Source organism: Collimonas sp. OK307, from assembly GCF_900113705.1.
GTDB lineage: Bacteria > Pseudomonadota > Gammaproteobacteria > Burkholderiales > Burkholderiaceae_D > Collimonas.
The window spans coordinates 1-115,343 of the sequence record NZ_FOQI01000014.1 but is presented as its reverse complement, the minus strand read 5'-3'; the positions used below and the strand labels follow the sequence as shown (position 1 = coordinate 115,343).

Below are 115,343 nucleotides of genomic sequence, written 5' to 3'. Positions count from 1 at the left end.
TATTGCCTGAACTGGAACCAAGCTTCTACGGTTTCACCGATGCCGACATGGACATCGTGTTCAACATCAGCAACACCTACTTCGGCACTGAAACGGCTACGCTGCGCGACCTGCTGAATTCGCTGCGCGATACGTATTGCCGTTCGATCGGTACCGAGTACATGTACATCAGCGATCCGACCGAAAAGCGCTGGATGCAGGAGCGTCTGGAGTCGACACGTTCGGCGCCGGTATTCACTGCAGAAAAGAAAAAGCACATCCTCGACCGCCTGACCGCGGCTGAAGGACTGGAGCGCTACCTGCATACACGTTATGTCGGACAAAAGCGTTTCTCGCTGGAAGGCGGCGAAAGCTTCATCGTGTCGCTGGACGAAACGATCCAGCGCGCCGGCGCCAAGGGTGTCCAGGAAATCGTTATCGGCATGGCCCACCGCGGCCGTCTGAACGTGCTGGTCAATACCTTGGGCAAGATGCCGCAAGAACTGTTTGCAGAATTCGAAGGCAAGCATGCCGACGACCTGCCGGCAGGCGACGTCAAGTATCACCAAGGCTTCTCTTCCGACATCACCAGCCCGGGCGGCCCGGTGCATCTGTCGCTGGCATTCAATCCATCGCATCTGGAAATCGTCAACCCTGTGGTTGAAGGTTCGGTCAAGGCGCGTATGGAACGCCGCGGCGACATCGACGGCTCGCAAGTGCTGCCGATCCTGGTCCACGGCGATGCTGCATTTGCCGGCCAGGGCGTAGTGATGGAAACCTTGAACCTGGCGCAAACGCGTGGTTACGGCACTGGCGGCACCGTGCATATCGTGATCAACAACCAGATCGGTTTCACCACTTCCGATCCGCGCGATTCCCGTTCCACCCTGTATTGCTCGGACGTCGTCAAGATGATCGAAGCGCCGGTTCTGCACGTCAACGGCGACGATCCTGAAGCGGTCGTGTTCGCTACCCAGATCGCGCTCGATTACCGTATCGAGTTCAAGAAGGATATCGTGGTCGATATCATCTGCTTCCGCAAACTGGGCCACAACGAGCAAGATACGCCAGCGCTGACGCAGCCGCTGATGTACAAGAAGATCGGCCAGCATCCAGGCACCCGCAAGCTGTACGCGGATAAACTGGCGGCGCAAGGCACTATCGACGCCGACACCGGCGACGCCATGGTCAAGGCGTTCCGCGATGCGATGGATGCCGGCAAGCACACTGTCGATCCGGTCATCACCAATTTCAAGAGCAAATACGCGGTCGACTGGCTGCCGTTCCTGAACCGCAAGTGGACCGACGCCGCCGACACAGCAGTGCCTGTCACGGAACTGAAACGCCTGGCAACACGCATCACCACCGTGCCGGAAAACTTCAAGGTCCACGCGCTGGTCGAAAAAGTATTGAACGACCGCGCCGCCATGGGCCGTGGCGAACTCAACCTCGACTGGGGCATGGGCGAGCATCTGGCCTACGCATCGCTGGTATCGTCGGGTTATGCGATTCGCCTGACCGGCCAAGACGCAGGCCGCGGTACGTTCGTCCATCGCCACGCTGTATTGCACGATCAAAACCGTGAGCGTTGGGATGCCGGCAGCTATATTCCGCTGCAAAACATCTCTGACCAGCAAGCGCCGTTCAAGGTGATCGACTCGGTCTTGTCGGAAGAAGCTGTACTCGGTTTCGAATACGGTTATTCCACTGCAGAGCCAAACACGCTGACCATCTGGGAAGCCCAGTTCGGCGATTTCGCCAACGGCGCGCAAGTCGTGATCGACCAGTTCATCAGCTCCGGCGAAGTGAAGTGGGGTCGTGCTTCCGGCCTGGTCATGATGCTGCCGCACGGTTATGAAGGCCAAGGCCCGGAACACTCGTCGGCACGCCTGGAACGTTATCTGCAACTGTGCGCAGACAACAACATGCAAGTGGTGCAACCGACTACCGCAGCGCAGATTTTCCATCTGCTGCGCCGCCAGATGATCCGCTTGTTCCGCAAGCCGCTGGTAATCATGACACCGAAGTCGCTGTTGCGTAACAAGGATGCCGGTTCGCCGTTGTCCGATTTCAGCAAGGGCAGCTTCCAGACTGTGATCGGCGAAGTCGATGACAAGATCGATCCTAAGAAGGTCAAGCGCATCGTCGCTTGCTCGGGCAAGGTTTACTACGATCTGGTTAACGCACGTAAAGAACGCGGTCAGACTGACGTGGCAATTATCCGTCTGGAACAACTGTATCCATTCCCGCACAAGGCATTCGCTGCCGAGTTGAAGCAGTTCCCTAACTTCAACGAACTGGTATGGACACAGGACGAGCCGCAGAATCAAGGCGCATGGCTGCAGATTCAGCACAACATTTTTGAGAACCTGGAAGATGGCCAGAAGCTTGCCTACGCAGGCCGTCCAGCCAGCGCATCGCCAGCTGTCGGTTACTACGACAAGCACTATGCGCAGCAGAAAGCATTGCTGGACACGGCATTTTCCAAGCTTAAAGGCTTTGTTCTTACAAAATAATTGACGCCAGGGCAGGTCAGGAGACCTGCCCGACGCACCATCTTACGGAGAATTAAATGGCACTTCTAGAAGTAAAAGTTCCGCAATTGTCGGAATCCGTCGCTGAAGCGACCTTGTTGACCTGGCATAAAAAAATCGGCGACGCTGTCAAGCGCGACGAAAACCTGATTGATATCGAGACAGATAAAGTTGTGCTTGAGCTGCCGGCCCCGGCCGACGGCGTGATCGTCCAGCTGATCAAAGGCGACGGCAGCACCGTGGTTGCCGATGAAATCATCGCTGTGATCGACACCGATGCTTCCGCTAAAGTCAGCCCGATGGAAGTAGCTGCCGTGGCAGTGCCACAAAGCGGCAATGCGCCAACGCCAATCGCCGCACCTGAATTGCAATCGAAGTCGGCAGCCGGCATCGCCATGCCTGCCGCCGCAAAACTGCTGGCAGAAAACAATCTGTCGGCGGGTCAAGTCGACGGTAGCGGTAAAGACGGCCGCGTCACCAAGGGCGACGTTCTGGGCGCACTGGCTAACAAGCCAGCGACACCAGCACCCGCACCTCTGGCGGCAGTAGCAGTCAAGCCGGCACTGCAGCAAATTGTTGCGCCGACCAAGGCCCAGCTGGACCAGCGTCCGGAAGAGCGCGTGCCGATGAGCCGCCTGCGCGCACGTATCGCCGAGCGTCTGGTGCAATCGCAATCGACTAACGCTATCTTGACGACATTCAATGAAGTCAATATGCAGCCAGTCATGGACCTGCGCACCAAGTACAAAGACAAGTTTGAAAAAGAGCACGGCGTCAAGCTCGGCTTCATGTCGTTCTTCGTCAAGGCTGCGGTTGCGGCACTGAAAAAATACCCGATCGTCAATGCCTCGGTAGATGGCAACGACATCGTGTACCACGGTTATTTCGATATCGGTATCGCAGTTGGTTCGCCACGCGGCCTGGTAGTGCCGGTGTTGCGCGATGCTGATCAAATGTCGATCGCCGACATCGAAAAGAAAATCGGCGAATTCGGCGCCAAGGCCAAGGACGGCAAGCTGACGCTGGACGACCTGACCGGCGGTACATTCTCGATCTCCAACGGTGGTACTTTCGGTTCGATGCTGTCGACACCGATCATCAACCCGCCACAATCGGCGATCCTGGGCGTGCATGCGACCAAGGACCGTGCAGTTGTCGAAAACGGCCAGATCGTGGTGCGTCCGATGAACTATCTGGCGATGTCTTACGATCACCGTATCATTGACGGTCGTGAAGCAGTGCTGGCGCTGGTAGCAATGAAGGAAGCGCTGGAAGATCCGGCTCGCCTGTTGCTGGACCTGTAAGCTTTAAATCTCGCTAGGCGACGCGCCCTGACTCCTGTTTTTCTCGTAAGGAAAATGGAGCAGGGCGTATCGTTTAGGTGGCTATGTAAATGATGAGAGCCTTGGCGTGGCCGGCTGCATGCGTTGGCAATGAGTTGCCAATGAATGGCAAGCGACCCGCAAGGCAACAACTCGAAGGATGGAAATGAGCAAACAATTTGATGTCGTCGTGATCGGTGGCGGTCCTGGCGGTTATATTGCAGCAATTCGCGCCGCGCAACTGGGTTTCAATACTGCATGTATTGATGAATGGAAAAATGCCAAGAACGGTCCTGCGCCGGGCGGCACTTGCACCAACGTCGGTTGCATTCCATCCAAAGCGTTGTTGCAATCGTCTGAGCATTACGAGCATGCCGGCCATGCATTCGCGGACCACGGTATCGAAGTCAAGGGCCTGGGACTGAACCTGGGGCAGATGCTGGCGCGCAAGGATAATGTCGTCAAGCAAAACAACGAAGGTATCTTGTACCTGTTCAAGAAGAATAAGGTTACCTTTTTCCACGGCCGCGGTTCGTTCGTCAAGGGCGATGCCAATGCTTATGAAATCAAGGTCGCCGGCACTACCGAAGAAACCATCACAGCCAAGCACATCATCGTGGCTACCGGTTCCAACGCCCGTGCATTACCGGGCACGCCGTTCGATGAAAAACTGATTCTGTCGAACACCGGCGCACTGGCAATTGACGCGGTTCCGGCTAAACTAGGGGTAATCGGTGCCGGTGTTATCGGCCTCGAAATGGGCAGCGTCTGGCGCCGCCTGGGCTCGGATGTCAGCGTACTGGAAGCATTGCCGACTTTCCTGGGGGCAGTGGACGAGCAGATCGCCAAGGAAGCCGCCAAACTTTTCACCAAGCAAGGCTTGAAGGTCAGCCTGGGCGTCACGATCGGCGCCATTACGGCTGGCAAGAATGATGTCACAGTAGAATATGTCGATGCCACCGGCGCGGCACAAAAAGCGGTGTACGACAAACTGATCGTATCGATAGGCCGGACGCCAAACACCATCGGCCTGAATGCCGAAGGCGTTGGCTTGCAGCTGGACGAGCGCGGTTTTATCGCGGTCGACGGCGATTGCAAGACTAACTTGCCGAACGTCTGGGCGGTTGGTGACGTGGTGCGCGGCCCGATGCTGGCGCACAAAGCGGAGGAAGAAGGCGTGGCAGTGGCCGAGCGTATTGCCGGACAGCATGGTCACGTTAACTTCAATACGATTCCGTGGGTGATCTATACATCGCCGGAAATCGCCTGGGTTGGCAAGACAGAACAACAACTGAAGGCAGATGGAGTAGCATATAAGGCTGGTACGTTCCCGTTCCTGGCGAATGGGCGGGCACGCGCTTTGGGGGATACCTCAGGTATGGTCAAATTCCTGGCGGATGCCAAGACTGACGAAATCCTGGGCGTTCACATTGTTGGGCCAATGGCATCAGAATTGATTTCAGAAGCCGTGGTGGCGATGGAATTCCGCGCATCAGCAGAAGATATCGCCCGCATCTGTCACGCGCACCCATCCTTGTCGGAAGCGACCAAGGAAGCGGCGCTGGCAGTCGACAAACGGTCCCTGAATTTCTAAGGGAGAAGCACATGCGTTATCTGATCGTTTTGTTAGGCGTTGCGCTGTCCGGTTGCGCGACTACAGCGTCGGATAACGGACGTGTGGTGATCGAGGCTACCTCCGACAGCCAGCAACTGGAAGGCGCGCGCTGCGTGGTGAAAACCGACAGCAGCCGCTGGAATGTGGTTACGCCCGGCGATGTCCTGATTGTTGAAACCGACGGCGACCTGCATGTGGTTTGCGACAAGCCAGGCTATCGCACCTCGGAAGTGGTGTATCGGGCGCCGCCCGGGTTGAATTCTCCTAGTGTCGGCATTGGCGCTACCGGCGGCAGTGGCGGCATCGGAGCGATCGGTCTCGGTTTGGGGGCTAACCTGCCGTTGACTTTCGGCGGCAAGGAGAAGGCTTATCCTAGCCGCGTGCTGGTAGAGATGGGGCGGTCATAGTTGCAGGGGCGTTGTCACGCTGTTGTCAGGGCGGTTGCCTGGATTGAAGTGGGTGAGCTGAGGCTCGCCCATTTTTATTTTTGGCGGATTGCTTATTTTGCAATTTTCCTAATGAGCACGATTATTTTTTTGTCAACCAATAAGGTCGGCAAGCCGGTTTTAGCTTTTCATCAAGAATTGAAAACACAATGAACGTCTTAGAGTTTTATGAACAGGCACTGACGCAAAGGGGTTTCCAGGCCGATGACGCACAACGGCGCGCAGTCGATCGCCTGCAACAGTCTTATGATGAATGGGTCGACTACAAGGCGCAGCGCTCCAACTCCTTCAAACGCCTGATCAACCGGCCTGACGTGCCGCGCGGCGTGTATATGTGGGGCGGGGTCGGGCGCGGGAAATCGTTTTTGATGGACAGCTTTTATTCGGTGGTGCCGGTGGTGCGTAAAACCCGCCTGCATTTCCACGAATTCATGCGGGCGGTGCATCGGCAGCTGGATGAACTCAAGGGCGTTGCCGATCCGCTCGATGAAGTGGCAAAGCGGGTCGCCAAGAAGTATCGGCTGATCTGTTTTGACGAGTTTCACGTCTCCGATATCGCCGACGCCATGATCCTCTATAACCTGCTGAAAGCCTTGTTCGATAACGGCGTGTCGTTTGTCATGACCTCGAATTACGAGCCCGGCACGCTATATCCGGACGGTTTGCATCGAGATCGCATGCTGCCGACCATCAAGTTATTGCAAGATAACCTGGATGTGATGAATATCGATGCCGGCATCGATTACCGCAAGCGCGCCCTGGAGCAGGTGGATAGTTACCATGCGCCGCTCAACGCCGACACCGATCGCGCCTTGCGGCATGCCTTTGCCGGAGTTGCCGAGACTGCCGACGAAGATCCTATCGTCGATATCGAAGCACGTAAAATCAAGGCCTTGCGCCGTGCCGGCGGCGTGATCTGGTTCGATTTCAATACCTTGTGCGGCGGTCCGCGCTCGCAAAACGATTACCTGGAAATTGCCAGCCGCTTCCATACGGTGATATTGTCCGGTATTCCGCAAATGTCGGCAGCGATGTCGTCAGAGGCACGCCGGTTTACCTGGCTGATCGATGTGTTCTATGATCACAAGATCAAGTTGATCATGTCGGCAGCTGTGGCGCCCGAAGAGCTGTACACGCAAGGCATGCTGGCCAACGAGTTTCACCGTACCGTATCGCGTATCATGGAAATGCAGTCGCGCGAGTACATGGATAGCGAACGACGCTCGGAGGCCGACTCGATAGTCTGAGCGGCGCGTGAGTTGAGAGCGGAGTTGAGAGCGAACAACGGCGGTGTTTAAAAAATAACGTATAGAAATGGACAGGTTTACGTGGAATTTGCTTCTTTGAGTTTGGCTCCGTGGTCGTCATTGTCATCACAGGTGCGGGCGCGTCTTCAGCGTCCCGTCGCGCTGGGCGTTGCTGCGTTGCTGCTGACGCTGTCCGCTGGCGTGCAAGCCGCAGATGTCCCGTTGAAGCCGGTCGCCGAGCCTGCCGACGAGCTGAGCGCACGCTATCCGCTTGACACGCTGAATTCGGTGGAAACCTCGAATCGTGCCTTGACCGATGTCGCCAATGCCAAGGCCGAAGTCGAGGCGCGCGATCTGGAACAGCGGCGTGCCTGCTACGCAAAATTCTTCGTCAACCATTGCCTGGATGCCGCCAAGGAGCAGCGTCGCCTGGCGATGAAGACCATCCGTCCGGTAGATATCACCGCCAACGCCTTTTTGCGCAAGGACCGCGCCGATGAACGCGACAAGGCGCTGGAAGTGCACAATGCCGGGCAGCCGGCCGAAGCAGCGCAGAAGGCGCAAGATCAAAAAGAAAAAGAACTGAGCAACGCCGACAAGGTGAAGCAGGGCGCGGCCAAGGAAAAAGAAGTGGCCGCCAATACCCGCAAGCATCTGGGCGAGGCAGACAAGCGCGTGGCGGATCATAACGCCAAGGTAAAAAAGGCGCAGCAGGATGAGGCGGCCAAAGCCTCGCAACGTGCAGCCAATGTTGCCGCTTTTGAGAAAAAGGCACAGGATTCGGCAGCGCGCCAGAAAGAGGTAGCAGCAAACAAGGCTGCTAAAGCCAAGGATCTGGCAAACAAGAAAGCGGCTGAAACGGGTGTGCCGGTCGTGCCTGCGGCTCCGGCGGCACCTGCGGCGAAACCGTCACCGCCGCCGGCCAGTACCGCACCGGCGTCAGCACCGTAAGCCAGGCAAGAATTACACCGCGCGGCGCATCTTCTTGACGGTGTAGTTCTGCGCTTCCTTAGGCAGGGCAACCAGTTTGACGATCGCAAAGGTGCAATTGTCCGCGGCGTGCCCTTCGGCCCGCTTGCGGGTCTTGGTGATCAGCATTTCGGCGGCGTCGCGCGGCTTGTTCATGGCGATGGCCGCACCCAGCTCATCTTCCGTAAAGTAGTGCCACAAACCATCCGAGCACAGCAGGAAGGAATCGCCAGCCTGCAGGCCTGTATGACGGCCGATGCTGACTGCGGGGCTATCGGTGCTGGAGCCGAGCGCATTCAACAGTATGTTCGACAGATTGTGCGATTTCGCTTCGTTGCGCGACAGCTTGCCTTCGGCCACCAGTTTCTCGACATACGAATGGTCGATGGTGTGCTCGGCAAAATTAGGCCCCTCGAAACGATACAGGCGCGAATCGCCGACGTGGCCCCAGGTTGCCGTGCCGTCCGGCGACAGCACCAGGATCACCATGGTGGTATGCGGGTCCTTGTCGTTGGAAAAACCGCTCAGCTTGATGACGGTGTGGGTTTCCAGCGCGATGTTGTGCAACATCGCCTCGACATTGTCGATCAGCGGCGAGAAACCCTCGAATATCTGCTTGGCGGTGCAAATCACCTGTTCGGCAGCTAATGCACCGCCGCTGCGGCCGCCCATGCCGTCGGCAAGTACTGCCATCATGTAGCCCGGTGCTTTGGGGGCGGTAAACAATGCGGCGCGGTCCTGTTGTTCCTGGCGGTCGCCGATGTGTTGGCCGGTGCCGGCTTCGATCTTGTATTGGCTCATTCGTCTGGGTAGATTAAACTGCATCCTGTTCTGGGTAATTCCGCGCTTGCCGGGCCTCGATAGGGCGTGAGGTTGACATTCATCGCAACTCACAGCCACTCGCATACAGTAGTACAGTAAGAAGTCGATGGGAAATATTATACGCAGGAAAAATCTTAAAAGTGTTTCCAGATGTTAACATTCCCTATTGCCAGACTAGAATGTGACCGTGATTGATATGACCATGATTGATCGAGAAGAAATCCTGCGCCGCATTATAGAACTTGAAGTCGAACATCGCGATCTGGATGCGGCTATTCATACTATGACGAATCAGGTTTTGCATGAAGAATTGCAGTTGCGCCGCCTGAAAAAGCGGAAATTGCAACTCAAGGACCAGATCACGCTGTTAAGAATGCAATTAATTCCCGACATCCCTGCCTGATAGCTCACCCCAAGGCTGGTAGGATAGCTACCCAGCCTCTGCTTTAAGTACGTTACCTTGACCGAAGATACATCCCCACCTGTTGCCGAAGGCGCGTTGTCCGCTACCACTGCAGTTGCAACTCCAGCTGCGATTGCAACGGCAGCCCCCGGCGCCCACGATGCCGATATCGATCGCCTGTTCGCCAGTTCCGGCCCGCTTGGACAGGCGGTCGGTGGCTTTCGGCCGCGTCAGGCGCAAACCGAAATGGCGAAAGCCATCGCCGACGCCATCGCCCAGCAAAGAACCTTGATTGCGGAGGCTGGCACCGGCACCGGCAAGACTTTCGCCTACCTGGTGCCGGCCTTGCTGTGGGGCGGCAAGGTGATCGTCTCGACCGGCACCAAGAATTTGCAAGACCAGTTGTTCTTGCGCGACATTCCTACCGTGCGCAGGGCGCTCAGCGCGCCGGTCTCGGTCGCGTTGCTGAAAGGGCGCGCCAATTACGTCTGCCATTTTCATCTGGAACGGACGCTGCAGAATGGCCGCATGACCTCGCGTGAGGATGTCGGCTATCTGCGTGAAATTTCCCGTTTCATGAAAACCACTTCATCCGGCGACAAGGCTGAGTTATCGAAGGTGCCGGAAACCGCGTTGATCTGGAATCTGGTGACCTCGACCCGCGATACCTGCATGGGCGCTGAGTGCCAGTATTACCAGGACTGTTTCGTGATGAAGGCGCGCAAGGAGGCCCAGCAGGCTGATGTGGTGGTGGTCAATCATCACCTGTTCTTTGCCGATGTGGCGTTGAAAGACACCGGCGTCGCGGAGCTGCTGCCGTCAGCGAACACCATCATTTTCGATGAAGCGCATCAGTTGCCTGAAGTTGCTACTTTATTTTTTGGTAACACTGTTTCCACTTCGCAGATCCTGGAGTTGTGCCGTGACGTGCTGGCAGAAGGCTTGTCGCATGCCCGCGATGGCGCCGACTGGGGGCAAGTGGTGGTGCCGGTAGAAAAAGCAGCGCGCGATTTACGGTTGACCTTTCCGCAGGAAGGGGGGCGGCTGGCGGTGAACCAGATTGCAGCATCGAGCGCATTCTTCCCGGCGCTGGAAACCATGCGCGCGCAATTGCACAGCATGATTGCCGTCCTCGAAAAGCAGGCGGAACGGGCGGAAACCATTGAGCAGTGCCGGACCCGCGCAGTGGAGCTGGGCCATCAGCTGGATAGCTGGAACAGCGCGCCAGGCAGCAACACTGGCAAGAGCGCAAAGAAAGCCAAGGCGGCCGACGCTGAAGGCGAAGAAGGCAGTGTGTTGTGGGTAGAAGCCTTTTCGTCTTCCCTGCAATTGCACCAGACACCGCTGTCGATCGCTCCGATTTTTAATAAACAGCGTGAAGGTGTCGCCCGCTCCTGGATTTTCACCTCCGCCACGCTGGCGGTGAAGAACGATTTCCAGCATTACGCCTCGCAAATGGGCTTGTGGGACGAGCCGGCCCAATCCTGGCCTAGTCCTTTCGATTATGGCGAGCAAGGCCTGCTATACGTGCCGCAGAACCTGCCGCAGCCGAATTCGCCTGACTATACCGACGCCGTCGTCGACGCTGCGTTGCCGGTGATTGAAGCCTCGGGCGGCCGTGCTTTCCTGCTGTGCACGACTATACGCGCGGTCAATCGCGCCGCCGAACGATTACGCGCCGAATTCGAAGCACGTCATCTGGATTTCCCTCTGATGGTGCAAGGCGAGGCAGGGCGTACCGAGTTGCTGGACCGTTTCCGCGCTGCCGGCAACGCCGTGCTGATCGGCAGCCAGAGTTTCTGGGAAGGTGTCGACGTCCGCGGCGAAGCATTGTCCCTGGTGATTATCGACAAGCTGCCATTTTCACCGCCGGACGATCCGGTCCTGGCGGCGCGTATAGAAGCGCTGGAATCCAAGGGCATGAACGGCTTCATGCATCACCAGCTGCCGGCGGCTATCATTAACCTGAAGCAGGGCGCGGGCCGACTGATTCGCGATGAAGCCGATCGTGGCGTCTTGATGATTTGCGATCCACGCCTGATTTCCAAAGGCTACGGCCGGCGCATCTGGCAGAGTTTGCCGCCGTTCAAGCGGACCCGGGAGCTGGATGCGGTAAAGGCGTTCTGGCGTGGCGATGCAATTGAGCCCGATTGATTGCGATTAATCGGGATCGAACAAGAACGAGATAGCGCTATCACTCTTGTACCGGGCAGGGCGGTGCGGTACATTGATGCTGGCGCGCTCGAATACGATCGGCTAAGCTGCCCAAGGTCACCTCTTCTTAAGTTGTCATCAACTTGTAATACTCTGCGTCTATTGTCACAGCTTGCGTTTTCAGGTGGCTGACGCCGGTTTTTGTCGAACGTTCGTTTGAATAATAAAGGTAAGCAATGTTTGCAGCAGTGGATTTGGGGTCCAACAGTTTCCGTTTGCACATAGGCAAATACAATGGTGATGCGATTCGCGTCATCAAGAGTGCGCGCGACCCGATCCGACTGGCTGCCGGCCTGGATAGCAAAGGCTACCTGACCGAACAGGCGATGCAGGTTGCTCTGGACTCCCTGTCGCGCTTCCGCAATATCCTGGCCGACTATCAATTGGAAGCCGTGCGGGTCGTGGCCACCAACACGATGCGGGTCGCCAAGAACGCGGCAGAATTCCTGCCGATCGCCGAACAGGTCATCGGCTACCCGATCGAAATCATTTCGGGCGAAGAAGAGGGGCGGCTGATTTACATGGGCGTCGCCAGTATGCTGCGCCTGCCAAATGAAAAACGGCTGGTGCTGGACATCGGCGGCGGTTCCACCGAACTGATCCTGGGGCGCGGTCAACAGATCGAGCGGGTCGAGTCGTTCGGCATCGGCACAGTCAATCAAAGCCTGGCTTTTTTCGCTGACGGCCAGATCACCGCAGAAGCCTACGATGCCGCGGTGCTTTCCGCGCGCAGCCATTTCGAAGACGCGGCGCCACCGTACCGTCCGCAAAACTGGAGCCACGCCTACGGCTCTTCCGGCACCATCCGGGCGATTTCCGAGACTATCGAAAAAAATGGCCTGGGCGATCACCGCCTGTCATACACCAGCCTAGAAGCCCTGCGGGCGCGTTTCGTCGAGTTCGGCCACGTCAGCCGTATCGATTTGCTCGGCATGAAGCCGGAGCGTGCTGCGGTCATGGTTGGCGGTCTGGCGGTATTGATCGGCCTGATGCAGGAATTGGGCATTGAAGTGATCCAGCCGATCGAGGCCGGCCTGCGCATGGGCGTGATGTGGGATCTGCAGCTGCGCGGCACGCGCCTGGACCGGCGCGATCAGTCGGTGCACGATTTCTCACAGCGTTTTCACGTAGATCAATTGCGCGCAAGCCGGGTTGCCGAAACGGCGACCTCCCTGTTTGAAATGCTCAAGCCGACCAGCGATGGCCTCAGCCAGTATTTGCACTGGAGCGCCTTGCTGCATGAAGTCGGGCTGGTGGTGTCGCAAAGCGGCTATCACAAGCATGCCGCCTACCTGATCGAAAATGCCGACCTGTCCGGTTTTACCACCCGCGAACAGCGTGCAATGAGCATGTTGATACTCGGTCAGAAGGGAAATCTGCGGAAGATCAGCGATGCGCTGCTAGACCCCGATTTTTCCAAAGCGGTGCTGGCTTTGCGCCTGGCAGTGATGTTCCTGCATTCGCGGATCGAGGTCGATCTGGATGAATTGCGCTTGAAGATGAAGAGCAAGATCGAGCTCGATATCAAGCGCGACTGGATTGAAGATCATCCGACAGCGAGTTACTGGATGACCAAGGAGCAAGACTGGTGGCGCGAGATTGGCGTCGATTTCGCCATTCGCCGGACCTGAGGCAGGCTGTCACTGTTATCCGTAGGGTGGGCACAAAAGCGTGCCCACCCTACGCAAACACTCTCAGTAAGTCAGCCCGCTAGCCTTGTTGAACAGCGCCATATCGACATAGCTGGAGAGGTGGTTGCTGTTGGCGGTTTCGCCCACGACGTAGCCGCCGATATCAAAACCGCCGCCGGGGATCATGTATTCCGCCTGGCCGGCGACTCTTTTGCCTGCTGGCAGCAGCCGTGTCCATGACTTGGCTGCGGTGAAACCTTCAAGCGTCAATGCCGACACCGGCTCGTCGCGGTACTTCCGCATCATGTTCAAATGTTCAAGTTGTATCGAAGAACTGCCGATGTTGGGGTTGGGGACGACTTGCGAAAATACCGTCCATTCCACCGCTTTGCCGCCTGCCAGCTGGCGCAACGTGGTCAGGTTGGTGAGTGATGAACCGGCGACAAAGGTTTGTGGCGCAAGTTTGCGAAATTCCTTAAGGAATACGCCGGCGTTCACCGTGTCCGCGATCATGATCACAAAACCCGGCTTGGCAGCGGCCAGTTGCGCTGTCTCACTGCGCATTTTTGCGAGATCGTTGCCCAGGTGGACGGTGCCGCTAAGCCTGATGCCGCTTTCCCGCATCTGATCTGTGAGGCGCCGATAGGCGTCTGTCGTGGCGGCTGATTCTTGAACTACGACCCCCACGTTTTTGACGCCCAGCTTGTCGAAATGGGAAAATATATGACGGATTTCCTGCTGGTAGCTAGGGCGCCAGAACAAGACTTTGGCATCTTTCTGATAATCGGCGCCGGCCAGCGGCGCATATAACGTCAAACCGCTACGCTTGAATTCTGCCGAATCCAGCACCGCCTTGGTAACATCGTCGCCGACGCCTCCAAACAGATAAGCGACATGCGCCTGGGTGATCAGTTCGGTCACAGCCTTCACCGCCAGGTCGGCCTGGCCGCGATCGTCGCGCACCAGATACTGGATGTGGCGGCCGTTGAGCCCGCCTTTTGCATTGAGAACGTCAAAATAAGTCTTGATGCCAGCGACATAATCGCGCCCCAGATCCGCATCCGGTCCGGACAAATCGATGGCCTGGCCGATCACGATGGCGTCGCCAGCCGCATTTGCCAGCAACGGCAGGCACAGCCCGAGGGCGATCAGATACTTGCACAAAAAGCGTTTCAAGTTTAAGTTCATTGGGGAGTCGAAATATGGCGTTGGAGGTGTCGCGATTCTGGTTGTAAATTGTGACGGCTTGATGAATTTGTTCCGCTTTTGTTCGGTTTGTGAAGCTGTTCTTGCCGATGGTCAAATAATTGTATATATTATTTATACGATTTAAATATGGAGGGTTGAATGGTTACCAGTAGAAATGTAAAAACAGGTGCTGCACCAGCAGTAAAGCGCGCAGTCAAGAAGCCGGTTGCCGCGATCAAGACCGTTGCCAAGGCCAAGCCGGCAGCGCGTTCTGCCGCCAAACCAGGTCCGAAGGCCGCGTCGGCGATTAAGCCGGCCGCAAAGGCTGTCGCAAAACCTGCCGTGAAGCCAGCAGCGAAACCACAGTCAAAACCTTTGCTCGTCACCAAGCCGCTCGCAGCTAAACCGGCGCTGCCTGTCATCAAATCTTTGCCGGACGTTAAGGCCAAGGTAAAAAAAGCCAAACTTGTACGCGATAGCTTCACCATGCCTGCCGACGAGTACCAAGTCCTAGGCGACGTCAAAAAGACTTTCTTGAAAGCCGGCCTGGAAGTGAAGAAGAGCGAACTGTTGCGCGTTGGCGTCGCCTTGATCCGCGAACTGGATCTGGCAAGCCTGAAACTGGCCGTGGCCAGCTTGCCGCCGGTGAAGGCAGGTCGTCCGAAGAAAGAAAAATAAGACAGATCCGCTGCGTTCGGCGGCTTGGTAAAAGGGGTTCGCGGGCACGGATTTGCACGACGACAGGTTGAGTCGTCGTGCAAATCCGTGCCCCGTTTTTTTGTTGGCAAGTTATATGAAAATATCAAAAATGACATGATGGAAATTGCATTTTTGATACTGTTGCTATGTCATGGAGCCGAAATAAACCTGTCATTTTCTTGAAGTAATCTGTGGTTAGGCTTGTCATCGTCACAATCAGAAAGGACGATGAATGCAACTACTAACGAATCCTGGCGAAGCAAGTCCGAGTGTTTCCAAGTTGACGGTTAGTCTTGCCAGTACGCCGGAAGAAGTGCGCGAAGTGCAACGCCTGCGGTATAAGGTTTTTATCGAGGCGATGGGCTTGTCTACGCTGGCTAACGCAGAAGGCCTGGATAGCGACGAATTCGATTCATATTGCGATCACCTGATCGTCCGCGATACCAATACCTTGCGCGTGGTTGGCACTTATCGCGTCATGAGCCCGCATGCTGCACGGCGCATGGGACGTTATTATTCGGAACAGGAATTCGATCTCGGCCGGCTCGACAATCTGCGCGACAGGATCGCCGAAGCGGGACGTGCCTGCATCGATCCCGCTTACCGTAGCGGTAGCGTCATCATGCTGCTGTGGGCGGGCTTGGCGGCGTTCATGCGGCGCGAGCGATGCGATTACCTGATGGGCTGCGCCAGCGTCAGCCTGGCCGATGGCGGCCATAACGCGGCGGCTTTGTATCACGGCCTTGATCAAGATAATTTTTCGCCGGCCGAGTACCGGGTTACGCCGCACGTGCCGTTTCCGGTCTATGAGCGTGAAGCCGGGCACGTGGCGCAGATGCCGCCGCTGTTAAAAGGATATCTACGCAGCGGTGCCTGGGTCTGCGGCGACCCGGCCTGGGATCCCGATTTCCATTCGGCCGATTTCTTCCTGCTGCTGCCTCTATCCAAGCTGGACCAGCGTTACGCTCGCCACTATCTTAAAGAAACGAGGGCGGCATGAAGCCGGGCGAGCAGTTCCTGGATGCGGCGCTGTTTCGTTCGCTGGACGACGCCGCTCCCGGCAACGGATCCGGTTCGAAGCGCGACCCGATCCGCTTTCGCACCATCTGGATTTCCGACGTTCACCTGGGAACCACAGGCTGCCAGGCTGCTCGCCTGCTGGAGTTTTTGCGCGCGACCGAATCCGATACCTTATACCTGGTCGGCGATATCATCGATGGCTGGCAATTGAAGCGTCGCTGGTATTGGGATCAGGTGCACAACAACGTAGTGCAAACGGTGCTGAAAAAAGCGCGCAAGGGAACCGAGGTGATTTTCGTTCCCGGCAATCACGATGAGGCTGTGCGCCAATTCATCGATCTGGACTTTGGCGGTATCCGGATTCGCGATGAATTGGTGCATACCACCGCGCAAGGCAAACGCATGCTGGTGCTGCACGGCGATCGTTTCGATGGCGTGATCGCCTGTGCCAAATGGCTGGCATATGTGGGCGACGGCTTGTATACCGTGATCCTGAAATTCAACCAATGGTTCAACGGCTGGCGCGCACGTGCAGGCTTGCCGTACTGGTCGCTATCGCAATACTTGAAATTGAAGGTAAAAAACGCAGTGAATTATATTTCTTCGTTTGAAGATGCATTGGCGGCGGAAGCAAAAAAGAAAGGTTTGGACGGCGTCATTTGCGGCCATATCCATAAACCTGAAATTCGCGACATCGACGGCATTAAATATTGTAACGATGGCGACTGGGTGGAAAGCTTGTCGGCGCTGGTGGAAGAAGCCAGCGGTGAACTGCGCCTGGTAACCTGGCAGGAAATCATGCAACAAAAGAATGCAGCGTCCAGCAACCGGGTCCGTGAGTTATGCGAATTGCCATCGTAACGGACGCGGGGCAATCGCAAATAAACGGAGTAGTCAATACGTTACGCGCCACCAGCGCTTGTTTGCGCCAGAACGGTCACGACGTATTACTGCTCAATCCCGATGATTTTCCAACCTTCGCCTGTCCTACTTATCCGGAAATTCGCCTGGCCTACAAGCCATACGCGAGGATCGCTGCAAGCCTGAAAGCGTTCGCGCCGGACTGCATCCATATCTCGACCGAAGGGCCGATGGGGCTGGCCGCCAGGCGATTTTGCCTGCGTCATGGGATAGGCTTCACGACCGCCTACCACACCCGTTTTCCCGAGTACCTGAGCGCACGTTCGATCTTGCCGAAGGCCCTGACTTATCGCTGGCTACGCTGGTTCCACGGCCCTTCAAAAGCAGTGATGGTGCCCACTCCGCATGTGCTCGGAGAGTTGGAGCAGCGCGGCTTTCGCCATCTGGTGCTGTGGGGCCGGGGAGTCGATACCGAGCGCTTCAAGCCGGTGGATGAGGATCATGCCTGTATTGCACGCCCATTGTATTTGTATGTCGGCCGGGTCGCGGTGGAAAAGAATATCGAATCTTTCTTGCAAGTCGATCTGCCGGGTAGCAAATGGGTGATCGGCGACGGTCCGTTACGTGAAGAATTGCAGCAACGCTATCCGCAGGTGCAGTTTCTCGGGGCGAAACCGCACCATGAACTCACGTCGTACTATAACTGCGCCGATGTCATGGTATTCCCCAGCCATACCGATACCTTTGGGCTGGTCATGGTGGAGGCTATGGCGTGCGGTGTTCCGGTTGCGGCCTATCCGGTGGCAGGCCCGCTGGACGTTGTGGCACATGGCCGCTCAGGGATACTGGACGTCGACCTGACTTCGGCTTGCCTGCAAGCGCTGGTTCTGGATCGGCATGAGGTGCGAAAGCATGCGATGGAGTATTCCTGGGAAATTGCAACCCAGCAGTTCCAGCAGCATTTGTTTCAAATCCACGGCATGAAAGCCCGTCCCGCGACTCTGCTGGCGAGAAGGTCACGGCCGGTATCGGGTTTGTAGGACTGCCCTGGTGTACTAACTTGCTGCTCCGGCTAATCGCCATAAAAAAACCTCGCTGTGCGAGGTTTTTTTTATTCGTGCGAACTGCTTATTGCCAAAACTATTACCAGAATTTCCACCAAGGACGAGCCTTCGCGAACTTGACGTTTTCGGTAACTGTACCGGTACCGCCGACATACTTGCTGTTCGGGTAGGTTTTCTTCAGTACGCGCTCGGAATCGTCGCGTAACTGCTTGAGGCCCAGTGCGTCGTAAGATTGCACCATGATATGCAGTGCTTCCTCAACCGCTGGCGCATCGCGATATTCCTGGATGGCGCTTTGAGCACGATTGGCAGACGCCACATACGCGCCGCGACGATAGTAATAACCGGCGACGTGGACGTCATATTGCGCCAGCGCATTCACCAGGTACTTCATGCGTGCCAGCGAATCGGGTGCGTAGGTGCTGTCCGGGAAGCGGACAACCACCTGCTTGAAGGCATCGAACGCATCGCGAGCAGCTTTTGGATCGCGCTCGGTAGCATCTTCGCTAGACAGGAAATCGAAAATGCTGATCTTGTCATTGAAGTTGACCAGGCCCCGCAGATAGTACATATAGTCTACGTTAGGGTGATTCGGGTGCAATTTGATGAAGCGGTCAATCGCTGCCAGCGCCTCTGGCTGCTCGCCTTGCCGATAGTGCGCATAAGCGATATCCATTTGCGCCTGTTGGGCGTAAGTGCCGAACGGATAACGCGATTCCAGCTTTTCAAAGTACTTAATTGCCTTATCGTAGCCGCCGCTGTTCATTTCATCCTTGGCCTCCGAGTATAATCGGGGGGCGGACCAGTTTGCGGTTTCATCGACTTTGTCTGGCAATAAGCCACACGCAGATAAGGATAGAGCGAATGCGACAGCAGCTAGTTTTAAGAGTCTTTTTTGCATAGTGGTTTGCAAGATTGCGCGTGTTTGCGTGTGGTTTGCGTGTATTAACAACGATTGATTATAGCTGATGGGACTTCAAGTGATGTCATTTACCAAGCCAAATTTGGCTGAAAGTCTGCCTGATGCTGATTTAGAGGCCAATATCGACGATATTGATGACGGCGTCGATGAAAGCGTCGACGACGGCGATGCGGCAACAGCCAGCGCGCCGATAGTACTGCAATTGACGCCGGATGTGTGCGGTACACGTCTGGATAAAGTAGTTTCAAGCCTGGTGCCGCAATATTCGCGTAGCCGTATCCAGCAATGGATAGAAGCCGGCCATGTCACCGTGGACGGCAAGCCCGGCACCACGAAAATGACCACTTACGGCGATGAAACCGTGATTGTGCTGCCGCAGCCGGCGCCTGACGAACAGGCATTCAAGGCGGAAGACATGCCGCTGGACATAGTTTATGAAGATGCAGCCATCATCGTCATCAACAAGCCCGCCGGGCTGGTGGTGCATCCTGCTGCCGGCAACTGGTCGGGAACCTTGCTGAACGGCTTGCTGTTTCGCTGGCCGTCGCTGGTCGGGGTGCCGCGCGCCGGTATCGTCCATCGCCTGGACAAGGATACCAGCGGCTTGATGGTGGTTGCCAAAACGCTGGAAGCGCAGACCGATCTGGTGCGCCAGCTGCAGGCCCGTACCGTCAAGCGCCAGTATCTGGCGCTGGTGTGGGGCTCGCCGCAACTGAACGGAACCGTGGATGCCGCCATGGCGCGTCACCCGCGCGACCGTATCAAGATGGCAGTATCGGAAAGTTTGATTGCCAAACCGGCCATCACGCATTACCAGCGGCTGGCGACCGGCTTGCTGGAGCGCCGCCCGGTCAGTTTGATGGGGTGTCGACTGGAAACCGGGCGCACGCATCAGATTCGCGTCCATATGCAGTCTCTCGGCTTTTCGCTGGTCGGCGATGCCTTGTATGGCAAGCAACATCTGATGCCGGCTTTCCCGCGCCAGGCGTTGCATGCATCCCGTCTGGGGTTGATTCATCCCGCCACTGGTAAAGCTTGCGAATGGTTTGCGCCGCTGCCGGCCGATTTTGCCGCGTTGCTGGCGCGGGCCGGCATGAGCGAGCCTGAACAAGCGTAACTGATCCAGGCTTTGTTGTTTTTTTTGAATCAAATTTTGAATCGAATGGAACAAAGGAAGTATTCGGCACATGCAATTAATTATTCCGGACTGGCCTGGACTGCCGCCAAATGTTGGTGCTTTTACTACCTTGCGTAGCGGTGGTTTCAGCCGTGCTCCTTATGATGATGGCAATGGTGGCGGCGGCCTGAATCTCGGTACCCACGTCGGCGATCTGCTGCAAGACGTAGAACGCAATCGTGCACGCCTGGACATGCTGCTGCCGGCATCGCCAGTCTGGTTGTCGCAGGTACATGGCCATCATGTGATTGATGCTGACGGTTTCGGCGGCGGCGCCATAGTTGGCGCCGAAGCGGATGCCGCAATTGCCACCCGGGCAGGCGTGGTGTGTGCGATACAGACTGCCGATTGTCTGCCGGTATTGTTCGCCGATTCGGATGGCGGCGTAGTCGGTGCAGCACATGCCGGCTGGCGCGGCCTGGTGGGCGGGGTGTTGCAAAACACGGTGGCGCGCATGAGAGCAGCCGGCGCCGGGCCGATTTCAGCCTGGCTTGGCGCTGCTATCGGCCCTGAACGATTCGAGGTCGGCGCCGATGTTCTTGCCGCATTTGTCGAGGCTGCAGAGACCGGCCAGACGCAACCGCAAAGTCTTGCACAGATCCGGGCGTGCTTTGCGCCCATCGCTCAACGGCCAGGTAAATATCTGGCGGATATTTATCAGCTGGCGCGGATCGCCCTGCACCAGGCTGACGTGCGCCATATTCATGGCGGGGGTTCATGCACGCTCAGCGACAGAAATTTTTATTCTTATCGCAGAGATCATGCGACTGGTCGCATGGCTTCGCTAATTTGGCTGAAATGAGATGGCTAAAATGCATTGTCAGAAATGATCAACGCAATTCATTCATCCGTTTTTTCTGAATGGATGGGCGCCTGAGCGGCTGTGGCAGTCGCTGCAGAAGCTTTTTGTTGTGCAGCGAGCCGGGCAGAATTTTCAGCCCGCTGTCGATTTCGCTTGCGCTGCGGCGTGCCCATCAGGTATAAAACAATTGTCAAAGGAAGAACACCGTAGAGCAAAAATGTCATCACACCTGCGACTGCGGTAGTTTCTGTAATTGCCATCATGAAGACGACGTAAATCCATGCGATGGCAACGATATGCATTTAGGTACCTGCTGTAGAGTCAATCCGATAAAAGATACACGAAAATAAGCCAAAACAACGGTCATCGCATGAATACGCCTAATTTTTCTGTTTTCGATCCCGCCGCATTGTCGCAACTCTCGCAACAATTCAGTCAAGCCTTCAATCCGCAATTCCTCCAGCAACTTAGCCATGTAGCCGATCCCAATACATTCCTGGGCTTGCTCAATCCATCTGCGCAAAACCACGGCGGTGCTGCGGGCTTGGGCGATCTTGGCATTTCGCTGGATCCGGCCGTGCTGGAAAAGCTGCAGGCCGAATACACGCAACAGTTGTCGGCCTTATGGCAGGACATGCTCGCCGCGCGGATTCCAGCCAGCGCCGACCGCCGTTTCAGTGCTGCGGCCTGGCAGGGCAATCCGGTATATGCGTTCAATGCGGCTGCGTATTTGTTGAACGCCCATTTCCTGAACGCGATGGTTGATGCGCTCGACGCGCCGCCGAAGATGAAGCGCAAGATCGGCTTTACGGTGCAGCAGATGATTGACGCCATGGCGCCTTCCAATTTCCTGGCGACCAATCCGGCGGCCCAGCAGAAAATTGTCGAGACCAATGGCGAGAGCCTGACCAAGGGCATCACCCAGATGCTTGCTGACATGCATAAAGGCCGGGTGTCGCAGACCGATGAGTCCGCGTTCGAAGTCGGCGTGGATGTGGCCACCACTGAAGGCTCGGTGGTATTTGAGAACGACCTGTTTCAACTGATTCAATACCAGCCGCTCACCCCCAAGGTGCATCAGCGGCCGTTGCTGATCGTACCGCCGTGCATCAACAAATTCTACATTCTGGATTTGCAGCCGCAGAACTCGCTGGTGCGTTATGTGGTCGAGCAAGGCCACACCGTCTTCCTGATTTCCTGGCGCAATGCGGATGAGTCCATGGCGCATACTACCTGGGACCAATACATAACCGACGGCGCAATTCGGGCGATCCAGGTGGTGCAGGATATATCCGGCCAGGACAAGATCAATACGCTCGGTTTTTGTGTCGGCGGCACGATCCTGTCGACCGCCCTGGCAAAACTGGCGGCGGAGAAAGCCAATCCGGTTGCCAGCCTGACCTTGCTGACCGCGTTCCTGGATTTTAGCGATACGGGGATCCTGGACGTGTATATCGACGACATGCAGATACGCATGCGAGAGCAGGCCATCGGCCACGGCGGCTTGATGCCGGGACGCGAATTCGGCTCGGCCTTTTCCAGCTTGCGTCCTAATGACTTGCTATGGAACTATGTCGAATCGAATTATCTCAAGGGCGAGCAGCCGGCCCCCTTCGATTTGTTGTACTGGAACGCCGACAGCACCAATTTGCCAGGCCCGATGTTTTGCTACTACCTGCGCAACATGTATCTGGATAATTCGTTGAAAGACGCTGGCAAGCTGACGGTGGACGGGCAAAAAATCGACCTTGGCAAGATCGACGCGCCAACCTTTATCTATGCGTCGCGCGAAGATCATATCGTGCCTTGGACTTCGGCCTATGCCTCGGTTGCTTTGCTGAATCCCAAAAATCCGAAACTGAATCGTTTCGTGCTCGGCGCCTCGGGCCATATCGCCGGCGTGATCAATCCCCCGGCAAAAAAGAAGCGCAGCTATTGGACAAACGAAAAAATCGCGAAGGATGCCGACACCTGGCTGGCGGCGGCGGTCGAACATCCGGGCAGCTGGTGGACCGGGTGGGCGGAATTTTTATCCGGGCATGCGGGAAAACAAGTGGCCGCGCCGCGCAAAGCAGGAAATGCCACGTACGGCGTCATCGAACCGGCGCCGGGACGGTATGTCAAGGTGAGGGCGGAATAGGATAGTGCAACAAAGCAACTGGATAAGGTAATAAGATAGGGCAGTACGCAGCGTAAGACTGTGGGATAGGCAGCAACCAAGACGTAGATGAATTTTCTGAATTGTTTTTTTGAAGGAGACAAAGATGGCAAAGCGAATCGTTTATGTAACCGGGGGAATGGGCGGCATCGGTACCCCAATTTGTACTCGCCTTTGCACAGATGGTTTTACTGTGGTCGCCGGCTGCGGACCTAATTCTACGCGCAAGGATAAATGGCTGGCCGATATGCGGGCCAAGGGTTTCGATATTCACGCTTCAGAAGGCAATGTCTCCGACTGGGAATCGACCAGGGCGGCATTTGAGAAGGTCAAGGCTGAAATCGGCGAAGTCGATATCCTCATCAACAATGCCGGCATTACACGTGACGGCCAGTTCCGCAAAATGTCCAAAAGCGATTGGGATGCGGTCATCGATACCAATCTGAACTCGCTGTTCAACGTCACCAAGCAGGTCATCGACGGCATGGCGGATCGCGGCTGGGGGCGGATTGTCAATATTTCATCGGTGAACGGCCAAAAGGGCCAGTTCGGCCAGACCAACTATTCGACGGCCAAGGCCGGGATTCACGGCTTTACGATGGCGCTGGCGCAGGAAGTGGCGACCAAGGGCGTTACCGTCAATACGGTATCTCCGGGCTATGTCGGTACCGACATGGTGCGTTCGATCAGGCCGGACGTGCTGGAAAAGATCGTTGCCGGGATTCCGGTAAAACGTCTGGGTGAGCCGGAGGAAATCGCTTCCATCATCTCCTGGATCGTGTCGGACGAGGGCGGGTATGCGACAGGCTCCGACTTCTCCTTGAACGGCGGCCTGCACATGGGCTAATGCCGGTTTCCGCGTGGATTGCGCCGCAGGCCGGTTTTGCCGGTTTGCGGGTTTCAATTCACGTGGCTTATCGGAATGCTTGTTTCTATTGCAATGCAATAAAACTCCCTGCAATGGATGCTGCACGTGCATATAATAGGGATGTTCTGTAGTAAAACTGATTGCACGAATAGCAAATAAGTAGCAAATATAAAATGCCTTATGGGCGTAGCAACCTGGGACTGAAATGACTACTACAAAAAAAATGTCTGAACGTTTGATCAAGAAGTATCCGAATCGTCGCCTGTACGATACGCAAACCAGTTCATACATTACCTTGGCAGACGTCAAGCAACTGGTGCTGGACAACGAGGAGTTCGTTGTGCTGGATGCCAAGACCGACGACGATCTGACGCGCAGCATCTTGCTGCAGATTATTCTGGAAGAAGAGTCAAACGGCACTCCTATGTTTTCCAGTGCGGCGCTGTCGCAAATCATTCGCTACTACGGCCACGCCATGCAGGGAATGATGGGTTCCTACCTGGAAAAAAATATCCAGGCTTTCATCGATATCCAGAACAAACTGACTGAAAATTCCAAAGGGCTTTACGAAGGCAAACCTTTCAGCCCGGAGATGTGGGCGCAGTTCATGAATGTCCAGGGACCGATGATGCAGGGCATGATGAGCAACTACATCGAACAGAGCAAAGGGTTGTTCGTCCAGATGCAGGAACAGATGCAAAACCAGACCAAGAATATGTTCGGCACCTTCCCGTTTGCGCCGCCACCGCCGGACAAGACAAAAAAATAATCATTCCGGGTACACCCTGCAGCAGGTTTTAGACCGGCGCAGGGTAACCATGGCAGTGGAAGGGGTACAATAGCGACTTTGCTTTGACCCTATCTCCCGTCATCATGTCCAATGTTATTCCTGCAGCGCCTGCTGCACCAGTCTCCGCACTAGCCGCCGCCCCTAAAGTAGGTTTTGTGTCCCTTGGTTGCCCCAAGGCATTAGTCGACTCCGAACAAATCCTGACCCAGTTGCGCGCGGAAGGTTATGAAACTGCCAAGTCGTATGAAGGCGCCGATCTGGTGATCGTCAACACTTGCGGCTTTATCGACGCTGCGGTGCAAGAGTCGCTGGACGCCATCGGCGAAGCCCTGAGCGAAAACGGCAAAGTCATCGTCACCGGTTGTCTCGGCGCCAAAAAGGATGCTGACGGCGACGATATCATCCAGAAGATCCATCCAAAGGTATTGGAAGTCACCGGTCCGCATGCGGTCGGCGAAGTCATGTTTGCGGTGCATAAGCATCTGCCTAAACCACATGCGCCATTCCTCGATCTGCTGCCGCCGCAAGGTATCAAGCTGACGCCCAAGCATTTCGCCTACCTGAAAATTTCGGAAGGCTGTAATCACCGTTGTAGTTTTTGCATCATTCCGTCGATGCGTGGCGACCTGGTCTCGCGGCCGATTGCCGATATCATGCTGGAAGCCGAAAACCTGTTCAAAGCCGGCGTCAAAGAGTTGCTGGTGATTTCGCAAGACACCAGCGCCTACGGCGTCGACGTCAAGTTCCGCATGGGCTTCTGGAACGGCAAGCCGGTTAAGACTCACATGACGCAACTGGTTACCGCGCTGGGCGAACTGGCCGCGCAATACGGCGCCTGGGTGCGTCTGCATTATGTATATCCTTACCCGCACGTCGATCAGATCATTCCGCTGATGGCGGAAGGCAAGGTGTTGCCATATCTGGACGTACCGCTGCAACATGCCCATCCCGATGTGTTGAAGCGCATGAAGCGTCCCGCCAGCGGCGAAAAAAATATCGAGCGAATTCAAGCCTGGCGCGCAATGTGCCCGGACCTGACAATTCGTTCAACGTTCATCGCCGGTTTCCCGGGCGAAACCGATGCAGAGTTCGAATACCTGCTGGATTTCCTTAAAGAAGCGGAAATCGACCGCCTCGGCTGTTTTGCCTATTCGCCGGTAGAAGGCGCGACTGCTAATGCGTTGGACAATCCGGTGCCGGAAGAGCTGCGTGAAGAGCGTCGTGGTCGTGTGATGCAGCTGCAAGAAGAAATTTCCAAGAAGCGCCTGCAAGCGAAGGTCGGCAAGACCATGCGCGTGCTGATCGATGAAGTCGATCGCAATGGCGGTGTCGGCCGTTCCAGCGCCGATGCACCGGAAATCGATGGCGTGGTCTATGTCAAGCCGCCGTATGAGCCGCACAAGAAATTGGTGGTTGGCGAGTTTGTCGATGTCACCATCACTGCCTCCGACGCACATGATTTGTGGGCCGCTGCATGATGTCAGGGGAGGCAGGGAAATTTGCTGCTGCACTGGTGTTAGTGCTTGGTTTTGCTTCCGCTCCGGTATTTGCGGGCAGTGATAAGGCGGCCACCGAGGTTGCCGTTGCCCCGGCAGCAGCGGCTGCAGGGCAGAATTTGTTTGCCAGGTCGCTGACCTTGCGTGGCAAACTGGGCGATGCACAGATCGAAATGCATTTGCAGTTGAAGCCGGATCCTACCGAGGGTATTCAAGGTACTTATACGATTGTCGGCCAATCCACTAAAATCCTGCTGGCCGGTGAATCGGAAAACACTGATGTCATTATGGAGGAATCCATCAATGGCAAAGATGTCTCCGGCGAGTGGGCTGGGCAGCTGGTCGGTAATACCTTCAGCGGCACCTGGTCCACCACGGACGATGCGGTGACTAAACCCTTTGTATTGACTGTCCTGACCGCCAAATCGGCTAAGTAAATCCTGCTCGTTTAACTTGCTTACTATTGAACATGGCAAAAAAGAACCCTCAAACCGCATTGATGCACAGTGAATATAGCGCTCCCGCAGGTTTTGATGCTTTCCCGGTGGCGATTCATCACGCTTCCACGGTGTTGTTCAAGAATGTCGCTGCGATGCGCGCCCGGGACTGGCAGGAAAAGAGCAGTTATACCTACGGCCTGCACGGCACGCCGACCTCATTCACATTGGAAGCGCGCCTGGCTGAAATCGAAGGCGGCCAGCATTGCCTGCTCGCACCGAGTGGCCTGGCGGCGATCGCAATGATTGACCTGGCCCTGCTGAAGAGCGGTGACGATGTGCTGCTGCCAGACAACGTATATAACCCGAATCGGGATCTGAACAACTGGCTGGCCAAGGATTTCGGCATTACAGCCCGTTATTACGATCCTTTGATCGGCGCCGGCATTGCAGATCTGATCCAGCCGAATACACGCTTGATCTGGACCGAAGCGCCGGGTTCGGTATCGATGGAAGTACCGGATCTTCCTGCTATTTGTGCCGCTGCGCATGCCAAAGGCGCGCTGGTGGCAATCGACAACACCTGGTCTGCCGGCCTGGCCTTACGCGCGTTCGATCTCGGTGTCGATATCGTGATGCAAGCATTGACCAAGTACCAGTCGGGCGGATCGGATGTGCTGATGGGCGCCGTGATCTCCAGGGATCCTGCGCTGAATCAACGCTTGCAGACTGCACACATGCGGTTGGGTTTCGGCGTCGGCATGGACGATGCCTATCTGGTGTTGCGCGGCCTGCCAACCATGAAGTTGCGCTTTGAAGCGCATGATGCTGCGGCACGTACAGTCGCTGCCTGGTTGCAGCAGCAGCCACAGATCAGCAAGGTGCTGCATCCGGCTTTTGCGGATTGCCCCGGTCATGAGACGTGGAAGCGTGATTTTACCGGAGCGGGTGGTTTGTTTTCGGTGCTGTTCGATGCGCGTTATAGCGAAGAACAAACCGACCGCTTCGTCGACAGCTTGAAATTATTCAAGATCGGTTATAGCTGGGGTGGCGCCAACAGCCTCTGTGTTCCGTACCGGATCCAGACCATGCGGAAAGACTGGCAAGATCAGGGCGTGCTGGTACGCTTCAATATCGGCCTGGAAGATCCGCAGGATTTGATTGCCGATATCGAGCAAGCCTTCGTGGCCATGTAGGTGGCGGGTTTAGTTTTGCGCGCCCTTCAGTTTTTTTCAAGCAGGTAGTAGCCAAATCCCAGCGTGGCCTTGCCCGATTCCAGATAACTGTCGTACCAACGCTGGGCACGTTCGCTGAAACCCGTAGCATCTGGATCCTCAGGGTGGGTTGCCACATGGCGCATCATTGCCTGGCAGTACATGCCTTCATATTGATCCCATTCATCGCCACTACTCACCGTTGATGTCAGTAGCCTGTAGCCATGTGTCAGCGCGCGGCTCGCGTTCAGCTCGTGACTGGTGAGTTCATCGCGTGTCGCGCCGAGCATGGCGAGGTACTGTTCCGAAGGAGATTGTTTCCAATAACCTTCGCCAATCAGAAGTAAGCCGCCGGGTTTGAGCCATTGCCGGCAGGTGGCGAGAGAGCGATCAAAGCCGCCGAATACGTGGCTCGAACCAATGCAAAGAATGGCGTCGTAACCGGTTGCCGGTAATGGATGCTGTTCCACCGGGCTTTCGACAAGAGTCAGGCGGTCATCGCCTGGATTACTGCGAGCCCACGCATTTTCTGCTTCGGCAAGGAAGCGTGAATTGATGTCGACGCCGACGCCACGGACCGAGGCCGGCGCCGATTGCAACAAATCACGCAGTAGTGCGGCTTTACCGCATCCGGCATCCAGCACCAACGCATCGGGTGTTAGCTGCAACGCAGCTAATAGCGTGCTGGCTTTAGCGGGCGAAAGAGGGCAGCAGTAGCGATGATCGCTGTGCGCAATAGTGGTGTATTTGAATTGATCTTGCGTGGAAGTTGACATCTGTTAGCCCAGGCATTGCAACATATAGACGGCACGCGCCTGATTAGCCGATATTTGATAACTGGCGAGATTTTCCCTGGCGGGCGAGTGCTCGACTTCTACGGCTGCATAGCCCAGCGCACCCCAAAATATTTGCGACTGCTGCACCGATACCAGTGCGCTCCAGCGCATGTCGGATCCGCGCGCATATTTCAGCGCAGCCGCCACTAAAGCGTTACCCGCCTGCCGGCCCCGAGCGTCCGGCGCTACGGCCAGGTCATGCAAGTACAGGCAATCCGGCGTTGCAGCAATCTTGAAAGGGTGGTCCAGCGCCGTGATGACATTTTTGTTTGACGGATAACTGAACAAATATGCCGCCGGGTCTTGTCCCTGCTGCGACCAGACCCAGCAAGTGGCCGGTGTCAGGTCGCGGCGGGCGCGGAATACCGCTTCAGACTCTTGCATAAGCGATGGATAACATTCCGCCTGGATGCGCATCACGGCTGGGATGTCATTCCCAGACATGATTCTGACAACCGAACTCAAGCCGGCATCGCCTTATTGTCATTCAAATCAACCAGGCCCTTGATCAGGCGATAGGCTTTCCACAGCCAGGCAATACCCCACGCGGCGAAAGCCAGCGGAATGCCAACTACTGTCAGGAACAGAGCGCCGCCGACGAACATCCACAATAGATACCACCAGAACGAACGAATTTGCCAATTGTGATGGCTATACACAAAAGTGTCCGCCGCATCCGAGCGTTTGACATAGTTGATGATCAGGGGGATCCAGGAAAACGCCCCGAGGGAAAGCACCAGGCTGGCGGCATGAAAAAGATAAAGCCACCAGGCAAGATTCTTCTCGGAATGCAATTTGCTATCGAAAACCAATTCTTGTGCCATGACTATCCTTTGGATTTTGTTAAGGAAGTGGCGCTTCTTTCAACGGAATTTCAATCGAAATTCAACGGAATCACGCCAATATAGGCAAGATGCCATCCAAACCGACAAAATTCAAGGCCACGCTGGCTTGCGCCCGCACCACGGGCTTGGCGCGGAAGGCCACCGACAGGCCGGCAATCTTCATCATGTTCAGGTCGTTGGCGCCGTCGCCCATGACGATGGCCTGGCTTGGGGCGATGTTCAGCTCGGCACAGACGCGCTCGATAGTCAGTTTCTTTTCCTCGGCGTTGACGATGCCGCCGACTACTTTACCAGTCAGTTTGCCGTCCACAATTTCAAGTACGTTGGAATGGGCGTAATCGAGCCCCAGGGCGGCTTTCATGCGATCGGTAAAGAAGGTGAAGCCGCCGGAAACCAGCAAGGTCTTGATGCCGGCAGCCTTGACTGCGGCCAGCATGTTTTCCGCTCCGGGCGATAGTTGCAGCCGTTCGTCAAACACCCTTTGCAACGCCGCAGCATCCAGACCTTTGAGCAAGGCCACGCGCCGGGTCAGACTTTCGTTGAACTCGATTTCGCCACGCATCGCCGCTTCGGTAATTGCCGAGACTTGCGGCTTCAAACCTTGCATGTCGGCGATTTCATCGATGCATTCGATAGTGATCAAGGTCGAATCCATGTCCATTGCCAGCAATTTGAAATCGCCCAGTTTGGGCGCTGATGGCAGCCATGCGCAGTCGATCCCGACGCCGTAGCAGGCAGTGTCAATCAGCGCCTTGAGGCTTTCAGAATACGCGACGTCGTCGCAACGCCACGCATTGCGGCCGGCGCTGCTTATATCTGTGGCGGTAACGTCAGCCAGGCTGGCGATACGGTCAATGGCGTTGCGTTCTGCGCTCAGGCTTTGCAAGATGAGGTTCATGTGTCTGTATGGCTTTATGAAAATTTAAATAATTGAATAACGATGCTATCCCGCCAGAGCCTTGATGGTGGCCTTGACCTGCGTCAGGCGCGCCGCCAGGTCGGGCATGTTGACGGTTATCCGCAACTTGTCCTGGCCGTTGAGCTTGATATGGCGGTTTTTTTGAATCAGTTCGATGATGCGCATGGCGTCGATCGGCGGATTCGGTATGAACTGCAGCAGGGCGGAGTCGGTATGGGCGTCGATCTTGACGATGCCTATCGATTTGGCGGCAATCCGCAGGCGATGGGTTTCGATCAAGGCTTTAGCCGGATCCGGCAACTTGCCGAAACGATCGATCAATTCCTCCTGCAGGTCGTCGATCTTGTCTTGCGCGTTGCAATTGGCCAGTCGCTTGTAGATCGATAACCGTTCGTGCACGTCGCCGCAATAGTCTGCGGGCAGCAAGGCCGGCACGTGCAAATTGATTTCGGTGGTGGTCGACAGCGGCGCCGCCAGATCCGGTTCCTTGCCGTTCTTCAATGAGCGCACGGCTTCGTTGAGCATGTCGGAATACAGCTGGAAGCCGATCTCTTGCATTTCGCCGGACTGGTTTTCGCCAAGCACCTCACCGGCGCCACGGATTTCCAGGTCGTGCATGGCCAGGTAGAAGCCGCTGCCCAGCTCTTCCATTTGCTGGATCGCATCCAGCCGGCGCTGCGCCAGTTTGGTCAAGCCTTGGACGTCATGCACCAGCAGGTAAGCATAAGCCTGGTGGTGCGAGCGGCCAACCCGGCCGCGCAACTGATGCAGCTGGGCCAGGCCGAACTTGTCGGCGCGATGCATGATGATGGTGTTGGCAGTTGGAACGTCGATACCGGTTTCGATAATGGTGGTGCACAGCAGGATGTTAAAGCGCTGGGCAACGAAGTCGCGCATCACTTTTTCCAGGTCGCGTTCGTGCATCTGGCCGTGGGCGATGGCTATGCGCGCTTCCGGTAACAGCGCTTCCAGCATCGCTTTGCGGTTCTGGATGGTATCGACTTCGTTATGCAGGAAGTAGACCTGGCCGCCGCGCTTCAATTCGCGCAAGCAGGCTTCACGGATGGTCGATTCGCCTTCGCTGCGGACGAAAGTCTTGATGGCCAGGCGTTTTTGCGGCGCGGTGGCGATGATCGAAAACTCACGCAAGCCTTCCAGCGCCATGCCCAGCGTACGCGGGATCGGCGTGGCGGTCAGCGTCAAGACGTCGACTTCGGCCCGCAACGCCTTGAGCGCTTCTTTCTGCCGCACGCCAAACCGGTGTTCTTCATCGATGATCACCAGCCCCAGACGTGAGAATTTGATGTCGTCGGATAATAATTTGTGGGTGCCGATCACGATATCCAGCGTGCCGTCGGCCATGCCCTTGATAGCTTGCGTGACTTCCTTGCCGGAGCGGAAACGCGACAGTTCGGCGATTTTTACCGGCCAGTCGGCAAAGCGGTCGGCGAAGGTTTGCGCGTGCTGTTCCGCCAGCAAGGTAGTCGGCGCCAGGATCGCGACCTGTTTGCCGCCAAGCACGGCGACAAACGCCGCGCGCAACGCGACCTCGGTCTTGCCGAAGCCGACATCGCCGCAAATCAGCCGGTCCATCGGTTTGCCGCTGGTCATATCCTGGATCACTGCATTGATCGCAGCGGCCTGATCGACCGTTTCTTCAAAGCCGAAACTTTCAGAGAATGCCTCATAGTCGTGGGCGGAGTATTCGAATGCATGACCTTGGCGTAAAGCGCGCCGCGCATATAGATTCAATAATTCCGCAGCGGTGTCGCGCACCTGTTGCGCAGCCTTGCGCTTGGCTTTTTCCCATTGCCCGGAACCGAGCGCATGTAGCGGCGCATCTTCGGGGGAGGCGCCGGAATAACGCGAAATCACATGCAGTTGCGATACCGGCACGTATAACTTGGTGTCCTTGGCGTATTCCAGATGCAGGAATTCGGTCTCGCCTTCGCCCAGGTCCATGCTAAGCAAGCCCATGTAGCGGCCGATGCCGTGGTTGATATGCACCACCGGATCGCCGATCTTGAGCTCGGACAGGTCGCGCACCATCGATTCGACCTGGGTCGCGCCTTCCTGCTTCTTCTTGCCGATGCGGCGGCCGGAGCCGGCGTACAGTTCGGTTTCCGTGATGAAGATGCACTGCGGCAGCTCAAAGCCGCCGTGCAAGGGCGCCACGCCTAGCATCAGTTTTTTGGTGGAAGTGGCGAAATCGGCGTAACCGTCGCACAGCGCCAACGGCAAATCGTATTCGTTGAAATACTGCTGCAAGGTTTCGCGGCGGCCATTCGATTCGGCGCAGATCATCACGCGGCGGTCGCTTTGCAGCAGATAGGCGCGCAGATTGGTCAACGGATCGTCGATACGGCGGTTAACCGCGATATTTGGAATCGGCGCAGATAGTTCGGAGGCCGCATCGCTCTGCTGAATCACCCAGCGGCCATACGGCTTGGCCAGGCTGAAGAAGTTCTCACCGGTCAGGAACAAGGCTTCCGGCGCCAGCAAAGGGCGCTCGCGATCCGATTTCAGGAATTTGTAGCGCGACTGGGTATCGTTCCAGAAGCGTTGGATGGCGCCGTCGATATCGCCGACCAGGGCAAACGTCGCGTCGGCCGGCAGATAGTCGAACAAGGTCGCCGTGTCTTCAAAAAACAGCGGCAGGTAATATTCGATACCAGCGGAGGCGATGCCGTTGCCGATGTCCTTGTATATCGCCGAACGCGACGGGTCGCCTTCGAATACTTCCCGCCAGCGGCTACGGAACGCCGAGCGTGCCGCCTCGTCCATCGGGAATTCGCGGCCCGGCAATAGCCGTACTTCCTTGACCGGATACAGCGAGCGCTGGGTATCGGCGTCGAAGGTGCGTATGGTTTCGATGGCGTCGCCGAACAAATCGAGCCGGTACGGTAACACCGAGCCCATCGGGAAAATATCGATCAAGCCGCCGCGCACCGAATATTCGCCGGGCGACATGACCTGGTTGACGTGGCTATAACCCGCCAGCGTCAGTTGTGATTTCAGGCGCGCTTCATCCAGCGTCTCGCCTTGTTTGAAAAAGAAGGTGTAACCCGCCAGGAAGGACGGTGGCGCCATTCTGACCAAGGCAGTGGTGGCAGGCACCAGCAGCACGTCGCATTGGCCGCTCTGGACCTCATACAAGGTCGCCAGCCGTTCCGATACCAGGTCCTGGTGCGGCGAGAAGGCATCGTAGGGCAGGGTTTCCCAGTCCGGCAGCAAATGGCAGCGCAGGCCGTTGGACTCGTCGCCAGTGGTTTGAAACCAGGGGATTTCCGTACGCAGCCGCTGCCCATCGGTGGCGTCGGCCACTACTACCACCAGCATCCGTTGTTGCGACTTGAGCGCCAGCGCAGCTTGCGCCAATGCGTAGGCATCGGCTGAGCCGTGCAAAGCCGGCAGCACGAAACGGGCAGCCGGTTTAGGCAGCAATTTTTCTAGATCAAAGGACATTAGGGCCTGTGAAAGTGTGGCATAAATCTTGGCATACAGCGTGACATACAGCGGCACAAACGATCGTGCGAGCACGGATATGGTCAAAAAAAGCCGCAATACGCCTGATTTGACAGTTAAAATTCAGAGCTGCATTATAAACCACGGGCATAAATGCCGATTCTTACGGCTCAGGACATGGTGTCGCTAGCATGCAACCATTTTTTTACCCTCATTTTTGCCATGCATTCATGACATTTTCTCAGAATTACCAGCGAGTCCATTGCGCATGAATCCTTCACGCTATTTTGCCCTGATTCCTGCTGCCGGCATCGGCGCCCGTCTTGGCGCGGACGTCCCCAAACAGTATATGCCGCTGGCTGGCCAGCCGATGCTGGCGCATGTCTTGACGACCTTTGCCGCGGCTAGCGTGATCAGCCATGTTTTTGTGGTGGTCAGTGCCGATGACGGCTATATAGGTGAACTGATGGCTGCCGCGCCGCATTTGCAGGGACGGGTCAGCGTACTGTTTGATGGCGGCCCCAGCCGTCGGGAATCGGTATTGAACGGTTTGCAGGCGATTCGGCCACTGGTTGGCGATGACGACTGGATGCTGGTGCATGATGCTGCCCGGCCCGGCTTGACTGCCGGCTTGATCGAGCATTTGATAGAGACGCTGCAAGATGATCCGGTAGGCGGTCTGCTGGCGCTGCCGGTGGTTGACACCCTGAAGCGCAGCGATCGGAACGCACGCGTGGAGCAAACCGTGGAGCGCACCGCATTGTGGGCCGCCCAGACGCCGCAAATGTTTCGCTATAGCCTGCTTTTGCGGGCATTGACGTTGGCCGAAGCAGTCACCGATGAGGCTGGTGCGGTTGAATTGCTGGGCCTGCAGCCGCGCCTGGTTGAAGGCAGCCCGCGTAATTTCAAAGTGACGCTGCCGCACGATGTTGCATTGGCAGAGATGTTTTTAAAGGAAAAATCGTGAAATCAATTACGTCGTATTCAAAGGAGCACGCATGAGCTACCCCGGATTTCGCATCGGCCAGGGCTACGACTGCCACGCCTTGCAGGCCGGCCGGCCATTGATTATCGGCGGTGTGACGATTCCGCATAAAACAGGCTTGCTGGGACATTCCGACGCCGACGTGCTGCTACATGCAATTATCGACGCATTGTTTGGCGCCGCAGCCTTGGGTGATATCGGCCGTCATTTTTCCGACACCGATGCACAGTTTGCCGGCGCCGATTCACGCAAATTACTGCGCGAAGCAGTCAGGCTGGTCGGTGCGGCCGGTTACGCTGTCGGCAACATAGATTCCACCATCATTGCGCAAGCGCCGAAGATGGCGCCGCATATTCCGTTGATGGTGGCGCAGATTGCCGCCGATTGCGGGATTGCCGCGAATCAGGTCAATGTGAAGGCGAAAACCAATGAAAAACTCGGGTATCTGGGCCGGGAAGAGGGGATCGCAGCGGAGGTGGTAGCTTTGCTGTTTCCGCTGTAATTAAGATGGTCTAGGTTTTCAACTGCAGTTCGATCTGGGTAGCCAGGCCGCCGCCTTCGCGGTTGCTGACACGCAATTTGCCGCCGTGCTGCTTGACAATCCGGCTGACGATCGCCAAGCCCAGGCCTGAACCGTTGGCTTGTCCTCGCGCGACATCGAGTCGCGTGAACGGCCGCAACAGGCGGTCGATCTCGCTGTCCGGCACGCCAGCGCCGTGATCGGCAATATTCACGATGACTTTGTCCTGGCGGATATGGCAGCCGATGTCGATCTCGACGTAGTCGTCGCCGTCTTTTTTTCCGTAGCGGCGTGAGTTTTCCAGCAGATTTTCAAATACGCGCCTGAGTTCGGTTTCGTTGCCGAAGACATAGACATTAGGCGTGATGCTGGATTGAATCCGGACATCGGTCTGGCGTGTAGCCGTTTGCGCCACGTTATCGATCAGCTCGCTGAGGTTGATTCTCTCGAAACTGCTGGTATCCGTCGGCTTCGCATAGTTCAGAAACTGGCCAATGATGCCGTCCATCTGCGCCAGGTCGGATTGCATGCCGGTGCGCGCGTCATCGGACAGGTTTGCCATTTCCACTTCCAGCAGCATACGCGCCAGCGGTGTGCGCAAATCGTGCGAAATGCCGGCCAGGATGATCGCGCGATCCGATTCGATACGTTGCAAATCATTGACCATCTGGTTAAAGCTGCGATTGGCTTCTTCAATTTCGGTCGGCCCGGTTTCGGGCAGCGGTTCGGGCCGTATGCCTTTGGCCACCGCGCGTGTAGCTGCGGTAAGGCGCGACAGGGGCTGGTTAATCAGGGTAGAAATAAACATCGCCCCCAACAGCGACAGCACCAATGCAACGCTGGCCCATTGCAACCATTGAATGCCGGAAGTGCGGTCAAGTCGCTCGCTGTCGAGCATCAGCCAGTATTCGTCGCTATCGATCTTGAAGCTGATCCAGAAGCCATCGATATCATTGACCTTGGATGAAAACCGGGTTTGGTTGCCAAGGCGCGCCCGGACTTCTCTTTCGAGGTCAGGCATCAGTGCGTTATCGGGGGGCGGATCGATTTTGTCGGTGTCTTCCAGCGGGTAGATCCGGATGCCTTCATTGCTGGCCAGGTCGAACAATAGCTCGCTGCGCAAGTCCGGTGCGGAATGGGTGAGGGCGGCCCGGGTGATGGTGACGATGGAGATGATTTGCGCTGCGATCTGTTGCGCGCGAGGCCCCCGTTCAACGATCCTGAAGCTGGCGACCCACGTCACCATGCTGACCGTGATCAAAAAGGCGAGCATGAAAAAGGTCCGCCAGAGCAGACCGCTTTTCAGCCAGGCCAACCGGTTAGTCGTTACCATGCGGCCGTTTGATACGAGTATTGCTGAGTGGAAATGTCGCGCACACTGACATCAACGCGGCTGGCCTTCGGGAATGAAGACGTAGCCGAGTCCCCATACGGTTTGTATGTAGAGCGGGCTGGCCGGATCGGGCTCGATCAGCTTGCGCAGGCGCGAAATCTGGACGTCCAGGCTGCGGTCGAATACTTCGTACTCGCGGCCGCGCGCCAGCTCCATTAATTTTTCGCGGGACAGCGGTTGTCGCGCGTGCCGCGCAAATACCTTGAGTACCGAGAATTCGCCGGTGGTGAGCGGAATAGACTCGCCATTTTTTTTCAATGTGCGTGTGCCGAGGTCCAGTACGAATTCGCCGAACTCGAAAGACTGCGGTGTCTCCGACGGTGCACCCGGTAATTCGTCCGGACCTTTGCGTCGCAGCACGGCGCCGATGCGCGCTACCAGTTCGCGCGGATTGAATGGCTTCGGCAGATAATCGTCGGCGCCCATTTCAAGTCCGACGATGCGATCCACATCCTCGCCTTTGGCGGTCAGCATGATGATCGGCGTCTGGTCGCCGGCGCCGCGCAAACGGCGGCAGATCGCCAGGCCGTCTTCGCCCGGCAGCATCAGGTCAAGCACCAGCAAGTCGTAGCGTTCGCGTATCCACAACTTGTTCATCGCCTGGGCGTTCTCAGCCGTGACCACCTGGAAGCCTTGCTCCGTCAGGTAGCGCCGCAGCAGATCGCGCAATCGAATGTCGTCGTCGACCACCAGGATTTTATGTTGGTGGGTTGTGCTCGTTTGGTTTTGGGTGTTGATCGTATTCATGGTCATATGGTAACGTCAGAGTGCGCATCAAAAGTGCAGTAAATGCTTGTGGATTACAAAGTGTTACACACTTTACTAAAAACGTCTTATGCCAATTAATAGAGGAGCTTACACTCAATTTGTGGCGATTAAATCTTAACCGTTATCCAGAGCTCACAGAAGAAGTCCATATGATGAAGATGTTTCGGAAAATCAGTGTTTGTTTGTTGTTGCTATCGGCAATGATGAGCGCCTCTGCACGTTCCGACCGGGCGCCGGATGATCGCGGAGAACGCCGCGCGCCGCCGCCATCCCAGTATGAGCCGCAACGCGGCCAGGCGCCGGAGCCGCAATGGCAAAATCGCGGGCGGGAATCTGATCCTAATGAAGGCGGGCGTGGCAGGATGTCGCCGGATGACCGGCGCGCATTGCGTCAGCAGATCGACAGGGCTGGCCGCGATATTTATCCGCAACGGCGCTGATGCTGAAGGCCAGGAAAAATTAAAGATGCCAATTTATATGGCGTAGCGAACCGAACCGGTGATGAAGATCACCGGTTTTTTATTGGGTGCAGCTTTTGAAAAAATGAATCGGGGGAATGTTGTGCTCTGCGCGGATGTTGTGCCGGTAGATCAGGCTTTGGCAGGGGAGGTAAAAACAGGCGACGTAAACCAGAAAGGGGTTGCAAGATTTCTCTTGCAACCCCTCGTAATACTGGTGCGGCTGGCAGGAATCGAACCCACGACCCCTTGGTTCGTAGCCAAGTACTCTATCCAGCTGAGCTACAGCCGCGAAAAACAAAATTATATAAGGCTGGATGTTAACCAGTAAGGGGTTGCAAGATTTCTCTTGCAACCCCTCGTAATGCTGGTGCGGCTGGCAGGAATCGAACCCACGACCCCTTGGTTCGTAGCCAAGTACTCTATCCAGCTGAGCTACAGCCGCGAAAAACAAAATTATATATTAGCTTTGTTAATTTTGGAAGAGGAAAATATTTAAAAAACTTAATATTTCTTATCGCTTACAGAGGTAAAACACTTTTTCTGCTTGCTCTCAACCAAGCTCGCTACTATGACACAGACATTGCGCATTGGGAAGCTTTTTTTCTATTTTTGTGCCGGCGATTTTAATCTTTCTAACTTCCCGCGCCAGGTCGCCGCGAATTTCGTCGGATGCTATAATTAAACAATAATCATTATCATTTGTAATTAGTAGATTGAGAAAGGTTGATGACATGAATGTGAAATTGCTTACGGCGGCTGTGTTTGTTTCGATTGGTCTTGCCGGTACTGCTTCGGCGGCTGAATACCCGATCGGCAAACAGCAAATCATGAACGGCCTGGAGATTGCCGCTGTTTACTTGCAGCCGATCAAAATGGAGCCGGAAGGCATGATGCGCAAGGCAGAGCTGTCTGATATCCATGTCGAGGCTGACATTCGTGCAGTGAAAAACAATCCGAACGGTTTTGCAGAAGGCGACTGGATGCCGAACCTGGTCATCTCTTATGAATTCACAAAAGCCGGTTCGACCCAGGTAATCAAGGGCGACATGATGCCGATGGTGGCTAGCGACGGTCCGCACTATGGCGATAACGTCAAACTGGCAGGACCGGGCAAATATACATTGAAGATGATTATTTCCCCGCCGTCAGCCAATGCCGGCGCGCATTTCGGCCGTCATGTAGATAAGGAAACCGGTGTCGGCGCCTGGTTCAAGCCGTTCACGGTGGTCAACGAATTTACCTTCGCTGGCGTCGGTAAAAAGGGCGGGTATTAATTCACTATGAAATCTGCCATGAGATTCTTATCGGAGAGCACCGTTGTGGCGTCAGGCAAGATGCGCGGCTTGGTCGGTATCAGCCTGCTGGTGGTAGCGGCGGTTTCAGCGGCCGCCGATTTGCCGACCTTCAAGCTGGAAATGAAGGATGGCGTTTTGAATCCGGCGCGGATAGCGGTTCCAGCCGGCCAGAAAATAAAAATCGAAATTCATAATCTCGGCCAGTCGGCGGCGGAATTTGAAAGCGTCCAGTTGCGCAAGGAAAAGGTGCTGGCGCCAGGCGCGCAATCTTTTGTGGTGATTGCGCCGCTGCAGCCGGGCGAATACAAATTTTTCGATGATTTCCATGCGCAGGCGCAGGGTGTGATCGTCGCCAGGTAAATCGCTCTCTATATATAGAGCCGTGCAATATTTTAGAGTTAGTCGTTTTTTGTTGCGGGACGGGAGCGAAGAGTCGCCATGGCATGGCGCATTGCTCCACCCGCAATTGACTGGAGATAAGTGATGGGTCAGGTATTGTTCATCGTCTGGCGCGAAAGCGTCGAGGCGTTGCTGGTAGTCGGTATTTTGCATGCATGGCTGAAAAATGGCGGCGAAGCTGCGCGCCACGGTTTGCCTTATCTGTGGAGCGGCGTCGGCGTCGGCATTCTAGGCGCGATTGGCCTCGGTGCGGCGTTGCTGGGTTTCAGCGAGCTGCTTTCCGGCGATGCCCAGGATTACTTCCAGATCGTCATGGTGATATTGGCCGCCATATTGATAGTGCAGATGGTGTTCTGGATGCGCAAGCATGGCCGTACACTCAAGCGCGAAATGGAAACCTCGCTCAGCGCGAATCTGCAAAACGCCAACTGGTGGGGCGTATTTGCGCTGGCGGCATTGGCGATTGCGCGCGAGGGCAGCGAAACCGTGATATTTCTATACGGGCTGGGCCTGGCGCAACATGGCGAAAGCGCCGGGGCCATGATACTGGCCGCTGTGCTCGGTTTTGCGCTGGCGTTCCTGACTTTCTATCTGTTGCAGCTCGGTGGTAAAATTTTCTCCTGGCGCCGTTTTTTTCAGGTTACTGAAATTATCTTGCTGTTCCTCGCTGCGGGTTTGCTGCTGACCGGTATCGAGCGATTGATGTCGCTGGATATTATTCCGACGCTGGTCGATCCGATATGGGATAGTTCACGCTTGCTCGACGACACGACTTCCTTTGGCAATCTGGTTTCCACATTGACCGGCTATCGCGCGCAACCGGCGCTGATGAGTTTGCTGGTGTATGTGGGATATTGGGTGTGCGTTTTGTTATTCCTCAAGCGAGCCAGGCCGCAGGCAACCCCAGCTAAATAATCTGATGAATACTTGTGCAACTCCCCAAACAAGACTTTCCCGCGTGGCTGACTGGATGCGGGACCATGCGAAACTGATTCGCTGGGTGCAGTGGGGGATTGTGGCGGTGTACGGCTTGCTGATTCTGGTGCCGATCTTTTTGCCGCTGCCGGACGAGACCGCACACATCTGGTCGAACCTGACCTTGATCGCCCAGTTTGCATTCTGGGGCATCTGGTGGCCGTTCGTGCTCATCAGCATGGTGTTGATGGGCCGCGTCTGGTGCGGCGTCCTGTGTCCGGAAGGCGCGCTGACCGAGTTCGCCAGCCGCCATGGCCGCGGCAAAGCCATTCCGCACTGGATGCGCTGGGGCGGCTGGCCGTTCGTGGCATTTGCGCTGACCACCATCTACGGCCAGATGGTGAGCGTCTATCAATATCCCAAAGCGGTGCTGCTGGTGCTGGGCGGATCTACCGTCGGCGCCATCATCGTCGGTTACCTGTATGGCCGCGACAAGAGGGTCTGGTGCAAATACCTGTGTCCGGTGAACGGTGTATTCGGCTTGCTGGCGAAACTGGCGCCATTCCATTACAAAGTCAACGAAACCGCCTGGCGCGCCTCATATGGCACCCACAGCCACACACAAGGCCGTACGGTGATTCCAGTCAACTGCGCGCCGCTGGTGCCGCTGCGGGCCATGAAAGGCGCTGCCGATTGCCATATGTGCGGCCGCTGCAGCGGTCATCGCGATGCGATTGAATTGACCTGGCGCGCGCCTACCGAGGAAATCGTCGAACACGGCAAACAGCAAAACAGTTTGTGGGAAAGCGCCCTGGCGCTGTATGGCCTGATGGGGATTGCGATTGGCGCGTTCCACTGGTCGGCCAGTCCCTGGTTTGTGCAGGTCAAGCAAGCTATCGCTACCTGGCTGATCGACCGCGACATCATGTGGCCCTTCGATACGCATGCTCCGTGGTGGGTGTTTACCAATTATCCGGCGCAGAACGATGTATTCAGCTGGCTCGACGGCGGCCTGGTGATCGCCTATATCCTCACCACCGGCCTGGTGCTGGGTACTGCCCTGACATTGTTGTTCGCACTGGGCAGCCGTGTGCTTGGCGACTGGGACCGCAGGCGTTTCAATCATCTGGTGCAAGCCACGATCCCGTTGGCCGGCTGCGGTGTGTTTGTCGGCTTGTCGGCGACTACCGTCAGCTTGTTGCGCGGCGAGCATTTGCCGATTTTCTGGGCGAACGACTTGCGCGCCATCCTCCTGATCGGCACCAGTTTGTGGAGCGTCTGGCTGGCCTGGCGTGTGACCGGCCGCTATACAACATCGTCTGCGCGCCGTTTGGTGAGCATGGCGCCGGTGATTGCCGGCCTGGCCCTGGTCAATTTTGCCTGGCTGCTGATGTTCTGGTTGTGGTGAAATCCCATCGTTTTTAAAACATAACCCAACAATTCTTCGTCGCTTGGGTTTTAGTGCGTAAAATGAAGGTTGTTATCCCGTCTATCTATCCCGTCCATATTTGGCCAGTCCCGGCGCTTTCCTGATCGCTGAGATGGCTGGCGGTGGCGGGGAAACCTTCAGGATACCCTTTCAACTTTAGCGCACGTTTCCTCTATCATGGTTCGCCCACGTTTTTTACCTGACAACTTCACGTTGTTATTGGTTACCACGGTTCTTGTCGCCAGCCTGTTGCCGGCCAGGGGCCAGGTTGCAGTGTCCTTCAACCTGATTACTACGCTGGCCATCGGCTTGCTGTTTTTCCTGCATGGCGCCAAGCTGTCGCGCGAGGCAGTGGTGCAGGGCGCGCTGCACTGGCGCCTGCATTTGACGGTGTTGCTTGCCACTTTCGTATTGTTTCCATTGCTCGGGCTGCTGTTCAAGCCGGCATTGCTGCCGCTGGTGACGCCCGATCTGTATCTCGGCATCTTGTTCCTGTGCACCTTGCCGTCCACGGTGCAATCGTCGATTGCCTTCACCTCGGTCGCCCGCGGCAATGTGCCTGCGGCGGTGTGCAGCGCATCTGCTTCCAACCTGCTCGGCATATTCCTGACGCCGGTGCTGGTCGGACTGGTGGTTGTGGCGCACGGACAGAGCAAGGGTTCGTTCGAATCCATCATGAATATCGTGATGCAGTTGCTGCTGCCTTTTGTTGCCGGCCAGATAGCTCGCCGCTGGATCAGCAAATGGCTGGACAAGCACAAGATTATCTTGAAGGTGGTGGATCAGGGCTCGATCCTGCTGGTGGTTTACACCGCATTCAGCGAGGCCGTGGTGCAGGGTTTGTGGCAGCAGCTGCCGCCGCTGTCCTTGCTAGGTTTGATTGTGGTCGTCACGTTGTTACTGGTTGCGATGCTGAGCACCGCGACCTTCGCCAGCCGCCGACTCGGTTTCAACAAGGAAGACGAAATCACGATCGTGTTTTGCGGCTCGAAGAAAAGCCTGGCGAGTGGTATACCGATGGCGAAAGTCTTGTTTGCCGGGCACACCATCGGCATGATCGTTTTGCCCCTGATGCTGTTCCACCAGATTCAATTGATGGTTTGCGCCGTGCTGGCAAAACGCTATGCGGGCCGTCCGATTGAAATAGCAGCCGGCGGCCCGCCGCCGGTCTGGTCCGACGTAACTCCTGAAGATTAAGTCCGGAGGATTAAGGAGCAGGGTTAGGCTGGCGCGAGTGGATCAGCTCAATCTCGTGCAAGATATCTTCGCTCAGCGTCAGGTTGATGCTGCCGAGATTGCTTTGCAATTGTTTTAGCGTAGTGGCGCCAACGATATTGCTGGTCACGAACCCGCGGCTGTTGACGAAAGCCAGCGCCATCTGTGCCGGATCCAGCCCGTGTTTTTGCGCCAGCGCTACATAATCGCCGATAACCCGGTCGACTTGCGGATTGGTATAGCGACTGAAACGTTCAAACAAGGTGAGGCGGCCATCTGCCGGCCGCGCCCCGTTCAGGTATTTCCCCGAAAGCACGCCAAACGCCAGCGGCGAATAAGCCAGCAATCCGACCTGCTCACGGAAAGCAAACTCCGAATGGCCGATTTCAAACGTGCGGTTAAGCAGGCTGTACGGATTCTGGATGCTGACCACGCGCGGCAAATCAAATTTTTCCGAAGCCTTGAGAAACTGCGCAATGCCCCACGGCGTTTCGTTTGAAATGCCGATGTGGCGTACCTTGCCAGCCTTGATGAAGTCCGCCAGGATGGTCAGCGTTTCTTCGATCGGCACCGTGTCTTCATCTGCAATGTGGCTGTAATTCTGGGTGCCGAAGCAATTCACGCTACGGTCCGGCCAATGCAACTGGTAGAGATCGACGTAATCCGTCTGCAACCGTTCCAGGCTGCCGTTCAAAGCTTCGGTCAAACCCTTGCGATCGAAATTATTGACGCCGCCGCGTACGTGGCGCGGGTTGTGCGGCTTGCGTGCCGGCCCGGTAGCCTTGGTGGCGATCATTACTTCGCTACGCTTGCCGGATTTTTTCAGCCAGCTGCCGACATAACGTTCGGTCGATCCTTGGGTCTCGGGGCGTGGCGGCACCGGGTACATTTCCGCGGTGTCGATCAGGTTGACGCCGTGCGCCAGCGCCAGGTCGATCTGCGCATGCGCTTCTGTTTCGGTATTTTGTTCACCCCAGGTCATGGTGCCGAGCGTAATCTGGCTAACCTTGAGATTGCTTTGTCCGAGTTCACGATATTGCATTGTTGCTTCCTTTGCTGCCGGGGACTGAGAGTATAGCTGGAACCCCGTTTTACTGCAGGGCGCGGGCCGCCTGCAGCTAGCTGGTTGTTGCCGTTGCCGGCGGCGCCGGATTGACAGGTGCAGCCGGATTGGCCAGTTTGTCCAGGCCCAATAAAGCGGGGAACAACCGTATCCACAGCGCCACCACGGCGATCGTGCCGATACCGCCCAACAGTACCGCCGGCACCGGGCCGAGCCAGGCCGCAGTGATGCCAGATTCAAATTCGCCCAGTTGGTTCGAAGTGCCGATGAATACAGAATTGACGGCGCTGACGCGACCCCGCATATGGTCCGGCGTTTCCAGTTGCACGAAGGATGAGCGCACCACCACGCTGATCATGTCGGAGGCGCCGAGCACCACCAGTGTCGCCAACGACAGTACAAATGAACGGGACAGGGCGAAGACGATGGTTGCCAGGCCAAACACGGCAACCGCAATAAACATGCTGCGGCCGACACGTCTCTTGAGCGGCCGCCGGGCCAGGAAGATCGCGGTTGACAACGCGCCCACCGCCGGCGCCGAGCGCAGCAGGCCTAGGCCGAGCGGGCCGGTGGCGAGAATGTCGTGGGCGTAGATCGGCAGCAGGGCAGTGGCGCCGCCCAGCAGGACAGCGAACAGATCGAGTGAGATGGCGCCAAGGATGGCAGGCCGGCTCTTGATAAAGGCAATCCCCGCAAGCAGGGAGTTGAGGGTAGCCGGTTCGCGTCGAGGCAGGATGCTCTCAATCCGGATCAGCGACACCAGCAGGCTGGCAGCAATGAACAGGACGCTGCTGCTTGAGTACACGGCGCTCGGGCCGAACACGTAGATGAACCCGCCCAGGGCCGGACCGATAATCACCGCGGTTTGCGTGGCCGATGCCGACCAGGCGATCGCGCGCGGCAGCAATCGGGCTGGCACCAGTCCGGGCAGCAGCGCCTGTAACGTGGGCGATTCAAAAGCATGTGTGGCGCCGATCACGAAGACGATGGCAAAGATGGCGTCCTTGTCGAGCCAGCCGTAAATGCTGCCAAGCGCCAGGGTTGCGGCCGCCGATCCTTTCAGGAACAGGCAGATGCGTGCAATCTTGCGGCGGTCGTAACGGTCAGCGACATGGCCGACCAGCAAGGCCAGGAACAAGGCTGGAAGGAATTGCACCAAACCGACCATGCCGAGATCGAAAGCGCTATGCGTGAGTTGATAGACTTGCCAGCCGACGGCGACGATCTGCATCTGATTGGCGACGGTGGAGGCGACACGCGCGCCCCAGAACAGCGTAAACGGACGGTGGCTCAGGATGGATTCTGATTCGGGACTGCTGGAGGCGGGGCCTGTCATGTGGGGGCTGGAATTGGTGCAAGGCCATAGAATATTCCTTTCCGGCAAAAAAAGCAGCTGTAGCAGGATGGGCGCATTTGTTATGGGTATTATTTATATAGGCAAGACGTGAAGTAAGGCATGGATATAGGGTAAAATCACGTGTCGAAATTATTGGGTAGAACAATCGGATTGCGCAGTCAAAAACGCAACTCTTTCTCCCCGCGCAACTTTTATTTGCGTACCGAGTGTTTTAAGTGAAATTATCGGTTATAATGGGACATCGTTTAAGATTCGAGCTAGTAGTGCAGTATTAGTCTGTCATTTCTTTCTTGCTTCAAACGATCTAACGGGCGACAGCCCAACTTAACTGAAATAGGAAATGTAATGGCAACTGGTATCGTAAAGTGGTTCAATGATTCGAAGGGTTTTGGTTTTATTACTCCTGACGAAGGTGGTGAAGATCTGTTCGCGCACTTCTCCGCAATCAATTCTTCCGGCTTCAAGTCGCTGCAAGAGAACCAACGTGTTTCTTTCGAAGTTACTGCTGGCCCAAAGGGTAAGCAAGCTTCGAACATCCAAGCTATCTAATTCATAGCTCACTCAGTTGAAATAAACTGAGCATCGTAAAAATCCCTGGCTTGCCGGGGATTTTTTTCGCCTGTAGCAAACGTAAAGACACTGCCTGCAGAAACGTATAACGACTATAAGACCGGAAAGACGGAGGTTGTCAGGAAGCTGTAAGGGTGGCCTGAAATGCTGAGGCATCTGTATATCAGATAACATATATTGCAGTATCTGGATCACGTTTTACCCTAAGAGGGCTGCCCGGTTTCTGCGAATGCCGGCGCTCACCAATATAAAAACACGGAGGAGACGACATGAACTACATAAGCAAAGCATGTGTGGCAGCGGCATTGGTAAGCTGGACGCTGGCCGCAGGTGCTGCAGAGCCGATTAAAATTGGCGTCACAGGTCCATTCACCGGCGGTTCGGCGCCTATGGGCGTATCGATGCGTGACGGTGTCAAGCTGGCGGTTGCAGACATCAACGCCAAGGGTGGTGTGCTGGGGCGCCAGATACAATTGGTCGAGCGCGATGACGAAGCCAAGAATGAACGCGGCGTCCAGGTTGCGCAAGAACTGATCAACAAGGAAAAAGTGGTCGGCACGGTCGGCTTCATCAACACCGGCGTCGCCCTGGCTTCGCAGCGCTTCTATCAGGACGCCAAGATCCCGGTCATGAATAATGTCGCCACCGGCAGCATTATCACCAAGCAGTTCGTGGCGCCGGATCAAAAAGATAATTACGTATTCCGTACCTCTGCCAACGATACGATCCAGTCGGCGATGATCGTCGACGAAGCGGTGGTTCGTCAAAAACACACCAAGGTAGCGATCCTGGCCGACTCGACCAACTATGGTCAACTTGGTCGCGAAGATCTGGAGAAAGCCTTGGCTGCCAAGGGCATCAAACCGGTTGCAGTTGAAAAATACAACCTGAAAGATGTCGACATGACTGCCCAGCTGCTGAAGGCCAAGCAAGGCGGCGCCGAGGTGGTGCTGACTTACGGTATCGGCCCGGAACTGGCGCAGATTGCCAACGGCATGGAAAAGCTCAACTGGAAAGTGCCGATCATCGGCAGCTGGACCTTGTCGATGGGTAACTTCATCGACAACGCCGGCAAGAACGGCGATGGCGCGCGCATGCCGCAAACCTTCATCCAGGATGGCAACACAGCCAAACGCAAGGCCTTCATCGAAGCCTATCAGAAAACCTACAAGATCGATCGCATGCCTTCCCCGGTGTCGGCAGCACAAGGCTATGACTCGATCTATCTGCTGGCAGCAGCGATCAAGCAGGCCGGCAGCACCGACGGCGTCAAAGTGCGTGAGGCGCTGGAAAATCTGAATGGCACCGTGGAGGGTGTGGTGACCAATTACACCAAGCCTTATACCCATGATGACCACGAAGCGATCAAGCCAAACATGGTGATGATCGGCGAGGTCAAGAATGGCCGTGTGGTATTAGCCAAGTGATAGGAGGCCGGAGCGCAGCGTTGTCTGTTGCGCTCTGCTCCGGCCAAACATCCGTTTGAGCGATACGGGTTCCAGCCTGCGCAGTAAGCCGGCTGGACTTATTGCGTCAAACGGCAGTATTGTCTTGCCGAACTTCGGCTATCGCTGTCTCTTGGATCTATATCATGGAAATTCTGCTGCAACTCGTCTTCAGCGGTATCGCGCTAGGCATGATCTACGCGGTGATCGCTTTCGGTTATCAACTCACTTTCGCCACTTCCGGCACCCTCAATTTTGGCCAGGGCGAGGCACTGATGCTGGGCGCGCTGGTCGGGCTCAGCCTGGTCGGCAATATCCACGGCGGCCCTTATCTGAATTATTGGCTGATGATTCCGGTGGTGATTGCATTCGGCGCGCTGCAAGGCGTTGTGGTCGAATGGATCGGGGTGCGTCCGGCGCTCAAGATCAAATCGGAGTTCGGCTGGATCATGTCGACCATTGCGCTGGCGATCATCTTCAAGAACGTCGCTGAAAACATTTGGGGTAAAGACGACCTGACATTCCCTTCGCCGTTGTCTTCCACGCCGTTCCAGGTGTTCGGCGCCAATGTCCAGCTGATGCAGATTGTTGTGGTCGTGGGCGCGCTGGCGATGATGCTGGCAGTCGAACTGTTCAATCGCAAGTCGATTTACGGCAAAGCCGTGGTAGCGACTTCTAACGATCGCGATGCCGCCGGCCTGATGGGTATCAACACCAGCATGGTGATTACGTTTTCCTACGCTTTGTCATCGGCGACGGCCGCCTTTGCCGGCGTGCTGGTAGCGCCGCTGACACTGACCGGCGCCACCATGGGTACTGCGCTGGGTTTGAAAGCCTTTGCGGTAGCGATTATCGGCGGCCTGACTTCGGGCATGGGAGCGATCGTCGGCGGGCTGATCCTGGGCATTGCGGAGACGCTGACCGGGTTTTATATCTCGACCGGATACAAGGAAGTGCCGGGCCTGGTGCTGTTGCTGCTGGTGCTGGCCATCAAACCGGCAGGCTTGTTCGGTAAAACAGCGATCAAGAAGGTGTAAATATGAATAAAAAACTATTTGCACTGGCGGTAGCCGGCATCCTGTTGCTGGTGGCCTTTCCGCAGGTTATTCCGAATCCGTATTACATCCACCTGGCCGAGACCATCCTGATTTACGCCATCCTGCTGTTCGGCCTGGATATCGTGGTCGGCTATACCGGCCAGGTCTCGCTCGGGCACGCGGGTTTGTTCGGCATTGGTTCCTACACTACCGGTGTGCTGGTGTTCAAGCTCGGCTGGCCATTTCTGATCGCCGCGCCCGCCAGCCTGGCGGTTACCGCCATATTCGGCGCCGTCCTTGCCTTGCCTGCATTGCGGGTGACCGGTCCTTACCTGGCCATGGTGACGCTGGCGTTCGGCACCATCATCCAGATCCTGATCAATGAAATGAGCTTCCTGACGGAAGGTCCGATGGGGATCAAGCTGAACAAGCCGGATTTCTTTGGCCATCGGCTCGATGAAGTGGAATATTTCTACCTGGTCGCCGCCTTGATGGTGTTGTCGCTGATTGTGGTGCACCGGATCGTCAAATCGCATCTGGGACGCGCCTTCCAGGCGTTGCGCGATAGCCCGATCGCCTCCGACTGCATGGGGGTCTCGGTGTATCGCTACAAGGTGATTGCGTTTGTGATCAGCGCTGCGCTGGCCGGGTTGGCGGGCTGTCTCTACGCCTATTCGGAAGCATATATTTCGCCGAATACCTATAACTTCGAATTAACGATCCTGTTCCTGCTGGCGGTCATCATGGGTGGCCGCAAGAGCCGCACCGGGTCGTTGATCGGCGCCTTGATCGTAGTCATGTTGCCGAGCTTGCTGGCAGACATTGAATTATTCCGTCAGATAGCTACCGTCGCGGCAGTAATCGGCGTGCTGGCAAGCACCTTCCTGTTATGGAAGAAACGCAAAACCTTGCGCGAAGTGGCGGTGCCGCTGGTGGCGACTATCGGCATGGCGATTTTTTCCTATCGGCTGGAAAATATTACCGACTGGCGCCTGACAGTATTCGGGTTGATGACGTTGTTCGTGGTGTATTACCTGCAGGACGGGATTGTCGGCTTCGCGCGCAACCTGTTGGGTCATAAGGCGGTTGCTGGCGGCAAGCAGTCAAGCGTGGTTGCAGCTGGCGGGCAAGCATGGGCGCCAGCCGCCGGCAGCGTTGCAGTTGGCACTACCTTGTTGAGCGGCCAGAAAATACTGATGCAGTTCGGCGGCCTGAAGGCGCTTAACGAGGTCAACCTGGATGTCGTCAAAGGCAGCGTGCATGGCTTGATCGGACCGAACGGCTCGGGCAAGAGCACCATGATGAATGTGCTTACCGGCATCTACAAACCGACCGCCGGCAAGGTCGTGTTCAACGGCAAGACGATTTCCGGTTCGACACCGTCGGCAATTGCGCTTGGCGGCGTCGCCCGCACTTTCCAGAATGTGCAGTTGTTCGGTGAAATGACGGCCACTGAAAACGTGCTGGTCGGCCTGCACCACACTTTCCGCAGCAATATATTGGATGTGATCTTCCATACGCCACGTTATCGGCGTGAAGAACAGGCGGCACGAGAACGCGCCGCCAGCATCTTGCAATTCGTCGGACTGAGCGGGCTGGCCGCTGAAGAGGCGCGCAATCTGCCCTATGGCAAACAACGCTTGCTGGAAATCGGCCGCGCACTTGGCTTGAATCCGGAATTGCTGCTGCTGGACGAACCTGCCGCAGGCTTGACCGCGCCAGATATCAAGGAGCTGATCGCGATCATCCAGAAGATCCGGCAGCATGACATTACGATCATCCTGATTGAACATCATATGGATGTAGTCATGTCGATTTCCGATACGGTGACGGTGCTCGATTTCGGTCAGAAAATCGCTGAAGGCAAACCGGCTGCGGTGCAAAGCGATCCTAAGGTGATCGAGGCCTATCTCGGTGGCACTGCCGGCGAAGCTGCCGATGAAGACGATACCGCCCATGGCGCGCCATCCACATCCAACGCAGCGGGGTCATAAGATGCTCTCGATTTCGAATTTGCATGCCGCGTATGGCAAGGTTGAAGTACTGCACGGCATTTCGCTGGAGGTGCCAAAAGGTAAAGTGGTAACGTTGATCGGCTCCAACGGCGCCGGCAAGACCACCACCATGCGCGCCATCTCCGGCATGATCAAGGCCAAATCCGGCAGCGTTACTTTGGCCGGCGTCGACGTTACCGGCCTGGCTTCTCATAAAATCGCCCGTGCCGGACTGGCGCATTCACCTGAGGGGCGGCGTGTGTTTGCCACCATGAGCGTGGTCGATAATCTGCTGCTCGGCGCCTTCCCGCGGTTTACCCGCCTGCGTCCGCGCGGCGACATCAAGCTCGATCTGGAACGGGCGCTAGAGCTGTTTCCGCGCCTGAAAGAGCGTCAAAGCCAGCTGGCCGGCACCTTGTCGGGCGGCGAACAGCAGATGCTGGCAATGGCGCGCGCCGTCATGCTCAATCCGGAAGTAATTTTGCTGGACGAGCCATCGATGGGACTGGCGCCGATCCTGGTGGAAGAAGTGTTCCGCATCATCTCCCGCCTCAAGGAGGAGGGCGTGACCATGCTGCTGGTTGAGCAATTTGCGGCCGCCGCATTGAATGTCGCCGATTACGGTTATGTGTTGGAAAACGGGCGGATTTCAGTGCATGGCCCGGCAGAAAAGTTGAAGAGCGACCCGGCAGTCAAAGCAGCCTATTTGGGAGGCGGGCAGCATTGATGCATGCCATTTATTTCCTCAAGGAAAATATTTGGTCAAATAAATTGTTTTTAGGCAATTATTTGTAGCAAAGGCGGGACTGTAAACAGGGTTTAGTTTTCTACAGTGTTCCGAACGTGAGAATCTGGCAATACCGCGATGCAATTGATGCATAAAGCGGCTAACCATGTTTTCACTTCGGAGCACTCAAAATGAAACAAGACCAGATAGCAAACACGTTCTCCTATCACAGCGAGGACAGCTTCATTTCATCGTCTTTTCCTGGAGGCGTTACTACCGCAGCGCTACCGGAAGAGCGCCTGCCATTCACCATCAAGATAGTGAGCGACCAGCAGGCTTTGCAGAAGGCCGTGGGAATTCGTCATGCGGCATATAGCCGTCATCTGCCCGAGCTTGCACAGAACCTGCTGCACTTCGAGGCGGCGGATCTTGCGCCGGATACGATTGTGCTGCTGGCCGAGTCCAAGCTCGACGGTTCATCGTTAGGCACGATGCGTATTCAAACCAATCGTTTCAAAGCCTTGGGACTGGAGCAGTCGGTCACTTTACCGGATTGGTTGCAGGGTCGCAGCCTGGCGGAGGCGACACGGTTAGGCGTCACCTCGAATCAAATTGGCAAGGTCGTCAAGACCATGCTGTTTAAAGCCTATTTTGAATACTGTGTCGAAAATGGCATTGACTGGATGGTGATCACTGCACGTTTCCCTTTGGACCGGCAATATGACGCCTTGCTGTTCCAGGACGTTTTTCAGGGGCGGCAATTCATCCCGATGCAACATGTCGGTAATCTGCCTCATCGCGTGATGGCATTCGACGTTGCAACAGCCCGTCAGCGCTGGGCTGCTGCCGGTCATCCGCTGTTTGGGCTGATATTCGAGATGCACCATCCGGATTTGATGTTGGAATCGCCACCCCATATGCTGGCAGATCAATTCAATCAGGTAAACTACGATAGGCCGGCGGGGCAATTGGACACCCGCAAGCCCGCAAGTAAGTCCGCAAGTAAGCCCGCGAGTCAGCCATTTAACTAGGTATTGCTAAAACGTACCAATGAGAGGGTGTTATTGTTTGTAGTAAAAAGAAATAATGTGTCTTTTTTTTGCAGTACAGTAGAACCCTCTCACTCTACGGATATGAAGTTTATGTGGCTTTTTCATGCCGATACGCCGAAAAAATTTAACAGGAACATGAAGCCCCAAGACTGGATGGGGTTTTATTTCTCGGTTGTATTGGTGCCGGTGCTGGTTGCCGTATTCACGATCATCGCGTTCGCTACGCTCGACAGCCATTTCGGGCATAGCGATCCGAGTCCTTCGCCGTTCCATGTATTGAGCGATCCCGAACAGCGCTTGCTACCCGTGCAGGCATTGCAGGAGTTGGCGGCTACGCCGTTGCAAACCGGTAGCAATACGCAATTGCTGGAGACGCCGTTCTGGTTTTCGTTTTTGGTGCCGGCAGCCACAGATTCCGGGCAGACCGTGGTCGAGCTGCCTTCGCGTCATGCGCAACAGTTGAGCTGTTGGGACGGCGCCAGCCAGCGTTTACTCGGAACGGCCAGCCGTGACGGGGTGGAAGGCCAGATCAAAGCTGAAAAGACCGGGTTCATCTTGTCGTTCGCTCCCGGCGCGCTACCGCTTAACTTGCTGTGCAAGAGCGTCTTTTCCGGTCCCGCGCGGATTTCAGTGCGCCTGTGGACACATACCGATTTCGAACAGTCGCAAAAAGAATTTTTCCGCGGCATTGGCTTGATGGAAGGCGGACTGCTGACATTGACCTTGTTTGTGCTGGTGGCGGCATTTATCAATCGCGAGTGGATGTATGTATTGTTTGCCATCTGGCTGCTGGGAAATCTGCGCCTTGGCGCAAATGCCATGGGATGGGACGCACATTGGCTGATATGGACCATTCCGAATCAATGGCTGCCCTGGGTCCGCAAAATCACATTCGCAACCTACTACGTTGTCACGTTCACTTTGTTCGGACGATTGTTCCAGGCTGAGTTGAAGCAGGTCGGCTATGTTTTCTTGCAAAATGTTTTGCGCTGGCTGGGACTGAGCCTGCTGGCCGCCGCCGTGGTTCTGCCGTATCAACGCTTTCTTCCGGTTTTGTGGGGCTGGACGATAGCCGGTATCGTCATATTGGTGTTCCTGCTGGCGCGCATCGTCTGGAAGGCGCGCACCCGAGCGGTGCTGTGGTATTGCGCATCCATGTTCATGGTGTTGTTTACGCGCGTCGATGAAGTGATCGCCGCCGCGTTCGGTATCAAGACTCTGGACGAAGTGCCCAACAACGTGATCGTGGCATTGTTGTCGAGCTTGATGGCGTCGTTCGCCTTTGCAGAACAAATGCGAGCCGGAAAACGCGAGCTCGCTTTGGCGCAGGCCGAACTGCGAACTACCTACGAGGTAACGCCAATCGGCTTGTTTACGTTGGCTGCGGACGGGAGTTTTGTGCGCACCAATCCGGCCCTGGAAAAGATCCTGAGGCATGATGTCAGCGGTCAGCCGATGGGGAAGTGGGATGATTATTTCGAACCCGGCGGGCGCGAGAAATTGCTGCATATCGTTTCCGCAGGCGGCAGCAATGAGGCAGAACTGCGCGGCATCGCCAATGCAGATGGCGAGGCCAGTTTTTACCTGGTTACCGCCACCTTCGCCAATGGCCGCATCGAGGGATCCTTGCAAGACATTACGGATCGGTCCCAGACTGTGCAGCGCTTGCGGTTCTTTGCCGAGCATGACCCGTTGACCGCTGTCCTTAACCGCCGCGGCATTGAAATCATGCTGGAACAAGCGATCGAACGTCAGGCCGATGACCGGCCGCTGGCGTTAGCCTATCTCGATCTGGATCGCTTCAAGCTGATCAATGATCTGTTTGGCCATCAATCCGGCGATGAGGTCCTGAAGCAGTTGTGCCAGCGGGTGCAGGAATTGCTGACGGGCGACAGTTACATAGGCCGCATCGGCGGCGACGAGTTCATCATCCTGTTCCGGGATAGAGATATTGGTGCTGCGACTGATATCTGTCGCGCCATTGTTCAAAAAATCAGCTACCAGTCGTACCACATCGGCGCCCGCGCATTCCAGGTAAAAGGCTCGATAGGGCTGATTGAAGTCGATGCAGGCATGCGCGTCCAGGATGCCATCTCAGCCGCCGATCGCGCCTGCCGGGAAGCCAAGAAAGCGCACGATGAGCATATTGTGGTGTATCAAAAAAATGCGCCGGTATTCCGCGAGCGGCTGGAAGAGCTCAGTTTGATAGAGCGCCTGGGCGGAGAATTCCTGCCGGCAGGTTTGTTTGTCGAAATGCAGCCGATCATGTCGTTGCGCGAACCCGAAGCTTCGCTCAATTTCGAAGTACTGCTGCGGCTGCGCGATGCCGACAACAAGGTGGTGCCGGCAACCAAGGTGGTTGCGGCTGCAGAAGAAAACGGCAACATTGCGGTGATTGACCGCTGGGTCATGAGCACGGTGCTGGAGTGGCTGGCACAGCACCAGTCGCAGTTGCCGCTGACAAAATTTGTCTGCGTGAATTTGAGCGGCGCTTCGCTGAACGATGAAAGATTCATCCAGGATCTTTTTGTAATACTGGGTAAACATCCGCAAGTGGTGCCCATGCTATGCATCGAAATCACCGAAAGCGTCGCGCTGCACGATCTGGAGCATACCAGCCGCATCATTCAACGTTTGCAGGCGCTGGGCGCAAAAATCGCATTGGACGATTTCGGTGCCGGCTATACCTCGTTCACTTACCTCAAGAGCTTGTCCGCAGATGCCTTGAAAATTGACGGTGCTTTCATTCAAAGCATGAATACGCACCCGGCCAATGAGGCGATTGTCGAAGCCATTGTCGAACTGGCGCGCAACCTCGGCATGAAAAGCATCGCCGAGTGGGTGGAGGATTGCGCGATGATCGAAGCACTGGCAAAGCTGGGCGTCGATTACGTGCAGGGTTACGTGGTGGCCAAGCCGCAATCGCCGCAAGCGATACTGGCCGCCAGTTCCGCCGCCAGCTTCATCACCGATCCAGCCTTGGCCCGGTTTGTATCCAGCAGGCGCATCGACGGCCAGTCGTGGGGCGAAAGCGATGAAGACTTGCCGGCCACGGGTTTGCACTAGGCGACCCGGAAGCGATATGATTACAATTTCATAAAGTCTTTATGAACGCTGCAATCTCTGGTTTTTCCCTCGGTCTTTCACTCATTCTCGCCATCGGTGCACAAAATGCCTTTGTTCTCAAACAAGGGCTTAAGCGCGAGCATGTTTTCCTGGTTTGCCTGACTTGCGCGGCTTCTGACGCCATCCTGATATTGTTCGGCGTAATGGGCCTGGGCATCATCATCGACCGCGCGCCGTGGCTGATGCCTGTCATGCGCTATGGCGGCGCTGCCTTCCTGATCGTGTACGGCGCGAAAAGCTTCATCACCGCCTGGCGTTCGTCAGACGTGCTGCGGCAGGCCGATGACATAAAAGCGGCTTTGCTGCCAACGCTGCTGACTTGTGCCGCGCTCACCTGGCTTAATCCGCATGTCTATCTCGATACCGTGCTGCTGATCGGTTCCGTTTCAACCCAGTTTCCCGGCGAAAGAGGCCTGTTCGCCGCCGGTGCAATGCTGTCGTCGTTCGTCTTCTTTTTTTCGCTGGGTTATGCCGCTGCGTGGCTCCGGCCGATTTTCGCCAAGCCGATGTCGTGGCGGGTACTGGAGGTTGTTGTCGGCATCACGATGTGGGCTATTGCTTATAAATTGCTGAGCGAATAGATGCATATGCGGGATAGATTGATCGGGGCAGCCTCTACGCAGTTGGAACCACAGCGTTCGCTGGGAACGCCGCGCCATGAGCCTTGCGGCACATTTAATTTAAAGAAATACAATGTGTCACATTTTCGGCGGCCAATTATGTGTCTCATTTTGGCATCGCTTGCACCACGCGTAGAGAGCGTCATACATCACCATGCCCTGTTTTAGCATCTCATGGTCATCATCGAAATTTTGCGACAGCCCCAGCGACAAGGCGTATAACCCGGCAGATTGCGGCGTCAGATCTAGCCGCGAGGTGTCGGCGCCGCGCACAATAAGCGCGAGCTGGCTCAACGCAGGATCGTCAAGTTCGTATTTCTTGAGGAAGGCATCGAAACTGCACAATTCTCCGTCATGGGTCAATTCCACACCTGGTATGTCGTAGGGAATCGCGCCGATTTCATTGGCAACGCGCAGCACGTCACCAGGAGGAACATAGAGGAATTCGGGTTGCTGATCGATAAAGCGAGCCACCAGCCACGGACAAGCGATGCGGTCGATCTTTGGGCGCTCGCGGGTAATCCATTTCATGATGCTTCTCCTCTATTTCAAATGTCACGCCTACGCTTTTGACACTGCAGCAATCCGGCTCGCCACCATGTCCCACTGTATGTTTTTGAATAGCTCCTGGTGGTGTCAGGTCAGTGATGTAGCAATGGGTACACCGCGATCCCGATCAGTGCCGCGCCAATCACGATGATTGGTTCAGGCAGTTTCTTGAATTTCCATAGCAGCGCGGCAGTTGCCAGCGCCAACAGTGCGGTGGGAATGTCGATAATTGACCTCTGTGCAATCACCACCACCGAACCAGCAATCGCGCCAATGGCGGCCGCTGTGATGCCATCGACGAAGGCAATCAGTGCGGGCAGCTTGCCGTATCTCTTGAAGTACGGTGCAGCGATGACAGTCGCCAGGTAGCAGGGCACAAATGTTCCTACGGCGGCCAGAACGGCGCCTGGCAGACCACTAATCAAGTAGCCGATGAAGCCGGTAGTGATCACCACCGGTCCGGGCGTAATCATGGCGACGGCCACGGCGTCGACAAACTGCTTTTCGGTAAGCCAGTGATGTTCAGTCACAATGCCACCATAGAGAAATGGCACGATGGCCAGGCCCGAGCCAAACACGAAGGCGCCGGCTTTGGTGAAAAAGAGTGCAATCTGAATCAGGGTGTTGGCATCCGTCGCCGACGCGAGGGCGATATTCGGCAACTGCGTCGGCAACAGCACAGCTAGGCTCGATGTACCGAATCTAGGTTTGCAGCGAATCAACCAAACCAGGACGCCCGCGCCAATGAACAGCAAGGAAATTTCAGACTGCGTGATGATGGTCACGGCCGCCAGCAATAAAAAGATACCCCACAACAGCTTGTCGCGCCCCAGGTTCTTGCTGGCAAGCTTATGTGCGCTTATTGCCATGATGCCGATCACGGAAGCACCCACGCCATAGAAAACGGATTGCATCCAGGTTAGCCCGCCGAACGCCACATAGGCCCATCCTAACGCAACCACCATCAGGAACGATGGCAACACGAAGGCAAGTCCTGCCACTGTCGCGCCGAGCAACCGGAAATGTACGAATCCCATATAAATTCCGAGTTGCGCGGCCAGCGGACCGGGCGCGATCTGCGCCAGCGCTAATCCCTCTTTGTAGTCCGACTCGCTGATCCAGCCGCGACGCTCGACCAGGTCCCGATGCATATAGCCAACCAGTGCAACCGGCCCGCCAAAGCCAAACGTGCCCAGGCGCAGAAAGTACAGGATCAACTGCCACAAGGTGTAAGTCGGTTTACTCGTTTGATCCATGATTACGATTCCTGTTGCGGCGTGGCTTCTTGTTGAAAGGCAGTCAGCAGCCCATCGAACACATTGCTGGCTGTCGCCAGAAGTTGGTCGTCATCGGAGATGGCTTTGCGCAGCCCCGCGAGGACGCTTTCTATTCCTGCCGACTCCGGCGGCTGCACACCGCCAACATCAAGGTAATGCACTAGCGCGCCAAGACGCTTGAGCGCTGCTTGCTCAAGGCCGAAACTCGCCAGCAGCACCTCGAAACTGACACGGCTTCCTACATGGCTGAAGGTCGCGCCGTCGAAGTCAAAACCCAAGGCATCGGCGGGACAGTCGCTCGGAGATGCCAGCCACAACAGCCGCGCTTTTGGATCAATGAAGCGACGGATCAGCCAGGCACAGGCCAGCCGATCCACCCAGGGACGGCGCCGCGTTGCCCAAGTGCGTCCCTGGTATTGTTGCAATGACAGAAGGGAGATGGTTCCATGGACTGGATGAGGTTCATCCGGCGCCAGCACGCGGGCTGCTGTCAGCTCCAGCTCCTGGAGGGTTGCGTCGGTTTGTCGTTGCGCTTCACCGGGGAAGAAGTCGATATCGGCAAGGCCAGCAAAGGATTTACGCAGCTTGCGAATCTGCTTGAGCGTTTCCAGTACGGTGTCGGCGGTGAGTGTTTCCTGTGCCTTGGCGGTGTCTGCCAACAATGCCGCGTAGTCCTCGCTGCGGTCGAATAGTCCAACAAAATTAGCGCCATCGGGCTCTTCAACGCGCAAGACAAAGGCGGTGCCGCCGCCAGACAGTACATCAGCAGCGACTGTCTCAAGCATGTTACGGCAGGTTTCGCGCTCCGGCATCAAATAAACGCCGTCGCGCAAGACGGCCGCGCCGCTCGCCTTAAGTGCTCTCCAGGCACGCATGCGGGCCGTTGCGTTCTCTGTTGGAAGGCTGGTAATGAGTAAGAGATATGTGTTCATGTAGGTAATCCTACACATTCGTATTGATATCTACAAGTTTAGTTTTTTTGTGAAAATTCAAAGCAGCTGATTTCGTTACTTCACAGCTTCGGGAACATAGGCCAACCCGAATCCGGCCAGCGCTGCTGTGACAATCTGAGTGCTTGTGTTGAAGACAAGTTGGCCTTCGACGCGCACATTCACCTCATGCCCCTTTTTCTCAAATTCCCAAGCATATTCTGGAGTTGAGGCGCCTCCCAAATCCTGATCTGGCGGCCGGATGCTCAACGTGTACCGCAAGCATTTAATTTTCCGCCTACTTTTTTAGTACCACGCCACCCTCAAGCACGTAGCGCGGCCAATACGGAGCGGGTGGGCATGATGGTTGCGACAAGGACAGGAATAGAAAAATGTAATTTCGCGAATGTTTGACCAATTAATATTTCTGGGGTGATGACCTTTTCATTCAAGCGACAGCGCCGAATTCTGGAGGCCTCTTTTTCAGAGGTGGAACGTAAGCCGAGACTCTCTGCGCAATAGCTGTTTTTCACAAAGAGCAACCTTGGCAGGTCAGCTGGCAATTTTGTAAAACGACAATATCCGCTTTTGGCGAAGTGTTCGCACGCGAGAATAATTTTGGTCGCAATATAGAAAATCTTATGATTAAGTTGCGCCGCAAGATTAATCAAAGGGGACAGGAATTTTCCCGGCACTATTTTCACGAAATTAAATCGAAGAAACGTGTGGCCTGGCAACTCAGCCCAAATGTTGATGGGTGAGTGGGGTCCCTTCATCTGTTCCAGTTCAGGAGAACCAACATGGTCAGCAAAAACACGATTTGTCTTTGGTTCGACGGCGCCGCACTGGACGCCGCGACGTTCTACGCCGAGACGTTCCCGGACAGCGCGGTGGGGGCAGTCCATCGCGCGCCTGGCGACTATCCGGCGGGGAAGGAGGGCGCGGTCCTGACGGTTGAGTTCACTGTGATGGGCATTCCTTGTCTCGGCCTGAACGGTGGTCCGGCGTTCAAGCCCAACGAGGCTTTCTCGTTCCAGGTCGCGACCGACAACCAGGCCGAAACCGACCGCTTGTGGAAGGCGATTGTCGGAAACGGCGGCCAGGAAAGCGCGTGCGGCTGGTGCAAGGACAAATGGGGATTGTCATGGCAGATCACGCCACGCGCCCTGACGGCCGCGATCGCCGATCCTGATCGTGCTGCGGCCAAGCGTGCGTTCGAAGCCATGATGACGATGAGAAAGATCGACATCGCTGCAATTGAAGCGGCTCGGCACGGTTGAATCCGCAATCGGAATCGGAGATCGTCGTACCGACAACTTATTACCCGGGAATCTCGGCCTCAACCAATTGCGCAAGAAGAGTGAGCGATTCCTGCCATCCGAGATAACATGCCTCGGGGGGAATGGCTTCCGGTATGCCTTCTTGCACAATGTTTACTTCAGTGCCGCAGGAGACTTTTTGTAAGGAAACGGTCGTCTGCATCTTCCCCGGCAAATTAGGGTCGTCGAATGTGTCCGTATGCCGAATTCGTTCGTTCGGTATCAGCTCGAGATACTCGCCGCCAAAGGAATGGCTATTTTTCGTGGCGAAGTTCGCAAACGACATTTTATAGGTGCCGCCCACTTTCGCATCAAGATGGTGGACCTTGCCTGTGAAACCATTTGGCGGAAGCCATTTAACCATTGCGTCGGCATCAAGAAACGCTCGATAGATTCTCTCCGGAGGTGCCCGGAGCACGCGATGAAAGCGAACGGTATTCGTAGCCATGATTCCTCTGCCTTTCCCTGTGATGAGATGACTGATTTTGTCAGGATTTACGGTATGAGCATACACCTGAGGCGCCTGACCGGTAAAATGGCGGCAGACGCTAAATGCGCTATCTACCCAACACTGAACAGAGAATCTTATGAGTGCGACCCCTGAATTTACCCTTAAGCACATTGTATTCTGGAAATTGAAAGAACATGCCGAAGGCGCCGACAAGGCCAGCAACGCTTTGCAGATGAAAGCCATGTTGGACGGCTGCGCCGGCATAGTACCGGGCATGCTCAAATTCGAAGTGGCGATTGCCCAGCCAGGGCTGGAAGCAACCTACGACGTGGTGCTCAATTCCGAGTTCACCTCCCAGGCGGCACTGGATGCCTACCAGATCCATCCGACCCATGTGGCGATCAAGCCATTTTTCGGAGCGGTGCGGGAAGCGCGCCAATGCATGGATTACCTGAGCTGATCGGTGACCATGTTTCCTTCACATATTTTCCCTATCGATAATCCATTCCTGACCTATCTCGGGGTTGAATTCGTCGAAATGGGCGATGGCGCGGCCGAACTGGCGTTGACTTTGCAGCCGCACCACATGAATAGCTGGCAAGTCACTCACGGCGGGGTTTCGATGACTATGCTGGATGTGGTCATGGCTTTGGCCGGTCGTTCGCTGTATCCGCAAGCCGAGGCGGCAGTCACGGTTGAAATGAAAACCAGTTTTCTGCAACCTGCCGGACAAACCGGCGCCCGCATCGTGGCCAAAGGCCGCGCGTTCCATCGCTCCACCACCATGTGCTTTTGCGATGCCGAGTTATGGCACGGCGAGCATCTGGTGGCGAAGGCGATGGGGACCTTCAAATATCTCAAGCATCATCGTGCGGCGCTGAAGATCAAGCCGGGTTGATGTCAAACAGAAAACATAAATAGAAAAATTGAATAGGACAGCAGCCGTGAAATTTCACCTGACAGTCGATAACTGGACAGCCCAGAAAGCCGACGCCCGCGCAGTACGTTTCGATGTATTCGTCATTGAACAGAAAATTCCGGTAGAGCTGGAATGGGACGACATGGACGAGCACTGCATACATGCAGTCGCCTATAACGAATCCGGCCAGGCGATCGGCACCGGCCGCCTGCTGCCTGATGGCCACATAGGCCGCATGGCGGTGCGTTTAGCCGGGCGTGGCCAAGGCATAGGCGCCGCCATCCTGGAAGCCTTGATGGCACAAGCGCGGCAACGCGGCGACGCTGAAGTGGTGCTGAACGCCCAGATCCATGCTGAAGCGTTTTACGGACGCCATGGCTTCAGCCGCGATGGCGAGGAATATTACGAAGCCGGGATCCCGCATATTTGCATGCGCCACGTGTTTGCCTGATTAGCGCAAGGCTCGGTTTATAAGCTTGCTACCAGCTAGGCGCATCGGTTCCCAATGGCACCGATGGCTGGCTCCAGTGTGCCGGTGTCAGTGATAATTTCCCGGCATGACCGACTGCAGTTAGCCGGCCAAAGCCCGATGCACTCTGTTCCAGCAGATCCTGAATCTGTTCAAAGCTTATATCGGCAGTCGCCAGGCCGTTCTCGACCCGCCCCAGCTGACGTAGCCAGTGACCGGTTTGCGCCAGCGATACCTGCACATGCCAGCTGCCGCCTTCGGTGACCCGGCGCGCCAATGCCGTCATGGCGCCAGCCGCCATCAGGTATCCGGCGGCGTGGTCCAGCACCTGCATCGGCAGCGGTTTCGGTTGGTCGCTGTGCGCTGCCTGTGCTTCGGCATGGTTGAAGCCGCTAGCGGTTTGCACCAGTGAATCGAAACCGCGGCGCTCGGCCCACGGTCCGACATGGCTATACGCCGATAGCGAAACATAAACGATGCCGGGATGTTTTTTTGCCGCCGCCTCGGGGCCGAAGCCTAGTGCATCGAGTCCGCCCGGGCGGTAGCCTTGCACGAAAATGTCAGCGTCATGCAGCAAATGGCTGAGCGTCCGATGATCGTCCGGCTGCCGCAAGTCGAGCTGGCATGAGCGTTTGCCGCGGCCGGTGTCAATTACCAACGGGCCGATGGCCGGCAGTTGCGGTGCGGTCACCAGCAAGACATCTGCACCATGCGCTGCCAGCGTACGGCCGCAGACCGGTCCGGCGATGATGCGGGTCAGGTCGAGCACCCGCACGCCGTCCAGCGGCCGTTGCGCTACCGGAGGGCGTAGTTCGCGCGGCGGTGCATCGCCGATTCTTTCTATGGTGAGCAGCGGCAGTGTTTGCACCGCCAGTCCTTGCGGGTGGCGATCCCACTCCTCGAACGAGCGCATGGCGGTGACTACCAGGCCGGTGCTGGCCGCAGCGTCCTCGAAACCCTCGGCAGTCCAGCTTTGCAGCGCTTGCCGCACGCTCTCAACCGTATGTTCGCATTGCAACAGCCTGAGCACACCATCTCGATGATGCGGAAAGTTGGTGTGCAGGCGTACCCATTTACCGTCGCCGCAGCAATAGGTGCCGGCGATTTTGTCCCAGATCTCATCGCTGCGGGCGTCATTGATCCGGAAGTAGCGTTCGCTGCGGAACTCGGCCGCGGCATGGCGCATGTCGACGCTTACCTGTTGCTGTTGCTGGCTGCGCAATTGCCACAGCTGCGCAGCTGACAAGGCCGCTACGGCAATGCTGGCCTGGGCAGCAGTGCCGACTGCGAACGATGACGGCAATATCGGCTCGCTGCCGCTCAGCGACAGCTGCGACAAAGCAGCATCCGGCTGGCCAAGGGTGCGCCACAGCTGCTGCACAACATCAGATGGCGCAAGCGTCGCTTGCGACGAATTCGGATCGGATGACAGCAACATGATCTGCTCCCTGAATGTGACAACTGAGTGCGGCGGTGCCCGTGCGCGCTATGTCAGCGCGTACAGCGGGATTCTGATGGCGATTTAGCGTGGGTATGTATGCGAGACGGTGAATCGGATGGCGTCGCCACTCTTTCATGCAGCATGGCGCTGCCGTTGGCCCTGATTCTCACCAGCGTCGAGGCGCGCGTGCCGTAATCGGGCGATTCGATAAATACGGCCGACAGCACGCGTTCCAGTTCGATGTCGATTCCGGTGGAGGGCAGCCGGCAGTCGCCGGCGCGGGTGGTGTCGCTCAGCATGTCAAAGAAGCAGGCGTCAGGCGCACCCTGGCACAGCAGGCTGGCAAATTGCGCTTTGGTGCGTACCACTTTCGGCCAGCAACCGTCTAGCGATGCGTTTGACAAACCGTAGATGCCAGGTGGCAGCGGCTGGCCGTTGCGGGCGTCTTCCTCATGCTTGTTGGAATACCAGATCAATTCCTTGCCATCGCCGACCAGCAGATTGAAGCCATTGTATTTTGCGGCGTCGCCGCTAATGTCGGCGATATACTCTGCAGCCGTTTTTTTACTGCCCAGAAAATCCGACACCAGCGTACCGCGGGTAGGTGCGTCAGTACGCCGTTCAGCCGGCGCTCGCACATTGGTGATCGCGGCAAAGCGGCCGCCGCGGGTGATGCCGATCCAGGTGCCGCCGTCTTGCAGATCGCGGCCGGCGTAGATATCGGGCCGGTCTTCCCACCAGTTGGCGGGTGCGGTCGGGCGCGCATAGAATTCATCGCGGTTGGCGGCGGCTATCAAGGGGGAGCCAGGAATCACTTGCCACGCAAAAACAATCAAGCACATGATGAAATATTCACAAAAAATTCAGTATGACGAGGGCCATCGATAAGGGCTGCGAGGCCATGCTGGGTAACCGCCTGTTCGATAATGTCGATGAAATCCGGCGGCACCGAAGAATACACCTCCATCCAGGTGTGATGTTCATCTTTAATTTCGGGGCTGCGCTTGAGGGCGCTGGCGACCTGGTATTGCAATGAAAGCCCGGCCTGCATTGCCGCCGCAGCAGTGTCGAATTGCTGGGCGTTGGCGGCGGCTACGCGGTAATAGATATAAAGATCGGTACTCATCGCGGGCTCACGCTGACAGTTCCGCATCCGTTACATCTACGATTGAATAGGGCAGCGCCTGGAAATGCAATTGCGCGCCACTCACCGATCCTACGTGTACCGTACCGTTCTCCAATGCAGCCAGCTTGATCTCCAGCAGGCAGCTGCTGGCACCGGCGCTATCGGCCTCGGCATTGACGATCATGCCGCATGGCTGGTCCGGATCGGCACTGGAAAATACTTCAGTGCCGGCGGTAATGCCGGTCGCTGCGACGCTGGCCAGGACGGCGCGGCGCTTGAGTTTGCCAAGATATTGGCTACGCGCGACAATTTCCTGCCCCGGATAACAGCCTTTTTTGAAATTAACGCCGCCAATCACTTCAAAATTAATCATCTGCGGCACAAACTGTTCTTGTGTCGGCAGGGTAATTTGCGGAATGCCGGCCTGGATTTCGCGCAAGCGCCAGGCTGATGCAGCAACCGGCTGCAAGCTATCGCTCAGTTGCGGCCAGGCGGTGATTGCATGCCCGGCGCTGGTGATCCATTGATAGCGTGGCGCGGAATTGGCGTCGGCGACACGGATCAAGGTGCCGTAGTCGTTGTCGATCTTGGCATAGGGTGCGTTTGGCAGCGTTGGAAACCAGGGGGTCAGCGCCGCGCCAGCTACATTGCCTGCCAGGCCTATCACGATGTGCGTATCCGTCACATCCGCCAGCTTGGCTTTGGCGCGCATGACAAACATTTGCAGGCGCTTCTGGATAGCGGCTTGCAAGTCGCGCGGCAGTTGCAAAAAGATAGTGTCGTTGCTCTTCCACATCAGGAAGGTGGCCAGCAATCGTCCTTTCGGCGAGCAATAACCGGCCAGCCGGGCTTGTCCGGCGGCAAGATTTTGGACGTCATTGGTAAGCTGGGTATGCAGGAAGCTGGCAGCTTCCTCTCCGGTAAGCGCGATCAGGCCGAGATCGGTCAATGGTGCAAAAAAAGATGCGCCGGCATCGATCGTTGCGGGCAGCGTCTCCAACGCTTGTTGCTGGGCAAAATCCAGCCAGTTATTTGTTATTTTATTCATAAATTGTAGGCATTCTCGAAACAGCGATTATCATATTGGGTTGATTATAGTGATGTCGCAAAAAAAGCGTTGGAGTCGGCCGTTTTTGCGAGATGCCTGAAAACCATTCGGAGCGAACCGGTCTTGTTTAAAAAACTATTGTTGAGCGTGATCTTGTTGGGCGGGCTGGGCGTTGGCGGCGTGGCTTATTGGGCGCAGAAGCCAATTTTCGATGCCGGTGCGGTGCGGCCGTTCACGATCAAACCAGGTAGCACTTTGGCAAGTTCGGTGCAGCAGATCGACGAGGCCGGAGTCGGCGTCAATCCCGAGTTGCTGGAATTGCTGGCACGGGTGACCGATAAGGGCGGTAAATTAAAAGCCGGTAGTTATGAGTTGAAACCCGGCGCCACGCCGTTGCGCTTGCTGACGCAACTGGTGCGCGGCGAGTTTGCGCAAGAATCGCTGACAGTCATCGAAGGCTGGACTTTCCGCCAGATGCGGCAGGCAGTAGCGGCGCAAACCTCGCTGAAGCACGATACCGCAGCGTTGTCCGATGCCGAATTGCTGGCAAAAATCACGCCCGACTACAGCATGCCGGAAGGCTTGTTTTCCCCCGATACCTATTTGTTTGCAAAGGGTTCGAGCGACCTGCAGGTCTACAAGCAGGCCCACAGTTTACTGATCAAACGCCTCAACCAGGCTTGGGATGGGCGCGATGCATCGCTGCCCTACAAGACGCCGTACGAGGCCTTGGTGATGGCGTCGATAGTCGAAAAGGAAACCGGCCGCCGCGCCGACCGCACCACGATTGCCGGCGTATTCATCAACCGGCTCAAGATAGGCATGCTGCTGCAGACTGATCCGACCGTGATTTACGGCATGGGCGACCAATATCAAGGCATCATTCGCAAGCGCGACCTGACAACAGATACACCTTACAACACCTATACCCGGCCCGGCCTGCCGCCGACGCCGATCGCCTTGCCAGGCGCGGAATCGATCAGCGCCGCCATGCATCCGGCGCAGACCGACGCCTTGTATTTCGTGGCACGGGGCGACGGCAGCAGCCATTTCTCGAATAATCTGGGTGAGCATAACCAGGCGGTCAATCAATATCAACGGTAGTGATGGCGATGCGCGATAATTGCGGTATTAACCCGCGGTATTAACCCGCAGTAATAACCCGCAGTATTGGCTGGTTTTCTTCAAAACCGCATAAGCAACTCAACAGGCAAGGCAATGGCATCAGGAAAATTCATCACATTTGAAGGCATAGACGGCGCCGGCAAGTCGACTCATATCGGTTTTGTCGCGGATCTGTTGTGCAAGCACGGTTTGAAGGTCGTCACCACTCGCGAGCCGGGCGGCACCGAGCTGGGAGAAACGCTGCGAGAAGTGTTGTTGCATCAAAAAATGCATCTGGAGACGGAAGCGATGCTGATGTTCGCCGCGCGTCGCGAGCATCTGGCGCAAGTGATAGAGCCGGCCCTGGCACGCGGCGACTGGGTGATTTCAGATCGGTTTACCGACGCCACTTTCGCCTACCAGGGCGGCGGCCGGAAATTGCCGTTGGCTAAACTGGAAGCGTTGGAGCAATGGGTGCATCCGCACTTGCAGCCGGACCTGACCTTGTTGTTCGACGTGCCGCTGGAAGTGGCGCGGACACGCCTGGACGCGACCCGCACGCTGGATAAGTTCGAGCAGGAAAAGGCGGATTTCTTCGCCGCCACGCGCGCTGAATATCTGCGCCGTGCCGCCCAATTTCCTGAGCGTTTCCAGGTTGTCGATGCGACTAAAACGATTGCCGAAGTCCGGCAAGCGTTGGCGCACATTGTTTCCAGCCTGTGCGCCGGGTAAGCACCATGCCGATGACGATAACGTTCTATAAGCGAAGCGTAAATCAATGAGCAACTCCTTGTTCCCGTGGCAGGACGGCGTCTGGCAGCAGCTGCAGCAAATGCGCGCACGCTTGCCGCACGCGATTCTGTTTCACGGCGCTGAAGGTATCGGCAAAACCGTTTTTGCCGAACTGTTCGCGCAATCGCTGCTGTGCGAACAACCGCAGGCGGACGGCCATGCCTGCGGCGTATGCGGTTCGTGCGGCTGGTTCATGCAATACAACCATCCCGATTACCGGCGTGTGCGACCGGAGATCCTAGACGGCGAGGATGCGGGCGATAGCGACGAAGGCGGTGATGCCGGCGATGGCAAAAAAACTGCCAAGTCAGCCAAGGCGCCGTCCAAGGAAATCAAGATCGACCAGATCCGCGCCTTGTCCGGCTTCATGAATATCTCCACCCATCGCCAGGGCCAACGCGTGGTATTACTCTATCCGGCCGAAGCGCTGAATACCGCCGCCTCGAATGCCTTGTTGAAGACACTGGAAGAGCCGCCGCCAAACACCGTCTTTCTGCTGAGTTCAAATAGCCTCGACCGTTTGCTGCCGACCATTTTGTCGCGTTGTCGCAAATTCGCCATGCCGCTGCCGTCGCGCGAGCAGGCCATGGCCTGGCTGCGCCAGCAAGACGTGAAGGATGCAGACGTCTGGCTGGCAGAGCAGGGCGGCGCGCCGCTGACTGCTTACGCGCAGTCGCAAAGCGAGGGACGCGAGCTGATCGATGAGTTTTTGCTGCATTTGACCAAGCCAGGCATAGACGGTGCGTTGAAATGTGCCGAGCATTTGCAGAAAACCCCGGTCGCCGAGCTGGTCGGCTGGCAGCAGCGTTGGCTATATGACCTGTTTTCCTTTAAATTATGCGGCACAATCCGGTATTATCCTCGTTACGAAAAAGCCCTCGCAAGCCTGGCCGCCAAAGTTGAAACCGGTTCTCTGTTGCGGGCGCTGAAAAGCAGCAATGAACGTCGTGCAATTGCAGAACACCCTTTATCGGCGCGGCTCTTCATTGAAGAGATGCTGTTGGACTACGCCGCAATGTTTGCTTGAATTTTGCTTATAGGATAGCGATGGCAGAAAACTCTACAATCCCGGCCGAGCCGGTCAAATTAGCCCGGCCTTCGGTCTTGTCGCTGGTGATCAAGGAGAAATCCGCCTTGTATGCCGCATACATGCCGTTCCTGATCAACGGCGGCATCTTTGTGCCAACCAACAAGAGCTACCACCTCGGCGACGAAATCTATCTGATCTTGAGCCTGATGGACGATGGCACCAAGTATCCGATTGCTGCCAAAGTGGCGTGGATTACACCTAAGAACGCCAACAATAACAAGGCGCAAGGGGTCGGCGTGCATTTTCCGGACGACGACAGCGGCCAGCGGCTGCGCAAGCGGATTGAAGAAGTGCTGGGATCGGCGCTGGGATCGGCACGTCCAACGCATACTTATTGATGCCGGCCAATGCCGACATCAATGCATCTTTGAATTACTGATTCGAATTACAAATTATGGATTACAACTTTAGATTAGCCGGCCAACAGGATTTGCCGGCGATTGTAGATATCTACAACAGCACCGTCGCTTCGCGCGAAGTTACTGCCGATACCGAACCGGTCAGCGTGGCATCGCGCCAAGCCTGGTTCGACCAGCATAACGCCGATCGGCGCCCGCTGTGGGTGGTGGAGCAGCAGGGCGCGGATGGCACGGCCTCGATTCTGGGCTGGCTATCGTATTCCGATTTCTATGGGCGTCCGGCCTATGCCGGCACTGCCGAGCTGTCGATCTATATCCATGAAGATGCGCGCGGCAAGGGTATCGGCCGCTATCTGCTGGGGAAGGCGATTGAACATGCGCCGGCCATCGGCGTGCATACCTTGCTCGGTTTCATTTTCGGCCACAATCAAGCCAGCCTGAAACTGTTCGACGCTTTCGGGTTCGAGCGCTGGGCCAACATGCCGCGGGTCGCTACCCTGGACGGCGTAGAGCGCGATCTGGTCATCCTGGGCAAGCGCGTCGCATAAGACGCTGTTCCTTGCAATATATCTCGGGGAAGGCATTTAGCCTTCCTTTTGTTTTTTCATTATTATTTTTCGCCTGCCTCGATCAATATTGTCTGATCAATATTGTCTGATTGATCATGTTCGTCGGCGCTGGCCCAACAACAACTCCCGTCCGGTGCTAAAGTACCGGCTTTCTTTGCTTCGAGTCGCTCATGTCACGCACCCTGGTCCTGGCCTCCAATAACGCCGGTAAATTAAAAGAATTCAGCCAGTTGCTGGCACAGATCGATTTTGAAGTTCGCCCTCAAGGCGAGTTCAATGTCCCTGAGGCGGAGGAGCCGTACCTGACCTTTATTGAAAACGCGCTCACCAAGGCCCGCCACGCTTCGCGCCTGACAGGCCTGCCTGCACTGGCTGACGACTCCGGTGTCTGCGTCAACGCGCTGGGCGGCGCGCCTGGCGTGTTGTCGGCACGTTATGCCGGCGAACCGAAATCGGATGCGGAAAACAATCGCAAGCTGGTCGCCGATCTGGCGTCGCATGCCGATAAATCGGCCTATTATTACTGTGTGCTGGTATTCGTGCGTCATGCCGACGATCCGCAACCGGTGATTGCCGACGGCCGCTGGAACGGTTTCATCATCGATGAGCCGCGCGGCGCCGGCGGTTTCGGTTACGACCCGTATTTCCTGCTGCCGGAGCAGAACAAGACTGCCGCTGAGTTTACCGCGGCCGAAAAAAATGCCGTCTCGCACCGCGGCCAGGCGCTGCGTGCTTTAGTTGAAAAATTACGATGATCCCGATTAAACCCATCGGCATGCCGGGCCAGGCGAAAAGCCATGCCAGCGGTCACGCCGAAAACAAGCCATCCGCAGCCGCCCAGGCGGCTCTGGCATATCTGCAGCCAGGCGCGCTCAATCTGAGCGCCTTGCCGCCGCTGTCGCTGTATATTCACTTTCCCTGGTGTGTGAAGAAGTGTCCGTACTGCGATTTCAATTCGCATGAAGCCAAGGGCGGTTTTCCTGAGGAAGAATACCTGGCTGCCTTGCGCGCAGATCTGGAAGCCGCACTGCCACTGATCTGGGGCCGCAAGGTTTATACGATCTTTATCGGCGGCGGCACCCCCAGCCTGATGTCGGCGGCCGGACTGGATCGCCTGATGTCGGATGTGCGTTCATTGCTGCCGCTGGATGGTGTCGCCGAAATTACGATGGAAGCCAACCCCGGCACCTTCGAGGTAGAGAAATTCAAGTCATACCGCAACAGCGGCATCAATCGGCTGTCGATAGGCATTCAAAGTTTCAACGGCCGCCATCTGCAAGCCTTAGGCCGGATCCATGACGACGGCGAAGCGCGTCGCGCGGTCGAGATCGCCCATCAGACTTTCGACAACTTCAATCTCGACCTGATGTATGCCTTGCCATCGCAAACGCTCGAAGAGGCGCAACAGGATGTGGCCACCGCCATCGGCTTTGCGCCGCCGCACCTGTCGCTCTACCATCTGACGCTGGAGCCGAATACCTACTTCGCCAAGTATCCGCCAGTTGTGCCGGACGACGACGCCAGCGCCGAGATGCAAGACATGATCAGTGCGCACACCAGCGCCGCCGGATACGGCCATTACGAAGTATCGGCCTATGCCCAGGCCGGCCGCCAGGCGCGGCATAATTTGAATTACTGGGAATTCGGCGATTATCTCGGCATCGGCGCCGGCGCCCATTCCAAGCTGTCATTCCCGCATCGCGTAATCCGCCAGATGCGTTACAAGCAGCCCAAGGCGTATCTCGAACATAGTCGCCTGGGTAATGTAGTCCAGGAGGAAACGGAAATCGGCCGCGACGATCTCGGATTCGAATTCATGCTGAATGCGCTGCGTCTGAATAAGGGTTTCGAGGTGAATCTGTTCAGTGAGCGTACCGGACTGGCCATCAATACGATAGAAAAATCCTTGAACCAGGCTGAAGCTAAGGGCTTACTTTACCGCGACCACAAGATCATCCAGCCTACTGCGCTGGGACAACGGTTTTTGAATGATTTACAGCAGATGTTTCTGCTGGATTGAGCTGTTTTCCTGAGTAATCCTGCTTTTATTCCAATAAAAGCGGCTTCGGGATCGTTAATTTCCCGCAAATTGGGTATAATTACGCCTCTCTGGAAGTGTGGCCGAGTGGTTGAAGGCACTAGTCTTGAAAACTAGCGACGGTTTATCCCGTTCGTGAGTTCGAATCTCACCGCTTCCGCCATATATTTTCACTAACCCCTTGATGTTTAAGGGGTTTTTGTTTTTTTATGGCTTCTGGTATGCCATTCAGTATGCCATCTCTGATGAGGGCCGGTGAGGCGTGCAGCGCACGCCGCCAAGCCCGCTCAATACCTTTGTGGATCGTTGCTGCTGCGGTTTTTCTCCGCAAGCGTAAAGCTGGCAGAGATCAATTGGCGATCTGACGGCCGGCATCGGTCCGGCGCCCGCAGTTTCCTAAGGCTCCAACATTCCCGATGCCTGCCTCAGGAGCGTTTAAATGCTCGGCGTTTCGCTGCTGCAGCGACAGTGTGCAACTCTCATCACGTTCGGCTCTTCCCTGCGTGCGTCGTATGCTCTACGCGTTGCTTGCAGACCTATGTTTAGAACCCTATGGTTACGTCCGAACCCTGTCCGCAATACATTGCTCTTTGGACCTGTTTGGACGGCGCTGGACCTCTCCCGCGATGTATTATTCAAGCCATGACCAAAATTAAATAAGAATGGAATGACATATGGCAGTTGAGAAACAGCAAAACGGAACTGGGGCGACTATCCTTCGCTTAAAACAAGTTTTGGAGCGCACGAAAATTTCGAAATCTTCCGTTTATAACAAAATGAATTCGAAATCACCTGAGTACGACCCGAGTTTTCCGCTCTCAGTCAAACTCGGTCCAAATGCCGTGGGGTGGATCGAATCCAAGATAGAGGCGTGGGTGGCATCTCTCCCCCATAAGAACGATGCCTCGGTTGGAAACATCCTCCAAGCCGCAAGGCCCAACGAGGCAAAAAATGCTGATGTTCCGCATGCCATGGAGAAGTCCTCGGTAGATACTGAGGATGGATCGCCTTCTTCATTCAGCACCCAAAAAGCGAAATCGGTGAGGGCGAGGAGCAAGCGAACATCAGATGAACAAGATGATGTCCTTGCCCAGGACCAAGCCGAGAAATCCTACAACACGCAAAATGCCGATGCCTCGCGTGTCATGGAGAAACCCGTGGTAGAAACAGAGGGAGGACTTGCCGCTCTATTTCGCCAATCAAAAGCGATACAGATGGAGAGGCGTAGCCAGCAAGCGTCAGATGAACTACTTGTCCAGGGCCAGGGCGATAAGTCCAGCGGAGCGCACATTGCCAGTATATCGAGCATCTTGAAGGCGGAGGTGGTCAAGGCGGAGGATAAACCTGCATCATCGCCTGAAAGGCCTAGAACGATACAGGTGGAGGTGCGGAAAAAGCGTACGTATCGGGAGGTCGACCTTTCCCGCAGTCCAGCCATTTCGCAAATGGACGTGGCACAGGTCGCGATCGTGGAAAGCACGCATATCGTCACCGTGCGCCGGATACTTGAGGAAGGTGCCAAGAAATGGCGGCGCCTTTTTTACGAACAGGTGATGGAGCCCATTGGTCTGTCCGCAGACGTGCCGGCCGATCACGAAATTGTCGAAAAAATCCTTGCTGATATTTCAAAAGCATCTCACTCCGAAAATAAAATACTGCTTAGTGTCTTTGTTCAAAAGAGCTTAAATTGTCCTAGTGAGGAATTTTTGAGCTTGGCCAAATCCTTGGGATATACCTACGATAATCCCGATACGTTTGTCCAAGAACAGATGATCCGGGTATTCGAGTTTTACCATTCCCGAAAACCTACACCGCAAGAAGGCATTAAGGACGAATTTCGACACATGCTAGGGGCAAAATATCTTCGTGAGATCGGAACATTGTGACGAATGCTGCTGGCAGGAATTGGATTCCCGCCGCTGCTGACGCAACTAGCCCCTCTTGTTGATGCGATCAAGCGGGGTCACATACCCTCTAGGCTTCTTCGAACCGGCTTGTTTGTCAACGCTGCTGGTTTGTTGACCAATGCGGCTGGTGAGCCTGACGGGCATTTCACCACGCCCCATGACTGTGCAATCTTTGTCAGGTATGTGCCGCAAATATTGATCTTTTTTTGTCAGATATTGAAGGGCATAAAGCAATTTATTGCGCTTCGCCTTTTCTCGACGCTGAATTATTCCGATCCCGTCGGATATGTATTTGTTTGGGTTCGTCTTGCAATCCAAATACCATCCTCGGTCTGGGGTTATATGGTTTTTCCAATAATCCCCGATTTTCTCTGTGATCGACTCATTGTTTATCGTGTCTGAATCACGATAGAAGAAAATAAAATGAAAATAATAATGCCTATCTTCCCCATATTCTAATTTCCATATAAATCCTCCTAGATTGATGGATATTTCGTATTTGGCTCTGAGGTTGTTCAAAAATCGTATGCGATCTTTATGGGCCTGTTTAGCCGTTACATAATGGTTATAGCCGAGATCGATACGTGCTATGAATAATTGAGGATGTCGCGTAAATAAATACTGAGTATATTCGATATTGCTTTTGTAATTTCGAGGAGCATTGCTATTTCTTGCTTTGATTCTTTTTTTTAATTCTAATGTTTTGTATTTGTTACGAATAAAGAGAATTAGATTATTAAATAGATCTGCAGAAAGTTCGTTGTTGTTTTTATGGAAAAATAATGGATTGCAGCCTAATAAATCAGATTCAAAGTGATTTGCCCTGCCGGTGTCGAAATGAAATATTTTCATACAGGCATCGAAAAATAATGTCACGTATTCACTAAATTCATATTTATCACTAAAAAATTGATCGCTACGATAGATATTGCTGGCGATACGATATGTTCCAACAGGAATTCTATTACTCAACAAGGCTGGACGAAACTGACGAAGGTAAATTTCTATCTTGTCAAAATAGCCTGCCAGGGGCTCTCTCACTAAGGCCTCCATTCCTTTGTTATTTTTCTTGTAGCTAAATCCGACTTCCTCACTCGATACGATCCGCTGCACAAACATTTCTATCTCGACAAGAGAAAAGACAAAGCCGCGCCTATTGGGGGGAATCATCTGGATCTTCCGCTGATATCCCTCTTCCTTGACCATGGTTGTGTCTATGTCAATTCCATCGTAAATGTCGCGAATCGATAAGTTGTGATTGCTGGCCATATCTTTCATTTTTTCGGATTGTGGAAACACCAAGCTTTAATTTTCCCCTGGGAAATATTATGCTTTGGAGGTCTCACATTGATTTTAATATATCTAACTAAATATACTAGTTATAGTAAATTTCATATACAAGTAATGCGGATTTAAAAATACAAGTGATGTCGATATCAAGGCTAAAGCCGGATAACAGCCCTAGTCAAGCAGAACGTTGTGTTTGGATGATTTTAGTCACCGTATCGTTTCAAAGTTACTGAGATTGCTCTGGCTATAAAGAGTCCAAGCTAGTGCATTCCGTCGTTCCTTCTGGAGGGCAAATACTTCTAGCTGGTAGCAGATGGATACTGGAATGAGGGGCAGGACTGATGGGAGTACCCTAAGCCTGGCTGGGCTCAAGGCAGAGGTCAAGCGGATGCGTGGACACGCTGCTAGTAGCGTGTAGATGAGGGCGCTGTACTTTGGATGCGGGAAGGTCTAGTCCAGAGCAGTCCAAGCATCGACGTGTGCTAGGCATTGCTCCTACTGTTGAACGAGATTTGTAGCTCGCCTTGTTTGATCTGAGCATTCTCTGCTCTATAGGCTTCAATCATACCGGCAACACGTATTGAGATAACTGTAAAGCCTTGTGAGCATATTGAGGTTTCCAGTTACAACGGCTATTAACTGGTCATATTTTCAGACGATCATAGATTACTCAATCGAGTAAAAAATTACTGGATAACCCTAATATTGTGTCCGAGGCAGAGGTGCACTCGGACACTTGCCTTTAAACGGTTGGGGGCCAACGGCCAAATATACGTTATATTAAGAGAGGTATTTCACACCTCTCTCTGACTAGGTAGTGAAGCATAGCTTCAGTAGAGAGCTATAGAGACGATTAGACGTGAAATAGATCAAAGATGAATAGCCAGCTAGAATAAGCTGGCTATATGACGTTATAGAGATTGTTTGACTTCGAATATCTAATTAAAGAAATGAAATGTGATTCAGTAAATTCAATTCAACGTTACTGAACTGAACAATGTTAATGAAGAGTTGATACGTACGTCATTCACAGAGCTATCGCAACTCAATAGCAGATATAAACTGCAATCGACACGATTAGCGCATCGCTATTGCTCTAACCCCTCTGATCTGCTGGTTAGCAATATACCGCTTGAATGTGGATCTCTGCATCTAAGTACCAGCATCGACTATTCGTTGTGAGTCCTGTGCCGGAATTAAAAACATTCATCATTATTAAATTCCATGGCACTTAGAGTTTAAGCGTGACCTCGAATAATGACGGTTATAATTCCGAATTCAATATTGAAAGGATTGGCATGGATTTGTCTCATCAGTCGGTAACGCAACTACGTGAATTGCTGGAGCAGGTGCAACAGCAGATCAAGATTAAGGAGCGTGACGAGTTGGCTGCAGCACGTCAGAAGGTCCTTGCCATCGCTCAAAGCGCAGGTATCCCTCTGGACGAGTTGATGGGTTTGCAAGCGAAGAGTAAGAGTCGTGCGGTAAAGGCGAAAGTTGCAGTTCGTTATCGTCATCCAAGCGATGCATCGCTGCAATGGACTGGCAGAGGACGGCAGCCAAAGTGGGTGCAAGAATGGGTAGCGATTGGGAAAGCCCTGGATGAATTAAGGGTGTGATTTATCTAAGGGAATTGTGATGGAGTATCGTCCCATTCCCAGTCAATTGGTGGATTGGTCCCTCCCTTGCCAAGGCAAGCCCAAAGACGTCATGGCATCGAAGATCGGAGCACTAGAGGTTACGGTGCTGATACCGTGCAGGAGAATGATACAACTGCTGGCAACACCGATGTGTTGCAGTTCCTGAACGATATTGCTGCCGACCAGATCTGGCTGCGCAAGGTCTCGAACAATCTGGAGGTGAGTATTTATAGGTACTTCGGATAAGGCGACGCTGACTAATTGGTATCTGGGCAGTCAGTATCATGTAGAGCAGTTCAAGGCGAGTGACGGAAAGACCTTGCTGGATAGCCAAGTGCAAAACATGGTAAGTGCAATGGCAGCGTTTTCGCCACCTGCTGCTGATCTCGCTCGTCGCCGACGCTACGCTTGACGGCGCCACGCTGACCTCCCGGCACCGCGAGGATCCGATGATCCGCCGGGGCTGGCTGGAGCAGGGACTTCGCTGGTACGACGCTCCAGCCTGCGCCGAGGTGCGTGACCCGCTCGAAGTGGGGCCGCACGGCCTGCCACCCATGCTAGTCCAGGTCGGTGATCAGGAGCTGCTTCTGTCGGATGCCACCCGGCTGGCGGACCGCGACGCAACCTGCGAGGTTCCATGCCGTCTCGAAGTCCATGCGGCGCGATGGCATGTCTTTCATCTGCAGTCGTTCTATCTTCAATCCGCGGTAGCGGTCGGGACAGCTGCTGAACAGGTGCGCAGCGTCTCGTCATGATATGGAAGAGGGCGTCCACTCCATTAGGTCATGTCTGATTTAGCGCACGTAACTCAACCCCCTCGAAGTCAAGCACTTCGAGGGGGTTTTCATCTAGCTACGCCGGAGCTACGGATTGGTGGTGCATGCGTTTTAGAACACAGCTAACGTCCAGAGAAAAAATTGGCATGCTTATAAGAAACCAAGTATTATTTACCAATAGGCAATATGCCAACTTTTCGTCGCATAAGATTGTGTGTTTGATACTGCTCTAGCAGGGTAGGTACGCCAGCTTGAAAACAGGGGGAGATTAGTGTCTAAACCAAAGAGCTTCACTGAAAAGACTAGTGCCGACGATACCAGCATCGGTTTTGACTATCAGTACTACTATTTCTTGTACCGGTTGCTTAATCTTAAAACTGGAGAATCAGTCGGTCTTGAAGTGAAAGATGATGTTCACACTGAGCTCCAGAATGATTTCCAGTTACTTTTTCAGCTGAAGCACACTGTTCAAAAAACAGCTAGCGGAACGGTCATTGCATTGGCGGAGTTGGATAGTGATTTGTGGAAGACACTTCACAATTGGGCAAAAATTATTTGCGATCCGATTGATGGCCGTTTGCCCAGCGCTGCGCAATTGACGTTTGTCAAAAAGACTGAATTTCACTTGGTCACAAATAAGTCCGAGAGCAAATCAAACGAGTTTTTGAAGCTCATAGAACAGTTTCGGCGCGGTGAAATTAAGTTTGCGGTGGTGAAGCAGCACGTACAGGGTTTGCTGACAAAGAGTCAGGACAAGACAATACAGGAGTACATCTCCGCAGTATTGGCACTTACGGACGATATACTTGAAGAATTTTCTCGGCGAATATTCGTTGAGCTTGGTGAAGATGATGTTATCGAGTTAGTGAAGCGTGCTATTCACGAAAAAGTCATTGATGAATCTAAGCTTGACTCGGTATTTGCACGCTTAGATTCAAATCTTCGAAGTGATAATTTCATTGCTATCAAAAAGGGTGAGCGAATCGTTATCAAGTACGAGGAGTTCTTTACGCGGTATCGCCACGTTTTCACTGATGCTCGTAGCAACGAACTTTCATTGCCGGTATTCAAACCTGTACTGCCTGATGATATTTTTGCCCAAGTATTCATCAAGCGACTGCTCGAAATCAGCGATTTAGCCCTCGGCGACACAGAATCTGCCATTGATTACACAATACAGAAAATGCGTATTTCCCGATATTTTGAGCAATGGGTTCAGTCGGGTGAGTTGGTCGTCGACGAGGTCGACGCCTTGCACAAAGAAGTCATTCTTCGATGGACAAACGAATTCAGAGGGGCCTTCAAAAAATGCACGACCTTACAAGAAGTGGTCGACGAGGCTCTCGTAATACTGAAAGAATTGCGACGGCATCGCTTCAAAGTCTCTGTGAGCGAGTTGAGCCTCGATTTGAGTCACGGTGAACTCTATCATCTTTCCGATGAATCGAAAATTGGGTGGCACCGCGATTGGGAGAAAATGTGAGAGAGATCGAGAATGAACCCCGCAATAATTTCAGACGTAGCTGGGATGGGTACAACAATGTTGGTATTTGCACTGCAGCTATTGCGAGCGTGTTGAATCATCGCCAGACTCTCGCGTTGCCGAAGGTCCTATTGGTTATGCCACTTATGATGCATGGGCCGACGGTTTCATTTATGGGAAATGGACATACGCGTCGAAGGGAAGCTGCGGCATTTGCCACATCTCATCCAGAATTTATCGCAAATTTTAATGACCGATTCGAGAGCAGCTTAGTGGTCTCGGTTAATGCGATTCAGTTGCTCATACATCTGGGTCATGCCGAACTCAAGGATCATTTGGTATTAACCACGCCGATGAACATCGACAAGAGCTTTGGAACCAGGGCTTTGCGTATCGATAAGGCATCCGAAAAAGTCGCTGCGCTCTTAGATAGCCCAGTCAACGAACTCTACTTAAATTTCAGGATACAACTGTGAGATTTGGAATTGACGTAATAAGCATCTGGTCGCGCAAAGGCGTTCGCCGGGATGTTGAATTTAAGCGCAATTGCGTAAACGTTATCACGGGCGGGAGTCAGACCGGAAAAACTGCGCTTCTGCGGATCATCGATTATTGCTTCCTCGCCAGCGAACATAAGCTGCCGCATGATGTGATTAACGATAATACAGATTGGTATGGGTTGAAGTTCTACATCAACGACAAGGAATTCGTTCTCGCTCGCAGAAGCCCGCATGAAGCTCACGTGTCGAATGATTATTTCTTTTCAAGCATGGGCGAATTTCCTGCGCTTCCAAGTGCGAATAGCAGCGAGGCCGATATACGGAGCATTCTCGAGGCGGAATTTGGTATTGACGATCGCGTGGTTCTTCCTTTCGGTGGCCGCGCTTTGAAGTCGGGATCGAAAGTTTCGTTCCGATATTTTTTCCTTTTCAATACGGTGTCCGAAGATATCATCATTAATACGACGACTTTCTTCGATCGTCAGGATGAAGAGCGCTACCGGGAGGCATTACCTCGAATCTTTGACCTAGCCCTAGGGATAGACGATTTGAGCAATATTGCGGCGCGCGAACGAAAAGAACAATTGCGTAAGGAAATTGCCAAAGCGGAGAGGAGAAGCAGCTCATTAAATACACGCAGCGGTATCTTCGACGGTGAGGCTCGGAAAATAGCGTCACAGGCGGCTGCGTATGGGCTTATCAAAGAAGCGCCCGCAGATGTATCCGCTGCCAGTCTCCGAGATGTCATCAAGGACGTCACTGCGCCGTCGATGGATGCAACCGCGCAGCGTTACTCTGAAGTCAATGCGCAACTCTTTGCCACGAATCGACGCATACGCAAGCTCCAGCAATTCACTGAAGAGCATAAAGCGTACAAAACAACGCTGAAGGTATCCGAGGACAGCCTAAAACCTTTACAAGTCCTGATGGGGCGTTCAGCGGACTTGGTTAAGTCAGAAATCTTTGATGACCTGATGAGTGGCCTGAAAGCTGATTTATCCCGCGTGAAAGAAGCCGTAGCTCCAAGGCGACCGGTTGATGGGCAGGTTACCTCTTTGCTTCGGAAACTGGAGAGCGACAAAAGCGCACTTGAGGAGCAATTGGAAGCGCTGCCGAAAATGCCGAAGTCGTTCGATTCGCTTCGTGACATGTGGCTCTTTATCGGCGAGGCGCGCGGAAAGCTCGATGCATATGCTGATGCGGAACCGGAGACGAGCACCGTTGCGGGATCGGACGTTTCGGATCTAATGAGGAAGATGGAGGAAATCGACGTACGCAATGTGGAAGAAGCTCGCGACGCCGTGGTTTACCTTATCAACGAGGTGGCGATGGGACTTGTAGGGGAGGCTAGCTCGGCCCTGGAGAATTATGGAAACTGGCAGGCCATCTTCAGTTACAGGGACAAGCGTCTTCAACTGCGCAAGCCACGCTCGACACTAATAGAAAACGTGGGAAGTAGTTCTAACCATATGTTCTTGCATCTGTTCCAGTTTCTTGCACTTCACGAGGTGGCGATCAATAAAAAATCGGTGTTTGTTCCTGCTTTTTTGGTCCTAGATCAGCCGAGTAGGCCGTACTACGGCGAAGAAGATGTCGTTGATCCAGAAGAGGTGGATCATAGTGACAGGGCAAAAATCAAGGCTGCGTTCGAAATGTTGAACAATTTTGTTGCGCGAATAAATCGCGATTATGGCGCTGAATTCCAGATGATTGTACTGGAACACATCCCGGCGTCTCTCTTGGCGGGAATGAAAAATATTCATTTGGTTGAACAATTTCGTGATGGGAACGCACTCATCCCTGCGTCGTGGCGTAGCCATGAGTGACGCAACTATTTTTACTCTTGTTCTTAACCTAAATCAGTGTTCAACACTGACGCCTATGTTTCGCATGCTTGCAGGTTAACTAGGGCGTTAGGCCACACACGTTCATTCACATGTCAATCAAATCAACTCACGCATGAAGATAGAATTCAAACAAGTGTTACTGTATGCGATCACGCCGGCGTTGATCGCTGGGTTCTTCTCAATAGCGCCAAAACTGTACGAGGTCATTAGTGAGCCGAAGGCCGTTCTTAGATACACACTTGTTGCCGGCCCTCAGATAGCGATTGATGGAGTCCAAGAACAAGTAATTTCCGTAAGAGTTTCAAATGCAGGAAGGAAAACTCTCACGGCAATACAGGCTGAATTGTCAGTTCCAGGCGGATCGCTAGCAGCGGCGTCAATCGAAAATAATAGTGGATTGACCATTGAGTCAAAGAGGTCCGACGACAAGATTGTCGTCGCCATTCCAAAGGCGCTGGAGGGGGAAGCGTTCTCCATCGCAGCGTTGCTCAAGACGAGTAAGCAAGGCATCGCACCAAAGTTCCTCGTGCGCAGTGAGGAAGTTTTAGGCAAAGCAGATGAGCCGGCCACTAGCCCCCTCAAGGATATTCGCACAACGTTATTCAGCGCCTTAGGGGCGGCTGTTTCAGTGCTGACAATGGCACTCGCAGCACTTCTAAAATTGAAGACGACTGTCATGTCAAGCAAGCGAAACGCAATTCTCTACATCGCTCTCTCCACCAAGGTGGATACATTGTTTCAGGCGGTCCGTGCTGAGGGTGCGGAAGTAACATACATGGACTTTGCAGATATGTTGCTTGCACTTGGGAAAAGTTCAGATGAGAGCGCTAGGCGAGCGTCGGTAGCGGGCCTGCAGTGCTTACTTGAAATCAAGGACGTCGCGGACGCCTCAAAGGCCATCGCCAAGCGTAACCTAGAAATATTGCTGGGAAAACCTATTGAGAGTGGACCGCATGATCCGGAGATATCCGCTCGCGATGCACTGAGATTCAGGGACCATGTTGATCTTATCTTTGCACGGCAGAGTTCAACTTAGAGCGTGGCTTAACATGGCGGTCGACCTCGCCCCTTGCTCTACGTTGCTGCCCGAAAGTCCAAGTGGAGCCCTCGCCACGAATGACCGCGGTCATGCTCGGCTCCAGCCCGTTGCTCGATCATCGGCTTTCATGGAGCTAGGCTGAGTCCTAGCCCGTCATTGAGTATGGATAACCGGCCCACTGGCGAGCATCACCTTGCGCCGATAGCGCCGGTTTCAAAACGTTCTGTGAAGGTGCTTATTTCATAAATTGACTCTTGGGAAAAACAAAAAAAATGCTCCCGGCATATCAGGAACAAAGGCTACCATCGGCCGCCTGTTTGTTACTAATCTACGCTGTAGCGAGTCTCTAACGGTACACGCGAAAGCAGGGCTTGACCAATTAAATTGACGTGGGTGTTTTTTCTTGTTTGCACCAGTTTTCCACTCATCTAATTGATCGGCAGCTATTGTTGCAGCTTCTCCAATCTCTTTACGATGAGCTTCTGTATTCAATTACATCGAATTTTCTACAATCCGAAGCGCCGCGACAGTTATGCAAACGGCCTTTTTCCGGTAGAGTTCGAAGAACAGTATTTAAACCGGCTACAGGACATCTAATGAAGCCTAGGCGATTCATGGGAAGTGAATAATAATGCGAAAAATCGACCTTGAGAGCATTTCCAATAACACCAAGGGTATGCCCGACTGCTGGCACATTGATGCGGCAGGCAAATCCTCTCCCGAGGTCTTTCAAAAGCATTTCGGTCTTCCCCGAAGCCGGCGCAACGACAAGAAGATTCTGGAAGTCGCCGACGTGCGTTCCAAGCGTTTGGCGTACTTCATGTGGTGCTTGCTGCACTACCGCAACTTGGGGCTGTCCATCATGCTCACAGGTGACAAGGACACCAGCCCCGAGGCGCATGCCATGGCACGCTACGACGAAGGCTGGCATCTACGCAATGCAGAGGATCTGATCGAGGTCGTTAAGATAGATGCGGATGGTCTCAACACCAAACTGACCGATTTGCTCGCTCAACGGAGAGACAAGGACTACAGGCTTCAGCAGGTCAAGGTCCAGGCCTTGGCCAACCGTGCTAACACTACGGTGGACCGCGCCTACGAGGTGATGTGCAAATGCGCCATCGAAACATGGCTTCGTGCCCGCAACGACCTAGCCAAATGGGCCCAGCTTGATGAGGATGCCAAGCAACTGCTGGCTGAAGTCATCTTTGCGGGCTTCACTTTATTCGGCAAAGCCGCGCTCGAGGACATTGCAGCCATCGAGCCGGGGGTCTTTTCCTATTATAGGACCTTCCGGGGTCTAGCTCCGATCTCGGTGAATCCTGTGCCTGCGGTGGTGCCGTATATGCTGGCCGATGTCGGTGTCCCCCAGGTTCCGCAAGACGTGCCTGCACCGTCGGTTATGATCAGTGCGGCCAGCCACAGTGGTACCTCGATCAAGTCGGTTCAATCGGGTAAGGCGGTGACTGAGCCAGTCGGATTATCGGGAGAAGGTGGGCAAGGTGTGGTTGCTGTGCCTCAAACAACTGTAACCCCAGTCACGGCGCAACGTGCCGACCATGCAGCGGCTGAATCGGCGCCGCAGTCCCTGCAAGATCTCTATGCGCTCATTGCTAGTATAAGCCAGCAAGTCCAAGGCAATCCCAATGTGGGGCCGGAGCCAGGGCAACGTATCAGTGAATTGCTCGACCAGCATCTGCAGCGTCTTGCTGAGCTACAGGCACGCCTAGCCCCAGAAGAGGTGCGTGTGCTGATCGAACGCTACTGCGATGCCGTGCTCAACATGGCCAGAGCCCTGGAGTTCGACAACAGCGAACAGCGAGACCTGGTGCCCGTGTTGCGGGCGGCTTGGAAGATGACCGTGGTCTCTGCTCTGGAAGATGGACGTCCACGTGCTTGGTTCGAGATGAACCTCGCAGAGCGCCGGCAGCTGCCCGAGTTTGTCGAGCGCTTCGAGGCCGAGCAGGCTCGGATCGCAGCCGCCACCGAGGAGATCGAGGAGATCAAGGCCCAGCTGGTGCACGCCAAGTTCACGGCCCGGGCTTCCTTGAAAGCCAAGGAGACGCACAAGAACAACGTGATCAGCAGCGCCGACCAGGAGATCGAAACGATCCGGGTGGAGGCGGCCCACTCGCTGGTCCCCGAGGGGCGAACGCTGGATGATCTGATGGAGGACACCTCTTTGCTGGAAGAGGTCGAAGTCGAGGTGGAAGGCTTCAACCGTCAAGCCGTGCTGTACTTGCAGGCAGTCGTTTCCGCTCTGGATCCTGAGCAAGCAGAGGCTGCTGCCTCGTCCGACGCACAAACCAGCCCTTCGGCCTCTTTCGAAGAACTGCCTTCAGAGCCTGTCCAAACTGTAGCGCCAACGCCGGTGGTGGCCCAGCCGGTGCCGGCTGCCGTCGAGGAAGTTCGAGAAGCGGTGCCGGAGGAAGCTGCGGTGCAAGAGGTGGTTCCCCCGGTGGTAGAGCCTGAGCCTGTGGATGAACCCACGATGGCCGAAACCGCGCCCGAGTCTGTGGTTCTGGTCGCTAAGGCTGCTCCAGCAATGGAAGCTGAACCCGAGGCGGCAATCGACGAGCCCGCCGTTTGTGGCGTTGACGAGGCGCTGCGCCATCTGCACTGGGCCGAGTCCAAGGAAGAGGCACAGCAGGCTTTCCGGATTTCCTACGAGCAGTATTCGCAGGTGCCGCGCTACATCGCGGAAGCCGTGGCCCTGCATTGGATCGAGGAGGGTCACCTAAATGTGGCCTACCAGATCCTGCGGGATGCCAACGAGTCGACCCTGCTGTCCGACCGGGTGCTGGACGCCTCGCTCCTGCGCTCGGCCTTCTTTGGCATGAACCTTTGGCCCAAGGACCGCGAAGCGCTGAGTTACACCCAGCGCGACCTGAACCTGCTCAACCACAAGGACCTTGAAGACCATCTCGAGCGCAAACCCGCGGGCAAGCTCGTGCCTTACCTCCTGGTCTGCGCGACGTTGCAGCCTGCGCTCTTTGCCGGTGGCGAAACGCAAGCGGCCACCTTGTTGAAGCTCGCGGCCAATCACTTCGACGACCATCTGAGTCGCCTGATCAACGACACGGCCGACTTCACCCTTCGGGGCGGTCGTCTGGATCTGGACATCCTGCGCAATGAACAGGCCCAGGAGGCGCACCTGGCCGCGGCCAAGCTGCAGGATCAGGTCAACTCGTGGGTGGAGCTCAACCAGCAACGCACCAACCGCTGGCATGCCCTGCGGCTGGCACTGCGCAGCTGCATCAAGCGCCCGATTATTGGCGACACGATCGCCGCCATCAAGGCAGGAGAGCAGGGCGATAGTGCTGCCGTGCGTCTCTTCGTCAATACTTATTCGACACATACCGAGTCGTGCCGTCTTCTGGATGACCTAGTAGTGGAGATTCGTACCGATGCCGCAGTGAGCGATCACATCGACACACCAGCCTATACCACCTTCTGCCAGCAGATTGATGGCCTCGTGTCTATCGCCCAAGCCTGGCTGCTGGAAGTGGCGCCGGCCGAGGTGCGCCCGAATGATGTACAGGACTTCCTGCAGAAATTCCACACACTGCTGGAGCGCTCCATCCACAACCTGGAAAGCCACCCGGGTCATGCGGACCTGGAGCACCGCGCGGGCAGCATCATGCTGCTCAAGCACTTACGCAAGCTTCAAGCCGAGATCAAGAGCGCTTCCCACGACACTTGGCGTTTCGACCAAACCGATGCGACCTTCCGTCTACCCGAGACGCTGGCACGCCTGGACATGGGTGACGTGGGCGTCGACCTGCGCCTGGAATGGTTCGCCATGCGACTGACTTCGCCGAACTGGCTGGCCGATATGCTCGACCTGGCCCGCCGCCAACAGGCCCACTGGGTGCGCCTGCTCCTGTTGCGTCAGCTCGAAGAGATCAGCGGTCCGCGCGACGCCGAGATCGACAGCGTCTGCAATGACATCGCCGGCGTTCGCGCCAAGCTCAAGAAGACCATTGAGCAGTTCCGCAACCTGTCGCTGCAAGCGATGTCGGTGGACATCATCAGCGAAGGCGAGCACTTGGCCAACATCGACCAGATCCATGAATGGATGGAGGAGCTCTCCGACCGCCGGCCCTACGTTGACGTGTCCGACATTGATGACGATGTGCAGTTGCGCGTACGTTCGATGGAAAAATTCCTCAATAGCAGAGCAGCTCAGCTCGAAGAGGAACTCGATCGCGAGCTGCTGAGCATCCGCATCAAGGTCGGCCAGGATGCCGTACCCGATGGCTGGGACACCCGGGTTCGTCAGGCGCTGGAAAAGCGTAACCTGTCGCTGGTGCACGAATTGATCAACCAGTTGAAGGAGCAGAGCGAACGCAACGCTCGCCTGGTGGAAACTTCGCTGCTCGACAATGCCGAGTTGACAGCCTTTCTGCAGGTCCAAAACGAGCTCTATAGCCTCTTACATGAGCACCCAAACCCGCGCGAAGCGGGTGAGCGGGTCATCAACGAGCAACCCGGCGGCCTCGACTACGCTGTGCATAAGGCGGACTTCAAGTGCGCCATCGGCACCTTGCTCGAATGGCGTAGCAAGGGCAAAAACAGGCGCCCGGCGCTGGAGAAGCCCACATACGAAGGCATAGTGGAGGTGTTGCAGTTCCTGGGCATCGATGCAGTCAACAAGCTCGGAAAGTCTGACGTACTCAACAGCTGCGAGTACAGTCCAACTGGTGACTTCCGCCGCCTTAAGGTGCGCATCGCGCGCCCGACCTTACCCAAGGGCTTCCCTTTGTTCGAGGGAGAGGTTGGCACCTCCCAGCCGCTGAACATCATCTTCGTGCAGGGGGGGTGGAGTCAGGGTGGGCTGACCGACCTGATCGAGCGCCATGGACAGCCCGATCGGGCTGTCCTCATGGTTGGCCAACCCCTGAATCCTGATGAGCGCAAGGCCTTCGCCACGTTCTGCCGTGACCGCAAATGCACCATCTTCTTACTCGATCCGGTGATCCTGTCCTACGTGGCCACCGCGCGGCACCAGCAGATGATGCTCGAGACCTTTTTGAGGGTGAGCGCAGCTTGGACCTTTTACAACCCCTACACCAAAGGCGATGCCCGTCTGCCGGCACCGCCCGAGATGCGCTTCGGCCGGGAAAATGACATCGCCTCCCTGGTGGAGCCCCGTGGCGCGGCGCTCGTCTACGGCGGTCGTCAGCTGGGTAAAACCACGCTACTTAATGCAGCGGTGCAGGAGTTCAGGAAGCGTGATCCGTTGCACAACCACGCCTTCTACATGCCGATGGACGGCATCTTCCAGCACGTGGTTGAGCGTGGCATCAACGTCAAGAAGCGACTCTTCGAGCAACTCGTGCTAAAGCTCGTTGACGACAAGGTGCTGGTCAACAACTCCAACAACGCCCAGATGGATCCGGAAGATCGGCTGCATCAGGAGTTCCTGCGCCCCGGCACCACCCGAGTCCTCTTCTGTCTGGATGAAATCGACTCTGTCCTCAACAAGGATGCCGCGACCAACTTTGAGCTGGTCCGCTCTTTGAAGGCTTTGGTTAACGATCCGCACCATCGCTTCCGCGTGGTGTTCGCGGGCCTCAACAACGTCAACCGCTTCCGCACTTATCCCAACGTTCCCCTGGAACAGCTAGGCAGTCCGCTGGAAGTGGGCATCCTCTCGTCTCAGGATGCACGCAGTCTAATCCTACAGCCGCTGACGGCCTTGGGCTACCGCTTCGAGGAGCCTGAACTGGTGGATCGTATCATGGCGTTCACCAATCGACATCCCAGCTTGCTGCACATTTTCTGCAGCGAGTTGGTCGAGCAGTTGGGGCGAGATCGCAGTCGTCAGGATGGCCAGCGCCTGATCCATCACAGCGATCTCGATAACATCGAAAATAACTCCGATGTTCGCCGTCTCTCTGGGGAGCGTTTCGACATGACGCTCAACCTGGACAAGCGCTACACGGTGGTGGTATACGGCCTGATCGCCGCCTACGACAAAGGCATTGGCAAGTTCACCGTGAGCAAGGCACTCGAGGTGGCGCGCACATGGGTGCCCGAAGAGTTTCAACAGATGAGTGAGTCTGGCTTCGAGAGCCTCCTGCTTGAGCTTGTCGGTCTGGGTGTGCTTCGCGTAGACGACAAGGCAAAACGCCAATACGCCTTGCGCAACCAGTCCATCCTGCAGCTCATCGGCTCAATGGACGACGTCCAGCACAAGCTGCAGCAGGCCATCAAGGGTCTTAAAGATCACGAACAAGACGTCCTAACCTGCCACGCCACTGGTTCCGGTCCGAACCGGATTCCCTCTCCGCTGTCCCTACAGGACGAGCGTATGATTCTGTCGGCCAAGCCGTCAGAGGGGGCGCCGAAGTATTCTGTCTCACTGATCATGGGCACACCGGCACTGGGTATGACCTTGAAGGATATGCAAGAGGGCTTTAACACCATCAACGAGTTCCGGTCGGGCAGCTTGATGTCTAAGTACGAAACGCGTGTCGTCAGCGGAATGGCGACGATGGATCTCAAGCGCTTCTCGGAGATAATCAATACGGCCATCGAATCCTCGGTCAAGCCGGCGGTCGTACTAATTTCGCTTGAGGACTGTTCCTCGATCGACCGGATCATGGACCTGATCAGCATCGCCAACGAAAAGGCTTCGAAGGCGACCCGACTCAGGTACCCGCTGCGGTTGGTCTTCTTGATGGGCGCGCGAGCAATGTGGAGCTGGCACGCACACTCCTGGCTCACGGCAGCGCCCAACGAGATCGGAGGCCAGGTGGATCTCAACTGCTGGACACGTCACGCCTGTGAAAGCTTGCTGGAGCAGCAGGGCATGTCGGTGACCCCTGAGCAGGGGAAGATGTTGCGCGACGCCACCGAAGGTTGGTACTTCTATCTGATGAAGTTCATTGAGGTGCGCAAGAAGAAGGAGTCGGCCTCGAGCTTCAACGACTTCTCCAGAATATTCAAGCCTTTGGCCGAACTGCCGCCCAAGGATTTTGAGAAATTCGTCCAGATGTCTGGGATGGACAGCCTCGATTGGTCCTTGCCGCTGGCAGGCAAGCTCAAGGAATTCGACACCCTGGGCAATTTTTCCAAGGAAGATCTGCAGACGGCTATCGAGTTCATCGGAGACGATAATTCCGACTTTCCCGTCACGCCCGAGCAGGCAGGTTCGGTCGTCCGCTGGTGGGCCGCTCTGCGTGTTATCGAGGTCAACACCAAGGAGCAATCCAAGGATGCCGACCGTGAAGGTCAGATCACCTACAGCTTCATTCCGTCGATCCAGCGTGCCATCGCCGAGCATCTGAATCAAGCTGGCGCCAAGGAAGCACTGGCGTGAAAAGCGCCACGTCCACTAAAGGCTGGTGCAATCTGGTTGAGCAGTCCTGGCCGGCGGTCACGGCTTCGGAGTTGCTGCGCGACGGCGACGAGGTCTGGAACGCCGAAGGTTTGAGCACGCCCAGGGAGGAGGAGGCGGTGGGCTTGGCCGCCATAGGACGGCTGTTGCGCTATGGACAGTCGATTCAGTTGAACCTGCCCATCGGCCGTGAATCGACCTTACCCCGTCTGGCTTTCTATCTGCACCGCCTGCGTCTCGATGCAGCCGGCGGTCTAATGCGCTCAACCTGGTTCAATCCGGTCACGATCGCTGATCGAAACGACTTGATCGTTTTCGGACGACCACGGCGCATGCTGCGCGACTTCAGTACCTCAGCCGTGATGCGACCGATAGTGGTGGACTCCATCCGGCCATTGGTCCCGTCGGAGTTTCAACGCACCTTGTTGGTCAGCGGCCACGGGGACCTGCTGGAAACCCTGGAGTTGCTCTCCCAAAAGAGCCATCCCTTTGCCATCGTGGTGCAGGTGACATCTGAGGGCTGCGATGGAAACGCCCTGAGTATCATCAAGGTCTTGCCCGATTTCTTCCCCGGTGTCCCCATCGCGGCTCTGGGCTACACCGGACAGGTGCATCCAGAGCATTTTCCGATGCACGCCTGGAACACCCGCATCGCGGATGTTGTGGCCTTGCGCCACGCCTCGGGCGAGCCGCTGACCTACATGTCGCCGCAAATCGAAGTGATTGCCGCGCGCGATCCGGTGATGGATGCCTTCGTTAAGAAACTAGGCTTCATGATCTGGAGCCTGAAGCGCAAGATGGAGGAAACCGGTGGGCCATCGCAGGAGCTTTCCGCTCTGATGGCGGTCGACCGGGCCTTGCGCTGCCTCAATGTTCCTCTCCCTGTACACGAACAGGGCACCTTGCGCCACGTGCGCGGTGGTCGTTACCCGATTCGCATGATCGAGTCTTGGCTGGATATCGCCTCACGCCTGAAGGGCCGGCGCGGGGATATCCAAGAGTTGCACGCCCAGACTCTGGTCTTTACGCGCAACATGATAAAGGACCTAGCTCAGGCTAAGCCCGGGCGTGGTGAAGCCATCATCCAGTTGTGCCGCCAGGCCTTGAACTGTGACCTGCGCGTGAGCATACTGGTGGGCAGTCGGCGCGATGCCGAGATTCTGCAGAACTACATCGAAAAGTGTCTGGGGCCGGAGGCGATCGAGAACGTCATGGTTTCTCATATGGATGGCTCGACCGCCGTTCCACCGGAACGAGTCGATCTTGCGATCTATGCAGGGGTACTGTACCCCTCACGCATCCACTGGCTGGGATTGGCCGCCAATCGCAAGCTGGTGCTGTGCCATCCCTTTGAGCAAGAACGGGTGTGCCAAGAGGTGCGGCGCTGGTGGCAGGACTACGCCTTGCCTAGCGCCCCCATGGGCGACAAGCAGCGCCTGTGGTCGCTCGAATGGCCTGCCATGGGGTATCTGAAGGATACGCTCATTGACGACGAAGCCAAGAGCGACAACGAAATGGCTTTCACGTTGCTGGAGAACGATGGCGAATACCCCCGGCCGATGCGCGTAGCCCAACTCGAAGCCACTCGGGGCTTCGACGATTGGCTCGATGCGCTCATGACGGAGCCGCTGCCAGTGCAGCGCGACGATGAAATTGTGCCCGAGCCCACCCGCGATGTGGTTGTTCTGCATCTGGAGGGACAGTCCGAACCTGTGCGCTGGGCGGTCAATCACCAAATCCTGCGCTTGCAGGACGATGAGTTGGTCGTATGCACTGCCAAGGACCTGGAGATCGGCAGCGAACTGGTAATGCTGGTCAGTAGCGAGGAGCGCGTGGCGACGCAACGTGACCTCTTTGACATGTTCGTACAAAACAACCATGGTCTATCTCAGACCCTGCGCATTGCCGAAAAATGGCAAGAGTTTGTTGATGCCTGTATGCAGAAGCTCGAGTCCGCCGTCGAACTTAACAAATACCTTAAATCCAAGCGCTACGAGGTACACAACAACACGGTGCAGAACTGGGCTCACGGTGGGGTAATCGGACCGCGAAACCCGGCGGCCATCCGCTTGCTGGCTGAACTGGCCGAGATTCCCGGCGCCGAGAAGATGTCCACCATGGTCACCAACGCGATTCAGGTCATCCGTGGCGAGCATCTCCGCATCGGTTCTGACCTGCGCCGCGCCATCGCGGTGTCTCGCAGCCGTGATGTCTCTGCAGTGCAGATCGGCTCGCGCCGGTTTTCGCGTGACGTCTTCGATGCCATGGTGCAAATCAGTCGGGTGGTGCGCATCGAGCGCCCGTCGCTCGAGCAATCGAGCTTGGCACAGCCGCGCATCGTCAAGGAGGTGGCGCTGGCATTTGCCATGCGGCACGGCGGCAAGGTCATCTTTACACCTGGGTGCGAGCGTTCCATGAGCCGCTCGGCTTATGCCGATCTGCAGGCTTTTGGCAAGGTGCTGCAAGTGCTGGTCGATGGGTTCTACCCCATGTACGCCAGCCTCACCAAGTCGCTCAAGGACGTCGAAGACATGCTTGCGCCGATCCCCGCGTCCTACGCTGGCGGCATGTCCGAGGTCACCAAGGGCAAATATGCGCAGCATTACTTCCGCCAGTACGAAGGCCAGCGCGTCGACATTTCGCGACACATTAAGCTGGGGCGAAATCACGACCAGCGTTATACGCTGCGTCTGTACTTCCACTGGGATGCTGAACGTGCCAAGATCGTGGTGCACCACGCGGGCGAACACCTGCCGACCCTGAACAGCTAAACTCCATCCTCATTCGAGAAACCTGCCCATGACCAAAGCTTTGACCTACCGCGACAAGATGGCGATCTCCGAGCGCTTGCTTGAGTTCATGCGCATGCGCCTGACCGGCAAGTCCACAGTGATCCTGCCGCCCGAGGGCCAGGTCTACGAGCAGGACCCGGCGGAGATTTCGCTCGTCGGCGGGCTGGCTCAACTGCCTGACCCTGATTACCCGAGAGAGCAGCCTCCGAGCGCGATGGGCATGGTGCTCATGGTCGAGCCCGATACGTCAGGCAAGGTGGTCGTATCCTTGAACGGTCGCTTCGACGTCACGCACCGCTACGTGCCATCGCTAGACACTATGATAAAAGCGGTCCAGGTGGGTGCCGATGGCGACCGCCACCAACAAAAGCTACCCGACTGCTTCCGGCGCTTTACGGTCCAGTTCTCTGATGTATCATTCACCCTCGACAAGGCGCATCTGAACCAATGGGCCGAGCACAAGCTCGAGCCCTTGATGAAGTCCTTGCACAAGGTCTGGGAGACCGACCCGCGGATTTTCCGCATCGGTCAGGTCAACGACAAGGGCTACATTAACACGACCATCCCCTGGGGCAAGGACGACTGCGCCAGCAATGAGGAGCTAGCCGACTTGGTCACGCGCAGCATCTTCATCGGCGACAGCATCTTGATGCACGACGTGAGGCTGCGGGCACGTCTGCGTCGGCCGCCGCCCAATTTTGCAGGCAAGGAAAACCGCTTTCTGCTGGAGCTGTACCTCCAGAACAACACGGATTCTACGACTGGCAAGGCCTATGGATTGAACCGACCGAGCCTGCTGGACGCTGGCTTCGAGGCGAGCCTGCTCGCGGGTTGGCAATTCGATGTGCCTCACCGCCTGCAGCCCGAGGACTACCGCTACCAACCCGAGGACGGGGTCGCAGGCTACGGCGTGACCTGCGCGGTCGAGAAGGTCAGGGATCTTCGATTCCGAACCAATTCGATGCCAGTCTTTGCGCAGGCGAGGGTGGATGCTCCGTCTCCGAAGGATGTCGGCATGCCTTTGCCGGCCAGCTTCCAGCTGCTCAAAGACAAGCCGATCGAGGTGCTCGACGGCTTTCTGTCGGCTCTCAAGAACTACCGAGGCGTCTGGGATGGCGTCGAGGCCGACCTGGGAAAGGCCGGCATGACCGCCGAACTCGACGCGGTGCGTCGGGACCGCCAGGACTATGAGTGCGAGGTCAGCCTCATTGAGGACGGTATTGACCTCCTGCGCAGCCACGACGACTTGCGCCGCTGTTTCTCATTCATGAACGAGGCAATGAAGCGCGCTATCGAATTGCAGGGCAAGTCGTTCGACGGCTGGCACCTGTTCCAGCTGGGCTTCATCCTGACCCAGGTTAGGGCGGTCTACGAGCGCCATGCGTTGGCGCACGAGTGCAGGGGCGCAGCCAAGACCGTCGACGTACTCTGGTTCTCCACGGGCGGCGGCAAGACCGAAGCCTATCTGGGCATCATTGCTTTTGGCATGCTCTACGCGCGCCTCAAAGGGCGCATCTACGGTACCACCGCCTGGTTGCGTTTCCCTCTGCGGATGCTCTCCGCCCAGCAGTTCCAGCGACTGTCCTACGTCGTGGCACAGGCCGAGATGCTGCGGGTGCGGGAGGGCTTGAAGGGGCACCCCTTCACTGTGGGCTACTACACCGGTAGTGGCACACCGGGCCGCATTAGCCGCTCGGACACAAAGGGTGCGGATATCTTCTTGCCGGACATCGATGACGAAAGCCTGGATCGCTTCCGATTCATCTCCGATTGCCCTTACTGTGGGCAACGAGGCTCGGTCCACATGACCCGCAACATCGACAAGGTTCGGATGTTGCACCGTTGCTCCAACCCGGAGTGCTGGAGCAATACGCAGGCGAAGGAAGGCGAGTACGGAGAGGGTATCGCAGGCGAGATCGGCATCTTCGTCAGCGATGAAGAATGCTACCGTTACATCCCAACAGTCCTGGTGGGTACGGTCGACAAGCTCGCCGTGATCGCCCACAACGAGCGCTTCGCGGGCTATCTTGGGGCGTTCCGGCATTTCTGCCCCGAGCACGGCTTCACGGCGGACACTAAGTGCAAGCACCAGCGTATCCGGAAGGCGCTGCAAGGCGGCGAGTACGAGTCGGTTGACTGTGGCAACAATTCGCGCACGAGCAAGATCCGCACGGTGCAGCTGGCGCCGATGCTGGACCCGGGCTTCAGCTTCCTGATCCAGGACGAGTTGCACCTGCTGCGCGAATCCCTTGGCAACTTCGATGCCCACTACGAGACCCTGCTGCAGGCGCTGCAGGTGGGGCATGGCGGGCAGCCCTCTAAGGTGCTGGCGGCCACGGCCACCATCAAGGACTTCCAGAACCATATCTTGCACCTCTACATGCGTCCGGGTAGACGCTTTCCGTCGCCGGGCGCGGTGCGAGGGGAGTCCTTCTACGCCCGCATCAGCCGGGAGGGCGATGAGACCCTGGTGAGGCGCTGGTTCGCCGGCGTGCTTCCCTTGAGCTTCACACGCGGCGGAACGGAACGAGCCGCTGGCGAGGTCGCATCACGCTACCTGGACCAAATCGACGAGTGGCTGGAAGGTTTGGCAGCCAAGGACCCCAAAGTCCTGGAGCAGGTCGGCGTCCAGGCCGATCAGGCGGATGTGGTGCTCGACTATGTCGGCAAGTACCTCAACACCGACCTGATTTACGCCAACATGAAGCGCCAGACGACGGCCATTTTGGAGCATCTGGACAACGTCAACGCGCGCGACGGCAAGGACCGAACCTTCCGCCTACTCGACGGGCAGACGCCCCTGGACCACATCATGGATGCGATCCACCATTTGGAAACCAAGGCGCCCAATGATCCGATGCGCCATCTGGTAGCCACCAGCGTGGTCTCACACGGCGTGGACATTGCCGAATTGAACTTCATGGTACTTGATGGGTGGCCACGGTCGACCGCCGAGTACATCCAGTCCTCCGCCAGAAGCGGCCGGGTCCAACCTGGGATCGTCATGTCGATCCTGAGTTCAGGCAAGCTGTTCGAGTCGGGGGTGTTCCTCAACTTCGATGACTACCACTTCTTTCTCGACAAGTTGGTGGACTCGGTCCCGATCAACCGCTTTGCACCCAACGTCATGCAGCGCACGTTGCCCGGGGTCTTCACCGCGGTAGTACTCAATTGGGCCAAGTTCCAGCCGGTCTGGGGCTTGACCTTGAACCGCTATGCCAATCAGCTGCACAAGGTCCTCAACGATGCCACGGGCGTTGCGCGCCAGAGGCTACGCGAGATGCTTATCCAAGCCCTGGATGTGCCACCCTCGATGATGCACGAGTTCGATATTCGGGTGCTGGCGTCCTTCAGAAAGCAACTCGAGGACGAAGTCGACCGAGGTCTGCATCGCCTGCAGAACTTGAACGCGGCCAGCGCAGACAAGGACCTGGGGACGGCTCTCGAGTCGATCTATCGGTTCCCGCCGATGCGTTCCTTCCGCGATATCGAGAACCAGATCGAGATCGTCTCGGCTGGCCACAAAGAAAAGCGCACCTTGAGTGCTCTTGGACGATAAGGAGAAAGAAGATGTCAGATAACATCGCTGAACAGGAACTGGTCCAGAACAGCCGCATCTTCTACGAACCCTTCTTACCTGGCGCAGTAATGCGCCTACGCAACCAGGCTTTGGCCCTGGTGGTGGGGGTGTCCGACAAGGAAGAGGCTTTGGAAGGGTTGGATCGCACCCAACTGGTGGATGCAGTGCGCAAGTTCCTCTCCGACTGGAAGATCGCCGGCGGCTCGGTGGACGCCTTCGTGGAAGAGGCGGCCGAACGCAACGAATTCCGGGTCCAAGCGCCGTTCGAGATCTACGTGACGCCATTCCCGCTGGCCTTGCGTTGTCAAACCTGTGGTGCTTTGGAGAACCACGACAAGCCGCGGCGCCAGCACGAGCACATCCTGGCTTCGACCGAGTTCAGGATATCTGGCGGCAACGGTCATAGCAAGGGTGTCATCCGTTGCCGGGAGAAGGGCTGCAATGGACGCATGCAACAGGTCCCCTTCGTGGTGGTGCACCGTTGCGGGCACCTCACTCCGATGAACCTGCCGGGGGCCGCGCGCGGGGTGGCTCGCTTGGGGCTGCGCCACAACACGGGTATGTTCCGCCAGAACACCTTCTTTGACCTCTCGACCAACGAGAATGTGGCGACCGCCTATGCCGAGATGTGTCCGACCTGCTCGGTCGGCCGGCCACTCGACAGTTCGACCCTTCAAAAGGGCACGCCGGTCAGCGGCGGGGACGCCTTCTTTCCTCAGGTGATTCAGTTCGTGGCGCTGTCCAAGAAGCCTGGCGAGTTGGTCTCCAATGTTCAGTCGGAACTGGGTCGCTTGCCCGAGGGCACCTTGTCGGGGCGTGCCAAGGACCTGGCCGAAGGTGTGGCCTATGGTTTGCTCGGGTGCATCGACAGCGAAGCGCTGCAAGCCCAGTTGCTGCAGATCCTCGACGGGGGCGTTGCATCGACCCAGGATCTGGAGAACATCAAGCAGGAGCGCCAGAAGCTCGAAAAGGAAATCGCCGGTCTCGATGTGCTCATCGCCCAGGGCATGGACTTCACTTCGATCCGCGAATCCTCCCGGGAGAAGCTCTCCAAGCTTATCAGCCGCATGGGTGCGTCCGAAGGTACCTTCGTCGACGTTCGCAATTATATCGACAGCGATTCCATCCTGCTCAATCTGATTCGGCAGCGTCGCACCATGGAAGCGGTGCTGCTGCGCCACGACGTGGGGCGGCAGGGCATTGGAAATGCCATCCAGAATACCGCGGACCCAGTGGTCAAGCTCAGCCGATCCGAGGACTGGAAGTATGTCCAATCCAACTTTGGGGTGCAGGACATTGCGCACATTCCCGACCTGAAGGTGGTTCTGACTGCTGTGGGTTTCACGCGCGAGAAGCGCGAGCCGGAGCGCACCCCTGACGACATTCCAGTAAAACTCAACCCGTTTGAGGATCGGGTGCGCTCCGCAGCTAAGGGCAAGGCCATCCTGTACGCCTTCAGCGCGCAGACCGAAGCCTTGTGGGTTCGGCTGGATCCGATCAAGGTACTCCAATGGTGCGTTAAGCACGCTGGCTGGGATGCGCCGCCGCCTGAGGTCATGGCGTCGCCTGCACGGGCTCAGGCCCATCTGTTGGCGCACAGTCCAGCCTTGACCGCCGCGCCTGGCTCAGCCGCAGAGATCACCAAAGCCATCGGTGCGTCGGCTACGGCGCCGTTACACCTGCTACACACCATCGCGCATGCGCTGATGCTGACCGCGCGCCGGCACAGTGGGTACGACAGCCAAAGTCTGACCGAGTACCTGATGCCGATGGATCTGAGTTTCCTGATCTACGTCACCTCGGTACAAAACTACACGGCCGGCGGCCTATTGACGCTGTTCCAGCACTACCTAAAGCTCTGGTTCGAGGATGCGTCCCTGCATGCCTTTAACTGTGCGTTCGACCCCATCTGCTCGGACGTCGGGTCGGCCTGCCCAGGGTGCATCCAGATCACCAGGGGTTGCGAGACCTTCAACGCTGGCATATCGCGGGCCTACTTGCACGGGGGCTACGTCGACAAGACGCAGAGCCTGTGGGTGCCCACGGGGTATTGGCAAAGCTGAGATCGACAGCATGTCGAATACGTTGCGCTCCACGCTTGTCCATGGGCTGGCGGCTCACCTGAACGGCCTACCTGTGGATAGTGCTCGAAGCCTAGTTCATGAGCTGACCTGTGAGGTCATCGTCCATGTGTCTGGGGCGTCTGGTGCGCGCAAGCTACTGCCGTCCCTTAAATATCAAATTGATTTGTCTTGGCGTGCCTACAGAAGGATGGAGCCTTTTAAAGGTCAAATTGAGGCTCGCCTTGTGGCACTTGGACTCGCAAGCGCATTTCCCGTTAACCCTCCCAAGGGTAAGAGATCCAAGCCGTCCGGGCCAGTCTCCAATTCCGCAATGCCTTGACTTAGTGGTGCGCCCGCGGCAGCAAGAATGTTAAAGCGAAACCTATAAGCCAAGAATGAAAAGGATATTGAACCGACTTCCCTTTATCTAGTGTGACCTGATATTGCGCTACACCGCCGAGAGTGCTGAGCCGATGATTCAGTCTTGTCCAGATTGCTGTCATAATTTCCCAGAGCAATCGATCTGTCTCCCCAGCGTGTATTCGATCACCTTTTGAACCCTGCTAGGTCAATATCGGAGCTGTGAATTTCGGTATTGGTAATATGTTTTGTATAGCAATTGTTATGTACTTTATGCAGTCATTTCTTAATGGTTTATTTAATACTTTATGTCTAAAGGATTGCTCGGTAAACAGACCTACATACATCATCGAAAAGCATTCGCCTGCATTGAACGAATAGAGCAGACATCGTTCCGTTCGAACGGAACGTATAACTGACGACAACATCGTCGGGTTCATCGAGCATTCATAGCACTTGTTGATCTGTGTGCTGCACTTGACTTGATAGTGCAGAACTATCTCGCACATGGCACACGTCCTGGTGTTCAAGATCCCCGACTGGGATCTACATTACAACCCCCATCTACGATCACCTTAATCGAATCCGGTCGCACTAACGACTCGTACGTGAGGCGTCATGCAACGTCGACGTTACGGGAATCACGACACAGTGATCGCGATTGCACGTGATAAAAAATACTCTATGTCCTGATGATGTGAACCTCATCACTGGAGAATAAAATGATCCGTCATCCCGATAATTCGAACCTAACCCTTCACTACGACAGCATGTACCTGGGCTTGCCAATCCAAGTGCAAAAGGGCCCATTCATACGCGAGTATCTACATCGACTTCATCAAACGATGTCTCGCACCATCGACCAATATCGCCGCGTATTTGCGTTCAGACTCGATCTTCGTTTCCCACCTGGCCTGATCTCACATGACATCTCCGATGACAATCAAATCATTGAGCGTTTCATCGGATCATTTAAGGCCAAGATCAAACACAACCGACAACTGGCGCTGCGAGCAAACCAGTATGCACATGACACTGTAGTGAGATATGTCTGGACCAGAGAGGTAGGCCAGCAGGGCCGTCCCCATTACCACTTAGCCATCTTGCTGAACTTTGATGCATTCAGCTCGCTAGGCATATTCTTCCCGGGGAGGGATAACATGTTTAACCGACTTCACGATGCCTGGGCAAGTGCGCTAGGACTGCCATCAGAGAACGTGAAGGGCTTGGTCCATATACCGGATAATCCCTACTACCACATGCGCCGCGACGACCATGCAGTCATCGCTGATTTCTTCTTTCGAGCGAGCTACCTCTGCAAATCAGCCACTAAGTCTTTCGGGAATGGCAGCCATGGATTTGGTGCAAGCAGAGCCTAGTTAGATTGCTTGCGACGTTTCTATGGAAGGAGACGAGCGAGCATGATATTCGGGCAAGTAGGATTCGATAGAGCTGGTAATCATGATTAGGCGTACTAGCTCAGGCTTGACTCGACATTCGTTGTACGACATCTTCGTCCTAAAACTACGTAAAGCATTCTAGCCGGCGCCATGGGGTGCCGGTTTATGCTGATCTGAACTCTGAGGAGATGTTCACCAATTGGATTGAACGCAGTGACAGTAATGTTTTACCCGTTTGGCGAAGGTCTCAAAATGTCGATCACGATATTTGTGGGTGACGACCTAGAAATGATAGTTCAAGCCGGTTATAAGGGCCGGGTCCTCCAGCCCATCCGAAAAGTCGTGTCGCTTGATGTGATGCAAGTTGGGTCATAGAAAGACAAAGGTTGGCTTTGATGGCCGTGGAGGGCCTCCTCTTGGGTCGGGTGCTGCCAGAGCCGCTCCACTTACGAATGTCCGCAATCAGTATAGTAATGGCCGTACCAGCACCCAACGCAACCAGCCCCGCCACGACCGATCAGCAACTGATCGCAGCCGCCATAATTGCGGCCGCCCCGTAAAGTCGGGCGCTTACTTACGCAGTCGAGCGGTGCGATGGCGCCTGAGGGCGTGCGGTGTGGTACTGGGTCGAGTGTGTCTGTGCCCGAGCACGTAGCGGCTTTTGTCTCAATGGCAGCGGCCCGTATGGGTATGCCTCAACCGGACATCAAATCCGAAAAGCAAGATGGTATCTAGAGATTGAATATAGCGAATCAACGATTCTGTTCGTCCTTCAGAAACTAGATCCTGCGGCGTCTTGTAGTCGAACGTAGGCAAAGTATAGTTCTTGAACCAGAAGATCGTATTCTCAACATTGCCCACGGCATTGGCGGCTGCGCGCACGACCGCAACCGATTCTCGTAAATAACTTGACAGACTTCGTGCTTGAATTCTTCGGTGAATTTTTTTGCTGCATTTACACCTCCGATAGTGGAATAACGCCTTTCGAATGTGTCTGTCGATCCAGGGGGTGTCCAATTGTTGTTGAATCGGCCGCGGGCAGTCTTGGTTCCGACTTTGCGGGCGATGAAAGCCGGATCTACCTTGTCGGCGGAATAAAGGGGCGTGCTAACTGCTGCGTATTTGAACTGTTAAGAGGATTCAGATTGGCAGTCGTCGCCATGAATACCCAATCGGCGTAAGACTTCTTATCCGCGAAGTTCTGGAACGCCGGATCAAAATTCCCGATCTTGATCGGCGTAGCTGTCGATAAGCTATACACACCGACGATGCCTTTCCCATCGATCGATAACACAATGCCCCATTCCGGCTTCCCACTAATCGGATCGGCGTAGAGCTTGCGAAGATGGCGCCGAATGCTCGGGTAGCGCGGATCTTTCAACAAATCAGATAACGTACGCGGAGCGGCTTGCTGGCCTATCGGGGTGGCATTTGCGTAGCTCACTAGCGCGCTACGGAACTCGCTGCCGATAGCCAATAATTCTTCTTCTGCCTCCCGGCGTTGCAATACGGAGCCCATTTGTAACGTTGCCGCGGCCGCCACACCAATGATCGCCAATAAGATCAGTAAACTGAGATAGGCGAGCCCCGCGTGGTATTGCGTGTCATGCATAAGGCGTCTGCTCATGCTACCTCCTACAAATCGGCAAAGGCCTGGCCATGGCGAGTATTACCGAGGGCACCGCTCTTGATGCTATAGACCTTGCCCTTTTCTGGGTCGTCCGGCGCCAAGATAATCCAGGTGGCATTGCTACCGGTAACAGGATCGTAGGGCAGGGCACGCAAATACTTCCTTTCCACCAGCTCATCTAAAGACTCTGGATAGCGCCCGGTATCGCCGTAGAACTTATCGATGGTTTCACGCGTGGCGCGCAGATTTTCCTGAAGAATGGTCTCTTTGGAGGTGTCGATGCTCTGGAAGTAGCGCGGTACCGCAAGCGTTAGCAACAATGCGACGATCGCCAACACGACTAGCAATTCGATCAATGTAAAGGCGCGTTGTCCAACACCTCTATTAAGCCGCTGTCTCATGTGCTCACCACTTTCTGTAAGCCAGGCCATTCAAACCTACTTTGGTCGAGGTTGAGTATACGTCGTATACATCGTCGCCTTCCTGAGGATCAGATGCCTCGCTGGCATAACTGCGTTTACCCCAGGACGCCGCTTCGAGACTATCCACATCCGAATTCATTGGGTCGCGCGGTATGCGACGCAGGAAAAAAATTTTGTTGTGATGCGGATCGCGTTGGTCGGGTACGCCGTCCACTAGGATATCAAGATCTTTGGGATAGCCGCTGCTGCCGACTGGACGCGGTATACGCCCTTCTGCGCTAGCGCGCTGATAGGCATCGATGCCGCTTCGTATCTCGCGCAGAGCTCGCCGTAATTCCTGTTCCTGGCTGCGTTGAAGCGCTACCTGAGCGACCGGTACCGCAATGCTAGCCAGTACAGCCATGATGGCCAGCGTCACCAATAGTTCTATCAAGGTAAAGCCGCGCGCGCTCCTCGTTTGCTGACCGCTTGCGGCGCATGCCGAAGGGGGGAGGCCCTTACCTAGGGTAGGCACAGCATTTACGGTGTCAGGGAGAATCATCGCTGTTTTTCCAGCACTATGGTAATACTTGCACCGTATACGGTGCAGGGAGCGTGGTCGCAATCGGAACGCCCCCCACGCCAGACAGTGCAGCGTTTGACAACTGCACATGCGTGGTGTCTGCAGCGGTCAGTGTACGAAACGTGATGGAAGTAACGGTTCCAGCAGCGGTCGCGCCGGCGCCACCGCCGTTGAGGACTGCATCGGATATCAGGATTTGACCGCTGGGATCGATACGGCTGGTGAAACCGGTTTGTGCGCCACCTTGTTTAAGGAAATCGCCCTCCACGATATTAATCGCTTGCAGTACCTTGGTGTCAAAGGCTATCGATATGGGCAAGCTACTAATCGGCTGGGTCGATTGCAGCGCTAGGTTCAGCGTCAACGTACCGCCGACTTTTACCTGCGCTGGTCCTTGCCACGACAGTTGTGCGCTGGCTGGCATTGCGTCCGCGCCATTATTAATAGTGCCATTATTGATTCCTCCGCTGTTGTATGCAGCACCCGTTCCAGGGGGAGGTGCTGGCGGCGAATTAGGTGTCGGCAGCGGCAGTGTCGCGGTACCGGGAGGGCTAGCAACCTGGGGCGTTGATGACTCGCTCGGCCCGCCACTGGGTGACTCGGGACGATTGCGCAAGCTGTTTTCTGTACCCGCCCGGAATTCCGCTTGGGTCGCGTCCGGACGCTGGATATTGCGGATCAAATGCGGTGTGATTGCTAATACAATCTCAGATTTTTCACGGTCAGTGGTTCTATTGCCGAACAAGTGGCCAAGGATAGGTATTTCTCCCAGCCCCGGAATCTTGTTGCCGGATCGTCGGTCCTGGTCGTTGATAAGGCCCGCGAGCACCTGCGTTTCACCATCCTTCAAGCGCAATACTGTGCTCGCGGTGCGCGTACCGATTTCGTACGCGGTGGAACCGGTCTGCGTCTTGATCTGGCTGATCACGTTACTTACTTCCAGCGACACCTTAATTGCAACGTCATTGTCGAGATAGACGGTGGGCTCCACATTCAGAGTCAGGCCGACATCTACGTAGTTGATCGATTCCGATGCAAAGCCGGTTGCGGTTGAGGTGGTCGTAATATTCGGGACTCGCTCACCGATCAGGATCTTGGCTTTCTCATGGTTACGTGCGCGAATACGCGGATTCGCCAGCAGGTTGGAGTCAGTGTCCTGCACATTGGCGTTAGCGGTGGTCGTACCTATTGTGGCGCTCAGACTTCTACTGTTTTGATGCAGCAGGTCATTGAGGGACAAGCTGTTGGGAGGTGTGACCGTTGTGCTGCCAGAGCCTGTTCCAGTCGATGCTGTGGGCGTAACAGCCAATGCCAGTGGTGTCAGGCCGAGGCTGGCCGGCCATTGAATGCCTAGCTGCTGTAGTCGCGTGTGGGCGATTTCCAGTACTTCAACTTCCAGCATGACTTCAGGTTCCGCAACGTCTTGCAACGCAATTAGTTTTTCTGCCAACCTGATTGCTTCCGGGCTATCACGCACAATCAGCAAGTTCAATTTTTCGTCAATCACGATATCGCGCGATTTGACAATGGTTTTGAGGGTGTTGGCAACCGCTTTGGCTTCCGCATTGGCCAAGAAGAAGCTACGCACCACCATTTCCTGGTAATCCTTCTGCTTGGCCGGTGTGTTCGGATAGATCAGAACGGTGTTGGCATCCAGTACTTGTTGCTCCAGCTGATTGGTCAGCAGGGTAAAGTGGACGACCGATTCTATCGTGCTGTTTTTCAGGAAGATCGACGTCTTTTGATCGGTTTTGACATCGCGGTCGAACAGAAAGTTGAGCCCGGATGTACGTGCGATCACTTCAAACAGCACTTTGAGCGCCACATCCTTGAACTCGATTGAGATCGGTTTTTTGTATTTGGCCGCTAATTGCCCTTCCATCGACAAAGTAGTGGTGTTTTCCGCAAGGCTGCGCTGCAAGGCGCGTGCTTGTTCATGTGTGGGATTTTCCGTCAAGATATTGGCTAATTTCAACTTGGCGCTCCCGGCATCCTTCTTGTTCACCGCCGTACTGGCTTCCTGTAGCCATAGGGCATGGCGCTTGGCAGTGTCAAGCGTCTGCAGACCGGCACGCGCGCGTTCATTGCTCGGGTCCAGCGCCAGCGCGTGGCGATATAAAGGTTCAGCCTGATCGTTTTGGCCGCTGGCTGCCAAGCGGTCCGCCTGCTCCAAGTAGCTGCTCAGTGCACGCTCGCGCGCGCGCAGATAGGCCGCACGATATTCGGCATCGTGCGGTTCCTGCGTGCTTGCCTCTTGTAGTTTTGTCAGACCTTCTTCCACCTTCCCCTCAGCCACCAGCGCTTTGCCGTCGCGGAAAGCCATTTGCGCAGCGCAGCCGACCAATAAGAATCCAGTCAGGGCAATACCGAGTAGTTTGATGCCGCGTGCAAATTGAGACGTTACGCGAGGATGCGCGGAAAGTTTAGACAGTTGTGTGAAGCGATGTAGCATCATTCCACACCCCCAATGGAAAGGGATTGCACCTGCTTAAGCGGGAGATAGGTCAGCGTCATCGTGGGCGGCCGGATAGCATCGACGCGATAGCTGTCGTCTATTGTCGACTGTTCATGGACGATAAAGGTTTGCTCGCCGCGCGCCAGATACACTTCCCAGGTCACACCTTCGATTTTTTTGCCGAGAAATGTAAATGGCAATGGCGGCGCGGTCGGCGGCGATGGGGGGAAGGGGGATTGAGGGGACGGAATCGGCATCCAGCTGTGCGTGTCGAACAGAGCATCCATCTGCTTTTCGGAAGGTCTGCCGCCGATCAGTTCTGCGCGTGAGCGTAAGACTTGGATAACGATTTCTTGCTTAGATACGACGGTGTCTGAGTAGCGCGCATCGGTCGACGCTGTGTCAGTTGTGGATGTCGACGTAACTTTGACAGAGGCAGCCTCGTGTGTACTAATCTTTGGTGCGCCGTGTGTTAGCGGCTCCGCGATGCCTCCGCTTGGAGTCTTGTCGCCATACAATGCGAGCCAGGCGGCGACCAACACGCCGGCGGCTAACAAGATGTGGCGCGGCTTCACGGTTCGCGCTCCTGTAACGGATCTGGGCTGACACCAACGCCGTCGCGTTGGGTATTCAAATATACAGTGAAGTGCAGCTTGGCTTCCAGCTGCGGGTTGGCGATCGATTCACGCTTGAAATGCATTTCGTCAAGCGAGACAAACGGGATGGACAATAAAACTTGTTCGCAGAACTGGCGGATCGCCGAATAGGAGCCCTTGAGTGGCAGGAGTATGCGATAGGTGCGGAAGCGGCCGTTGCGGTCGTAAGTCAATTTGTATTCCGCCTGACTCAAGATCAAGCCGTTCTTGGCGGCGAGCGCAAACATTGTCTCGATCTGTCGCTCGGTGTCATGCTGCTCTCCGAGAGTGTCGTAAAAATCGTGCAATCGCTGTCCCGCCTTCGACGGAGCTGGCTCCGGAACGGTTGCCGGTGCGGCGCCCAACGCTTTGTGTACATACAGCAAGGCTGCGTTCCGAGTGTTAGCCTGCGCCTTCAGTTGCGGTAGGCCCCACAACCAGGCGAGAGCGCCCAGTACACAAAGTACAGCGGCGAAGCTGTTACCCCAGCCGTAGCGGATCAACGTCAAACGCAAACGCAAGCCAAGTTGTACAAGGGAGGCGAGTGTCATGAGGTATCCTTTGCCCAAATTGCTTCAAACTGGAAGCGTAAGGGACGATCGGGGTCTTGCTCATTGATTTCGTGTCGCGTCAATACCACTTCCGCAAAGAAGGCCTGGCGCTTCAGGTTTTCAATATAAGCGATCATGTCGGCGCTGTTTTTTGCTTCTGCCGTGCCTTGGAGCATACGGCGCTTGGCGTCCGGTTCCAATGCCAGCATGGCAATCGTGTTCGGCGTGGCAGCTTGCACTGCATCCAGCATGTCATGCCAGGGCAGATTCAATTGCGCGATAGCATGGTTGACGGCACCGGCTTGTTCCTCCGTGATGGCTGCTTGTTTTATTAGCGGTTTAGGCGCGTTGCGTCGCTGTAGGGCGGCATTGAGGTGCGATAATGTCGCTTCTTGGGCTGCGTTGCTATTCAATAGAGTGCGTGCGGCCAGCCCAGCGCTGATACAAAGCGCTAAGCCGACACCCCCAAACAACCAGGTCAATGCAGTAGTCCGATACATGCAGCGACGCAGCGTACGCGGTGCAAAGTCTATATGCAGGGACTTCATGATCGCATCCCGCTGCGCGCCAGCGCTACTTCAGGCGTTAGAGCGTGATTGCTTACTGCATTATCGTCACGGATGTTGGACGTATCTTCCAGATTGAAACAATTAAAGACTTCGTCGGACGGGTCTGCCGAGACCCAGTATCTTGCTTGATCGCCGCACAATTGCAACTGCTTCGGTAGCGGCAAATTCAGGCGCAGGGCTTCGCGCATCACTTGCTGCTGCAGCCAGCTGCGCGCGTCACCATCAACCGGAACGGCTGTGGCGCGCACTGCGCACAAACGTTGTTGTGCGATCGCAGCGAGGACCAAAGTCCGGTCTTGTACGATGCCAAACCAGCTCCCGTTTCGCAACGTCTTGTGCCAACGGTTCCACATGCGAACGAATTGCGGTGCGACGTCCACTAGGTGCAATTGATTTTCCTGAGCGATCTGCTGTAGTGCGCAGATTAACGTACGGGGTACGGCGCAGGCCAGAAAGGGATGCCGTGCGTCCCAATCGGCTTCCAGCTGCCACTCGTCCAAAACGGTGCCATATAAAGCTTGAAAACGCATGGACGCCGCCGCTTGGCAATCATCCAGGCGAGCGCTATTGTGCGGCGGGGTGACGACGAATAATCGTGCCCAATTGTCGGCCAGCGTTACGCGTAGTGGCAGTCCGCGGCAGGCGCTGTCATTCAGTATGATGCGGCATTGGGTTGCCAGTCGCTCTGGAACGCTGACCGCCGCTTCGGCTAGAGCCTGGTCGGCCAGCACGACAGTACGCCGCCGCCCACCTGTGCGGAGCACGGCGATACCGGTCTTCGACAATCCGATGCGTACGCTGCCAACCGGCAAGCGAATAGTTGGCCATTTACGCATGTAGGGTCACCCGCTTGATTTCATCCAGGGTTGTCTCGCCACGCTTGACCAGCTCCAGCGCAGCCTCACGCAGGCTGCGCGTACCGTTTTTCCGGGCGGTTTCCTTGATTTGGCGGATAGGGCGCTTTTCAATGATCATCTCGCGGATTTCATCATTCAAGCTTAAAATTTCGGCAATTGCGCGGCGGCTCTTGTAGCCGGTGCCGCGGCAGTCGCCGCAGCCCTTGCCTTGCTTGAATTGAAAATCTCCTACCTCGGTGCGTGTAAGGTTGGTGCGCGCGAGGTCGTGGTTGGTAGGCACATACAGGGCTGCACAACGCGGACAGTTCAATCGCACCAAGCGTTGGGCCCAAATCCCGTTCAAGGCCGATACAAAGGCATACGGATCTATCCCCATGTGACTGAAACGCCCGAATACGTCAAACACGTTATTCGCATGCACCGTGGTTAATACCAAGTGGCCAGTGAGTGCCGATTGCACTGCTATTTCCGCCGTTTCCCGGTCGCGAATTTCGCCTACCATGATCTTGTCGGGATCGTGCCGCAAGATGGAGCGCAGGCCCTTCGCAAAGGTCAGACCTTTCTTTTCATTGACGGGGATTTGGAGAATACCTGGAAGTTGATATTCGACAGGATCTTCAATCGTGATGATCTTGTCGCGCCCATTGTGAATCTCAGTCAGCGCAGCGTATAAGGTCGTGGTTTTACCGGAGCCGGTGGGGCCGGTTACCAGCAACATGCCATAAGCTTCTTCTGCCAGTTCACGCAGACTGACTAACGAGGAGGCGTCGAAACCAAGTGCTTCCAGCGTTAGTGCACCATAAGCTTCGATCATGGCGCGCTTGTCGAGAATACGGATCACTGCATCTTCACCGTGGATGCTCGGCATGATGGAAACACGCAAATCGATTTCGCGCCCGGCAGCCTCAACGCGAAAACTACCGTCTTGGGGGATGCGCCGCTCGGCAATATCTAGTTCAGCCAATACCTTCAGGCGCGAAATTACCTGTTCCGCCGTCTCGATGCCGTTCACTGAGGTAGCATGATCGAGCACGCCATCGATCCTGTATTTGACCGCCAGACCGCCTGCGGTGCTCTCCAGATGGATGTCGGAAGCGCCGGTTTTGAGCGCATCATAGAGCGTAGAGTTGACAAGCCTGACGGCGGGGCTGGCGGCGGCACTGACCGAGGCGAACGACAGCACGGCGGCGGTCTTGCCGTCGCGCCGGTTCTCTGCATAGGTCGGCGCCAGGTTGTCTACCGCCCGCGCAGACTCTTCCTGTTTGGATAAATAGGCTTGGATATCTGCCAGGAGCGCAAGGCAAAGTGTGAGCGGCGCCGCATTCGGTATTTTAGCCTGGGATTCTAACCAGATTTGCAGGTCTGGATCGAAGGGATCGGCGATCACGCCAAGCAGCTGGCCGTGCACATCGCGCAGCAAGGCGCAGCGACGTTGCATGGCTTGTGACAGCGGCAGTAAATCAAAGGCCGGGACCAAGGCCAACATCTCGACTGTTTCCAGCACGCGTAGATCGAAAATGGCGGCGATTGCCTGTACCAGTTGACGTGGTTCGGCGGCGCTCAAGGTTTCTAGTTCAAGGATCACCGAACGTTGCGATTGCGCCGCCAGCGCGCGCGCCTGCTGCAGCAGGCCCAGCTCAAGCGCAAACGGATGTAGGAGTGCGACGCTCACGAAAAACTCCCGGCCAGATCGAAAATGGGCATGTAAAGCAGTACCACGATCGCGCCCACCACGACGCCGATCGCGGCCATCAGCAGCGGCTCGAAAACGCGCGTAAAACGATCAATCCAGCGGCTGATCTCGCCATCGTAGAAGGCCGCCGATTGCGTCAACATCGATCCCAGTTCGCCGGAACGTTCACCCACGCGCAACATGCGCAGCGAGATAGGAGTGGTCAGGCCATTGCTCTCGAACCCGGTTGAAATCTGATCACCGGATTGGACGGTTTCGGTGGCGCGTTGCAGGCGGATCTTTATGTCGGGTGAGACCATCCCATGTACGGTTTCTAGTGCCGCGACGATAGGTATTCCGCCTTCGAGCAGCATACCTAGGGTCAGGTACAAACGCGACAGTTCGTAAATCCGCACGCGCTCGCCAATACCTGGCAGACGCGCCAGCAACTTGGCCACGCCACCTTTGGTCAAGACGTGACGCAACGCGAGAGTAAGTGTCGACATCAACAAGGCCGCTCCTAGTAGCAGGGTCTTAGTGCGCGTCGCGGCGAAGTGGCCCCAGTCCAGCAAGATTTGCGACATCCATGGCAGGCTACGTCCGGCGCCTTGATACACTTCGGCAAAGCGCGGTACAACGTAGCCGATTAAAAAGAAGGAGACACAACCACCTACCAGCAGCAAAATGGCGGGATAGATCGTCGCACTGATTATCTTCGCGCGCACACTATCGATTCTTTGCTGATAGTCGATATAGCGGGCAAGTGAACGCGGCAAATCGCTGGTGCCTTCCGCAGCTTTGACGATGCCGACATATAACGGCGGGAACAGGTCGCCCTGTTCGGCAAGCACACTGGAAAAACGCTTGCCCTCACGCAGACCAAGCAACAGACGGCCCAAAATTGCACGCACGCCTAAATTGGCTTCCTTCTCCAGCAAGGCTTCGAGTCCCTCGACGATCGACAGGCCGGCACGCAGCAAAGCCAGTAACTCTTGACTGAACATCACCAGCGGCAATTGCCGACGTCCTGATGCGTTCTTGCGCGCACCTAGCAGTGCTGCACGTTTCGGCGTAACAGCCGAAGGAAACAAGCCGCGCGCCTCGACTTGCCGGCGGGCATCTTTTTCATCGGCTGCATCGACGGTGAGCAAGGTAAGCAAATGATCAGGCGACAGGGCGCGAACATCGAATTGCATATGCTGCCAATCTCAATCAGTTGTTAGTGATATCGGCGTTCTCGCCTGTGCCCCCTGGCTGACCGTCCTTGCCGTAAGAAACGATCTCGAATTCTGATTTGCTGCCAGGTGATTTGTAGGTATAGGCATTACCCCAAGGATCGACCGGCACGTCTTTTTTCAGGTACGGGCCGTTCCAATTGGTAGCCGTGGCCGGCTTGTTGAGTAGGGCGTTCAAGCCTTCTTCACTGGTGGGGTAGCGGCCGACGTCGAGACGGTACGTGTCGAGGGCCTTTTCGAAAGCCCCGATCTGCGCTTTGGCGATCGTGACTTCAGACTTGCCAAGTTGCCCGAGATATTTGGGACCCACGTAGGCGGCCAGCAAGCCGATGATGACAATCACCACCAACAGTTCGAGCAGAGTGAAGCCTACTGAAAATGTCGGCGGGGAATATGGGATTTCTTTGACGCACTTTTTGCCCATGTCAGCTGGCCTATTGTTATCGTGCTAATCACATACTGGGGGAGGCTAGCATGCTAATCGGTACAAGAAAAGCATTTTGTGATGCGGAAAAGAAAAATTTTCTAATTTGTAAATTTCCTTTATTGAAACCTTGAAGTTTTTTTAATGAATACTATACTTCGGATCAATTCCAAATAGGAAATATTGCTTTGCCAGTAATTTAAAGCAAGCCATGGACAGCGCGATTTGGCTGCGCTGAAGCGGCACACGTTTGGGGACACCAAATGGTTTTGCATGATATGAATTATTTATCGCAAATAATTTTATCGATCACGTTCGGTGCCTTGCTTTGCGTGCCGATTTGTCTGGCAGCGCACGAAGACAGCATGAAATTGGGCTTGCCGCCTGTTCCCAATCCTGTCGAAAATCCTCTTTCTTCTGCCAAGATCGCCCTCGGTCAAAAACTCTTCTTTGACAAACGCTTAAGTGGAGATGGTTCGATAAGCTGTGCGTCTTGCCATCACCCCGAACACGCGTTTTCAGATGGATTGCCCGTAGCCAAAGGCATTGGAGGACAGCTCGGCACGAGGAATACGCCAAGTCTGATGAACGTTGCGTTTAACGTTACGCAATTTTGGGATGGACGACGGCCTTCTCTGGACGCGCAAGCTCTTGACCCTTTCGTCAATTCGCACGAGCATGGACTCAATAACCAGCAGGCACTGATTGAAATCTTGCGCAGCGACCCTGAGTATGTCTCCGCGTTTCAAACTGCATTCCAAGTGTCCCCCAGTAGGATTGAAGCCAAGCATATCGGTCAAGCCATTGCTAGCTTCGAGCGTACGCTTGTGGCAGGAAACTCGCCATTCGACCAATACTTTTTTCAAGGTGACCGAACAGCACTGTCAAGAAGTGCTGTGAACGGGTTGTCATTGTTCCGAGGTAGGGCAGGATGTGCGACCTGTCACACGATCGAAAAGACGCATGCCCTTTTTACCGACAACGAATTTCACAGTTTAAGCATTGGACTGAAAAAAATCGAACTTCGGCTCGCCGATATCGCAAAATATTTAATCAAGGCGAGAGACCGCGGCGCCAATCTCGATCAGACAGTGATTAGCGATAAAGATATCGCGGCGCTTGGTCGGTTTGCGGTGACATTCCAGCCTGCCGATATCGGTAAATTCCGTACCCCTAGTTTGCGCAATGTCGCGCGTACAGCACCCTATATGCATGATGGCAGCATTGCGAGTCTGGAAGAGGCTGTGGAACTGGAACTCTATTATCGCAGTGCGGAGGCGGGGAGACCGCTAATTCTGACCCCTCTCGAAAAATCTGATCTGGTGGAATTTTTAAAATCGTTGAATAGTCCACCACAGCTTTCTGAGACTCTGCACACAACAAAAGAATAAAAAATATAACAGGCAACCTAGATGCTGAATAAATAGCTGTCAGGTGTTTTGTTTTGTTTTGTTTTGTTTGAAGGGGATCCTCCATCGAAGATTTTTAAGAGACGCTGGTCCGTGGCTCTCTTAAAAACCACCTACAGACAACCTTTGTCGTTGCCATTTCATCTCGTTAGTCTGCGTATTGTATTACCCGGTTTAGCTACAGCCGATCAAGCAACACCCAACAAATTATAGAAAACAAGGGGTGGGCAATGCAGCATAAAATCAAAAAACTTTGTACGCAGCTTGTGGTTACTGCGACGACATTGGCTGCCATGTTCCTGCAAAAGTTCAGACAAAAACTCAAGCTGCAAGTCGGCTTGGGCGCATTTCTGCTGATGTTGGCATTTTTATCTGCCGCACCGGAAGCTAGCGCAAAGACTGCACAAACGATCACCGGCTTTTCCCCGACGACACCCATCACGTACAGCACAGGGAAGACTTTTACGCTCAGTGCGACAGGCGGCGGGTCGGGTAACCCTGTCACGTACGCTTCTACCACAACGACAATCTGCACTGTTGCGGGCAGCACGGCAAACGTACTGAGCGCCGGCACATGTATGCTCACCGCCAATCAGGCGGGCAATACACACTACAACGCAGCGCCGCAGGTCACTGCCAATGTGGTCATTAATCCAGGTAGCCAAACCATCACTTTTGCTGCGCTGGCAAACAAGACCCTTGGCGACACGCCATTCACCGTGTCCGCAACATCGAGTTCTGGGCTGGTCGTGGCTTTCACGTCAACCACCTCTTCGGTGTGTACGGCATCGGCCACAACCGTCACATTGGTTGGTGCGGGTACCTGTATCATTGCCGCGAATCAGGCTGGCAACAGTGGCTACAGCGCAGCCGCGCAGGTTACGCAATCGTTTATTGTTGGTGCAAGCATTAGCTACATTTACGATCCCGTTGGGCGACTCGTAGAAGCTGTCGCCCTTAATGGCACTAATAGTCAATACAGCTACGATGTTGTTGGCAATATTCTCGCCAGCCAACAGCACGCTGGCGCCGCAATTTCTATTACGGAATTCATACCAAGCAGCGGACCTGCGGGAACAACGGTAACGATTTATGGCAGCGGATTCAATCCCACACCCGCCAATAACACAGTCAATTTCAACGGCGTCGCGGCAACTGTCGCGACCGCGACAGCAACCTCTCTTTCCGTCGTTGTACCAACTTCAGCGACGACAGGTCCAATTTCAGTCACGAACACTAACGGCACTGTAACTAGCGCTGCGCCGTTTACCGTCGGACCTTCGCTTCCGGCGGGCAGCAACCCGATTGCAATCAATTTGGCGCCGAATCAGTCAACTAGTTTTAATTTTTCCGGCGTAGCAGGGCAAGGTTATGAACTTGGACTCACAGGTGTTGCGACCACCCCGGCCGGTGGCTACCTAACTGTAACGGTTACCCAGCCGTCCGGCACCACACTGGTGACGTGTTCAGTGGCTTCGGATGCTGGGTGCGTATTGCCCTACTTGCCGGTCTCAGGTACTTACACAGTGACACTCACAGCGGGATCCGCAGCAACTACGCTGAGCGTGCTTTTGAATCTAGATTTGTCGGGTGTGTTAACTGCCAATGGCCCCGCCCTGAACTTCAGTCCGACAAGGATCGGGCAAGCGGTTAGTTACTCATTTAGTGGTACTACGGGGCAAAATCTGAGCCTCTACTTGAACGGCGTCACCTTCCCCCGAGATACCGGCTTCTATGTGTATAAACCGGACGGCACGCAGCTGAATAGCGGTTCCGTAACCCACAACAGTGGAGTGGCCAGTTGGGGCGAACAGACGTTGACCACGTTACCGACCACGGGTACATATTTGGTAAGGGTAATTCCAACAGGGGGCATCGGTGGTGAACTGACGATAGCACTTAGGGCAGAAGTCACTGGTACGCTGACGGTCGATGGAAGTGCGACAGCAGTTAGTCTCATGGCAGGGCAGCATGGGCGCTACACTTTCACCGGCAATGCCGGTCAAAGCTTGGGACTAGGTTTAGCGGGCATCAACACGCCCCCGGCCAGCACCATCATCACTGTCACGATTAACAAACCGGACGGCAGCACTCTCGGTAGTTTCAATGTTTCGGGTCCGGACTACGCCTACGCGCTGCCGTTGTTATCGGTTACCGGCACTTACTCGGTGTTGGTGGATCCAGGGAACAGCACGGTGACGTTCAATCTGTTGGTCAGTTCGGACGTGACGGGTAGCTTGATTGCTAATGGCGCCGCCTTGAACTTCAGTCCGACGCGGGTGGGACAAGCGGCTAGCTACACGTTCGCCGGTACCGTTGGACAGAGCGCAAATCTGTCCATGGCGGGTGATACTTTCCCAGGTTACACCTACTTTACTGTGTACAAACCGGACGGCACAACACTGACGTCCAATTTTGTGTATTACGGCAGCGGGGCGGGCACCTCGGGCTCGCTGTCGTTGTCCAATTTTCCGGTTACGGGCACCTACACAGTAAGGGTGACACCGGCAGGTAGCCTCGGCAGCGTCTCTGTGGCTTTGAATGGACCCGTTGCGCTGACCGTCGATGGCGCTGCGACGGCTGTGAATCTAACGGCTGGACGCAACGGATTGTTTAGCTTCAGCGGCAATGCCGGTCAAAGCCTGGGGTTGGGTTTAGCGGGCATCAGCACGACCCCAGCGGGTGGCTACATCTCCGTCACGATAAACAAGCCGGATGGCAGCACTCTGGCTAGCTTCAATGCTTGGGGTCCAGACAATGCTTATGCGTTTCCGGTATTGCCAGCGACCGGCACCTACTCGGTGCAGGTGAATTCAGGGAACAATGCGGCGGCGTTCAATCTGTTAGTCAGCTCGGACGCAACGGGTAGCCTGACCGCCAATGGTGCTGCCCTGAACTTCAGTCCGACGCGGGTGGGACAAGCAGCCAGCTACACGTTCGCTGGTACGGTCGGACAAACCATCAATCTGTCCGTAGGTGGCGATACCTTCCCAGGGAGCACTTACTTTACTGTGTACAAACCGGATGGTACGCAGCTGAATTACACCTGGATAAACAGCAATGGGGCAGCCACTTCTGGCTCGCTCACGTTATCTAACTTACCGGT

Annotated in this window: 97 protein-coding genes, 3 tRNA genes and 1 pseudogene (1 of these 101 running past the window's edge); 64 read left to right on the top strand and 37 right to left on the bottom strand. The window is 55.5% G+C overall.

What is annotated here, in order from left to right:
• From BM205_RS17805 to BM205_RS17775, 6 genes are all read left to right on the top strand, one after another.
• On the top strand, window positions 1–2,495 hold the 3' portion of the coding sequence (locus tag BM205_RS17805) for a 2-oxoglutarate dehydrogenase E1 component (protein ID WP_092416200.1). 361 nt of this gene lie to the left of the window's left edge; 2,495 of the gene's 2,856 nt are visible here — the last part of the coding sequence; its start codon lies off the left edge, out of view; it ends in the stop codon at window positions 2,493–2,495.
• 56 nt (window positions 2,496–2,551) lie between these two features.
• Window positions 2,552–3,817 (top strand): 2-oxoglutarate dehydrogenase complex dihydrolipoyllysine-residue succinyltransferase, encoded by a 1,266-nt coding sequence (gene odhB, locus BM205_RS17800; RefSeq protein ID WP_092416199.1) that lies wholly within the window; start codon window positions 2,552–2,554, stop codon window positions 3,815–3,817.
• A 184-nt stretch (window positions 3,818–4,001) separates the two neighbouring features.
• The gene (gene lpdA / locus BM205_RS17795; protein ID WP_092416243.1) at window positions 4,002–5,429 is read left to right on the top strand and encodes a dihydrolipoyl dehydrogenase; all 1,428 of its coding nucleotides are present in this window, start codon (window positions 4,002–4,004) and stop codon (window positions 5,427–5,429) included.
• Between the two features lie 11 nt (window positions 5,430–5,440).
• Window positions 5,441–5,857, top strand: a complete 417-nt coding sequence (locus BM205_RS17790; protein ID WP_092416198.1) for a hypothetical protein — start codon at window positions 5,441–5,443, stop codon at window positions 5,855–5,857.
• Between the two features lie 188 nt (window positions 5,858–6,045).
• Window positions 6,046–7,143, top strand: a complete 1,098-nt coding sequence (gene zapE, locus BM205_RS17780; RefSeq protein ID WP_092416196.1) for a cell division protein ZapE — start codon at window positions 6,046–6,048, stop codon at window positions 7,141–7,143.
• 96 nt (window positions 7,144–7,239) lie between these two features.
• Complete coding sequence (locus BM205_RS17775) at window positions 7,240–8,094, top strand: hypothetical protein (protein WP_139227312.1); 855 nt, start codon at window positions 7,240–7,242, stop codon at window positions 8,092–8,094.
• Window positions 8,095–8,106: 12 nt separating this feature from the next.
• Here the strand turns inward: BM205_RS17775 and BM205_RS17770 are convergent, their stop codons facing one another.
• Window positions 8,107–8,913: a PP2C family protein-serine/threonine phosphatase gene (locus BM205_RS17770; protein ID WP_092416194.1), complete on the bottom strand. Its 807-nt coding sequence runs from the start codon at window positions 8,911–8,913 to the stop codon at window positions 8,107–8,109.
• A 217-nt stretch (window positions 8,914–9,130) separates the two neighbouring features.
• Here BM205_RS17770 and BM205_RS17765 point away from each other — a divergent pair, with 217 nt between their 5' ends.
• From BM205_RS17765 to BM205_RS17755, 3 genes are all read left to right on the top strand, one after another.
• Window positions 9,131–9,337 carry a YdcH family protein gene (locus BM205_RS17765; protein ID WP_170850937.1) on the top strand — a complete coding sequence of 69 codons (207 nt, stop codon included), beginning with the start codon at window positions 9,131–9,133 and terminating at the stop codon, window positions 9,335–9,337.
• A 96-nt stretch (window positions 9,338–9,433) separates the two neighbouring features.
• A complete protein-coding gene (locus BM205_RS17760) occupies window positions 9,434–11,491 on the top strand; it encodes an ATP-dependent DNA helicase (RefSeq protein WP_092416242.1) in 2,058 nt (685 codons plus the stop codon).
• Window positions 11,492–11,727: 236 nt separating this feature from the next.
• Entirely contained in the window at window positions 11,728–13,182 is a 1,455-nt protein-coding gene (locus BM205_RS17755; RefSeq protein ID WP_092416193.1) for a Ppx/GppA phosphatase family protein, read from the top strand.
• Window positions 13,183–13,245: 63 nt separating this feature from the next.
• On the opposite strand, the gene BM205_RS17750 is transcribed toward BM205_RS17755, so the two are convergent.
• Window positions 13,246–14,358, bottom strand: coding sequence for an ABC transporter substrate-binding protein (locus BM205_RS17750; RefSeq protein WP_254783936.1), 1,113 nt, complete (start codon window positions 14,356–14,358; stop codon window positions 13,246–13,248).
• A gap of 171 nt (window positions 14,359–14,529) precedes the next feature.
• Here BM205_RS17750 and BM205_RS24710 point away from each other — a divergent pair, with 171 nt between their 5' ends.
• From BM205_RS24710 to BM205_RS17725, 4 genes are all read left to right on the top strand, one after another.
• On the top strand, window positions 14,530–15,048 hold the full coding sequence (locus BM205_RS24710) for a hypothetical protein (protein ID WP_139227310.1): 519 nt from the start codon (window positions 14,530–14,532) through the stop codon (window positions 15,046–15,048).
• 253 nt (window positions 15,049–15,301) lie between these two features.
• Complete coding sequence (locus BM205_RS17735; protein ID WP_092416189.1) at window positions 15,302–16,069, top strand: GNAT family N-acetyltransferase; 768 nt, start codon at window positions 15,302–15,304, stop codon at window positions 16,067–16,069.
• A complete protein-coding gene (locus tag BM205_RS17730; RefSeq protein ID WP_092416188.1) occupies window positions 16,066–16,950 on the top strand; it encodes a UDP-2,3-diacylglucosamine diphosphatase in 885 nt (294 codons plus the stop codon). The genes BM205_RS17735 and BM205_RS17730 overlap by 4 nt, the downstream gene beginning before the upstream one ends.
• Entirely contained in the window at window positions 16,932–17,990 is a 1,059-nt protein-coding gene (locus BM205_RS17725) for a glycosyltransferase family 4 protein (protein ID WP_092416187.1), read from the top strand. The genes BM205_RS17730 and BM205_RS17725 overlap by 19 nt, the downstream gene beginning before the upstream one ends.
• Window positions 17,991–18,093: 103 nt before the next feature.
• Here the strand turns inward: BM205_RS17725 and BM205_RS17720 are convergent, their stop codons facing one another.
• Window positions 18,094–18,915, bottom strand: coding sequence for an outer membrane protein assembly factor BamD (locus BM205_RS17720; RefSeq protein ID WP_092416186.1), 822 nt, complete (start codon window positions 18,913–18,915; stop codon window positions 18,094–18,096).
• Window positions 18,916–18,982: 67 nt separating this feature from the next.
• Between BM205_RS17720 and BM205_RS17715 the strand changes: the two genes are divergently transcribed.
• Window positions 18,983–20,053, top strand: coding sequence for an RluA family pseudouridine synthase (locus BM205_RS17715; protein ID WP_092416185.1), 1,071 nt, complete (start codon window positions 18,983–18,985; stop codon window positions 20,051–20,053).
• 70 nt (window positions 20,054–20,123) lie between these two features.
• Entirely contained in the window at window positions 20,124–20,915 is a 792-nt protein-coding gene (gene pgeF, locus BM205_RS17710) for a peptidoglycan editing factor PgeF (protein WP_092416184.1), read from the top strand.
• Window positions 20,916–20,953: 38 nt separating this feature from the next.
• Here pgeF and BM205_RS17705 read toward each other — a convergent pair whose 3' ends face one another.
• Window positions 20,954–21,217, bottom strand: coding sequence for a hypothetical protein (locus BM205_RS17705; RefSeq protein ID WP_092416183.1), 264 nt, complete (start codon window positions 21,215–21,217; stop codon window positions 20,954–20,956).
• Between the two features lie 68 nt (window positions 21,218–21,285).
• Between BM205_RS17705 and phaC the strand changes: the two genes are divergently transcribed.
• The 6 genes from phaC (at window position 21,286) to BM205_RS17675 (ending at window position 27,860) form a co-directional block, all read left to right on the top strand.
• Complete coding sequence (gene phaC, locus BM205_RS17700) at window positions 21,286–23,055, top strand: class I poly(R)-hydroxyalkanoic acid synthase (protein WP_092416182.1); 1,770 nt, start codon at window positions 21,286–21,288, stop codon at window positions 23,053–23,055.
• Between the two features lie 124 nt (window positions 23,056–23,179).
• Window positions 23,180–23,920, top strand: a complete 741-nt coding sequence (locus tag BM205_RS17695; protein ID WP_092416181.1) for a 3-ketoacyl-ACP reductase — start codon at window positions 23,180–23,182, stop codon at window positions 23,918–23,920.
• 226 nt (window positions 23,921–24,146) lie between these two features.
• Window positions 24,147–24,710, top strand: coding sequence for a polyhydroxyalkanoate synthesis repressor PhaR (phaR, locus tag BM205_RS17690; RefSeq protein WP_092416180.1), 564 nt, complete (start codon window positions 24,147–24,149; stop codon window positions 24,708–24,710).
• Between the two features lie 104 nt (window positions 24,711–24,814).
• Window positions 24,815–26,209, top strand: coding sequence for a 30S ribosomal protein S12 methylthiotransferase RimO (gene rimO, locus BM205_RS17685; RefSeq protein ID WP_092416179.1), 1,395 nt, complete (start codon window positions 24,815–24,817; stop codon window positions 26,207–26,209).
• On the top strand, window positions 26,206–26,664 hold the full coding sequence (locus BM205_RS17680; protein WP_092416178.1) for a hypothetical protein: 459 nt from the start codon (window positions 26,206–26,208) through the stop codon (window positions 26,662–26,664). The genes rimO and BM205_RS17680 overlap by 4 nt, the downstream gene beginning before the upstream one ends.
• Before the next feature lie 32 nt (window positions 26,665–26,696).
• Window positions 26,697–27,860 carry a cystathionine beta-lyase gene (locus BM205_RS17675; protein WP_092416177.1) on the top strand — a complete coding sequence of 388 codons (1,164 nt, stop codon included), beginning with the start codon at window positions 26,697–26,699 and terminating at the stop codon, window positions 27,858–27,860.
• A gap of 26 nt (window positions 27,861–27,886) precedes the next feature.
• Here BM205_RS17675 and BM205_RS17670 read toward each other — a convergent pair whose 3' ends face one another.
• From BM205_RS17670 to mfd, 5 genes are all read right to left on the bottom strand, one after another.
• Window positions 27,887–28,654 carry a class I SAM-dependent methyltransferase gene (locus tag BM205_RS17670; protein ID WP_092416176.1) on the bottom strand — a complete coding sequence of 256 codons (768 nt, stop codon included), beginning with the start codon at window positions 28,652–28,654 and terminating at the stop codon, window positions 27,887–27,889.
• 3 nt (window positions 28,655–28,657) lie between these two features.
• Window positions 28,658–29,158: a GNAT family N-acetyltransferase gene (locus tag BM205_RS17665; protein WP_092416175.1), complete on the bottom strand. Its 501-nt coding sequence runs from the start codon at window positions 29,156–29,158 to the stop codon at window positions 28,658–28,660.
• Window positions 29,159–29,175: 17 nt separating this feature from the next.
• Window positions 29,176–29,538: a DUF4870 family protein gene (locus BM205_RS17660; RefSeq protein WP_092416174.1), complete on the bottom strand. Its 363-nt coding sequence runs from the start codon at window positions 29,536–29,538 to the stop codon at window positions 29,176–29,178.
• A gap of 70 nt (window positions 29,539–29,608) precedes the next feature.
• Window positions 29,609–30,457, bottom strand: coding sequence for a phosphoserine phosphatase SerB (gene serB / locus BM205_RS17655; RefSeq protein WP_092416173.1), 849 nt, complete (start codon window positions 30,455–30,457; stop codon window positions 29,609–29,611).
• A 45-nt stretch (window positions 30,458–30,502) separates the two neighbouring features.
• A complete protein-coding gene (gene mfd / locus BM205_RS17650) occupies window positions 30,503–33,943 on the bottom strand; it encodes a transcription-repair coupling factor (protein ID WP_092416241.1) in 3,441 nt (1,146 codons plus the stop codon).
• A 268-nt stretch (window positions 33,944–34,211) separates the two neighbouring features.
• On the opposite strand from mfd, the gene ispD reads away from it, so the two are divergent.
• Together ispD and ispF are read left to right on the top strand one after the other, a co-directional pair.
• Complete coding sequence (gene ispD, locus BM205_RS17645) at window positions 34,212–34,910, top strand: 2-C-methyl-D-erythritol 4-phosphate cytidylyltransferase (RefSeq protein WP_092416172.1); 699 nt, start codon at window positions 34,212–34,214, stop codon at window positions 34,908–34,910.
• 31 nt (window positions 34,911–34,941) lie between these two features.
• Window positions 34,942–35,430 carry a 2-C-methyl-D-erythritol 2,4-cyclodiphosphate synthase gene (gene ispF / locus BM205_RS17640; RefSeq protein WP_092416171.1) on the top strand — a complete coding sequence of 163 codons (489 nt, stop codon included), beginning with the start codon at window positions 34,942–34,944 and terminating at the stop codon, window positions 35,428–35,430.
• A gap of 10 nt (window positions 35,431–35,440) precedes the next feature.
• On the opposite strand, the gene BM205_RS17635 is transcribed toward ispF, so the two are convergent.
• Complete coding sequence (locus BM205_RS17635; protein WP_092416170.1) at window positions 35,441–36,781, bottom strand: sensor histidine kinase; 1,341 nt, start codon at window positions 36,779–36,781, stop codon at window positions 35,441–35,443.
• A 51-nt stretch (window positions 36,782–36,832) separates the two neighbouring features.
• Entirely contained in the window at window positions 36,833–37,588 is a 756-nt protein-coding gene (gene ompR, locus BM205_RS17630) for an osmolarity response regulator transcription factor OmpR (protein ID WP_092416240.1), read from the bottom strand.
• A gap of 170 nt (window positions 37,589–37,758) precedes the next feature.
• On the opposite strand from ompR, the gene BM205_RS17625 reads away from it, so the two are divergent.
• A complete protein-coding gene (locus tag BM205_RS17625; RefSeq protein ID WP_092416169.1) occupies window positions 37,759–38,049 on the top strand; it encodes a hypothetical protein in 291 nt (96 codons plus the stop codon).
• A 233-nt stretch (window positions 38,050–38,282) separates the two neighbouring features.
• On the opposite strand, the gene BM205_RS17620 is transcribed toward BM205_RS17625, so the two are convergent.
• Both BM205_RS17620 and BM205_RS17615 read right to left on the bottom strand, forming a co-directional pair.
• A tRNA-Arg gene (locus BM205_RS17620) sits at window positions 38,283–38,359 on the bottom strand.
• A 76-nt stretch (window positions 38,360–38,435) separates the two neighbouring features.
• Window positions 38,436–38,512 (bottom strand) — tRNA-Arg (locus tag BM205_RS17615).
• Window positions 38,513–38,801: 289 nt separating this feature from the next.
• Between BM205_RS17615 and BM205_RS17610 the strand changes: the two genes are divergently transcribed.
• The 5 genes from BM205_RS17610 (at window position 38,802) to BM205_RS17590 (ending at window position 43,305) form a co-directional block, all read left to right on the top strand.
• Window positions 38,802–39,344, top strand: coding sequence for an iron transporter (locus BM205_RS17610; protein WP_092416168.1), 543 nt, complete (start codon window positions 38,802–38,804; stop codon window positions 39,342–39,344).
• Window positions 39,345–39,404: 60 nt separating this feature from the next.
• Window positions 39,405–39,725 carry a cupredoxin domain-containing protein gene (locus BM205_RS17605; protein ID WP_092416239.1) on the top strand — a complete coding sequence of 107 codons (321 nt, stop codon included), beginning with the start codon at window positions 39,405–39,407 and terminating at the stop codon, window positions 39,723–39,725.
• A 123-nt stretch (window positions 39,726–39,848) separates the two neighbouring features.
• Window positions 39,849–40,679, top strand: coding sequence for an FTR1 family iron permease (locus BM205_RS17600; RefSeq protein WP_092416167.1), 831 nt, complete (start codon window positions 39,849–39,851; stop codon window positions 40,677–40,679).
• Between the two features lie 4 nt (window positions 40,680–40,683).
• The gene (locus BM205_RS17595) at window positions 40,684–42,087 is read left to right on the top strand and encodes a 4Fe-4S binding protein (RefSeq protein ID WP_175511308.1); all 1,404 of its coding nucleotides are present in this window, start codon (window positions 40,684–40,686) and stop codon (window positions 42,085–42,087) included.
• A 198-nt stretch (window positions 42,088–42,285) separates the two neighbouring features.
• Window positions 42,286–43,305 (top strand): bile acid:sodium symporter family protein, encoded by a 1,020-nt coding sequence (locus BM205_RS17590; RefSeq protein WP_092416165.1) that lies wholly within the window; start codon window positions 42,286–42,288, stop codon window positions 43,303–43,305.
• Window positions 43,306–43,315: 10 nt separating this feature from the next.
• On the opposite strand, the gene BM205_RS17585 is transcribed toward BM205_RS17590, so the two are convergent.
• Both BM205_RS17585 and BM205_RS17580 read right to left on the bottom strand, forming a co-directional pair.
• Entirely contained in the window at window positions 43,316–44,365 is a 1,050-nt protein-coding gene (locus BM205_RS17585; protein WP_092416164.1) for an NADP(H)-dependent aldo-keto reductase, read from the bottom strand.
• Window positions 44,366–44,441: 76 nt separating this feature from the next.
• A complete protein-coding gene (locus BM205_RS17580; RefSeq protein ID WP_092416163.1) occupies window positions 44,442–45,722 on the bottom strand; it encodes an MFS transporter in 1,281 nt (426 codons plus the stop codon).
• A gap of 366 nt (window positions 45,723–46,088) precedes the next feature.
• On the opposite strand from BM205_RS17580, the gene BM205_RS17575 reads away from it, so the two are divergent.
• The 8 genes from BM205_RS17575 to BM205_RS17540 all read left to right on the top strand — a co-directional run bounded on the left by BM205_RS17575 (window position 46,089) and on the right by BM205_RS17540 (window position 56,275).
• On the top strand, window positions 46,089–46,292 hold the full coding sequence (locus BM205_RS17575) for a cold-shock protein (protein ID WP_014005790.1): 204 nt from the start codon (window positions 46,089–46,091) through the stop codon (window positions 46,290–46,292).
• A gap of 290 nt (window positions 46,293–46,582) precedes the next feature.
• Window positions 46,583–47,740 carry an ABC transporter substrate-binding protein gene (locus BM205_RS17570; protein ID WP_092416162.1) on the top strand — a complete coding sequence of 386 codons (1,158 nt, stop codon included), beginning with the start codon at window positions 46,583–46,585 and terminating at the stop codon, window positions 47,738–47,740.
• 164 nt (window positions 47,741–47,904) lie between these two features.
• Entirely contained in the window at window positions 47,905–48,795 is an 891-nt protein-coding gene (locus BM205_RS17565) for a branched-chain amino acid ABC transporter permease (RefSeq protein WP_092416161.1), read from the top strand.
• A gap of 2 nt (window positions 48,796–48,797) precedes the next feature.
• The gene (locus BM205_RS17560; protein WP_092416160.1) at window positions 48,798–50,789 is read left to right on the top strand and encodes a branched-chain amino acid ABC transporter ATP-binding protein/permease; all 1,992 of its coding nucleotides are present in this window, start codon (window positions 48,798–48,800) and stop codon (window positions 50,787–50,789) included.
• Window position 50,790: 1 nt separating this feature from the next.
• Window positions 50,791–51,516: an ABC transporter ATP-binding protein gene (locus BM205_RS17555; RefSeq protein ID WP_092416159.1), complete on the top strand. Its 726-nt coding sequence runs from the start codon at window positions 50,791–50,793 to the stop codon at window positions 51,514–51,516.
• A 191-nt stretch (window positions 51,517–51,707) separates the two neighbouring features.
• Window positions 51,708–52,547, top strand: a complete 840-nt coding sequence (locus BM205_RS17550) for an N-acyl amino acid synthase FeeM domain-containing protein (RefSeq protein ID WP_175511307.1) — start codon at window positions 51,708–51,710, stop codon at window positions 52,545–52,547.
• A gap of 156 nt (window positions 52,548–52,703) precedes the next feature.
• Entirely contained in the window at window positions 52,704–55,634 is a 2,931-nt protein-coding gene (locus BM205_RS17545; protein ID WP_092416238.1) for a putative bifunctional diguanylate cyclase/phosphodiesterase, read from the top strand.
• A 41-nt stretch (window positions 55,635–55,675) separates the two neighbouring features.
• Window positions 55,676–56,275 carry a LysE/ArgO family amino acid transporter gene (locus BM205_RS17540; protein WP_092416158.1) on the top strand — a complete coding sequence of 200 codons (600 nt, stop codon included), beginning with the start codon at window positions 55,676–55,678 and terminating at the stop codon, window positions 56,273–56,275.
• 117 nt (window positions 56,276–56,392) lie between these two features.
• On the opposite strand, the gene BM205_RS17535 is transcribed toward BM205_RS17540, so the two are convergent.
• From BM205_RS17535 to BM205_RS17515, 4 genes are all read right to left on the bottom strand, one after another.
• Window positions 56,393–56,845, bottom strand: coding sequence for a chromate resistance protein ChrB domain-containing protein (locus BM205_RS17535; RefSeq protein ID WP_092416157.1), 453 nt, complete (start codon window positions 56,843–56,845; stop codon window positions 56,393–56,395).
• Between the two features lie 110 nt (window positions 56,846–56,955).
• Window positions 56,956–58,119, bottom strand: coding sequence for a chromate transporter (locus BM205_RS17530; protein WP_092416156.1), 1,164 nt, complete (start codon window positions 58,117–58,119; stop codon window positions 56,956–56,958).
• Between the two features lie 2 nt (window positions 58,120–58,121).
• The gene (locus BM205_RS17525) at window positions 58,122–59,081 is read right to left on the bottom strand and encodes a chromate resistance protein ChrB domain-containing protein (protein WP_254783938.1); all 960 of its coding nucleotides are present in this window, start codon (window positions 59,079–59,081) and stop codon (window positions 58,122–58,124) included.
• Window positions 59,082–59,392: 311 nt separating this feature from the next.
• Complete coding sequence (locus BM205_RS17515) at window positions 59,393–59,773, bottom strand: hypothetical protein (RefSeq protein ID WP_139227308.1); 381 nt, start codon at window positions 59,771–59,773, stop codon at window positions 59,393–59,395.
• A gap of 96 nt (window positions 59,774–59,869) precedes the next feature.
• Here BM205_RS17515 and BM205_RS17510 point away from each other — a divergent pair, with 96 nt between their 5' ends.
• Window positions 59,870–60,349 (top strand): VOC family protein, encoded by a 480-nt coding sequence (locus tag BM205_RS17510; protein WP_092416153.1) that lies wholly within the window; start codon window positions 59,870–59,872, stop codon window positions 60,347–60,349.
• Window positions 60,350–60,389: 40 nt separating this feature from the next.
• Here BM205_RS17510 and BM205_RS17505 read toward each other — a convergent pair whose 3' ends face one another.
• Entirely contained in the window at window positions 60,390–60,836 is a 447-nt protein-coding gene (locus BM205_RS17505; protein ID WP_092416152.1) for an SRPBCC family protein, read from the bottom strand.
• Between the two features lie 139 nt (window positions 60,837–60,975).
• Between BM205_RS17505 and BM205_RS17500 the strand changes: the two genes are divergently transcribed.
• From BM205_RS17500 to BM205_RS17490, 3 genes are read left to right on the top strand one after another with little or no spacing between them, the layout of a single operon-like run.
• Entirely contained in the window at window positions 60,976–61,299 is a 324-nt protein-coding gene (locus BM205_RS17500) for a Dabb family protein (RefSeq protein WP_092416151.1), read from the top strand.
• A 9-nt stretch (window positions 61,300–61,308) separates the two neighbouring features.
• The gene (locus BM205_RS17495; RefSeq protein WP_092416150.1) at window positions 61,309–61,737 is read left to right on the top strand and encodes a PaaI family thioesterase; all 429 of its coding nucleotides are present in this window, start codon (window positions 61,309–61,311) and stop codon (window positions 61,735–61,737) included.
• Window positions 61,738–61,783: 46 nt separating this feature from the next.
• Window positions 61,784–62,209 (top strand): GNAT family N-acetyltransferase, encoded by a 426-nt coding sequence (locus BM205_RS17490; RefSeq protein WP_092416149.1) that lies wholly within the window; start codon window positions 61,784–61,786, stop codon window positions 62,207–62,209.
• A 28-nt stretch (window positions 62,210–62,237) separates the two neighbouring features.
• Here the strand turns inward: BM205_RS17490 and BM205_RS17485 are convergent, their stop codons facing one another.
• Genes BM205_RS17485 through BM205_RS17470 form a run of 4 tightly spaced genes read right to left on the bottom strand, consistent with a single transcriptional unit; the run spans window position 62,238 to window position 65,842 of the window.
• Window positions 62,238–63,665 (bottom strand): CoA transferase, encoded by a 1,428-nt coding sequence (locus tag BM205_RS17485; RefSeq protein WP_092416148.1) that lies wholly within the window; start codon window positions 63,663–63,665, stop codon window positions 62,238–62,240.
• 53 nt (window positions 63,666–63,718) lie between these two features.
• Complete coding sequence (locus BM205_RS17480) at window positions 63,719–64,510, bottom strand: NRDE family protein (RefSeq protein WP_092416147.1); 792 nt, start codon at window positions 64,508–64,510, stop codon at window positions 63,719–63,721.
• Window positions 64,501–64,794 (bottom strand): DUF4936 family protein, encoded by a 294-nt coding sequence (locus BM205_RS17475; protein ID WP_092416146.1) that lies wholly within the window; start codon window positions 64,792–64,794, stop codon window positions 64,501–64,503. Before BM205_RS17475 ends, BM205_RS17480 begins: the two co-directional genes overlap by 10 nt.
• Before the next feature lie 7 nt (window positions 64,795–64,801).
• The gene (locus BM205_RS17470) at window positions 64,802–65,842 is read right to left on the bottom strand and encodes a CAF17-like 4Fe-4S cluster assembly/insertion protein YgfZ (protein ID WP_092416145.1); all 1,041 of its coding nucleotides are present in this window, start codon (window positions 65,840–65,842) and stop codon (window positions 64,802–64,804) included.
• Between the two features lie 123 nt (window positions 65,843–65,965).
• Here BM205_RS17470 and mltG point away from each other — a divergent pair, with 123 nt between their 5' ends.
• From mltG to BM205_RS17425, 9 genes are all read left to right on the top strand, one after another.
• Window positions 65,966–66,946 (top strand): endolytic transglycosylase MltG, encoded by a 981-nt coding sequence (gene mltG, locus BM205_RS17465; protein ID WP_092416237.1) that lies wholly within the window; start codon window positions 65,966–65,968, stop codon window positions 66,944–66,946.
• 114 nt (window positions 66,947–67,060) lie between these two features.
• Window positions 67,061–67,678 carry a dTMP kinase gene (gene tmk / locus BM205_RS17460; RefSeq protein ID WP_092416144.1) on the top strand — a complete coding sequence of 206 codons (618 nt, stop codon included), beginning with the start codon at window positions 67,061–67,063 and terminating at the stop codon, window positions 67,676–67,678.
• A 46-nt stretch (window positions 67,679–67,724) separates the two neighbouring features.
• Window positions 67,725–68,765 carry a DNA polymerase III subunit delta' gene (locus BM205_RS17455; protein WP_092416143.1) on the top strand — a complete coding sequence of 347 codons (1,041 nt, stop codon included), beginning with the start codon at window positions 67,725–67,727 and terminating at the stop codon, window positions 68,763–68,765.
• Window positions 68,766–68,785: 20 nt separating this feature from the next.
• The gene (locus tag BM205_RS17450; protein ID WP_092416142.1) at window positions 68,786–69,166 is read left to right on the top strand and encodes a PilZ domain-containing protein; all 381 of its coding nucleotides are present in this window, start codon (window positions 68,786–68,788) and stop codon (window positions 69,164–69,166) included.
• Window positions 69,167–69,222: 56 nt separating this feature from the next.
• Window positions 69,223–69,735 carry a GNAT family N-acetyltransferase gene (locus tag BM205_RS17445; protein ID WP_092416141.1) on the top strand — a complete coding sequence of 171 codons (513 nt, stop codon included), beginning with the start codon at window positions 69,223–69,225 and terminating at the stop codon, window positions 69,733–69,735.
• Window positions 69,736–69,926: 191 nt separating this feature from the next.
• On the top strand, window positions 69,927–70,511 hold the full coding sequence (gene rdgB, locus BM205_RS17440; protein ID WP_092416140.1) for an RdgB/HAM1 family non-canonical purine NTP pyrophosphatase: 585 nt from the start codon (window positions 69,927–69,929) through the stop codon (window positions 70,509–70,511).
• Window positions 70,508–71,776 (top strand): radical SAM family heme chaperone HemW, encoded by a 1,269-nt coding sequence (hemW, locus tag BM205_RS17435; protein ID WP_092416139.1) that lies wholly within the window; start codon window positions 70,508–70,510, stop codon window positions 71,774–71,776. Before rdgB ends, hemW begins: the two co-directional genes overlap by 4 nt.
• A 91-nt stretch (window positions 71,777–71,867) precedes the next feature.
• Window positions 71,868–71,957 (top strand) — tRNA-Ser (locus BM205_RS17430).
• A gap of 511 nt (window positions 71,958–72,468) precedes the next feature.
• The gene (locus BM205_RS17425; protein ID WP_092416138.1) at window positions 72,469–73,680 is read left to right on the top strand and encodes a translation initiation factor IF-2 associated domain-containing protein; all 1,212 of its coding nucleotides are present in this window, start codon (window positions 72,469–72,471) and stop codon (window positions 73,678–73,680) included.
• Window positions 73,681–73,725: 45 nt separating this feature from the next.
• Here BM205_RS17425 and BM205_RS17420 read toward each other — a convergent pair whose 3' ends face one another.
• Window positions 73,726–74,970 (bottom strand): YagK/YfjJ domain-containing protein, encoded by a 1,245-nt coding sequence (locus tag BM205_RS17420; RefSeq protein WP_175511306.1) that lies wholly within the window; start codon window positions 74,968–74,970, stop codon window positions 73,726–73,728.
• Window positions 74,971–76,289: 1,319 nt separating this feature from the next.
• Here BM205_RS17420 and BM205_RS17415 point away from each other — a divergent pair.
• From BM205_RS17415 to BM205_RS17385, 7 genes and pseudogenes are all read left to right on the top strand, one after another.
• A complete protein-coding gene (locus BM205_RS17415) occupies window positions 76,290–76,610 on the top strand; it encodes an H-NS histone family protein (RefSeq protein WP_092416136.1) in 321 nt (106 codons plus the stop codon).
• A gap of 250 nt (window positions 76,611–76,860) precedes the next feature.
• Window positions 76,861–77,043 (top strand): calcium-binding protein, encoded by a 183-nt coding sequence (locus BM205_RS24780; RefSeq protein WP_217646061.1) that lies wholly within the window; start codon window positions 76,861–76,863, stop codon window positions 77,041–77,043.
• Window positions 77,006–77,386, top strand: a pseudogene (locus BM205_RS17405) (alpha/beta hydrolase fold domain-containing protein); the annotation flags it as partial. The gene BM205_RS24780 and the pseudogene BM205_RS17405, both read left to right, overlap by 38 nt.
• Window positions 77,387–77,678: 292 nt before the next feature.
• Window positions 77,679–78,890, top strand: coding sequence for an ABC-three component system protein (locus tag BM205_RS17400; RefSeq protein ID WP_092416135.1), 1,212 nt, complete (start codon window positions 77,679–77,681; stop codon window positions 78,888–78,890).
• A complete protein-coding gene (locus BM205_RS17395; RefSeq protein WP_217646057.1) occupies window positions 78,887–79,366 on the top strand; it encodes a three component ABC system middle component in 480 nt (159 codons plus the stop codon). Before BM205_RS17400 ends, BM205_RS17395 begins: the two co-directional genes overlap by 4 nt.
• Window positions 79,363–81,216 (top strand): DUF3732 domain-containing protein, encoded by a 1,854-nt coding sequence (locus tag BM205_RS17390; protein WP_092416134.1) that lies wholly within the window; start codon window positions 79,363–79,365, stop codon window positions 81,214–81,216. Before BM205_RS17395 ends, BM205_RS17390 begins: the two co-directional genes overlap by 4 nt.
• Before the next feature lie 133 nt (window positions 81,217–81,349).
• Window positions 81,350–82,273 carry a hypothetical protein gene (locus tag BM205_RS17385; RefSeq protein WP_092416133.1) on the top strand — a complete coding sequence of 308 codons (924 nt, stop codon included), beginning with the start codon at window positions 81,350–81,352 and terminating at the stop codon, window positions 82,271–82,273.
• A 243-nt stretch (window positions 82,274–82,516) separates the two neighbouring features.
• Here the strand turns inward: BM205_RS17385 and BM205_RS24080 are convergent, their stop codons facing one another.
• Window positions 82,517–82,768 carry a hypothetical protein gene (locus BM205_RS24080; protein ID WP_139227304.1) on the bottom strand — a complete coding sequence of 84 codons (252 nt, stop codon included), beginning with the start codon at window positions 82,766–82,768 and terminating at the stop codon, window positions 82,517–82,519.
• A gap of 139 nt (window positions 82,769–82,907) precedes the next feature.
• On the opposite strand from BM205_RS24080, the gene BM205_RS17380 reads away from it, so the two are divergent.
• The 5 genes from BM205_RS17380 (at window position 82,908) to BM205_RS17360 (ending at window position 99,795) form a co-directional block, all read left to right on the top strand.
• Window positions 82,908–89,603, top strand: a complete 6,696-nt coding sequence (locus tag BM205_RS17380) for a hypothetical protein (RefSeq protein ID WP_092416132.1) — start codon at window positions 82,908–82,910, stop codon at window positions 89,601–89,603.
• Entirely contained in the window at window positions 89,600–92,392 is a 2,793-nt protein-coding gene (locus tag BM205_RS17375; protein WP_092416131.1) for a DISARM anti-phage system protein DrmE domain-containing protein, read from the top strand. The genes BM205_RS17380 and BM205_RS17375 overlap by 4 nt, the downstream gene beginning before the upstream one ends.
• 28 nt (window positions 92,393–92,420) lie before the next feature.
• Entirely contained in the window at window positions 92,421–95,972 is a 3,552-nt protein-coding gene (locus BM205_RS17370; RefSeq protein ID WP_217646056.1) for a helicase C-terminal domain-containing protein, read from the top strand.
• Between the two features lie 11 nt (window positions 95,973–95,983).
• Window positions 95,984–98,056: a hypothetical protein gene (locus BM205_RS17365; protein ID WP_092416130.1), complete on the top strand. Its 2,073-nt coding sequence runs from the start codon at window positions 95,984–95,986 to the stop codon at window positions 98,054–98,056.
• 1,082 nt (window positions 98,057–99,138) lie between these two features.
• Window positions 99,139–99,795, top strand: a complete 657-nt coding sequence (locus BM205_RS17360) for an inovirus Gp2 family protein (RefSeq protein ID WP_092416129.1) — start codon at window positions 99,139–99,141, stop codon at window positions 99,793–99,795.
• 1,099 nt (window positions 99,796–100,894) lie between these two features.
• Here the strand turns inward: BM205_RS17360 and BM205_RS17355 are convergent.
• The 11 genes from BM205_RS17355 to gspG are packed head-to-tail and all read right to left on the bottom strand — an operon-like array spanning window position 100,895 to window position 110,828.
• A complete protein-coding gene (locus tag BM205_RS17355; RefSeq protein ID WP_175511305.1) occupies window positions 100,895–101,443 on the bottom strand; it encodes a type II secretion system protein in 549 nt (182 codons plus the stop codon).
• An 8-nt stretch (window positions 101,444–101,451) separates the two neighbouring features.
• Window positions 101,452–101,847: a type II secretion system protein gene (locus BM205_RS17350; protein WP_092416128.1), complete on the bottom strand. Its 396-nt coding sequence runs from the start codon at window positions 101,845–101,847 to the stop codon at window positions 101,452–101,454.
• Between the two features lie 4 nt (window positions 101,848–101,851).
• A complete protein-coding gene (locus BM205_RS17345; RefSeq protein ID WP_092416127.1) occupies window positions 101,852–102,409 on the bottom strand; it encodes a type II secretion system protein in 558 nt (185 codons plus the stop codon).
• Window positions 102,410–102,425: 16 nt separating this feature from the next.
• Window positions 102,426–104,885 (bottom strand): secretin N-terminal domain-containing protein, encoded by a 2,460-nt coding sequence (locus BM205_RS17340; protein ID WP_254783934.1) that lies wholly within the window; start codon window positions 104,883–104,885, stop codon window positions 102,426–102,428.
• Window positions 104,882–105,460, bottom strand: coding sequence for a hypothetical protein (locus tag BM205_RS17335; RefSeq protein WP_092416126.1), 579 nt, complete (start codon window positions 105,458–105,460; stop codon window positions 104,882–104,884). Before BM205_RS17335 ends, BM205_RS17340 begins: the two co-directional genes overlap by 4 nt.
• Window positions 105,457–106,071 (bottom strand): hypothetical protein, encoded by a 615-nt coding sequence (locus BM205_RS17330; RefSeq protein WP_092416125.1) that lies wholly within the window; start codon window positions 106,069–106,071, stop codon window positions 105,457–105,459. The genes BM205_RS17335 and BM205_RS17330 overlap by 4 nt, the downstream gene beginning before the upstream one ends.
• Complete coding sequence (locus BM205_RS17325; RefSeq protein WP_092416124.1) at window positions 106,068–106,619, bottom strand: hypothetical protein; 552 nt, start codon at window positions 106,617–106,619, stop codon at window positions 106,068–106,070. Before BM205_RS17325 ends, BM205_RS17330 begins: the two co-directional genes overlap by 4 nt.
• A complete protein-coding gene (locus tag BM205_RS17320; protein WP_092416123.1) occupies window positions 106,616–107,476 on the bottom strand; it encodes a hypothetical protein in 861 nt (286 codons plus the stop codon). The genes BM205_RS17325 and BM205_RS17320 overlap by 4 nt, the downstream gene beginning before the upstream one ends.
• Window positions 107,469–109,169, bottom strand: coding sequence for a GspE/PulE family protein (locus BM205_RS17315; RefSeq protein WP_092416122.1), 1,701 nt, complete (start codon window positions 109,167–109,169; stop codon window positions 107,469–107,471). Before BM205_RS17315 ends, BM205_RS17320 begins: the two co-directional genes overlap by 8 nt.
• Window positions 109,166–110,365, bottom strand: a complete 1,200-nt coding sequence (locus BM205_RS17310; RefSeq protein WP_092416121.1) for a type II secretion system F family protein — start codon at window positions 110,363–110,365, stop codon at window positions 109,166–109,168. The genes BM205_RS17315 and BM205_RS17310 overlap by 4 nt, the downstream gene beginning before the upstream one ends.
• A 16-nt stretch (window positions 110,366–110,381) precedes the next feature.
• Window positions 110,382–110,828 carry a type II secretion system major pseudopilin GspG gene (gene gspG, locus BM205_RS17305; RefSeq protein WP_092416120.1) on the bottom strand — a complete coding sequence of 149 codons (447 nt, stop codon included), beginning with the start codon at window positions 110,826–110,828 and terminating at the stop codon, window positions 110,382–110,384.
• A gap of 263 nt (window positions 110,829–111,091) precedes the next feature.
• Here gspG and BM205_RS17300 point away from each other — a divergent pair, with 263 nt between their 5' ends.
• Both BM205_RS17300 and BM205_RS17295 read left to right on the top strand, forming a co-directional pair.
• Window positions 111,092–112,219 carry a cytochrome-c peroxidase gene (locus BM205_RS17300; RefSeq protein ID WP_217646055.1) on the top strand — a complete coding sequence of 376 codons (1,128 nt, stop codon included), beginning with the start codon at window positions 111,092–111,094 and terminating at the stop codon, window positions 112,217–112,219.
• 248 nt (window positions 112,220–112,467) lie between these two features.
• Window positions 112,468–115,343: beta strand repeat-containing protein (locus BM205_RS17295; RefSeq protein ID WP_092416119.1), on the top strand; the 2,876-nt coding region annotated here is incomplete at its 3' end.

Bases quoted from the DNA above. Each gene is read 5' to 3' on its own strand.
- BM205_RS17550 (WP_175511307.1), top strand. From the start codon at position 51,708: ATGAAACAAGACCAGATAGCAAACACGTTCTCCTATCACAGCGAGGAC.
- BM205_RS17345 (WP_092416127.1), bottom strand. From the start codon at position 102,409: ATGATTCTCCCTGACACCGTAAATGCTGTGCCTACCCTAGGTAAGGGC.
- BM205_RS17320 (WP_092416123.1), bottom strand. From the start codon at position 107,476: ATGCGTAAATGGCCAACTATTCGCTTGCCGGTTGGCAGCGTACGCATC.
- BM205_RS17365 (WP_092416130.1), top strand. From the start codon at position 95,984: ATGTCAGATAACATCGCTGAACAGGAACTGGTCCAGAACAGCCGCATC.
- lpdA (WP_092416243.1), top strand. From the start codon at position 4,002: ATGAGCAAACAATTTGATGTCGTCGTGATCGGTGGCGGTCCTGGCGGT.
- BM205_RS17675 (WP_092416177.1), top strand. From the start codon at position 26,697: ATGGCAAAAAAGAACCCTCAAACCGCATTGATGCACAGTGAATATAGC.
- BM205_RS17450 (WP_092416142.1), top strand. From the start codon at position 68,786: ATGGCAGAAAACTCTACAATCCCGGCCGAGCCGGTCAAATTAGCCCGG.
- BM205_RS17765 (WP_170850937.1), top strand. From the start codon at position 9,131: ATGACCATGATTGATCGAGAAGAAATCCTGCGCCGCATTATAGAACTT.
- mfd (WP_092416241.1), bottom strand. From the start codon at position 33,943: ATGTCCTTTGATCTAGAAAAATTGCTGCCTAAACCGGCTGCCCGTTTC.
- BM205_RS17545 (WP_092416238.1), top strand. From the start codon at position 52,704: ATGAAGCCCCAAGACTGGATGGGGTTTTATTTCTCGGTTGTATTGGTG.
- BM205_RS17370 (WP_217646056.1), top strand. From the start codon at position 92,421: ATGACCAAAGCTTTGACCTACCGCGACAAGATGGCGATCTCCGAGCGC.
- BM205_RS17570 (WP_092416162.1), top strand. From the start codon at position 46,583: ATGAACTACATAAGCAAAGCATGTGTGGCAGCGGCATTGGTAAGCTGG.
- BM205_RS17485 (WP_092416148.1), bottom strand. From the start codon at position 63,665: ATGTTGCTGTCATCCGATCCGAATTCGTCGCAAGCGACGCTTGCGCCA.
- ompR (WP_092416240.1), bottom strand. From the start codon at position 37,588: ATGAATACGATCAACACCCAAAACCAAACGAGCACAACCCACCAACAT.
- BM205_RS17695 (WP_092416181.1), top strand. From the start codon at position 23,180: ATGGCAAAGCGAATCGTTTATGTAACCGGGGGAATGGGCGGCATCGGT.
- BM205_RS17560 (WP_092416160.1), top strand. From the start codon at position 48,798: ATGAATAAAAAACTATTTGCACTGGCGGTAGCCGGCATCCTGTTGCTG.
- BM205_RS17575 (WP_014005790.1), top strand. From the start codon at position 46,089: ATGGCAACTGGTATCGTAAAGTGGTTCAATGATTCGAAGGGTTTTGGT.
- serB (WP_092416173.1), bottom strand. From the start codon at position 30,457: ATGAACCTCATCTTGCAAAGCCTGAGCGCAGAACGCAACGCCATTGAC.
- BM205_RS17585 (WP_092416164.1), bottom strand. From the start codon at position 44,365: ATGCAATATCGTGAACTCGGACAAAGCAATCTCAAGGTTAGCCAGATT.
- rimO (WP_092416179.1), top strand. From the start codon at position 24,815: ATGTCCAATGTTATTCCTGCAGCGCCTGCTGCACCAGTCTCCGCACTA.
- BM205_RS17540 (WP_092416158.1), top strand. From the start codon at position 55,676: ATGAACGCTGCAATCTCTGGTTTTTCCCTCGGTCTTTCACTCATTCTC.
- BM205_RS17455 (WP_092416143.1), top strand. From the start codon at position 67,725: ATGAGCAACTCCTTGTTCCCGTGGCAGGACGGCGTCTGGCAGCAGCTG.
- BM205_RS17470 (WP_092416145.1), bottom strand. From the start codon at position 65,842: ATGAATAAAATAACAAATAACTGGCTGGATTTTGCCCAGCAACAAGCG.
- BM205_RS17625 (WP_092416169.1), top strand. From the start codon at position 37,759: ATGATGAAGATGTTTCGGAAAATCAGTGTTTGTTTGTTGTTGCTATCG.
- BM205_RS17720 (WP_092416186.1), bottom strand. From the start codon at position 18,915: ATGCAAAAAAGACTCTTAAAACTAGCTGCTGTCGCATTCGCTCTATCC.
- BM205_RS17330 (WP_092416125.1), bottom strand. From the start codon at position 106,071: ATGACACTCGCCTCCCTTGTACAACTTGGCTTGCGTTTGCGTTTGACG.
- phaR (WP_092416180.1), top strand. From the start codon at position 24,147: ATGACTACTACAAAAAAAATGTCTGAACGTTTGATCAAGAAGTATCCG.
- BM205_RS17380 (WP_092416132.1), top strand. From the start codon at position 82,908: ATGCGAAAAATCGACCTTGAGAGCATTTCCAATAACACCAAGGGTATG.
- BM205_RS17535 (WP_092416157.1), bottom strand. From the start codon at position 56,845: ATGAAATGGATTACCCGCGAGCGCCCAAAGATCGACCGCATCGCTTGT.
- BM205_RS17415 (WP_092416136.1), top strand. From the start codon at position 76,290: ATGGATTTGTCTCATCAGTCGGTAACGCAACTACGTGAATTGCTGGAG.
- gspG (WP_092416120.1), bottom strand. From the start codon at position 110,828: ATGGGCAAAAAGTGCGTCAAAGAAATCCCATATTCCCCGCCGACATTT.
- odhB (WP_092416199.1), top strand. From the start codon at position 2,552: ATGGCACTTCTAGAAGTAAAAGTTCCGCAATTGTCGGAATCCGTCGCT.
- BM205_RS17475 (WP_092416146.1), bottom strand. From the start codon at position 64,794: ATGAGTACCGATCTTTATATCTATTACCGCGTAGCCGCCGCCAACGCC.
- BM205_RS17770 (WP_092416194.1), bottom strand. From the start codon at position 8,913: ATGAGCCAATACAAGATCGAAGCCGGCACCGGCCAACACATCGGCGAC.
- BM205_RS17325 (WP_092416124.1), bottom strand. From the start codon at position 106,619: ATGAAGTCCCTGCATATAGACTTTGCACCGCGTACGCTGCGTCGCTGC.
- zapE (WP_092416196.1), top strand. From the start codon at position 6,046: ATGAACGTCTTAGAGTTTTATGAACAGGCACTGACGCAAAGGGGTTTC.
- BM205_RS17715 (WP_092416185.1), top strand. From the start codon at position 18,983: ATGGGACTTCAAGTGATGTCATTTACCAAGCCAAATTTGGCTGAAAGT.
- BM205_RS17565 (WP_092416161.1), top strand. From the start codon at position 47,905: ATGGAAATTCTGCTGCAACTCGTCTTCAGCGGTATCGCGCTAGGCATG.
- BM205_RS17730 (WP_092416188.1), top strand. From the start codon at position 16,066: ATGAAGCCGGGCGAGCAGTTCCTGGATGCGGCGCTGTTTCGTTCGCTG.
- hemW (WP_092416139.1), top strand. From the start codon at position 70,508: ATGATCCCGATTAAACCCATCGGCATGCCGGGCCAGGCGAAAAGCCAT.
- BM205_RS17350 (WP_092416128.1), bottom strand. From the start codon at position 101,847: ATGAGACAGCGGCTTAATAGAGGTGTTGGACAACGCGCCTTTACATTG.
- BM205_RS17425 (WP_092416138.1), top strand. From the start codon at position 72,469: ATGGCAGTTGAGAAACAGCAAAACGGAACTGGGGCGACTATCCTTCGC.
- BM205_RS17510 (WP_092416153.1), top strand. From the start codon at position 59,870: ATGGTCAGCAAAAACACGATTTGTCTTTGGTTCGACGGCGCCGCACTG.
- BM205_RS17360 (WP_092416129.1), top strand. From the start codon at position 99,139: ATGATCCGTCATCCCGATAATTCGAACCTAACCCTTCACTACGACAGC.
- BM205_RS17605 (WP_092416239.1), top strand. From the start codon at position 39,405: ATGCGCGGCTTGGTCGGTATCAGCCTGCTGGTGGTAGCGGCGGTTTCA.
- BM205_RS17600 (WP_092416167.1), top strand. From the start codon at position 39,849: ATGGGTCAGGTATTGTTCATCGTCTGGCGCGAAAGCGTCGAGGCGTTG.
- rdgB (WP_092416140.1), top strand. From the start codon at position 69,927: ATGTCACGCACCCTGGTCCTGGCCTCCAATAACGCCGGTAAATTAAAA.
- BM205_RS17680 (WP_092416178.1), top strand. From the start codon at position 26,206: ATGATGTCAGGGGAGGCAGGGAAATTTGCTGCTGCACTGGTGTTAGTG.
- BM205_RS17340 (WP_254783934.1), bottom strand. From the start codon at position 104,885: ATGATGCTACATCGCTTCACACAACTGTCTAAACTTTCCGCGCATCCT.
- BM205_RS17555 (WP_092416159.1), top strand. From the start codon at position 50,791: ATGCTCTCGATTTCGAATTTGCATGCCGCGTATGGCAAGGTTGAAGTA.
- BM205_RS17725 (WP_092416187.1), top strand. From the start codon at position 16,932: ATGCGAATTGCCATCGTAACGGACGCGGGGCAATCGCAAATAAACGGA.
- BM205_RS17790 (WP_092416198.1), top strand. From the start codon at position 5,441: ATGCGTTATCTGATCGTTTTGTTAGGCGTTGCGCTGTCCGGTTGCGCG.
- ispF (WP_092416171.1), top strand. From the start codon at position 34,942: ATGAGCTACCCCGGATTTCGCATCGGCCAGGGCTACGACTGCCACGCC.
- BM205_RS17505 (WP_092416152.1), bottom strand. From the start codon at position 60,836: ATGGCTACGAATACCGTTCGCTTTCATCGCGTGCTCCGGGCACCTCCG.
- BM205_RS17310 (WP_092416121.1), bottom strand. From the start codon at position 110,365: ATGCAATTCGATGTTCGCGCCCTGTCGCCTGATCATTTGCTTACCTTG.
- BM205_RS17660 (WP_092416174.1), bottom strand. From the start codon at position 29,538: ATGGCACAAGAATTGGTTTTCGATAGCAAATTGCATTCCGAGAAGAAT.
- BM205_RS17420 (WP_175511306.1), bottom strand. From the start codon at position 74,970: ATGGCCAGCAATCACAACTTATCGATTCGCGACATTTACGATGGAATT.
- BM205_RS17445 (WP_092416141.1), top strand. From the start codon at position 69,223: ATGGATTACAACTTTAGATTAGCCGGCCAACAGGATTTGCCGGCGATT.
- BM205_RS17705 (WP_092416183.1), bottom strand. From the start codon at position 21,217: ATGCATATCGTTGCCATCGCATGGATTTACGTCGTCTTCATGATGGCA.
- phaC (WP_092416182.1), top strand. From the start codon at position 21,286: ATGAATACGCCTAATTTTTCTGTTTTCGATCCCGCCGCATTGTCGCAA.
- BM205_RS17595 (WP_175511308.1), top strand. From the start codon at position 40,684: ATGAATACTTGTGCAACTCCCCAAACAAGACTTTCCCGCGTGGCTGAC.
- pgeF (WP_092416184.1), top strand. From the start codon at position 20,124: ATGCAATTAATTATTCCGGACTGGCCTGGACTGCCGCCAAATGTTGGT.
- BM205_RS17755 (WP_092416193.1), top strand. From the start codon at position 11,728: ATGTTTGCAGCAGTGGATTTGGGGTCCAACAGTTTCCGTTTGCACATA.
- BM205_RS17495 (WP_092416150.1), top strand. From the start codon at position 61,309: ATGTTTCCTTCACATATTTTCCCTATCGATAATCCATTCCTGACCTAT.
- BM205_RS24710 (WP_139227310.1), top strand. From the start codon at position 14,530: ATGGTTACCAGTAGAAATGTAAAAACAGGTGCTGCACCAGCAGTAAAG.
- BM205_RS17480 (WP_092416147.1), bottom strand. From the start codon at position 64,510: ATGTGCTTGATTGTTTTTGCGTGGCAAGTGATTCCTGGCTCCCCCTTG.
- BM205_RS17300 (WP_217646055.1), top strand. From the start codon at position 111,092: ATGGTTTTGCATGATATGAATTATTTATCGCAAATAATTTTATCGATC.
- BM205_RS17500 (WP_092416151.1), top strand. From the start codon at position 60,976: ATGAGTGCGACCCCTGAATTTACCCTTAAGCACATTGTATTCTGGAAA.
- BM205_RS17590 (WP_092416165.1), top strand. From the start codon at position 42,286: ATGGTTCGCCCACGTTTTTTACCTGACAACTTCACGTTGTTATTGGTT.
- BM205_RS17530 (WP_092416156.1), bottom strand. From the start codon at position 58,119: ATGGATCAAACGAGTAAACCGACTTACACCTTGTGGCAGTTGATCCTG.
- BM205_RS17670 (WP_092416176.1), bottom strand. From the start codon at position 28,654: ATGTCAACTTCCACGCAAGATCAATTCAAATACACCACTATTGCGCAC.
- BM205_RS17385 (WP_092416133.1), top strand. From the start codon at position 81,350: ATGAAGATAGAATTCAAACAAGTGTTACTGTATGCGATCACGCCGGCG.
- BM205_RS17610 (WP_092416168.1), top strand. From the start codon at position 38,802: ATGAATGTGAAATTGCTTACGGCGGCTGTGTTTGTTTCGATTGGTCTT.
- BM205_RS17580 (WP_092416163.1), bottom strand. From the start codon at position 45,722: ATGACAGGCCCCGCCTCCAGCAGTCCCGAATCAGAATCCATCCTGAGC.
- BM205_RS17735 (WP_092416189.1), top strand. From the start codon at position 15,302: ATGCAACTACTAACGAATCCTGGCGAAGCAAGTCCGAGTGTTTCCAAG.
- BM205_RS17665 (WP_092416175.1), bottom strand. From the start codon at position 29,158: ATGTCTGGGAATGACATCCCAGCCGTGATGCGCATCCAGGCGGAATGT.
- BM205_RS17635 (WP_092416170.1), bottom strand. From the start codon at position 36,781: ATGGTAACGACTAACCGGTTGGCCTGGCTGAAAAGCGGTCTGCTCTGG.
- tmk (WP_092416144.1), top strand. From the start codon at position 67,061: ATGGCATCAGGAAAATTCATCACATTTGAAGGCATAGACGGCGCCGGC.
- BM205_RS17355 (WP_175511305.1), bottom strand. From the start codon at position 101,443: ATGAGCAGACGCCTTATGCATGACACGCAATACCACGCGGGGCTCGCC.
- ispD (WP_092416172.1), top strand. From the start codon at position 34,212: ATGAATCCTTCACGCTATTTTGCCCTGATTCCTGCTGCCGGCATCGGC.